The organism is Streptomyces sp. SPB162 (assembly GCF_029504575.1).
Classification (GTDB): domain Bacteria; phylum Actinomycetota; class Actinomycetes; order Streptomycetales; family Streptomycetaceae; genus Actinacidiphila.
The window spans coordinates 1520455-1633998 of record NZ_JAQFII010000001.1; the positions used below are offsets into that span (position 1 = coordinate 1520455).

Annotated in this window: 103 protein-coding genes and 4 pseudogenes (2 of these 107 cut by a window edge); 35 read left to right on the forward strand and 72 right to left on the reverse strand. The window is 71.1% G+C overall.

Translation table 11 applies throughout. The features are described from left to right. Window positions 1-293: the 3' portion of a YdeI/OmpD-associated family protein gene (locus M2266_RS07075; RefSeq protein ID WP_277437376.1), read on the forward strand. The gene continues 283 nt to the left of window position 1, outside the view; 293 of the gene's 576 nt are visible here — the last part of the coding sequence; its start codon lies beyond the left edge, outside the window; it ends in the stop codon at window positions 291-293. 5 nt (window positions 294-298) lie between these two features. Here the strand turns inward: M2266_RS07075 and M2266_RS07080 are convergent, their stop codons facing one another. Next, on the reverse strand, window positions 299-1201 hold the full coding sequence (locus M2266_RS07080; RefSeq protein WP_277441092.1) for a DMT family transporter: 903 nt from the start codon (window positions 1199-1201) through the stop codon (window positions 299-301). Window positions 1202-1363: 162 nt separating this feature from the next. Between M2266_RS07080 and M2266_RS07085 the strand changes: the two genes are divergently transcribed. Beyond that, window positions 1364-2281: a LysR substrate-binding domain-containing protein gene (locus M2266_RS07085; protein ID WP_277437377.1), complete on the forward strand. Its 918-nt coding sequence runs from the start codon at window positions 1364-1366 to the stop codon at window positions 2279-2281. 12 nt (window positions 2282-2293) lie between these two features. Here the strand turns inward: M2266_RS07085 and M2266_RS07090 are convergent, their stop codons facing one another. The 3 genes from M2266_RS07090 to M2266_RS07100 form a co-directional block, all read right to left on the reverse strand. Then, the gene (locus tag M2266_RS07090) at window positions 2294-3448 is read right to left on the reverse strand and encodes a methyltransferase (protein ID WP_277437378.1); all 1155 of its coding nucleotides are present in this window, start codon (window positions 3446-3448) and stop codon (window positions 2294-2296) included. Between the two features lie 490 nt (window positions 3449-3938). Then, a complete protein-coding gene (locus M2266_RS07095; RefSeq protein WP_277437379.1) occupies window positions 3939-4673 on the reverse strand; it encodes a hypothetical protein in 735 nt (244 codons plus the stop codon). Between the two features lie 107 nt (window positions 4674-4780). Continuing rightward, entirely contained in the window at window positions 4781-6040 is a 1260-nt protein-coding gene (locus tag M2266_RS07100; RefSeq protein WP_277437380.1) for a family 10 glycosylhydrolase, read from the reverse strand. A gap of 155 nt (window positions 6041-6195) precedes the next feature. Between M2266_RS07100 and M2266_RS07105 the strand changes: the two genes are divergently transcribed. Beyond that, entirely contained in the window at window positions 6196-7053 is an 858-nt protein-coding gene (locus M2266_RS07105) for a 3-hydroxybutyryl-CoA dehydrogenase (protein WP_277437381.1), read from the forward strand. A 105-nt stretch (window positions 7054-7158) separates the two neighbouring features. Here the strand turns inward: M2266_RS07105 and M2266_RS07110 are convergent, their stop codons facing one another. Both M2266_RS07110 and M2266_RS07115 read right to left on the reverse strand, forming a co-directional pair. Beyond that, a complete protein-coding gene (locus M2266_RS07110; protein WP_277437382.1) occupies window positions 7159-7968 on the reverse strand; it encodes an ABC transporter ATP-binding protein in 810 nt (269 codons plus the stop codon). Continuing rightward, on the reverse strand, window positions 7925-8845 hold the full coding sequence (locus M2266_RS07115; RefSeq protein ID WP_277437383.1) for an ABC transporter permease: 921 nt from the start codon (window positions 8843-8845) through the stop codon (window positions 7925-7927). Before M2266_RS07115 ends, M2266_RS07110 begins: the two co-directional genes overlap by 44 nt. 143 nt (window positions 8846-8988) lie before the next feature. Between M2266_RS07115 and M2266_RS07120 the strand changes: the two genes are divergently transcribed. Continuing rightward, entirely contained in the window at window positions 8989-9609 is a 621-nt protein-coding gene (locus M2266_RS07120; protein WP_277437384.1) for a TetR/AcrR family transcriptional regulator, read from the forward strand. Between the two features lie 52 nt (window positions 9610-9661). On the opposite strand, the gene M2266_RS07125 is transcribed toward M2266_RS07120, so the two are convergent. Next, the gene (locus M2266_RS07125; RefSeq protein ID WP_277437385.1) at window positions 9662-9880 is read right to left on the reverse strand and encodes a hypothetical protein; all 219 of its coding nucleotides are present in this window, start codon (window positions 9878-9880) and stop codon (window positions 9662-9664) included. Window positions 9881-10048: 168 nt separating this feature from the next. Continuing rightward, the gene (locus tag M2266_RS07130) at window positions 10049-10222 is read right to left on the reverse strand and encodes a hypothetical protein (RefSeq protein ID WP_277437386.1); all 174 of its coding nucleotides are present in this window, start codon (window positions 10220-10222) and stop codon (window positions 10049-10051) included. Window positions 10223-10503: 281 nt separating this feature from the next. Between M2266_RS07130 and M2266_RS07135 the strand changes: the two genes are divergently transcribed. Continuing rightward, on the forward strand, window positions 10504-10752 hold the full coding sequence (locus M2266_RS07135; protein WP_277437387.1) for a hypothetical protein: 249 nt from the start codon (window positions 10504-10506) through the stop codon (window positions 10750-10752). On the opposite strand, the gene M2266_RS07140 is transcribed toward M2266_RS07135, so the two are convergent. Together M2266_RS07140 and M2266_RS07145 are read right to left on the reverse strand one after the other, a co-directional pair. After that, a complete protein-coding gene (locus tag M2266_RS07140) occupies window positions 10734-11264 on the reverse strand; it encodes an NUDIX hydrolase (RefSeq protein WP_277437388.1) in 531 nt (176 codons plus the stop codon). The two genes, M2266_RS07135 and M2266_RS07140, sit on opposite strands and share 19 nt — an antisense overlap. 52 nt (window positions 11265-11316) lie before the next feature. Next, window positions 11317-12654, reverse strand: a complete 1338-nt coding sequence (locus M2266_RS07145; RefSeq protein WP_277437389.1) for a transcriptional regulator — start codon at window positions 12652-12654, stop codon at window positions 11317-11319. Window positions 12655-12911: 257 nt separating this feature from the next. On the opposite strand from M2266_RS07145, the gene M2266_RS07150 reads away from it, so the two are divergent. Beyond that, on the forward strand, window positions 12912-13220 hold the full coding sequence (locus tag M2266_RS07150; protein WP_277437390.1) for a hypothetical protein: 309 nt from the start codon (window positions 12912-12914) through the stop codon (window positions 13218-13220). Between the two features lie 15 nt (window positions 13221-13235). On the opposite strand, the gene M2266_RS07155 is transcribed toward M2266_RS07150, so the two are convergent. Next, window positions 13236-14462 carry a PP2C family protein-serine/threonine phosphatase gene (locus M2266_RS07155; protein ID WP_277437391.1) on the reverse strand — a complete coding sequence of 409 codons (1227 nt, stop codon included), beginning with the start codon at window positions 14460-14462 and terminating at the stop codon, window positions 13236-13238. Between the two features lie 288 nt (window positions 14463-14750). Here M2266_RS07155 and M2266_RS07160 point away from each other — a divergent pair, with 288 nt between their 5' ends. After that, a complete protein-coding gene (locus M2266_RS07160; protein ID WP_277437392.1) occupies window positions 14751-15110 on the forward strand; it encodes a nuclear transport factor 2 family protein in 360 nt (119 codons plus the stop codon). A gap of 111 nt (window positions 15111-15221) precedes the next feature. On the opposite strand, the gene pheT is transcribed toward M2266_RS07160, so the two are convergent. The 7 genes and pseudogenes from pheT to infC form a co-directional block, all read right to left on the reverse strand. After that, window positions 15222-17747, reverse strand: coding sequence for a phenylalanine--tRNA ligase subunit beta (gene pheT / locus M2266_RS07165; RefSeq protein WP_277437393.1), 2526 nt, complete (start codon window positions 17745-17747; stop codon window positions 15222-15224). After that, the gene (gene pheS, locus M2266_RS07170) at window positions 17747-18883 is read right to left on the reverse strand and encodes a phenylalanine--tRNA ligase subunit alpha (protein ID WP_277437394.1); all 1137 of its coding nucleotides are present in this window, start codon (window positions 18881-18883) and stop codon (window positions 17747-17749) included. The genes pheT and pheS overlap by 1 nt, the downstream gene beginning before the upstream one ends. A 123-nt stretch (window positions 18884-19006) precedes the next feature. Continuing rightward, the gene (locus tag M2266_RS07175; protein ID WP_277437395.1) at window positions 19007-20137 is read right to left on the reverse strand and encodes an ATP-binding protein; all 1131 of its coding nucleotides are present in this window, start codon (window positions 20135-20137) and stop codon (window positions 19007-19009) included. A 42-nt stretch (window positions 20138-20179) separates the two neighbouring features. Further along, on the reverse strand, window positions 20180-21043 hold the full coding sequence (locus M2266_RS07180; protein ID WP_277437396.1) for an RNA methyltransferase: 864 nt from the start codon (window positions 21041-21043) through the stop codon (window positions 20180-20182). A gap of 142 nt (window positions 21044-21185) precedes the next feature. Continuing rightward, window positions 21186-21570: pseudogene (rplT, locus tag M2266_RS07185) on the reverse strand (50S ribosomal protein L20). A 111-nt stretch (window positions 21571-21681) separates the two neighbouring features. Beyond that, a complete protein-coding gene (gene rpmI / locus M2266_RS07190) occupies window positions 21682-21876 on the reverse strand; it encodes a 50S ribosomal protein L35 (protein WP_138354851.1) in 195 nt (64 codons plus the stop codon). Between the two features lie 109 nt (window positions 21877-21985). Next, window positions 21986-22777: a translation initiation factor IF-3 gene (gene infC / locus M2266_RS07195; protein ID WP_277437397.1), complete on the reverse strand. Its 792-nt coding sequence runs from the start codon at window positions 22775-22777 to the stop codon at window positions 21986-21988. 355 nt (window positions 22778-23132) lie between these two features. On the opposite strand from infC, the gene M2266_RS07200 reads away from it, so the two are divergent. After that, entirely contained in the window at window positions 23133-23486 is a 354-nt protein-coding gene (locus tag M2266_RS07200; protein WP_277437398.1) for a DUF1844 domain-containing protein, read from the forward strand. A 52-nt stretch (window positions 23487-23538) separates the two neighbouring features. On the opposite strand, the gene M2266_RS07205 is transcribed toward M2266_RS07200, so the two are convergent. Together M2266_RS07205 and M2266_RS07210 are read right to left on the reverse strand one after the other, a co-directional pair. Further along, on the reverse strand, window positions 23539-24312 hold the full coding sequence (locus tag M2266_RS07205) for an MIP family channel protein (protein WP_277437399.1): 774 nt from the start codon (window positions 24310-24312) through the stop codon (window positions 23539-23541). Between the two features lie 134 nt (window positions 24313-24446). Further along, the gene (locus M2266_RS07210) at window positions 24447-25181 is read right to left on the reverse strand and encodes an SseB family protein (RefSeq protein ID WP_277437400.1); all 735 of its coding nucleotides are present in this window, start codon (window positions 25179-25181) and stop codon (window positions 24447-24449) included. A 97-nt stretch (window positions 25182-25278) separates the two neighbouring features. On the opposite strand from M2266_RS07210, the gene M2266_RS07215 reads away from it, so the two are divergent. After that, window positions 25279-26016 carry a serine hydrolase gene (locus M2266_RS07215; protein WP_346780874.1) on the forward strand — a complete coding sequence of 246 codons (738 nt, stop codon included), beginning with the start codon at window positions 25279-25281 and terminating at the stop codon, window positions 26014-26016. Window positions 26017-26022: 6 nt separating this feature from the next. Here M2266_RS07215 and mycP read toward each other — a convergent pair whose 3' ends face one another. Together mycP and M2266_RS07225 are read right to left on the reverse strand one after the other, a co-directional pair. After that, window positions 26023-27243: a type VII secretion-associated serine protease mycosin gene (gene mycP / locus M2266_RS07220; RefSeq protein ID WP_277441094.1), complete on the reverse strand. Its 1221-nt coding sequence runs from the start codon at window positions 27241-27243 to the stop codon at window positions 26023-26025. Continuing rightward, window positions 27237-28382: a hypothetical protein gene (locus tag M2266_RS07225; protein ID WP_277437401.1), complete on the reverse strand. Its 1146-nt coding sequence runs from the start codon at window positions 28380-28382 to the stop codon at window positions 27237-27239. Before M2266_RS07225 ends, mycP begins: the two co-directional genes overlap by 7 nt. 401 nt (window positions 28383-28783) lie before the next feature. Here M2266_RS07225 and M2266_RS07230 point away from each other — a divergent pair, with 401 nt between their 5' ends. Beyond that, window positions 28784-29986, forward strand: coding sequence for an amino acid deaminase/aldolase (locus M2266_RS07230; protein ID WP_277437402.1), 1203 nt, complete (start codon window positions 28784-28786; stop codon window positions 29984-29986). Window positions 29987-30025: 39 nt separating this feature from the next. Here the strand turns inward: M2266_RS07230 and M2266_RS07235 are convergent, their stop codons facing one another. Together M2266_RS07235 and M2266_RS07240 are read right to left on the reverse strand one after the other, a co-directional pair. Continuing rightward, window positions 30026-30952, reverse strand: a complete 927-nt coding sequence (locus M2266_RS07235; RefSeq protein WP_277441095.1) for a DUF2510 domain-containing protein — start codon at window positions 30950-30952, stop codon at window positions 30026-30028. A gap of 155 nt (window positions 30953-31107) precedes the next feature. After that, window positions 31108-32052: a LysR family transcriptional regulator gene (locus tag M2266_RS07240; RefSeq protein WP_277437403.1), complete on the reverse strand. Its 945-nt coding sequence runs from the start codon at window positions 32050-32052 to the stop codon at window positions 31108-31110. A 173-nt stretch (window positions 32053-32225) separates the two neighbouring features. On the opposite strand from M2266_RS07240, the gene M2266_RS07245 reads away from it, so the two are divergent. Then, window positions 32226-33245: a TDT family transporter gene (locus tag M2266_RS07245; RefSeq protein WP_277441096.1), complete on the forward strand. Its 1020-nt coding sequence runs from the start codon at window positions 32226-32228 to the stop codon at window positions 33243-33245. On the opposite strand, the pseudogene M2266_RS07250 reads toward M2266_RS07245, so the two are convergent. The 3 genes and pseudogenes from M2266_RS07250 to M2266_RS07260 all read right to left on the reverse strand — a co-directional run bounded on the left by M2266_RS07250 (window position 33214) and on the right by M2266_RS07260 (window position 37564). After that, a pseudogene (locus M2266_RS07250) lies at window positions 33214-33955 on the reverse strand (helical backbone metal receptor). The gene M2266_RS07245 and the pseudogene M2266_RS07250 sit on opposite strands and share 32 nt — an antisense overlap. 68 nt (window positions 33956-34023) lie before the next feature. Further along, window positions 34024-36648: an ABC transporter permease/substrate binding protein gene (locus tag M2266_RS07255; RefSeq protein WP_277437404.1), complete on the reverse strand. Its 2625-nt coding sequence runs from the start codon at window positions 36646-36648 to the stop codon at window positions 34024-34026. Then, window positions 36641-37564 carry a glycine betaine/L-proline ABC transporter ATP-binding protein gene (locus M2266_RS07260; RefSeq protein WP_277437405.1) on the reverse strand — a complete coding sequence of 308 codons (924 nt, stop codon included), beginning with the start codon at window positions 37562-37564 and terminating at the stop codon, window positions 36641-36643. Before M2266_RS07260 ends, M2266_RS07255 begins: the two co-directional genes overlap by 8 nt. A 236-nt stretch (window positions 37565-37800) precedes the next feature. Between M2266_RS07260 and M2266_RS07265 the strand changes: the two are divergent. The 10 genes and pseudogenes from M2266_RS07265 to M2266_RS07310 all read left to right on the forward strand — a co-directional run bounded on the left by M2266_RS07265 (window position 37801) and on the right by M2266_RS07310 (window position 47309). Then, window positions 37801-38725, forward strand: a pseudogene (locus M2266_RS07265) (5'-3' exonuclease). A gap of 240 nt (window positions 38726-38965) precedes the next feature. Beyond that, complete coding sequence (locus tag M2266_RS07270; protein WP_277437406.1) at window positions 38966-40480, forward strand: ATP-binding protein; 1515 nt, start codon at window positions 38966-38968, stop codon at window positions 40478-40480. After that, window positions 40477-40899 carry a roadblock/LC7 domain-containing protein gene (locus tag M2266_RS07275; RefSeq protein ID WP_277437407.1) on the forward strand — a complete coding sequence of 141 codons (423 nt, stop codon included), beginning with the start codon at window positions 40477-40479 and terminating at the stop codon, window positions 40897-40899. The genes M2266_RS07270 and M2266_RS07275 overlap by 4 nt, the downstream gene beginning before the upstream one ends. After that, window positions 40896-41252 (forward strand): DUF742 domain-containing protein, encoded by a 357-nt coding sequence (locus tag M2266_RS07280; RefSeq protein WP_277437408.1) that lies wholly within the window; start codon window positions 40896-40898, stop codon window positions 41250-41252. Before M2266_RS07275 ends, M2266_RS07280 begins: the two co-directional genes overlap by 4 nt. Beyond that, the gene (locus tag M2266_RS07285; RefSeq protein ID WP_277437409.1) at window positions 41227-41865 is read left to right on the forward strand and encodes an ATP/GTP-binding protein; all 639 of its coding nucleotides are present in this window, start codon (window positions 41227-41229) and stop codon (window positions 41863-41865) included. Before M2266_RS07280 ends, M2266_RS07285 begins: the two co-directional genes overlap by 26 nt. Then, window positions 41862-43106 (forward strand): cytochrome P450, encoded by a 1245-nt coding sequence (locus M2266_RS07290; protein ID WP_277437410.1) that lies wholly within the window; start codon window positions 41862-41864, stop codon window positions 43104-43106. The genes M2266_RS07285 and M2266_RS07290 overlap by 4 nt, the downstream gene beginning before the upstream one ends. Then, window positions 43103-44335, forward strand: coding sequence for a cytochrome P450 (locus M2266_RS07295; RefSeq protein ID WP_277437411.1), 1233 nt, complete (start codon window positions 43103-43105; stop codon window positions 44333-44335). The genes M2266_RS07290 and M2266_RS07295 overlap by 4 nt, the downstream gene beginning before the upstream one ends. Before the next feature lie 181 nt (window positions 44336-44516). Then, window positions 44517-45569 carry an alpha/beta hydrolase gene (locus tag M2266_RS07300; protein ID WP_277437412.1) on the forward strand — a complete coding sequence of 351 codons (1053 nt, stop codon included), beginning with the start codon at window positions 44517-44519 and terminating at the stop codon, window positions 45567-45569. Window positions 45570-45676: 107 nt separating this feature from the next. Continuing rightward, entirely contained in the window at window positions 45677-46393 is a 717-nt protein-coding gene (gene pgeF / locus M2266_RS07305; protein ID WP_277437413.1) for a peptidoglycan editing factor PgeF, read from the forward strand. A gap of 64 nt (window positions 46394-46457) precedes the next feature. Further along, window positions 46458-47309 carry a siderophore-interacting protein gene (locus tag M2266_RS07310; RefSeq protein ID WP_277437414.1) on the forward strand — a complete coding sequence of 284 codons (852 nt, stop codon included), beginning with the start codon at window positions 46458-46460 and terminating at the stop codon, window positions 47307-47309. 58 nt (window positions 47310-47367) lie between these two features. On the opposite strand, the gene M2266_RS07315 is transcribed toward M2266_RS07310, so the two are convergent. From M2266_RS07315 to M2266_RS07385, 15 genes are all read right to left on the reverse strand, one after another. Continuing rightward, on the reverse strand, window positions 47368-48147 hold the full coding sequence (locus M2266_RS07315; protein WP_277437415.1) for an ABC transporter permease: 780 nt from the start codon (window positions 48145-48147) through the stop codon (window positions 47368-47370). Further along, on the reverse strand, window positions 48144-49163 hold the full coding sequence (locus tag M2266_RS07320) for an ATP-binding cassette domain-containing protein (RefSeq protein WP_277437416.1): 1020 nt from the start codon (window positions 49161-49163) through the stop codon (window positions 48144-48146). Before M2266_RS07320 ends, M2266_RS07315 begins: the two co-directional genes overlap by 4 nt. Before the next feature lie 211 nt (window positions 49164-49374). Further along, window positions 49375-50058 carry a PadR family transcriptional regulator gene (locus M2266_RS07325; protein ID WP_277437417.1) on the reverse strand — a complete coding sequence of 228 codons (684 nt, stop codon included), beginning with the start codon at window positions 50056-50058 and terminating at the stop codon, window positions 49375-49377. A 177-nt stretch (window positions 50059-50235) separates the two neighbouring features. Then, window positions 50236-53052, reverse strand: coding sequence for a DEAD/DEAH box helicase (locus tag M2266_RS07330; RefSeq protein WP_277437418.1), 2817 nt, complete (start codon window positions 53050-53052; stop codon window positions 50236-50238). Window positions 53053-53158: 106 nt separating this feature from the next. After that, entirely contained in the window at window positions 53159-54046 is an 888-nt protein-coding gene (locus tag M2266_RS07335) for a diacylglycerol kinase (protein WP_277437419.1), read from the reverse strand. 129 nt (window positions 54047-54175) lie between these two features. Next, on the reverse strand, window positions 54176-55102 hold the full coding sequence (tatC, locus tag M2266_RS07340) for a twin-arginine translocase subunit TatC (protein WP_277437420.1): 927 nt from the start codon (window positions 55100-55102) through the stop codon (window positions 54176-54178). A 61-nt stretch (window positions 55103-55163) separates the two neighbouring features. Next, window positions 55164-55445, reverse strand: a complete 282-nt coding sequence (tatA, locus tag M2266_RS07345) for a Sec-independent protein translocase subunit TatA (protein ID WP_277437421.1) — start codon at window positions 55443-55445, stop codon at window positions 55164-55166. Window positions 55446-55728: 283 nt separating this feature from the next. Beyond that, window positions 55729-55932 (reverse strand): hypothetical protein, encoded by a 204-nt coding sequence (locus M2266_RS07350; RefSeq protein ID WP_277437422.1) that lies wholly within the window; start codon window positions 55930-55932, stop codon window positions 55729-55731. Window positions 55933-55950: 18 nt separating this feature from the next. Then, complete coding sequence (locus M2266_RS07355; RefSeq protein ID WP_277437423.1) at window positions 55951-56211, reverse strand: hypothetical protein; 261 nt, start codon at window positions 56209-56211, stop codon at window positions 55951-55953. Between the two features lie 9 nt (window positions 56212-56220). Further along, entirely contained in the window at window positions 56221-57168 is a 948-nt protein-coding gene (locus M2266_RS07360; RefSeq protein ID WP_277437424.1) for a WYL domain-containing protein, read from the reverse strand. 14 nt (window positions 57169-57182) lie between these two features. Further along, on the reverse strand, window positions 57183-58124 hold the full coding sequence (locus M2266_RS07365; RefSeq protein WP_277437425.1) for a WYL domain-containing protein: 942 nt from the start codon (window positions 58122-58124) through the stop codon (window positions 57183-57185). A gap of 108 nt (window positions 58125-58232) precedes the next feature. Beyond that, window positions 58233-58604, reverse strand: coding sequence for an FKBP-type peptidyl-prolyl cis-trans isomerase (locus tag M2266_RS07370; protein WP_250975090.1), 372 nt, complete (start codon window positions 58602-58604; stop codon window positions 58233-58235). 41 nt (window positions 58605-58645) lie between these two features. Continuing rightward, on the reverse strand, window positions 58646-59602 hold the full coding sequence (locus tag M2266_RS07375; protein WP_277437426.1) for an FKBP-type peptidyl-prolyl cis-trans isomerase: 957 nt from the start codon (window positions 59600-59602) through the stop codon (window positions 58646-58648). Window positions 59603-59727: 125 nt separating this feature from the next. After that, entirely contained in the window at window positions 59728-61089 is a 1362-nt protein-coding gene (pafA, locus tag M2266_RS07380) for a Pup--protein ligase (protein ID WP_277437427.1), read from the reverse strand. A 9-nt stretch (window positions 61090-61098) separates the two neighbouring features. Beyond that, window positions 61099-62349, reverse strand: a complete 1251-nt coding sequence (locus M2266_RS07385; protein ID WP_277437428.1) for an MFS transporter — start codon at window positions 62347-62349, stop codon at window positions 61099-61101. Window positions 62350-62461: 112 nt separating this feature from the next. Here M2266_RS07385 and M2266_RS07390 point away from each other — a divergent pair, with 112 nt between their 5' ends. Continuing rightward, a complete protein-coding gene (locus tag M2266_RS07390) occupies window positions 62462-63475 on the forward strand; it encodes a LacI family DNA-binding transcriptional regulator (protein ID WP_277437429.1) in 1014 nt (337 codons plus the stop codon). A gap of 80 nt (window positions 63476-63555) precedes the next feature. On the opposite strand, the gene prcA is transcribed toward M2266_RS07390, so the two are convergent. From prcA to arc, 6 genes are all read right to left on the reverse strand, one after another. Continuing rightward, entirely contained in the window at window positions 63556-64305 is a 750-nt protein-coding gene (gene prcA, locus M2266_RS07395; protein WP_138354815.1) for a proteasome subunit alpha, read from the reverse strand. A 64-nt stretch (window positions 64306-64369) separates the two neighbouring features. Then, complete coding sequence (gene prcB / locus M2266_RS07400; RefSeq protein ID WP_277437430.1) at window positions 64370-65215, reverse strand: proteasome subunit beta; 846 nt, start codon at window positions 65213-65215, stop codon at window positions 64370-64372. Continuing rightward, entirely contained in the window at window positions 65167-65757 is a 591-nt protein-coding gene (locus M2266_RS07405; protein WP_277437431.1) for an endonuclease VII domain-containing protein, read from the reverse strand. The genes prcB and M2266_RS07405 overlap by 49 nt, the downstream gene beginning before the upstream one ends. A 9-nt stretch (window positions 65758-65766) precedes the next feature. Then, a complete protein-coding gene (locus tag M2266_RS07410; protein WP_277437432.1) occupies window positions 65767-65985 on the reverse strand; it encodes a ubiquitin-like protein Pup in 219 nt (72 codons plus the stop codon). Between the two features lie 108 nt (window positions 65986-66093). Continuing rightward, entirely contained in the window at window positions 66094-67605 is a 1512-nt protein-coding gene (gene dop / locus M2266_RS07415) for a depupylase/deamidase Dop (RefSeq protein ID WP_277437433.1), read from the reverse strand. Window positions 67606-67846: 241 nt separating this feature from the next. After that, window positions 67847-69613 (reverse strand): proteasome ATPase, encoded by a 1767-nt coding sequence (arc, locus tag M2266_RS07420; protein ID WP_277437434.1) that lies wholly within the window; start codon window positions 69611-69613, stop codon window positions 67847-67849. Window positions 69614-69866: 253 nt separating this feature from the next. On the opposite strand from arc, the gene M2266_RS07425 reads away from it, so the two are divergent. Next, window positions 69867-70166: a ferredoxin gene (locus M2266_RS07425; protein ID WP_277437435.1), complete on the forward strand. Its 300-nt coding sequence runs from the start codon at window positions 69867-69869 to the stop codon at window positions 70164-70166. 53 nt (window positions 70167-70219) lie between these two features. Here the strand turns inward: M2266_RS07425 and M2266_RS07430 are convergent, their stop codons facing one another. The 3 genes from M2266_RS07430 to M2266_RS07440 all read right to left on the reverse strand — a co-directional run bounded on the left by M2266_RS07430 (window position 70220) and on the right by M2266_RS07440 (window position 73282). Next, complete coding sequence (locus tag M2266_RS07430) at window positions 70220-70792, reverse strand: hypothetical protein (RefSeq protein WP_277437436.1); 573 nt, start codon at window positions 70790-70792, stop codon at window positions 70220-70222. A 187-nt stretch (window positions 70793-70979) separates the two neighbouring features. Then, window positions 70980-71987, reverse strand: coding sequence for a tRNA (adenine-N1)-methyltransferase (locus tag M2266_RS07435; RefSeq protein WP_277437437.1), 1008 nt, complete (start codon window positions 71985-71987; stop codon window positions 70980-70982). An 83-nt stretch (window positions 71988-72070) separates the two neighbouring features. After that, a complete protein-coding gene (locus M2266_RS07440) occupies window positions 72071-73282 on the reverse strand; it encodes a site-2 protease family protein (protein WP_277437438.1) in 1212 nt (403 codons plus the stop codon). A 140-nt stretch (window positions 73283-73422) separates the two neighbouring features. On the opposite strand from M2266_RS07440, the gene M2266_RS07445 reads away from it, so the two are divergent. The 4 genes from M2266_RS07445 to M2266_RS07460 all read left to right on the forward strand — a co-directional run bounded on the left by M2266_RS07445 (window position 73423) and on the right by M2266_RS07460 (window position 76836). After that, window positions 73423-74283 carry a PD-(D/E)XK nuclease family protein gene (locus M2266_RS07445; protein WP_277437439.1) on the forward strand — a complete coding sequence of 287 codons (861 nt, stop codon included), beginning with the start codon at window positions 73423-73425 and terminating at the stop codon, window positions 74281-74283. A 203-nt stretch (window positions 74284-74486) separates the two neighbouring features. After that, window positions 74487-75158, forward strand: coding sequence for a response regulator transcription factor (locus M2266_RS07450; RefSeq protein WP_269269365.1), 672 nt, complete (start codon window positions 74487-74489; stop codon window positions 75156-75158). 54 nt (window positions 75159-75212) lie between these two features. Beyond that, entirely contained in the window at window positions 75213-75800 is a 588-nt protein-coding gene (locus M2266_RS07455) for a GNAT family protein (protein ID WP_277437440.1), read from the forward strand. Between the two features lie 52 nt (window positions 75801-75852). Then, on the forward strand, window positions 75853-76836 hold the full coding sequence (locus M2266_RS07460) for a sigma-70 family RNA polymerase sigma factor (protein ID WP_277437441.1): 984 nt from the start codon (window positions 75853-75855) through the stop codon (window positions 76834-76836). On the opposite strand, the gene M2266_RS07465 is transcribed toward M2266_RS07460, so the two are convergent. The 11 genes and pseudogenes from M2266_RS07465 to metH all read right to left on the reverse strand — a co-directional run bounded on the left by M2266_RS07465 (window position 76747) and on the right by metH (window position 91849). Further along, entirely contained in the window at window positions 76747-77187 is a 441-nt protein-coding gene (locus M2266_RS07465; RefSeq protein ID WP_277437442.1) for an STAS domain-containing protein, read from the reverse strand. The genes M2266_RS07460 and M2266_RS07465 overlap by 90 nt on opposite strands. A gap of 69 nt (window positions 77188-77256) precedes the next feature. Beyond that, window positions 77257-77385: pseudogene (locus tag M2266_RS07470) on the reverse strand (MerR family transcriptional regulator); the annotation flags it as partial. A 180-nt stretch (window positions 77386-77565) separates the two neighbouring features. Beyond that, the gene (locus tag M2266_RS07475; protein ID WP_277437443.1) at window positions 77566-79164 is read right to left on the reverse strand and encodes an ABC transporter substrate-binding protein; all 1599 of its coding nucleotides are present in this window, start codon (window positions 79162-79164) and stop codon (window positions 77566-77568) included. A gap of 29 nt (window positions 79165-79193) precedes the next feature. Next, window positions 79194-80795 (reverse strand): ABC transporter substrate-binding protein, encoded by a 1602-nt coding sequence (locus tag M2266_RS07480; RefSeq protein WP_277437444.1) that lies wholly within the window; start codon window positions 80793-80795, stop codon window positions 79194-79196. 110 nt (window positions 80796-80905) lie between these two features. After that, window positions 80906-82246 (reverse strand): ABC transporter ATP-binding protein, encoded by a 1341-nt coding sequence (locus M2266_RS07485; protein ID WP_277437445.1) that lies wholly within the window; start codon window positions 82244-82246, stop codon window positions 80906-80908. Further along, entirely contained in the window at window positions 82230-83291 is a 1062-nt protein-coding gene (locus M2266_RS07490) for an ABC transporter ATP-binding protein (RefSeq protein ID WP_277437446.1), read from the reverse strand. The genes M2266_RS07485 and M2266_RS07490 overlap by 17 nt, the downstream gene beginning before the upstream one ends. Beyond that, entirely contained in the window at window positions 83288-84481 is a 1194-nt protein-coding gene (locus M2266_RS07495) for an ABC transporter permease (RefSeq protein ID WP_277437447.1), read from the reverse strand. Before M2266_RS07495 ends, M2266_RS07490 begins: the two co-directional genes overlap by 4 nt. After that, window positions 84481-85491 (reverse strand): ABC transporter permease, encoded by a 1011-nt coding sequence (locus M2266_RS07500; RefSeq protein WP_277437448.1) that lies wholly within the window; start codon window positions 85489-85491, stop codon window positions 84481-84483. The genes M2266_RS07495 and M2266_RS07500 overlap by 1 nt, the downstream gene beginning before the upstream one ends. 73 nt (window positions 85492-85564) lie before the next feature. Further along, window positions 85565-87124, reverse strand: a complete 1560-nt coding sequence (locus tag M2266_RS07505; protein ID WP_277437449.1) for an ABC transporter substrate-binding protein — start codon at window positions 87122-87124, stop codon at window positions 85565-85567. Between the two features lie 372 nt (window positions 87125-87496). Further along, on the reverse strand, window positions 87497-88198 hold the full coding sequence (locus M2266_RS07510; protein WP_277437450.1) for an HAD family phosphatase: 702 nt from the start codon (window positions 88196-88198) through the stop codon (window positions 87497-87499). A 141-nt stretch (window positions 88199-88339) separates the two neighbouring features. Continuing rightward, complete coding sequence (gene metH / locus M2266_RS07515) at window positions 88340-91849, reverse strand: methionine synthase (protein ID WP_277437451.1); 3510 nt, start codon at window positions 91847-91849, stop codon at window positions 88340-88342. A 166-nt stretch (window positions 91850-92015) separates the two neighbouring features. Between metH and M2266_RS07520 the strand changes: the two genes are divergently transcribed. The 4 genes from M2266_RS07520 (at window position 92016) to M2266_RS07535 (ending at window position 96886) form a co-directional block, all read left to right on the forward strand. Then, the gene (locus M2266_RS07520) at window positions 92016-92783 is read left to right on the forward strand and encodes an IclR family transcriptional regulator (RefSeq protein ID WP_277437452.1); all 768 of its coding nucleotides are present in this window, start codon (window positions 92016-92018) and stop codon (window positions 92781-92783) included. A 156-nt stretch (window positions 92784-92939) separates the two neighbouring features. Continuing rightward, entirely contained in the window at window positions 92940-93701 is a 762-nt protein-coding gene (locus M2266_RS07525; protein WP_277437453.1) for an MIP/aquaporin family protein, read from the forward strand. Between the two features lie 42 nt (window positions 93702-93743). Beyond that, window positions 93744-95270 carry a glycerol kinase GlpK gene (gene glpK, locus M2266_RS07530; protein WP_277437454.1) on the forward strand — a complete coding sequence of 509 codons (1527 nt, stop codon included), beginning with the start codon at window positions 93744-93746 and terminating at the stop codon, window positions 95268-95270. Window positions 95271-95275: 5 nt separating this feature from the next. After that, window positions 95276-96886 carry a glycerol-3-phosphate dehydrogenase/oxidase gene (locus M2266_RS07535; protein ID WP_277437455.1) on the forward strand — a complete coding sequence of 537 codons (1611 nt, stop codon included), beginning with the start codon at window positions 95276-95278 and terminating at the stop codon, window positions 96884-96886. Between the two features lie 66 nt (window positions 96887-96952). Here M2266_RS07535 and M2266_RS07540 read toward each other — a convergent pair whose 3' ends face one another. Next, window positions 96953-97528 (reverse strand): TIGR03086 family metal-binding protein, encoded by a 576-nt coding sequence (locus tag M2266_RS07540; protein WP_277437456.1) that lies wholly within the window; start codon window positions 97526-97528, stop codon window positions 96953-96955. A 74-nt stretch (window positions 97529-97602) separates the two neighbouring features. Between M2266_RS07540 and M2266_RS07545 the strand changes: the two genes are divergently transcribed. Both M2266_RS07545 and M2266_RS07550 read left to right on the forward strand, forming a co-directional pair. After that, window positions 97603-98406 carry a helix-turn-helix domain-containing protein gene (locus M2266_RS07545; protein WP_277437457.1) on the forward strand — a complete coding sequence of 268 codons (804 nt, stop codon included), beginning with the start codon at window positions 97603-97605 and terminating at the stop codon, window positions 98404-98406. A gap of 118 nt (window positions 98407-98524) precedes the next feature. After that, entirely contained in the window at window positions 98525-99196 is a 672-nt protein-coding gene (locus M2266_RS07550; RefSeq protein ID WP_277437458.1) for a FadR/GntR family transcriptional regulator, read from the forward strand. 6 nt (window positions 99197-99202) lie between these two features. On the opposite strand, the gene M2266_RS07555 is transcribed toward M2266_RS07550, so the two are convergent. Genes M2266_RS07555 through M2266_RS07580 form a run of 6 tightly spaced genes read right to left on the reverse strand, consistent with a single transcriptional unit; the run spans window position 99203 to window position 106002 of the window. Further along, window positions 99203-100162, reverse strand: a complete 960-nt coding sequence (locus tag M2266_RS07555; protein ID WP_277437459.1) for an aldo/keto reductase — start codon at window positions 100160-100162, stop codon at window positions 99203-99205. 27 nt (window positions 100163-100189) lie between these two features. Beyond that, window positions 100190-101239, reverse strand: coding sequence for an ABC transporter permease (locus M2266_RS07560; protein WP_277437460.1), 1050 nt, complete (start codon window positions 101237-101239; stop codon window positions 100190-100192). After that, window positions 101232-102806: a sugar ABC transporter ATP-binding protein gene (locus M2266_RS07565; protein ID WP_277437461.1), complete on the reverse strand. Its 1575-nt coding sequence runs from the start codon at window positions 102804-102806 to the stop codon at window positions 101232-101234. The genes M2266_RS07560 and M2266_RS07565 overlap by 8 nt, the downstream gene beginning before the upstream one ends. A gap of 2 nt (window positions 102807-102808) precedes the next feature. Further along, complete coding sequence (locus M2266_RS07570) at window positions 102809-103861, reverse strand: sugar ABC transporter substrate-binding protein (protein ID WP_277437462.1); 1053 nt, start codon at window positions 103859-103861, stop codon at window positions 102809-102811. 33 nt (window positions 103862-103894) lie between these two features. Then, a complete protein-coding gene (locus M2266_RS07575) occupies window positions 103895-104677 on the reverse strand; it encodes an SDR family oxidoreductase (protein WP_277441097.1) in 783 nt (260 codons plus the stop codon). 8 nt (window positions 104678-104685) lie between these two features. Next, a complete protein-coding gene (locus M2266_RS07580) occupies window positions 104686-106002 on the reverse strand; it encodes an enolase C-terminal domain-like protein (protein ID WP_277437463.1) in 1317 nt (438 codons plus the stop codon). 154 nt (window positions 106003-106156) lie between these two features. Between M2266_RS07580 and M2266_RS07585 the strand changes: the two genes are divergently transcribed. Both M2266_RS07585 and M2266_RS07590 read left to right on the forward strand, forming a co-directional pair. After that, on the forward strand, window positions 106157-107134 hold the full coding sequence (locus tag M2266_RS07585) for a hypothetical protein (RefSeq protein WP_346780875.1): 978 nt from the start codon (window positions 106157-106159) through the stop codon (window positions 107132-107134). Window positions 107135-107304: 170 nt separating this feature from the next. Continuing rightward, window positions 107305-108249 (forward strand): PAC2 family protein, encoded by a 945-nt coding sequence (locus tag M2266_RS07590; RefSeq protein WP_269269323.1) that lies wholly within the window; start codon window positions 107305-107307, stop codon window positions 108247-108249. An 82-nt stretch (window positions 108250-108331) separates the two neighbouring features. Here the strand turns inward: M2266_RS07590 and M2266_RS07595 are convergent, their stop codons facing one another. The 3 genes from M2266_RS07595 to M2266_RS07605 all read right to left on the reverse strand — a co-directional run. Then, a complete protein-coding gene (locus M2266_RS07595; RefSeq protein WP_277437465.1) occupies window positions 108332-111418 on the reverse strand; it encodes an NPCBM/NEW2 domain-containing protein in 3087 nt (1028 codons plus the stop codon). Between the two features lie 157 nt (window positions 111419-111575). After that, on the reverse strand, window positions 111576-112805 hold the full coding sequence (mshC, locus tag M2266_RS07600) for a cysteine--1-D-myo-inosityl 2-amino-2-deoxy-alpha-D-glucopyranoside ligase (protein WP_277437466.1): 1230 nt from the start codon (window positions 112803-112805) through the stop codon (window positions 111576-111578). 328 nt (window positions 112806-113133) lie between these two features. Beyond that, on the reverse strand, window positions 113134-113544 hold the 3' end of the coding sequence (locus M2266_RS07605; protein WP_277437467.1) for an SCO1664 family protein. Its footprint extends 516 nt past the window's final position; the window shows 411 of its 927 coding nt (coding positions 517-927); the start codon falls outside the window, past its right edge; it ends in the stop codon at window positions 113134-113136.

A 113544-nucleotide genomic window follows, 5' to 3' on the forward strand; every position in this document is an offset into this window, starting at 1 on the left:
CGGCGCTGACGGCCGCCGGGCGGATGCGCGAACCCGGGCTCGCCGAGGTGCGCAGGGCGCAGGAGGACGGGCGGTGGGCCGCTGCCTACGACTCGCAGCGGACGGCGACCGTACCGCCCGATCTCGCGGCCGCGCTCGACGCGGACCCGGTGGCGCGCGAGGCGTTCGAGGCTCTCGACAGAACCGGTCGCTACCTGGCCGTCCTGCCGCTGCTCCAGGCGCTCACCCCGGAGAGCCGAAAGGCCCGCCTCGCGAAGACGCTCCGGTCGCTGAGCGGTGCGACCCCCGGATAGGGCGCTCAGCGCGAGCAGCCGCCGACGGCCACCGACCCGGCCGCCGCACCCGCGTCGGCGCGCGGCCGCGCCGGGCGGCGGGTCAGGCCCACGCCGACCAGCACCACGGCCATGCCCGCGACGGTCCTGAGGCCGACGTTCTCGTGCAGCACGATCGCGCCCAGGCCCACCGAGACCACCGGCAGCAGGTATCCGACGGTGGAGGCGTTGGTGGCGCCCTCGTCCGCGATGAGGCGGTAGGTGAGGTGGAAGGTGATGCCGGTGGCGAACACTCCCAGGACGACGACGGCCGACAGCGCCGCGGGCCCGGGATGCACGGCGGTCAGACCGCCGAGCGGCAGGGCCAGCGCGCTGAGTCCCGTCGCGGCGAGGAGTTGCGACGCGGAGAGCGCGATGGTGGCGGTGCCCTTCCCGACCAGATGGCGTCCCATGTAGGCGAACGCGACGGCATAACTCGCCGCCGCCCCGAGCATCGCGGCGGCGCCCCAGCTGACCAGCCCGGCCCGGCCCCACGGGGCGAAGATCAGCAGCGTGCCCGCGAATCCGAGCAGCAGTCCGCCCAACCGGGCGGGGTGGAGCCGGCGTTCGGTCCCGATGGCGAGTCCGATCAACAGGGACCACAGCGGGGTCGTCGCGTTGAGGACGCCGGCTACGCCGGAGTCGACCGTCTGCTCGCCGACGCTGAACAGGGCGAAGGGCAGCGCGTTGCAGAAGAATGCGGCCACCACGATATGACCCCAGGTCACGCGGTCGCGCGGCAGTCCGCGGCGTCCCGACAGGCACAGGACGAGCAGAACGACGGAGCCCAACGCGCAGCGGGTGAAGGTCACTTGAGCGGGCGACAGCCCGTCCAGCGCCAGTTTGATCCAGAGGAACGTCGATCCCCACAGCAGGGCGAGGACGCCCATCCGCACCCATGACATCGGGCCGGATCTGCTACTGCCGCTCACTGCTGTCTCCTCTGTCGCCGTTCCGGTCCATCGCTGGTCCGGTCTCCTGTGATCACCGTGCCCGCGATCGACCCGACAGGACAAGAGAAAAGAGTTGCACGCACCGTTAAGCTCTCCTACATGCTCGATGTGAGACGTATGCAGGTGCTGCGGGCGGTCGTCACCAGTGGTTCGGTCACCGCGGCGGCGCTGAACCTCGGGTACACGCCGTCCGCCGTGAGCCAGCAGGTGGCGGCGCTGGAGAAGCAGGCCGGGACGGCGCTGCTCGAACGCTTCGGTCGCGGCGTACGGCCGACGGCGGCCGGACTGCTGCTCACCGAGCACGCGGCCGTGATCAGCAGGAACGTCGCCGAGGCGGAGACGGCGCTGGCCGACCTCCGGGCCGGCCGCACCGGGCAGCTGTCGATCCGCTATTTCGCCACGGCGGGCGCGACGCTGGTCGCGCCCGCCGTGGCGCGGCTGCGCGCCGAACACCCGGGCGTGCGCATCGACCTCCGGCTCGACGACACCGAGGAGTCTCCGGCCTCCGCCGACGGCGGCCCCCTGACCGAGGTGCGGCAGGGCCGGGCCGATCTGGCGATCGTGGTGCTTCCGCGCGACCTGCCCAGCCCGGGCGTCCGGCTCGTCCACCTGCTGGACGACACCTACCGCGCCGTGCTGCCCAAGGGCCACCGGCTCGCGGCGAAGAAGACGCTGGACCTGAGTGAGCTGGCCGACGAGCCGTGGGTCGGCAACGAGTGGCCCGCGGGCCCCTGCCTGGAATCCGTGGTCGACGCCTGCGCGGCGGCGGGCTTCAGCCCGGACTTCGTGGTCGAGAGCAAGGACCACACGACCGCGCAGGGGTTCATCGCCGCCGGCCTCGGAGTCGGTCTGATGCCGACGCTGGGACTGGGACACCGCCATCCCGGCGTCGCCGTGCGGAAGGTACGCGGACCGGAGCCGGTCCGGTCGATCTACGCCGCGGTGCGCGAGACCTCACCGGCCGCGCCGGCCCTGTCGGCCCTGATCGGCGCCCTGCGGGACGCGGCGGCCGCGTGAGGCCGCCGGTGGTCAGCGCTTCACCGCTCGCAGGATGACGAACTTCGGGTCGCTCGCGACGACCTCGCAGTTCCCGAAGAGCTTGCGCAGCTTCACGTGGTATCCGAGGTGCCGGTTGCCGATGACCCACAGCTCGCCCCCGGCGCGCAGCGCGTCGCGGGATCCCGTGAACATGCTCCAGGCCGTCGTGTCGGTCGTCGCCTGGTGGCTGTGGAACGGCGGGTTGTTCAACACCAGGTCCACCGAGCCGGCGGGCACGGACGACAGGCCGTCACCGACCAGGAACTCGGCCTTGGCGTCCGGCCCGGCGTTGGCCCGGAAGGTGGCCTCGGCCGAGGCCACCGCGGAGTAGGACTCGTCGACGAACGTCACCTCGGCGCCGGGATCGGCCAGCGCCGCGGCCGTTCCGACCACCCCGTTGCCGCAGCCCAGGTCCACGACGCGCTCGGGGCCCTGCCGCCGCGGGAGGTTCCGCAGGAAGAAGCGGGTGCCGATGTCGAGGCGGTCGGCGCAGAAGATGCCCGCGTGGTTGGTGACGGCCAGGCCGGAAGCCGCGCCCACGTCGGCGGGCAGCTCGTACGTGCGCGGCCACGGGCTGTCGCCACGGACGGGCGAGGCGGCCGGCGTGCTGAAGATCAGCCGGGCCTTCTTCGCCGCCAGTGACGTCCTGGTCGGACCGATGAGCCGCTCGAAGAGGGTGAGCGTCGAGGTGTGGATCTCGGTGACCATGCCCGTGCCCACGACGACGGTGCCCGCGTGCAGCCGCGGTGCGAGCCGGTGCAGCTGGTCCTCCAGCAGCGCGAGGCTCTTGGGCACCCGGACCAGCAGGACGTCGATGCGGTCCGGGACGGGGTCCATGGCCGACAGCAGCCGTACCGCGCCGGCCCCCGCCCCGCTGCGCGCCAGGTTCGCCCGGGTCGCCTGCTGGGTGAGGAAGGAGTCGGTGATCTGCACGGGCCGGTGCGCGGCGAGCGCGGTGACCAGCGCGCCCCACCGGTCGCCCAGCACGACGACGGTGCCGGCGAGGTCCACGGGCTCCGCGTCGATGCCGTCCAGGTACCGCAGCAGGTACTCGTCGGCGGCGTCCCAGGCGCGGAGCCTGTCGCGGGGGTCCTCGGGGAAGCGGGTGAGGTCGTACGCACCCGATGACGTCGTCAAACGGTTCATTGTGCCCTCAGGCTACCTGGGCCTGCGCACGGGCCGGGACCCGTGCCCGGACACGGAGCGGGGCCCTGGTGCGGGAAGGACCGGGACACGGAGCAGGGCCCGGAAGCGTGTCCAGCTTCCGGGCCCCTGTTGGTGCCGCCCATATGCACACGCCGGCGCGAGGGGGTGCGGGTCAATTTCACGTCGACTTGTTCTGCCATTGAACTACCGCCGCAGGAAGGAGAGCGGCGGACCGGATTCGAACCGGCACCTGACGACCAAGCCCGAACCCGGTGGATCCGGCGATCGGCGGCGAATGCTGAGTCTGGAGCAAGAGTCTGAGATTGATCACGGTCTGCCTCTGCCTGTTGGGCTACCCCGGCCGGTGGTGCCGGGAGAGGGACTCGAACCCCCACTGGAACCGTGTCGTCACGACAAGCTTCAAACTGAGCTTTGCGCTCCTGGCGCACCCTCCGCACACCGGCGGAGGGGGTCTGTTGGGTGTGGCCTGCTACGGCCCGAGAAGGTAGCCGAGTACGGCGTCCCCGACCCGCTGGTCGGTGACTTCCGCGCTGTTGGCCTCCTCGCGGGCGAACTTGACCGCGTTCTGCAGCTTCTCGATCCGCTCGAGCAGCTCGTTGACCCGCCGGGCGGGAAGGGCGCCGGAGAACTTGACGGTCGTCCAGTAACCGACCGGCACGTCCTCGTAGTACACGTCGACCTGGGCGGGGTGCTTCTCCGTCGCCTCGGCCTTCACGTGGTTGCGCGGCACCTTCTTCGTACGGATGGTGCGTACGGGCTCGGTCTTCCACGCGTCACTCGACGGGTCGAGGTTCCACGACTCCGCGGCGTCGAGCACCGGGAGCTTGCGGATGAAGGTGTGCAGGTCGACCAGCTGCTTCTCGAGGAACAGCAGGTACGAGACCGGCACTTCGCGCACCAGCGGGCGGCCGTCGACCGTCACGTCGGCGCGGGCCTCGCAGTTCGCCCAGTCCTTGGTGGCGGTGACGTCGAAGAGCCGGGTGAGGGTGAGCGCGGTCGTCCGCAGCACGTCCTCGGCCTTGATCTGGACCCGGGTCGACTCGGGGGGCAGCTGTTCGCCCTCCTCGTCCTTCGGCTGGTAGGTCCGGGAGAGCCCGGAGAGCAGAGCGGGCTTCTGCAGGTCGTGATGGGAAGCGGTCAGTTCCTGATGGGACTTGGACTTGACGCCCTTCTCGACCGCGATGATCTGATTGAGTTTCGCCACACCGTGACGTTAACAGGCGTGACGCCCTTGATCGAACGAATATCCGACGCGGCCCGCGGTAACCACCGCACCCGGGACGGGACTTGGCGGGCCGCGGGCTCGGGGTGTCAGTGCGGTGGGTTCGCGCGGCTTCCGTAGTGGTCGGCCACGACGCGGGTCATCGCCCCGAGCGGGTCGGCAGCCACCTGGGTCGACGAGAAGAAGACGTTGCCGCGCACCTGCGGAAAGTCGCGGTCGAAGGTGAGGTGGCGGGAGAGCTCGGCGGGGTCCTGCCAGGCCGCGGGCTGGCCCGCGACACCCACCTTGTAGAGCGCCTCGCCCACGTACAGGTCGACGCCCGTGCCCGCGACCACGTCCGCCCACCAGGGGACGAGCTCGGCGTAGTCGGCCGCCGGGAACCCGATGTTCCAGTACACCTGCGGCACGATGTAGTCGATCCACCCCTTCTTCACCCAGCCGCGGGTGTCGGCGTTCAGGTCGTCATAGGTCTGGACGCCCGCCGTGGTGTCGGAGCCGAGCGGGTCGGTCGCCCGGTTGCGCCAGACCCCGAACGGGCTGATCCCGAAGCGGGTGCGCGGCCGGATCCGCCGGATGCGGACGGCCGTCTCGCGCACCAGTCGGTCGGTGTTGTCGCGCCGCCAGGCCGCCCGGTCCGGGAAGCCGGCACCGTGGGCGGCGTACGCGGCGTCGTCGTCGAAGACCTGCCCCGCCACCGGGTACGGATAGAAGTAGTCGTCCCAGTGCACCGCGTCGACCGGATAGCGCCGCACGGCGTCGAGCATCGCCTCCTGGACGAACCGCCGCACCTGCGGCAGCCCGGGGTTGTAGTACAGCTTCCCGCCGTACGGGACGACCCACTCGGGGTGCAGCCGTGCCGGGTGGGTCGGGACGAGCCGGCTCGGGTCGGTGTGGTTGGCGATGCGGTACGGGTTGAACCAGGCGTGCAGTTCCAGACCACGCCGGTGCGCCTCGCGCACCGCCGTGCCGAGCGGGTCCCAGCCGGGGTCCTGGCCCTGGGTCCCGCTGAGGTACTGCGACCACGGCTCGTACGGCGACGCCCACAGCGCGTCCGCGGTGGGCCGGACCTGGAGGATCACCGCGTTGAGCCGGCGTTCGACGGCCGTGTCCAGCAGGTCGAGCAGCTCCTGCCGCTGCTCGGCGGCCGGCAGACCGGGCGCGGAGGGCCAGTCCGTGTTGGCGACGGTCGCGATCCACATGCCGCGGAACTGCCGCGCCGGGCGCTCCGACGCCGCGTCCCGTGCCATGGCGGCCGCCGCCGCGGGTGTCCCGGTGGCGGCCGCCGCGGCCACCGCGCCGGCGGTGCCGATGGCACCCACGGCGAAGGTCCTGCGAGTGATGTGCCCCATCCGTGCCCCCTGGTCGTCGGGTGCTGTCCCGCTGATGATGGTGGGGCCGGGGGGCCGGAGCAATCCTCCACACCGGCGGAGTAACGTCGGATCGGGCATACCCGCTACCGCGTGGTGTGCCCGCTTATTCCTGTACCACAGCGAAAGGCTTACGAGTGAGCGACATCCAGCGCGTCGGAGTGGTGGGGGCCGGCCAGATGGGCTCCGGTATCGCGGAGGTCTGCGCCCGCGCCGGACTGGACGTCCGCGTCGCGGAGACCACCGGCGAGGCTCTGGAGCTCGGCCGCACCCGGCTGACGAACTCCCTCGGGAAGGCCGCGGAGCGCGGCAAGATCACCGAGGAGGAGCGCGACGCGACACTCGCCCGCCTGAGCTTCACCACCGACCTCGGCGAGTTCGCCGACCGCGATCTCGTGATCGAGGCGGTGGTCGAGAACGAGCAGGTCAAGACCGAGATCTTCCAGGTCCTCGACCAGGTGGTGACCCGGCCGGACGCGATCCTCGCCTCCAACACCTCGTCCATCCCGCTGGTGAAGCTCGCGGTGGCCACCTCGCGTCCCGAGTACGTGCTCGGGATCCACTTCTTCAACCCGGCCCCGGTGCAGAAGCTCGTCGAGCTGATCCCGGCCCTCACCACCGCCGACGAGACGCTCAAGCGCACCGAGAGCCTCGTCACCGACGTCCTCGGCAAGCACGCGATCCGCGCCCAGGACCGCTCCGGCTTCGTCGTGAACGCGCTGCTGGTCCCTTACCTCCTGTCGGCGATCCGGATGTTCGAGTCCGGAATCGCCAGTCGCGAGGACATCGACAACGGCATGGAGATGGGCTGCGCGCACCCGATGGGTCCGCTCAAGCTCTCCGACCTCATCGGTCTCGACACCATCGCCGCCATCGCGGACTCGATGTACCACGAGTTCAAGGAGCCGCTGTACGCCGCTCCCCCGCTGCTCCAGCGCATGGTCGACGCGGGCCGTCTGGGCCGTAAGACCCATGCGGGTTTCTACCAGTACTGACAGCACGTACCGACAGCACGGATACGGCGCGAAAGGAGCCGGCCCGCCGTTCCGACGGCGGGCCGGCTCCTTTCTTTTCATGACGGTTCTCTGTATGACGGTCTTCTACGCGTGGGCCTTCTCATACGCGCTGACCACTTCGTCGGTGGGGCCGTCCATCAGGAGCTCGCCCTTCTCCAGCCACAGCACCCGGTCGCAGGTGTCACGGATCGACTTGTTGTTGTGACTGACCAGGAAGACCGTGCCCGCCTCCTTGCGCAGCTCACGAATACGGGCCTCGGAGCGGCGCTGGAAGGAGCGGTCGCCCGTGGCGAGCGCCTCGTCGATCATCAGCACGTCATGGTTCTTGGCCGCCGCGATCGAGAACCGCAGCCGCGCCGCCATACCCGAGGAATACGTGCGCATCGGCAACGAGATGAAATCACCCTTCTCGTTGATCCCCGAGAACTCCACGATCCCCTGATACCGCTCGCGGATCTCCTCCTGCGACATCCCCATCGCCAACCCGCCGAGAATCACGTTCCGCTCACCGGTCAGATCGTTCATCAACGCCGCGTTCACCCCCAACAGCGAGGGCTGGCCATCGGTGTAGACCCGGCCGCTCTCCGGCGGCAACAGACCCGCGATCGCCCGCAACAACGTCGACTTACCCGACCCGTTCGACCCGATCAACCCAACCGCCTCACCCCGATACGCGGTGAAACTCACCCCCCGCACCGCATGCACCAACCGCACGTTCGGCGACGACTTGCGCGACACGATCCGCCCCAGGGCAGCCGTCGCACTACCCTTGCCGGCGCCCGCACCCCGCACCCGGTACACAATGTGCACCTCATCCGCGATCACGGTCGGCACACGGGATTCGCTCTGCTCAGCCACGGCCGTACTTCTCCTCAGCCTTCCAGAAATACACATACCCGCCGACACCCGCCACGACCGCCCAGCCCACCGCGACCGCCCACACATGCGGCGGCATCTGCTCCGCCGTCACACTGTCGATCAACGCGAACCGCATCAGATCGATGTACACCGCGATCGGATTCACATCCAGCAACACCCGCACGAAATACGGGGCATCCTTCGTGAAGTTCGCGATGCTGTACATCACCCCCGACGTGTACATCCACGTCCGCAAGATGAACGGCATCAACTGCGCCAAGTCCGTCATCTTGCTGCCCAACCGCGCCACCGCCAACGCCAGACCCGCGTTGAACACCGACTGCACGAACAACGCCGGCACCGCCAGCAACCACGACCAGGTCGGCACCTCACCGGTCATCAACACGATCGAGAACAGCACCAGCATCGACATCAGCAACTGCTGCAACTGCATCAACGTGAACGCGATCGGCATCGACGCCCGCGGGAAATGCAACGCCCGAATCAACCCCAGGTTCCCCGCCACCGCCTTCACACCACTCATGATCGACGACTGGGTGAACGTGAAGATGAAAATGCCCGTCACCAGGAACGCGATGAAGTTGTGCACACCACGATCGGTCCCCAGCAACAACCCGAAGATCAGGTAATACACCGCCGCATTCAGCAACGGCGTCATCACCTGCCACAACTGACCCAGCCGCGCATCGGTGTACTGCGCCTGCGTCCGCGCCTTCGCGAACTCGTTGATGAAGTGCCGCCGGCCCCACAACTGCCGGGTGTACTCCGCAAGGCCCGGCCGGGCACCACTGACCGACAGCCCGTACTTCGCCGCCAGATCAGCGGCCGACAGCCCGCCGTCGGGCCTGTCCAGGTCCTGCGCCGCCGCGGGGGCGTCCGTGTGCAAGCTCATGTGAGGCGCTTTCGTTCGGGGCGAAAACGGGGAGTGAACGCGCCGCGACGGAACGGATCCGTCTCGTCGTGTGACACGACCGTAGAGCATGAATTGAAGGGAACGCAACCGTTCCGTCGCTACGTCACGCTAGGCTCGGAGGCATGCCTACGGAGCCCCGAACCCCTCGTCGCGCCCCCGCGGGAGCCGCCGTGCTCCGGGAGGACGTGACGGACGCCATCCGCAGCGCCGTCTTCGACGAGCTGGCGGCGGTCGGCTACGGCCGGATGTCCATCGAGGGGATCGCCCGCCGGGCCGGGGTCGGCAAGGCCGCGGTCTACCGGCGCTGGCGCTCGAAGCTGCCACTGGTGCTCGACACGGTGTCCGCCGTGGCGGTCCAGGGGATGCCCGCGCCGGACACCGGCTCGCTCCTCGGTGACGTCCGGTTACTGCTGGAGGTCACTTCACGCGCCCTGCGGCACCCGGTCGCGTCGCAGATCATCCCGGACCTGCTCGCCGAGGCGGCGCGCAACCCGGAGATCGCCGCGGCGCTGCAGACGGCGCTGCGCGACACCCAGCGCGGCATCTCGGCGGCCGTCGTGCGCAAGGCGGTCGAGCGCGGCGAGCTGGCGGCGGGGACCGACGCGGACATGTCCCTGGACCTCATCGCGGGTCCGCTCTACTGGCGGCTCGCCGTGATCCGCTCCGCCCTGCCCGCCGGCTACCTGGACAGCCTCGCGGCGGCGACCGTGACCGCCCTGAAGGCGGCCGGGCCGGCGCGCTGACGGTTGCGGCCGGCGCTCTGACCGCCGCCGGGAACGGGCGCCGGTCGTCCGGTCAGTGCTCGGGCGACCGGATCGAGACGATCTCGCCCTTCCAGAGCTGGAACCAGTGCCCTGCCGCGAGGAGCTCCTCGCAGGCGCTGTTGAGGGCCGCGACCCCGTCATGGGTGTGGTGGCGGTCGGAGAGGTAGACCTCGACCCGGCCGCGGCGTTCGCGGACGACCGCGCCGACATCGGGTTCGAGAGGGGCCAGGAGGTAGACGATCCGGAGCACGGTGTTTCCCCATCGGTGGCACGCGCGGCCGGCGGAATCCAGGCACCGGATGCGCGTCACGGGGAACGTACCGCCGGGTCCGTGTACCGACAACAGCCGTACCGGCCAACTACCGCACGACCGACGGGCCGATTGGCCGGACATCGCCGCAGACCGGCGGGAGCGCGTTCACCGCTCCTCGGCGCGCGCCCGCTCCCATGCCTCGACCGTCGCGCGCAGCTGCCGGCGCTCCGCCGGCGGCATCGCCTCGGCGTACGTGACGATGACGCGCATGTCGTCGTCGTAGCCCTGCACCTCGTCCGAGACCCAGCCGAGGTACTGCTCGGCGGCGGCCCGCTGCACGAGCGCGGCCGGCCGTCGCAGGGCGGCGGCGATCGCCCGCAGCTGGACGGGGCCGGGCGCGGTGGCGACCTGGCCGCGGGCGAGCTTGTGCAGATAGGGCTTGGAGACGGTGGGCCCCGGTCACCGGGTCGATGGCGCGGTCGGCGAGGTCCTGGTACGAGTCCCCTGCCGTCTGCGCCTCCTGCACCAACCGGGACAGCTGATCGCGGCGTTCGCTGCCCACCATGCCCACCGTCCCAATTCGTAGACGAAACGTCTCTACCGTGCTTCACTATTTTTACATGAGACCGGACCATCCCCATAGAGCACTCTCCCCCGTGATCCTCAGCCTCCCTCTCAGCACACTCACCATCCTCGTCGGCGGGCGCCGCGCGCTGCTGCCCGCGGTCGCGGTCGCCGCCCTCTCCCTCCTGCTGCTGATCGGCGCCGCCGCACCCGCCGTGTGGTCCCGCAGGCCCGCACGGCGGGCGGCCGCGCTCCACGTCCTGAACAGCCTGCTCGGCCGGGAGCATCAGCCAAGGCGCAGGTGATGCAGCATCAGGAGCGCGGCGGCCATGTTCGACGCGGGGACCTCGCCCCGCGCGACCATGTCCGGCACGGTCTTGAGCGGCACCCACTCCCGCCGGTCCGACTCGAAGTCGTCCTCCGGGTGACCGACGAACGTAGCCTCCTCCGACCAGTAGACGAAGTGACGGGCGTCGGTGAGGCCGTTGGAGGGCTCGACCGTCAGCAGGTGCCGCAGTGTCCCCGGGCGCCAACCGGTCTCCTCCAGCATCTCCCGGGCCGCCGCGGTCTCGATGTCCTCGCCGTCCTCGACGACCCCGGCCGCCAGCTCCCATCCCCAGCTGTCGGTGATGAAGCGGTGCCGCCACAGCAGGAGCACCTCGTTCGCCTCGTTGACGGCGGTCGCCAGCGCGACGGGGCGCAGCCTGATCAGGTAGTGGTCGAGGTGCCGCCCGTCCGGCAACTCGACATCGGCGAGATTGACGCGCATCCAGCGGTTTCTGTACACAGTTCGCTCACTAAGGTTCTTCCATTGCACGATTCCGCCACCTTCCTTTCGGATGGTGACAACATCGCAGCTCGCATCAGCGTCACAGTGGAACGCGGAGCAGCTCGTCGATGAGCCCCGCGGCCTGGACCGCCAGCACACTGTCGTAGGTGGCCAGGTGGTGGCGGACCGCCGCGAACCGGTCGCGCAGACGCTGCGATTCCATACCCCGCCCCTGCTCCACCATCCGGACCGCGAGCGTCGCGCCGTGATCGGCCTCGCCCCGGCGCAGCTCCACGTGGGTCAGCACGGCCAGCCGGTGCACCCGCCCCCGCGCGTGCGAGGGGGAGCTCACCGCCTGGACCGCGTGTTCGAGGGCAGGCCGCAGCTCGCCGAGGCTCATGTACGTCTCGGCCAACTGCACGTCCACCAGACCCGGTTGGACATAGGCGGTCTCCGCGGGTTCCTCCTCGGCCCTGATGCGCTGCTCCGCGGTCTCGGCGAGCCGGGCGCAGCGGTGGGCGCTGGGCCGGTCGCCGAGCCGCCCGTACGCCTTGGCCTGCATCGCGTACAGGTCGGCGGCCAGCGCCGGGGTGACGCTGTGACCGGCCGTGCGCAGCGCCGCCTCGGCGAACGCCACCGCCTGCCGGTAGTCCCGCAGATGGAGCGACTGGTAAACGAGCATGCCGACCACGCAGGCGCCGAGACCCCGGTCCCCGGACGCCTTGGCCAGCCGCAGCGACTGGTGGAAGTAGCGCTGCGCGAGCCCGTGCGCGTCCGTGTCGTAGGCGCAGATCCCCGCGATCCCGACGAGCGCCCCGACCGCGCGGTGCAGCTGCCGGCCCAGCGGATCGGAGTAGCGCCCGCGCAGCAGCGGCGCGGCCTGGACGTTCAGGAAGCCGACGACGCGGTCGCGGGTCGCCACGCCGCCCGCGCCCCGGTACAGCTCCTCGTAGTGCGCGCGGGCGGCGTGCAGCATGGCCACGTCCGCGCCGGTCACCCGCTGCACCCCGGTTCTGGAGACGTCCATGTCCTCCGGCGGGTTCTCCCACTCCCACAGCGGCATGACGGCCTTGGGCCCGGTCAGTACGGGTGCGGTGCGCACATGGGGGCGCTGCTGCTCGTCGGCACGCCATAACGCCGTGGCGCGTTCCACGAATCCGGTCAGCGGGGAGCCCGCCGTCGGGACCACCGCCCCCCGGTCCATCCCGATGTCGGCGAGGGTCAGCGGGCGTTGGACCAGGCCGCCGAGCACCTCGCGGATCAGGTCGGGCACCTCACCGCGAGGGCGCTGGCCCTTGATCCAGCGGGTCACGGCCGTGCGGTCGTACCGGAGGGGCACCCCTCGGGTCCGGCCCAACGCGTTGACCCGGGCCGCCAGTCCAGCGTGCGAGGCACCCGCCTCGTCGAGAACGGCGTCGAACAGCGTGTTGGGTTCCATCCGGGCCCCCTGGGTTCGCCCACTGCGCGCAGCGTAGTCCCACCCCGTTCACACGGGGTGTGAACGGAGCACCCGCATATGCCGGTCGCACACGCTCCCCCAGGGGTGGGCCGGAGGATTGACTGTGACCCAGGCCGCCGACTCCCCCTCGTGCATTGGCGGCGGCCCCACCCCGCACCACTCGTCCTGCGTTGCCAGGCACACCGCGGCAGGGCGGGTGGTGCGGTCCGCGAAGACACTCCCCTGGAGGCCCGACCGTGACCGGTACATGCTTCCGCTGCGCGGCGAGCGGCGCCGGGACGACACGGGTCGGCACTCTGAGCCCGCGTGAGGGCGGCGACTTCGCCGTCTGGGCCTGTGACGCGTGTCTGCCCGCCGCGCCGGACCGCGACTACTGCTTCTTCGTGCCCGCGGCCTCCCGCGCCACGGGATCACGGGCCCTGCGCCTGACGGAGTCCGCCCCGTTCACCGCGCTGGACCTGGACTCGTGCGTCCCGCCGGTGGTGACGATCACACCGTTGCCCGCCGTGCGACGGAACCTGCATTTGTCCGGCCTGTCCTGGTGAACCCCTTGAGCTGCCTCAGCCGTTCGGCGTTGCCGACAGGGCGGCGCGGCGGAGCCGCAGCGGGACGCGGGCCACCTCACGGAGCAGGACGAGCAGCGCCGTGTCGTCCACCGGTCGGCCGGCGGTGTGCCGCAGGGCCGCGGCGCTCAGCGCACGGGCGAGGGGCGCGGCGGTCAGTGCGCCGCCGATCCGCGCGTCGGCGGCCGCGGACGCCACGGCTTCGGGCAGCGGGAAGAACGTCCCGGACGTGTTGCGGGCATCCTGCAGTCCGTCGGTGTAGAGCACCAGCGCCTGGCCGGGCAGCAGCACACCGCGGTGGGCCGGGGCGGCGCGGTCGCCGTCGTCCAGCAGGCCCAGCGGTGGCAGCGGATCCCCCAGAGCCAGCGCCCACGGCCGCTCGCCGCTCGCGTACGGTCCGGCGACATAGGGTTGCGGATGGCCGCAGTTGACGCTCTCCAGCGTGCCGTCGTCGCCCAGCTGCACCAGCAGCAGGGTGACGAACTCCTCGGCGACCGGGTTCTGCGACTCGGTGCCCGCCACCGCCGGGTGCTCGGCGCACGAGCGCTGCCGCAAGTGGCGGTGGAGCGAGCGGTCCAGCCGGGCCAGCACGCCGGTCAGCTCCGGTTCGTCGTACGCGGCCTCGCGGAAGCTGCCGAGCAGCGCGGCGACCGAGTCGATCGCGGTCAGGCCGTGTCCCCGGACGTCGCCGAGCACCGCGCGCAGACCGTACGGCGTGGCCAGCACCTCGTACAGATCGCCGCCGACCCGTGCGCCCTCGCACGCCGAGAGGTACTCGCCCGCCACGGCGTACCCGTTCACCCGCGGCGGCAGCGGCCGCAGCAGCACCCGCTGGGTGGCGACGGCGATCTCGCGGGTGCGTTCCAGTTCTGCGGTCATGCCCGCCCGGCGACCGGCCATCCGGTAGCACAGGGCCACCACCGCGAGGACCGCCAGCGCGGTGCCCAGGCACTCCTGCGCCTCGCGGGCGCCCCGCCCCACCGCTTCCGACAGCAGCGCCACGAGCGCCGTGGCACCGCTGGCCAGCACGCACTGCCGCCGGCCGCTGCCCACACACGCGATGGCGGGTGCCACCGCCAGCGCCGGCAGCAGCTTCACTCCGGGCGCCACCGAGGCGGCCACCAGCACCAGCCCGCACCAGACGCCGGGCAGCACGAACAGCAGGAAGCCCGGGAGACCGGACGGGAGGCCGGGCGCCCCGGAAACCGCTCTGATACGGATCATCCGCCGGCTCCCCCTCGCAGCCGTTGGCGCGGTCGGCGACGGTACGCCCCACAGGGGGCGGGCCCCGCGTCGTGACCGATTCTGTCGATCAATACCTCACCCGCGATGCTGCGCCCTGCGGAATCACCCGATCGAGCGAAGGAACCTGCGGTTGAAGACAGGCACTGACGCATAACGCCTACTTCTGCACCTCATACGATCCATCTCTTCGACTTCCGCACATGAGCGCCGCACCCTGGACAGGAGAAGCGCACCATCCGGTGAACGACGATAGGAGGGCGAACGCCCATGGCCACCACCCGAGAAGCCGCCGCACACCCCGAGGACCTGGCCCGGCTGTTCGTGGAGCGGGCGAACGCGGGCGACGCCGAGGGGGTCGCCGCGCTCTACGAGCCGGACGCCGTGCTGGGATTCCCGCCCCGCAGCGAGACCGTCGGCCGGCAGGCGATCCGCGGCGTCATCGAGCAACTGCTGCGGCAGGCACCGCGGTTCACCCTGGAGGAGCCGCTGCCCACCCTGGTCAACGGCGATCTGGCACTGACCGCGACCCGGTCCGCCGACGGCACCGGCGGCCGCGCCCAGGTGGCCCGCCGCCAGCCGGACGGCAGCTGGCTGCGCATCCTGGACCGGCCGGAATCCCGTGAGTAGGCCCGCGGCTGCGCCCTTCGCCGGGCCGGCAGCGACGAATGGGGCGCACCCGGAGATCCGGGTGCGCCCCATCGGCGTTCGGTCAGGCGCTCCTTCGAGCACGGCCTCCGGTCACGCGCCGCGCAGCACCGCACCGGTGGCCGCGGTGGCCGCGGCGACGGCCGCGTCACGGGCGGCGGTCGTCTCCTCGGCCGTCAGCGTGCGGTCGGCGGCCCGGAAGCGCAGGGCGTAGGCGAGGGACTTCCGGCCCTCGCCGACCTGCTCGCCGGTGTAGATGTCGAACAGCCGCAGCGACTCCAGCAGCGCGCCGGCGCCGGAGCGCAGTGCGGCCTCCACCTCGGCGGCCGGTACGGACGCGTCGGTGATCAGGGCGACGTCCTGCGTGGCCACCGGGAAGGTGGACACCCGGGGCGCCGGGACCGGGCCGGAGGAGGCCCGCTCCACGCGGTCCAGGTCGAGCTCCATGGCGGAGGTCCGGTCCGGCAGGTGCAGCGCCTTGAGGACCCGCGGGTGCAGTTCACCGGCGTGGCCGACGAGGATCTCCGCGCCCTCCACGACGGCGAGCAGCGCCGCGCAGCGGCCCGGGTGGAACGGGGCGTGCTGGTCCTGGCGGACGATCAGCTCGACCCCGGCCTCGCGGGCGACGGTACGGGCCGCCTCGACGGAGTCCGCCCAGCTCGCCGCGTACCCCTTGCCCCACACGCCGGCCTGCTCGCGCGCGCCCGACAGGGCGACGGCGACCCGGCGCGGCTGCTCGGGCAGCGCGGCGTTCAGGGCCGCGATCTCCTCGTCCGTGGGCCGGCGGTCGACCGGCAGCCGAGGCGGCGCCGGCTCCGTGCCGGTGGGCCGGAAGACCAGTCCGGTCTCGAACAGGGCCAGGTCGTGCGCACCCCGTCCGATGTTGCGGCGCAGCGTGCCCAGCAGCCCCGGCAGCAGCGTCGTGCGCATCGCCGGTTCCTCGTCGGAGAGCGGGTTGACGAGCTTGACGGTGCGACGGCGCGGGTCGTCCGCCTCCAGGCCGAGCTGGTCGAAGGCGGCCTCGCCAAGGAACGGCGTGTTCTGCACCTCGACGTAGCCGGCGCCGGCCAGCGCCCGGCCGACCCGGCGGCGCAGCTGCTGCGATCCGGTCAGACCGCGGCCGGACGGCAGCTTGGGCAGCGTCGACGGCAGGTTCTCGTACCCCTCGAGCCGGATGACCTCTTCGGCGAGGTCGTTCGGGTCGGTGAGGTCCGGGCGCCAACTCGGGACGGTGACGACGAGTTCGTCGGAGCCGTAGACGTCGCAGCCGACCTCCTGCAGCCGGCGCACCACGGTCTCCCGGCCATACTCGGTGCCCGCGACGCGGTCCGGGTGATCGGCCGGGATGGAGATCGAGCGCGGGGCGGACGGGGAGATGACCTCCGTGACGCCCTGCTCCGCGGTACCGCCGGCGAGCAGCACCAGCAGGTCGGCGGTGCGCTGCGCGGCGGCCGAGGTGGTCTGCGGGTCGGTGCCGCGCTCGAAGCGCTTGGACGCCTCGGAGGACAGCTTGTGCCGGCGGGCGGTGCGGGCGATGGCGACCGGCGCGAAGTGCGCGGCTTCGATGACGACGTCGGTGGTGCCGCGCACCTCGCCCGTCGTCTCGTCGCGGACGGCGTCCGCGATCTCGGTGTTGGCGCCGCCCATGACGCCGGCCAGGCCGATCACACCGCTGTTGTCGGTGATCACCAGGTCCTCGGCGTCCAGCACGCGCTTGGCGCCGTCGAGCGTGGTGAGCTTCTCGCCGGGCTGCGCGCGGCGGACGCCGATCGGGCCGTCGATCCGAGCCCGGTCATAGGCGTGCAGCGGCTGACCGAGCTCCAGCATCACGTAGTTCGTGACGTCCACGGCCAGGCTGATCGGCCGCATGCCGGCCTTCTGCAGCCTGCGCTGGAGCCAGATCGGGGAGCGGGCCTCGGGGTCCAGGCCGACCACGGTGCGGGCGGTGAAGCGGTCGCAGCCGACCGGGTCGCCGACCTTGACGGGGTAGCCGTACGCGTTCGGCGGCGGCACGTCGAGCAGCGCGGGGTCGCTCAGCGAGATCCCGTAGGCGATGGCGGTCTCGCGGGCGACACCGCGCATCGACAGGCAGTAGCCCCGGTCCGGGGTGACGGCGATGTCGAGCACCTCGTCGACGAGCTCCAACAGCGCGATGGCGTCCGTGCCGGCCTCGTGCTCCGGCGGCAGCACGATGATGCCGTCGTGGTCGTCGCCCATGCCCAGCTCGGCGGCCGAGCAGATCATGCCGTGCGACGTCCGCCCGTACGTCTTGCGCGCGGCGATCTTGAAGTCGCCGGGCAGCGTCGCACCGGGCAGCACCACGACGACCTTGTCGCCGACGGCGAAGTTCCGGGCGCCGCAGACGATCTCCTGCGGCTCACCGGTGCCGTTGGCGGTGCCGACGTCGACCGTGCAGAAGCGGATCGGCTTCTTGAAGCCCTCCAGCTCCTCGATGGTGAGGACCTTGCCGACCACCAGCGGGCCGGTCAGGCCGGCGCCGAGCTGCTCGACGGTCTCGACCTCGAGGCCGGAGGAAATGAGCTTGGCCTGGACGTCACGGCCGGTTTCGCCGGCGGGCAGGTCGACGTACTCCCGCAGCCAAGAAAGCGGGATCCGCATCAGATCTCCATCCCGAACGGAAGGGTGAAACGCACGTCACCCTCGATGATGTCTCGCATGTCCTCGATGTTGTGACGGAACATCAGCAACCGCTCGATGCCGAAACCGAAGGCGAATCCGCTGTACTTCCTGGGGTCGACACCGCACGCGGTGAGCACCCGCGGGTTGACCATGCCGCAGCCGCCCAGCTCGATCCAGCCCTCGGAGGAGCAGGTCCGGCAGGGGCGGTCCGGGTTGACGGCCGACTCGCCGCGGCACGCGAAGCACTGCATGTCCATCTCGGCGGACGGCTCGGTGAACGGGAAGTACGCGGGCCGCAGCCGGGTGGTGAGGTCGCCGCCGAACAACGCCCGGACCATGTGGTCCAGCGTGCCCTTGAGGTCGGCCATGGTCAGGCCCTCGTCGATGGCGAGCAACTCGACCTGCGCGAAGACCGGGGTGTGCGTGGCGTCCAGCTCGTCGGTCCGGTAGACCCGGCCGGGGCAGATCACGTAGACCGGCGGCTCGCGGTCGATCATCGACCGGATCTGCACGGGAGAGGTGTGCGTGCGCAGCACGACGCCGGACTCCGCGGACTCCCCGTCGGAGCCGCCGTTCAGCGGCTGGACGAAGAAGGTGTCCTGCATCTCACGGGCCGGGTGGTCCGGCGGGAAGTTCAGGGCGTCGAAGTTGAACCACTCGGCCTCGATCTCGGGGCCTTCGGCGACCTCGTAGCCCATGGCCACGAAGACGTCCTCGATCCGGTCCGAGAGCGTGGTCAGCGGGTGCCGGGCACCGGCCGGGACGCGGTCGTAGGGCAGCGTGACGTCCACCGCCTCCTCGACGAGCACCCGGGCGTCGCGCTCGGCCTCCAGCTCGGCCTGCCGACCGGCCAGCGCCTTGTTCACCGCGCCGCGGGCCTGGCCGACGCGCTTGCCGGCCTCGGCCTTCGCCTGCGGCGGCAGCGCGCCGATCTCACGGTTCGCGAGCGCGAGCGGCGAGCGGTCGCCGGTGTGCGCCACCTTGACCTCGCGCAGCTCCTCGAGGCCCGCGGCCGCGGCGATGGCGGCGAGCGCCTCGTCCCGCATGCGCTCGATCTCTTCGGGTTTCAGTGCCTCGACCTCGACAGGGTCGTACGACTTGTTCGGTGCCGACATCTCTTCCCGTTCCGATGTGGGTGCTGTGAGCGGCCTGCCCGACCGGACACAAGCCAAGGGTCCGAGTCTACTGGGGCCGCGCTGATGAGCCGGTCACGCCCGTCGGACCGGATGGGCCATGGCTCAGGCCATGAACGCCGGCGCCCCGACGGGCAGGATAAATCGGAACTGCGCGCCGCCGCCGGGAGCGCGGCCGACCGCGATCGTCCCGCCGTGCGCCTCGACGATGCCCTTGACGATGTAGAGGCCCAGGCCGGTGCCGCCGCGCTTGCTCCCCCGCCAGAAGCGGGTGAAGACGCGGCTCATCGACTCCTCGGGGATGCCGGGGCCCTCGTCGCTCACCGTCAGTGCCGTACCTTCCGCGCGGTCCTTGTCGGGGGCGCTCAGGAAGGAGGGCCCCAGCTCGATGGTGACCTGTCCTTCGCCGTGCCGCACCGCATTTTCCAGCAGGTTGCCGAGGATCTGGTCGATCTTGTCGGGATCCGCCCACAGGGCGGGCAGCGGCTGGGTGACGTCGATCAGGAAGCGTTCCCTGGACTGCCCGGCCGCCACGTGCGAGTCCACGTGCCGCAGCACCATCGCGGCGATGTCGATCGGCTGCCGGCGCACCTCCAGGCGGCCGGAGTCGATCCGGGAGATGTCGAGCAGCTCGGCGATGAGCCGGGTGATGCGGTTGGCGTCCTGGTCGACGGTCTCCAGCATCAGCTTCTTCTGGTCGTCGGTGAACCGCTCCCACTTGGCCAGCAGTGTCGCGGTGAACCCCTTGACCGAGGTGAGGGGCGAGCGCAGCTCATGCGCGACGGTGGCTATCAGCTCGGCGTGGCTGCGCTCCGTGCGGCGGCGCGCCTCGGTGCCGCGCAGGGCGACGACGAGCCGGCGGACCGGCCCGGTCGGGTGGGTGCGCAGATAGCGCGCGGAGACCAGCACCTCGCGGCCGCCGGGCAGCAGCAGGTTCCGCTCCGGCTGGCCCACCCTGATCGCGAGCCCCCGGTACGGGTCGGTCAGCGCCCACCAGCGGCGGCCTTCGAGGTCCTCCAGCGGCAGCGCCCGCTCGATGGGCACGCCCAGCACGTCCGCCGGGTGCAGCGCGGTGATGCGGGCGGCGGCGGAGTTGAAGCAGATCACCCGGCCGTCCTCGTCCGCTACGACGAGCCCGTCGGGAAGGTCGTCGGGCGTCAGCCCGTACTCGTCCAGGCCCGCCGCCCAGCCCGTGAGCGTGGCAGGCGTGGTGCTCTCGGTCGCCGCGACATCCATCCCCGCACCCCCTTCTCAGGGCTCCCCCGGGCCGCAACCCTACTAGCTGGATGTGACGGAGCGGCACCCTCCGGGCGCACGCTGCGCCCGGGCGGAGGCGTAGAGGCACACGGCGGCGGCCGTGGCGAGGTTGAGGCTCTCGGCCTTGCCGTGGATCGGGACGCGTACCACCTCGTCGGCGAGTGCGCGGGTCTCCTCCGGCAGGCCCCAGGCCTCGTTGCCGAAGATCCACCCGGTGGGACCGCCCATGGTGCCCTCGTCGAGTTCGGCGTCCAGGTCCCGCACCCCGGCTCCGTCGGCGGCGACCAGCCGCACGCCGGCGGCGCGCAGGCCCGCCACGGCCTTCTCGACGGGCACCCCGACGGCGACGGGCAGATGGAAGAGGCTGCCGACCGAGGCCCGGACGCACTTGGGGTTGTACAGGTCCACGGAGGCGTCGGTGAGGATCACCGCGTCGGCGCCGGCCGCGTCGGCGCAGCGCAGCACCGTCCCGGCGTTGCCGGGGTCGCGGACGTGCGCGAGGACCGCGACCAGCTTCGGGGCGGACGCCAGGATCTCGTCGAAGGGGGAGTCCAGGAAGCGGCAGATGCCGACGATGCCCTGCGGGGTGACGGTGTCGGAGATCTCGGCGACGACCTCGTCGGTGGCGGTCAGCACCGGGGCCCCGATCGCCCGGGCGGCCGCGACGATGTCGGCGTGGCGCTCGGCGGCCTCGGGGGTCGCGTACAGCTCGACGAGGGTGCGTCCGGCGGCGCCCCCGGGGTGGCCGATGGCCTCCCTGACCGCCTGTGGGCCCTCCGCGATGAACCGTCGCTCCTTGCCGCGGAAGCTGCGCTTGGCCAGCCGGTGGGCCGCGGTGACACGCGGGGATCGCACGGAGGTCAGCTCGGGCTCGGGGCTCGCCATGGGGAGTGCTCGCTTCTCGGTGGATCCGGGAGATGGCGTACGGCGCGGGACAGCACACGGACCCGCAGGCTCAGCCTGCGGGTCCGGGGACTGCGGTGGGGATCACTCGGGGCGACCCCGGCAGTACCCCGTCGCGTCGTTCTCAGGCGGCCTTGGGCGCGTTGACGTCCGTCGGCAGCGCCTTCTTGGCGACCTCGACCAGCGCGGCGAAGGCGTTGGGGTCGTTGACGGCCAGCTCGGCGAGGATCTTGCGGTCCACCTCGATGTTGGCGGCGTTCAGACCCTGGATGAGGGCGGTTGTACGTCATGTCGTTCTGACGGGCAGCGGCGTTGATGCGCTGGATCCACAGCCGACGGAAGTCGCCCTTGCGCTTCTTGCGGTCGTTGAAGTTGTAGACCAGGGAGTGGGTGACCTGCTCCTTGGCCTTGCGGTACAGGCGCGACCGCTGGCCGCGGTAACCCTTGGCCGCCTCGAGGACTGCCCTGCGCTTCTTGTGGGCGTTTACCGCCCGCTTGACGCGTGCCACTTGATGACTCCTTGTAGGGGACCGCGGGGGGACTCACGCGGCCCGAAAGCGATGGGATCCCGGTTGGACGTCGCGCCCCGTGGTGTCCTCACGGACGATGGGGCGCGGCCGTCACAGACCGAGAAGCTTCTTGATCTTCTTGGTGTCGGCCTTGGCCAGCTGAACCGTGCCGGCGAGGCGGCGCGTCTTGCTCGAGGGCTTGTGCTCGAGCAGGTGACGACGGCCGGCGCGCTCACGCATGATCTTGCCGCTGCCGGTGACCTTGAAGCGCTTGCTGGCACCGCTGTGCGTCTTGTTCTTCGGCATGTCGCCGTAGTCTCCTCGTCGCTGGCCCTCCCGTCCGCCACAGGTGCGGACGGAGAGCGTCAGTACTGTTCTTCCATCCCGGAACGGTGCCCCGGGGCGCTGCGCGGTCTCAGTTGCCCTCGACCGGCTTGTCGGCGGGCTTCTCAGCCGCGTCGACGACCGGCGCTTCGGCGGCGGGCGCCTCGGCGGACTCCTCGGAACCCTCGGAGTTCTCGACGGTGCCGTCGAAGGACTCGTCCTGCTCCTCGGACTCGTCGTCGGAGCCGTAGCCCTGACGCTCGGCCTTGCGAACGGCCGCTGCCTCGCGGGCTTCGGCCATCGCTTCGGTCTTCTTCTTGTGCGGACCGAGAACCATGATCATGTTTCGGCCGTCCTGCTTCGGGTTCGACTCGATGAAGCCGAGTTCCTCCACGTCGGACGCCAGTCGCTGCAGCAGTCGGAAGCCCAGCTCGGGGCGGGACTGCTCGCGACCACGGAACATGATCGTGATCTTGACCTTGTCGCCCTGCTTCAGGAAGCGGACGACGTGGCCCTTCTTGGTGTCGTAGTCGTGCGGGTCGATCTTCGGCCGGAGTTTCATCTCCTTGATGACCGTGTGCGCCTGGTTCTTGCGCGCCTCACGGGCCTTCATGGCCGATTCGTACTTGAACTTCCCGTAGTCCATGAGCTTGCACACGGGCGGACGTGCGGTCGCTGCGACCTCGACCAGGTCGAGGTCGTATTCCTGCGCAAGCTCCAGGGCCTTGGCAAGCGGCACGATGCCGACCTGCTCACCACTGGGACCGACGAGTCGCACCTCGGGGACGCGAATGCGGTCGTTGATGCGAGGCTCGACGATGCGGGGCTCGGCGCTGATGGGGCCTCCTCGGTTGCACCACGCGGCCGCCTGGCGGACAGCCACGTAACGTCTGTGTCGTCCGACCCCTGTGACGGAACGCAAAAAACGCCCCATACAGGTCACAGGCAGGGCTCCTCAAAACCGGGAGCACCGCCACGGAACACCGCGGGGCGCATCGGGCAGCACGTTCGGCATCCGGAAGAACCATCCGCCGAAGAACGCTGCCTGACCGGACCCGCCAACCTCTCGGTCGGTCGGGTGGGAGATCGGAGCCTCCACTTGTGGGCCGGGCACAGGTGTGTCCGACCGGTCGATTTGCAAGCATACCAGTGACCTGGGGAAGCCTGTAATCGGCGGGACGGTACCCGACCGCACCCGTCTGCGTGTGCCGGTCGAGCGGTCGCCTATCGTGAGGGCCATGAGTGACGAGAACCAGAGCCCCGACTTCGACGCGATGACCCGCGACATCGCGGACGTGCCCGCCGTCGAGGTCATCACGACGGTAGCGGTCCACCTGATGAGCGCGGCGGCCGTCAACCTGGGCCTCGCCGAGGAGGGCCCGGAGCACAAGGACCTGGACGAGGCCCGGAAACTGATCACCGCGCTGGCCGGCCTGGTCGCCGCCGGCGCGCCGGAGATCAGCACTTACCACGCCGCCCCGCTCAAGGACGGCCTGAAGTCGCTGCAGCTGGCCTTCCGCGAGGCCTCCCTGGTGCCGGACGAGCCCGGCCACGGTCCCGGCGAGAAGTTCACGGGTCCCGTCTACAGCTGAGTCCGGGGCGAGGACACACACGGGACCGCCGGGACCGCCGGGCGCGAGCGCGTCAGGTCGCCTGCGGCCGTTCCGCCTCCGGATCGTCAGCCGCTCCGACGGTCCGGTCGGCCCTGTCGTCCACTCGCAGGCCGCCGTGCCGTGCGGCCGTCGGCGGATGGGTGACCTGGTGCACCAGCGCCGCCAGCGCGCCGCCGATCAGCGGCGCCACGATGAAGAGCCAGAGCTGCGAGAGCGCCGCTCCGCCCGCGAACAGGGCCGGGCCGAGGCTGCGCGCCGGATTCACCGACGTGCCGGTCAGCGGGATGCCGACCAGGTGGATCGCGGCCAGCGCCAGGCCGATCGGCAGGCCGTCGAAGCCGAACACCGCCACCTTGTGCGTGACGGAGAGCACCACGAACACCAGCAGGAACGTCAGCACCACCTCGACGACGAAGGCGCCGCCGGTGTTGATGCCGACGGCCGAGCGGCTGCCGTAGCCGTTGGTGCCGAACGCCCCGCTGGTCCGCAGCCCCGGCACCTGCTTGGCCACCAGGAAGAGCAGCGCGGCGCCCGCGATGGCGCCCAGCAGCTGGGCGACCCAGTACTCGACGGCCGTCCTGACGTTGATCCGCCCGGCGACCAGCATGCCGAGGGTGACGGCCGGGTTGACGTGGCAGCCGGAGACCGGGCCGAGCGCGTAGGCCAGCGCCAGCAGCGTGAAGCCGAAGGCGAGAGCGATGCCGAGGGTACCGATGTACTCGCCCGCCAGCACCGCGGAGCCGACGGCGAAGAAGACGAGCAGCAGCGTGCCCAGGAACTCACAGGTCACTGTCCGCTTGTCCATGCCATCTCCCGATGTCCGTTCCACCCGTATGCGCGCTTCACTCGCCCGCTCTCGCATTCTCCGTCCCGCGAGCCCACCGCACATCTCAGCACACAGCGCCCGGCGCCGGCCGCCCGGCGGCCGAACAGGCCCGCTCAGCGCGCGAACAGCGGCGTGCCCGACACCTCGGTGTCCGCGCCCAGCAGCGCGAGGTCGAGCCCGCGGACCAGCCGGGACCGCAGCACCTCGTCGGTCGAGAGCGCGGTCGCGAGGCGCCGGGCCACCTCGGCCACGGCCGTGTCCCGGGCGAGGACCAGGCCGAGGGTGCCGTCCGAGTCGCCCGCCGGGGACAGGTACGCCCGCAGCACGCCCGGTTCCGCGGCGACGGCCGCGCGCAGCGCGCCGAGCACCTCCGGATCGGCCAGCGGGTCCACGCGCTCACGCCCCTCGGCGACGGCGCGCAGCGCCGGGCCGGTGAGGGCGTACGGGGCGGGCCCCGCCATGTCGATCAGCAGGGTGTCGGCCTTCTCGTGCGCGAGGGCCTGCAGCGCCTGGTGCAGCGGGACCGCGACCGGGCGGGCGTCGGCGCGCCAGCGGGCGAGGGACGCGACGGAGGTGAAGGCGGGCAGCGCCCGCCGTCCGTCGGCGGCCTGGATGGTGGGCACCGCCATGTCGCTGGTCTTCTCGCGGCGCAGGCCGTCGGGTCCGGTCTCGACCTCCCCCAGGACGGCCACGACGGGGACGAGCAGGCGGGCGCCGGGCAGCGCGGCGAGCACACCGGGCTCGGCCCGGCCGTCCTCGGCGTAGGCGGCGAGTGCGGCGGCCAGCGTCGCGTCGGCCGAACCGTCGTCGTCGGCGAAGCCCGGGTCAGGGATATTCTTGAGTGACACGCTGGGCAGCGTATCGGGACCCGGCCGGCGCCCGTTGACGGCCGTGCCTCGACGCCTCGTCCGGTGCGGCGCGGCCGACCGGGAGGGGGCGGAGAGCGTGGAACCCGAGGCGGCCGCCGCGGACAGGGACCAGGAGCTGAGCGACGCGCTCGGCACCGTGGCCGGCGCGACCTCCGCCGACTTCTCCGTCGCCGTGCTGGACACCGCGTCCGGCGCGCAGGCGGTCTACGGGAGCGGGACGTACGACACGGCGAGCATCGTCAAGGTCGACATCCTCGCGGCGCTGCTGCTGCGGGCGCAGGACGCCGGGCGCGAGCTGACCGCCCAGGAGAAGGCGTCCGCCACCGTCATGATCGAGCAGAGCGACAACGACGCCGCGACCGCCCTCTGGCACGCCGTGGACGGCGCTGAGGGCCTCGCCGAGGCCAACGAACGCCTCGGGCTGACCGGGACCGTGGGCGGCGACGGCGATCTGTGGGGGCTCACCAGGACCACGGCCGCTGACCAGCTGCGACTGCTGCGGGCTGTGTTCGGTGACGACTCACCGCTGGACGCCGGCTCGCGGACGTATCTGACGGGGCTCATGGGGCGGATATCCACCGGCCAGGACTGGGGTGTCACGGCCGCCGCGGCGGCGGGGTCCGACACCGCGCTCAAGAACGGCTGGCTGCGGCGCAGCACGACCGGGCTGTGGGACATCAACAGCATCGGCCGGGTCGACGCGGACGGGAACACCTATCTCGTCGCGGTCCTGTCCAGCGGGAACCTCACGCTGGCCGAGGGGATCGCGCTGGCCGAGGACGTCGCGCGGGCGGCGGTCGGGGCGTTCACGTAGGAAGGCTCAGGTCGGGAGGCCGTGCGTTCCGCGGCGCCTCGCCCGGCCGGGGCGGGGGCGGAACCAGAGCAGCGCCGCCGCGGCCACCAGGACGCCGCCCAGCAGCGCGCAGGAGACCGCCACGCCGTCGCCGAGGCCGCCGCCGTCCGCGGCCGGTGCGAGCGTGATCGTCGGGCCCGCGCCGAAGTACCGCCGTGCGGTGGGCGCCGGAGTCGGCGCCTCGGCCCGGGGCTCGAGCTTGGCCGCCGCCTTGAGCGCCGCGGCCGGGTCCACCAGTCCGGTGCCGACGGCGTCGTTGCGGCCGCCGGCCGGCCGCTCGCGGGTGGTGCTCTCCAGGAGCTGCTTGATCTGCGCGGGGCTCAGCTTCGGGTGCACGGAGCGGATCAGTGCCACCGCGCCGGAGACGTACGCGGAGGCGGGACTGGTCCCCCACCCCTCGTAGTACTTGCGGTTGGGGTCGGCCAGGATGACGTCGACGCCGGGCGCCGAGACGGAGGCGTACCAGCGCCGGGTGGAGAACGAGGCGTGCGCGCCGACCCGGTCCACGGCCGCGACGGCGATCACCCCCGGGTAGGCGGCCGGGTACGACGCCCGGTCGGCCTGTTCGCCGCCGTTGCCCGCCGAGGCCACGACGACGACGCCCTTGCCCAGGGCGTACTGGATCGCGTTGTCGTACTCCGCCGTGGGCGCGGCGGTCGCGCTGTCGTCGCCGAGCGACAGGTTGATGACGCCGGCGCCGTGGTCGGCGGCCCAGCGGATACCGTCCGGCACGGCCCTGCCCCTGCTCGCACGGGCTTCGTCGCGCCGGGGGTCCTTCTCCTCCAGGATCACCCGGACCGGCAGGATCTTGGCGCGCGGGGCGATGCCGAGGACGCCCTGCGAGTACCCCGGACCGTGGCCGTGGCCGGCGATGATCGCGGCCATGCCGGTGCCGTGCTTGGCCCAGGTGTTGTCACCGGGGCCGGCCCCGAAGCCGATGAGGTCGTTGCCCGGCAGTACCTGTCCCGCCAGGTCGGGGTGGGTTCCGTCGACGCCGGTGTCCAGTACGGCGACGGTGACGCCCGCGCCCTGGCTCGTGCGCCAGGCGTCGTGGGCGTGCATCGCGTCCAGCGTCCACTCCGCGTCGCGGATCGAGTCGGCGCGGGCGGACGTGGCGGGCAGCACCGCGAGGAGCGCTGCCAGCACGACGGTGGCGGTGCGCCCGAGGGCGGCGGACTTCCTCACGATGCCTCCCGGGTGGACGTGGTGTCGGCGGAGACGCTCCTGCGCAGCCGGGCGTCGAGGTCGGCGGTGAGGACGAGGGCGTCCGTGCCGAGGCCCGCCTGGGCCGGCGCGGAGGTGGCACCCGGCGCGCTGGCCACGTCGGCCGGCTGGGGTTCGGGGACCCGGCGGCCGTCCGCGAAGCCGCTCACCGCGTAGACCACGACGGGCAGGGTGGCGGAGACGCTCACCGTCCAGCTGGCCCGCTGCGCGTCGCCGAACGAGGCCGCCGCGGTGCCGGGGAACGCGACCGGACGGGGCATCAGATCCGTGCGCGAGCCGAGGTGTTCGGTGCTCCAGCGGCGGTTCAGCGCGGCCATCCCGGCGGCGTCGCCGCCGGTGACGAGCAGACCGACGGTGGTGACACGGCTGGAGGTGGCGTCGACATAGGTGGCGCGCACCACCTGGACGCAGCCCACCGGGGCCAGCACCTTCGCCAGCAGCGGGTCGAAGGCGCCCGCGCAGCCTGCGGCCGGGGCGACCCCGACACGGGTGTAGGTGCGGTCGGCGCCGCCGGGGCCCGCGCCCGGCCGGCGGACGACGGGCGGCAGGAGCGTGTCGACCGGGACGCTGTGCCACAGTTCGCCGGCGCGGGCGTAGGCGCTCTGGGTGGTGCCGACCGCGGCCGGGTCGTGGTTGATCAGCGCGCCGGTGGCGGCGCCCGTGAACAGCCCGAGGCCCAGGACGAGGCAGAGCGCCGCCGCGGTCCGGCCGGCGGCCGTACGGGGCGGGCGGGCGGGCGGCGCGGGGACCGTGAACGGCACGCTCGCGGGCGGCGGTGCGGACCCCGGCTCGTCCCACGAGTGCCCTTGCGGCGGCGGCATGGCGGGGCGCGGCGGTTCCGGGTGCCGCGACAGGAACGGTGACGGGGCGGCTGCCGGAGGGGGCGCCTCGGTCGGATGCGGCGGGGTGGCGGGAGTCGGCGGGGCGGTCGGTGGTGCGGGCGGTGCTCCCTGCGACCGGTCCTGCGGGCCGCGGGCGGCGATCGGCTCGCGGGCGGCCGGACGGTGCACGGGCCGCGGCGGGGTCGTGGGGTACAGCGCGGGGAACGCGGGCGGCTGCGGAGGGGACGGCTGCCCCGGTCCGTTCTCGACGCCCGTGCTCACCGGTGCCCCCTCGTGATGTCCGTACCTGGCCCGGCCCGCGTCTGTCGAGCTGCGCCGGGAGGTGCCCCACCCGGGAACGCCGGGGCCCGCCGCTCCGGGCGGACTCCGCCGTTTTCAGAGACGGTCCGGGCGCCACTCTACGGGCTCGGGCGATGCCGTGGATCGGGGGCGGCGCAGGTCGCGGGGGGTACTGCGGGACGATTGCCGCGATCCGGCCGCGCAGATCCGGCGGTACCGGGATGTTCCGCCCCGGCACGGTCCCGGCACTCCCCCGGCACAGCCTCAGCTCCTTCGGCGGCTACTTCCCCGGTGTTCCGCCGGGCCCACCGCGCACCGCCCGGAACGGGCCGGTGCCCCGAGACCCCTACCGCTCGGTAGTGGCGGTCTGGCAAGCTGCGCGCATGTCTGATCCCGCAGCCGACCGCGCCCGGTACGACCGGGCCACCGCCCACCTCGACGCCCCGGTCGCCATCGTCGATCTGGAGGCGTTCGACGCCAACGCCGCCGATCTGACGCGCCGCGCCGGCGGCAAGCCGATCCGGGTGGCATCCAAGTCGGTGCGGTGCCGGGCGCTGCTGGAACGGGTGCTGGCCCGCGACGGGTTCGCGGGCATCATGTCGTTCACCCTGGACGAGTCGCTGTGGCTGGCACGGGCGGGCTTCGAGGACGTGCTGCTCGCGTACCCGTCCGCCGACCGCGACGGCTACGCGGAGCTGGCGGGGGATCCGAAGCTGGCCGCCGCAGTGACGGTGATGGTCGACGACCCCGCCCAGCTGGATCTGATCGACGCGGCCCGACGCGGCGGCTCGGAGCGGATCAGGGTCTGCCTGGAACTCGACACCTCGCTGCGGATGCTGGGCGGCCGGGTGCGGATCGGCGCGCTGCGCTCCCCGCTGCGGGAGCCCGCGCAACTGGCCGAGCTGGCCCGGGCGGTCGCCCGCCGGCCCGGGTTCCGGCTGGTCGGGATCATGGCGTACGAGGGTCATGTGGCCGGCGTCGGGGACTCGCTGGCGGGGCGGCCGCTGCGCTCGCGCGTGATCCGGCTGATGCAGTCGGCCGCGCGCAAGGAACTCGCGGCCCGGCGGGCCGAGGTGGTGCGGGCGGTGCGCGCCGTCGCCCCCGAGCTGGAGTTCGTCAACGGTGGCGGGACCGGCAGTGTGCAGCACACCGCGGCGGAGGACGCGGTCACCGAGATCGCGGCCGGCTCCGGGCTGTTCGTGCCGCGGCTGTTCGACAACTACACGTCGTTCCGGGGGCGTCCGGCGGCGCTGTTCGCGCAGCCGGTGGTGCGCCGTCCCGGAGTGGGCATCGTGACCGTGCTGGGCGGCGGCTACCCGGCGTCGGGCGCCGCGGGCGCCGACCGGCTGCCCGTGCCGTACCTGCCGCAGGGCCTGCGCTACGACCCGCAGGAGGGTCCCGGCGAGGTGCAGACGCCGCTGATCGGATCGCCCGCGGACGACCTGCTGATCGGCGACAAGGTGTGGTTCCGGCACGCCAAGGCCGGGGAGCTGTGCGAGCGCTTCGCGGAGTTGCGGCTGGTCGAGGGCGACCGGGTCACGGCGACGGTGCCGACCTACCGGGGCGAGGGCAAGACGTTCCTGTGAACATCCGGCCCCCGCCGCCGGGGGCCGGATGCCTCGCGCTCAGACGCCGGTGCCGCCCGTGCCGCCGGAGCCGCTCGCGGCCTTGATGCCCTGGGTGATCCTGTCCATGACGTCGAGCCCGGGGGCCTGCGCGTTGATGTCGAAGCCGTAGCGGACCAGCACGAGCTGCTTCGGGTCGGACGGTGACGGGAAGACCAGCGACTGGACGTAGCCGTCGTCGCCGACCTTCGTCACGACCTGCCAACGCACCAGGTACCCCTGCTGCCCGGCGACGGTGACCGGCTGCGACAGCAGCTCCTTGTGGGAGGTGAGACCGCCCGCGTAGGACTGCTCCGCGTTGACCGCGATGTCCTCCTTGGCGGCGGCCTCGGGCGTGGTGCCCTTGAGCTTGGCCGCCGCTGCGGGCACGGAGAAGACCCCGCCGCGCACGCACTTCTGCGAAGGGTCGGCGACGCACGGGTAGCCGCCGATGGTCAGCCCCGCGCCGTTGGCGCCCGTCTTGCCCTGCCAGCCGGGCAGGATCGGCAGACTGATCCTGTCCAGGGCGTCCACGACGACGCCACTGGTCTTCGGCGCCTGCTCGGGGCCCTGCGAGGGAGCGTCGGGCGCACCGCTCGGCCGGTCGCCTGGGGTGCGCGGCGCGCTCGTAGACGGTGCCGCCCGGTCCGCGCTCTTGTCACCGCCGCTGTCCTTCAGCATGACGACGCCGCCGACCACCCCGGCGGCCAGGACGAGCACGGCCGCGACGCCGATCGCGATCGCCCCTCCCCGGCGGGCGGGCCGGGCCGGCAGGCCGCCACCGGGATAGGGCGCGTAGGACGGAATGCCGGGCGCCCCGGCCTGGTCCGCGGGGGTCTGGGCGGTCCGCGTGTACTCGCTCCACGCGGCGCCGTCCCACCACCGTTCCAGAGCCGGGCCGTTGCCTGTGTGCCCGGGCTCTGGGTACCAGCCGGGAGGGGTCGTCATCGTCACGGCCGTCACCCTAAGGCCACAGCATGAGAATCCCGTAAGTACGGGGGTTACAGGCAGGTCACATGACCGGCTTGGCCGAATCCGGGCACCCCGCCGTACGGGGGCTGTCACGCCCTACGGGTTCTCCCGCCGTCACGCCGGCCGTTCCGTCACGCCGGCCTGCGGGTGAGCGACAACAGGTCGCGGCCCGGGCCCGTCGGGCGGTGGCCGGTGGGCCAGACGGCGCGCAGGACGCGTTCCAGCGCGACGCCGTCCACCGGGACCTCGACGAGCCGGCGGGCGGCCAGCTCGTCGGCCACCGCCAGTTCGCTGAGCACGGCCGGGCCCGCGCCGCTCAGCGTGGCCCCCTTGAGCGCGGTGGTCGAGGCGAGTTCGAGCAGCGGTACGGCGAGACCGCCGTGCCCGGCGAGGGCGGCGTCCAGCACCTGGCGGGTGCCCGAACCCTGCTCGCGCAGGATGAAGGCGGTGGCGGCGAGTTCGGCCGCGGACAGCGGCCTGCGCCGCCGCGCCCAAGGGTGCGACGGCGCCACCACGACGACCAGCCGGTCGTGTGCGATGACGGCCGCGTCCAGACCGCCCGGCACGTCGAGGCCCTCGACGAAACCGAGGTCGGCGCCGCCGCCGATGACGCGTTCCGCGACGTCCGCGGAGTTCCCGGCGAACAGCGACACGGCGGTGTCGGGGTGCCGGCCGTGCAGCACGATGAGCCACCCCGGCAGCAGGTACTCGGCGATGGTCATGCTCGCCGCGACCCGCAGGCGCGAGTCGCGCCGGGTGCGCAGCGCCCGTGCCCCGGCGTCGAACGCCTCCGCCGATTCCACGACCCGCCGCGCCCACTCGGTGACGAGCGCGCCCGCGTCGGTGAGGGTGGACCCGGTGGGCGAGCGGTTCACCAGCGCCACACCCAGCTGGCGTTCCACCGCCCGCACCCGGCTGCTCGCGGCCGGCTGGCTGATGCCCAGCTCACGGGCGGCCCGGCCGAGGCTGCCCAACCGGGCGACGGCGAGCAGCAGTTCCATCGCGCCGAGGTCGGGCACCCGGTGGGCCAGGCCCGCCCGGGGGACGCGGTCGCCGGTGTCGCTGTCTGTGCTCATAAGCCCAGGTTATGCCCCCATAGGCAGCCGCCGCCTTCCGGCCGGCCCACCGGGCGGCCAGGGTGAACAGCATGGCAACCACCCTCGCCCCCGTACGGGCCCGCGCTCTCCACGACCTGGAGATCCGCTCCGGCGCCCTGCGTCACCTCGGACCCAACTGGTACGCCACCGTGATGGGCACCGCCATCGTCGCCGGCGCGGGCGCCGCCCTCCCGCCGTACGTCCCCGGTCTGGCCACCGCCTGCACCGCCGTCTGGGCGCTCTCCGCGGTCCTGCTGGCCGCGCTCCTCGCCGCCCGGGCGGCGCACTGGCTCCGCCACGGCGACCAGGCCCGTCTGCACCTGATGGACCCGGCCGTCGCCCCCTTCTACGGCTGCCTGCCGATGGCACTGCTCGCGGTGGGCGGCGGAGCCCTGAGCGTGGGCCCCCCGCTGATCGGCGGGACCGCCGCGATCGCCGTGGACGCGGCGCTGTGGACGGCGGGTACCGCCGCCGGGCTGCTGATCGCGGCGGCGGTCCCGTATCTGATGATCACCCGGCACCGTGTCGAGCCGGGCAGCGCCTCGCCCGTCTGGCTGCTGCCGGTGGTCGCGCCGATGGTGTCGGCCGCGCTCGGCCCGGCGCTGGTCGCGCACCTGCCCGCCGGCCAGTGCCAGGAGGCGATGCTGCTGGGCTGCTACGCGATGTTCGGACTGAGCCTGCTGGGCACGTTGGTGATGCTGCCACTGATCTGGGGCCGGCTCGTGCAGCACGGGCCGCCGCCGACCGCGCTGACCCCGGCCCTCTTCCTGGTCCTCGGCCCGCTGGGGCAGTCCACGACGGCCGTCAACCAGCTCGCCGACGCCGCACCGGGCGTCGTCCAGGCCCCGTACGCGGCGGCCATGAACGGCTTCGCCGTGCTCTACGGCGTGCCGGTGATGGGCTTCGCCCTCCTCTGGCTGGCGCTGGCCGCCGCCCTGGTCGTGCGCGCCGCACGCCGGGGAATGCCGTTCGCGATGACGTGGTGGGCCTTCACCTTCCCCGTCGGCACCTGCGTCACCGGCGCCGCGGGACTCGCCCGCCACACCGGCCTCGACGCCTTCACCTGGCTCGCGACCGGCCTGTACGCCGTGCTCGTGACGGCCTGGGCGATCGCCGCCATCCGAACGGCCCGCGGCCTGGTCAACGGAACGCTGCTCGCAGCGCCTCGCTGATCACGGCGGCGGCGGTCGTCAGTGAGGGCCCGTACCAGGTGAGGTGACGGCCGCCGACGAGGGCGGCGGGCAGGTCGGGGAAGGCTTCCGGGGCCGTCCTCGCCGGTGAAGGCGTACGGCTCGTCGGGCAGCACCACCAGATCGGCGCCGGCGGCGCGCAGCTCCTCGACGGGGACCGCCGGATAGCGGTCGGCGTGCGCCGCGTACACGTTGTCCACGCCCAGCCGGGCGAGCAGATCGCCCGCGAAGGTGTCGCGGCCGAGCACCATCCAGGGCCGCCGCCAGATCGGGACGACCGCGCGCAGCCGGCGGTCGGGCACGGGCAGGGCGCGCCAGGCGGCCGCCGCCTCGTCGAGCCAGCGGGGGCGCTCCAGACCGCAGCCGTCGACGAGCACCCGGTGGAGTTCGCCGAAGGCCTGGCCGAGGTCGCGGATCTCGGTGACGAGGACCGGAACACCGGCGGCCCGCAGCGCGGCCAGGTCCGGCGCGCGGTTCTCCTCCTCGTTGGCGATCACGAGGTCGGGCGCGAGGGCGATGATCCGGGCGGTGTCCGGGTTCTTGGTCCCGCCGATCCGGGTCACATCGAGACCGGCCGGGTGGCCGCACCAGTCGGTCGCGCCGACCAGCAGCCCGGATGCGCTCTCCGCCACCGCCTCGGTGAGCGAGGGGACCAGCGAAACCACGCGCCGCACAGCGGGACGATTCGTCATCGGCCCACCGTACGGCGCGTGGTCGGAGCCCGGCGCACGGTGTCAGGTCGCGCGGCCGGGCGGTCTGTTCAGGAAGCCACCGGCGCCATCGCGTCGACGATTCCCGGGTTGGCGGCGATCCACTTCTCGACGCCCTGCGCCTCATGACCCTGGCCGGCGTCCTGGATCTGCTTCTCCAGGCTGCCGAGCTGCGCCTCGGTCATGTGCCACTTCTTGAGCCAGCCGGCGAACTCGGGGTACTTCTGCGGGAAGTCCTGGTGCGCGAGCGTTTTGATCTGGTTGTTCGCACCGAAGGACTGCTGCGGGTCCGCGAGCTTGGTCAGTTGGTACTTGCTGTAGGCCCAGTGCGGGGACCACAGCACGACCGCGACCGGCTCCTTCTTCGCGTAGGCCCGCTCCAGTTCCGCGAGCATGCTCGGTGAGCTGCCGGTGGTGACCTGGTACTCCTTGTCGAGGCCGTATGCCGGCAGCACCTTGCTCTTGAGCAGGTTCATCTCGCCGGTGCCCGGCTCGATGCCGATGATCCGGCCCTTGAAGAGGCCCGCCTTGCCCTTGAGGTCGGCGAGCGTCTTCACGTCCTTGACGTAGGACGGGACGGCGATCTCCAGCGAGGTCTTCTCGTACCAGGCTCCCAGGTCGACGAGGTTGGCCCGGTACTTGTCCCAGTACTGCTTCTGCGCGACCGGCAGCCACCCGTCGAACTCGACGTCCACCTGCCCGTCGGCCATGGCCGTGAACATCGACCCGACGTCGTACTGCGCCATCTTCGGCTTGTAGCCCCGGCGTTGCAGGACCGCCTGCCACAGGTACGTGGTGGCGATGTCCTCGTCCCACGGGAAGTAGCCGATGTTCGGGGCGGCTCCGGCGTCCTTGCCCGGGGTGTCGCCCGCGGCCTTCTTCACCGGCGCCATCTTGTCGAGCAGGCCGGGGTTCTTCTTCAGCCAGGCGCGCACGCCGTCCTGCTCGTGGTTCTGCCCGGCGTCCTGGATGGCCGCTTCGAGGCTGCTGAGCTGTGCCTCGGTGAGCTTGAAGTCCTTGAGCCACTGGGCGACCTGCGGCTCCTTGGCCGCGAAGCCCTTGTGCGCCAGGGTGTGCAGACCGTCGCCCGCACCCCAGGCGGCCTGCGGGTCCTTGAGCTTCTTCAGGTCGTACTTGCTGTAGGCCCAGTGCGGGGACCACAGGGTGACGACGACGGGCTCCTTGGCCTTCAGCGACCGGTCGAGCTGCGCGAGCATGCTCGCGGTGCTGCCGGTGGTGACCTGGTACTCACCTTCCAGGCCGTACTGCTTGAGCACCTTGTCGTTGAGCGTCTTCATCATGCCGGCGCCCGGCTCGATACCGATGATCCGGCCCTTGAACTGACTGCCCTTCCCCTTGAGGTCGGCCAGCGAGTCGACGCCCTTGACGTAGGAGGGAACGGAGAGTTCCAGCGAGGTGGGGCCGTACCAGGAGCCCAGGTCGTCCAGGGTGTCCTTGTACTTGTCCCAGTACGACTGGTGGGTGGTCGGCAGCCAGGCGTCGGTCTGCAAGTCCAGCTTCCCGGCGGACAGCCCGGTGTAGAGCGCGCCGACGTCGTACTGCGAGAGCTTGGGCGCGTAGCCGCGCTGCTCCAGCGCCTCCTTCCACAGGAAGCTGGAGGCGATGCCCTCGTCCCACGGGATGTAGCCGATGTTCACCGGGCGGCCGTCGCCGACGTTCTTGCCCGCGGCGGCGGTGTTGGTGTCGGCAGAGCCGCCGAAGATGTTCATGCCGCCCGCGACCAGCGCGAGGACGACCACGCCGACCATCGCGACGCTGGTCTGCGGCCGGTAGTTCCACACGCGGGTGCCGCGCAGCGACGTCAGGGCCGCGGTGGCGCGGCGGCCGAGCGGGGAGACGCGGGTGCCGAGCGAGGCGGTCATCCGGTCCAGGTACATGGCCAGGATCACCACGGAGATGCCGCCCTCGAAGCCCAGCCCGACGTTGACCTGGCTGATCGCGGTGAAGACCGACGCGCCCAGGCCGCCGCCGCCGACCATGCCCGCGATCACGACCATGGACAGGCCCAGCATGATGACCTGGTTGATGCCGGCCATGATGGTCGGCAGGGCGAGCGGCAACTGCACCCGCAGCAGGGTGTTGCGCGAGGTCGTGCCGAACGCCTCGGCGGCCTCGATGAGCTCGGCGTCGACCTGCCGGATGCCCAGTTCGGTCATCCGGACGCCCGGCGGGATCGCGAAGACGATGCAGGAGATGACGCCGGGCACCTGGCCCACGCCGAAGAAGAAGATGCCCGGGATCAGGTAGACGAAGGCGGGCATCGTCTGCATGAAGTCCAGGACCGGCCGCAGCACCGCGCTGACGGTGCGGTTGCGGGCCGCCCAGATGCCCAGCGGCACCGCGAGCACGATGGTGATCACGGTGGCCACCAGCACCAGCGACAGCGTCGCCATCGCCTGGTCCCACTGCTGGATCGAATCGATCAGCGCGAATCCGGCGAAGGTGAGCACGGCCGCGGTCGGGCCGCGCAGCCACCAGGCGAGGACCGCGAGGATCCCGGCCAGCAGCAGCGGCGCCGGGGCGCCGAGCACGGCGTCCAGGCCGTCGTACATCCCGGACACGACGTTGGTGATGATCTCGAAAAGCCAGGCGAAGTGGTCACGGAGGTAGGTGACGGCGCTGTCGATCCAGTCGCCGAGGTGGAGTCTAGGCATCGGCCGCCGCCTTCTCCGTGAGGGAGCCGCCCGGGGTGGTGGAGGAGCCCCGGGTGGTGGAGGAGTCCGTGGCGGCGGAGGAGCGCGCGCCCAGATTCGCCAGCACCCGGGCCCGGTCCACGTCCTCCATGAAGGAGGCGACGTAGGAGTCGGCGGGCTGCAGCAGCAGCTCCTCGACGGTGCCGTTCTGCACGATCCGGCCGTCGCGCATCACCGCGATCCGGTTCCCCAGGCGCACCGCCTCGTGGGGGTCGTGGGTGATGAAGACGATGGTCTTGCGCAGGGTCTTCTGCAGGTCCACGAGTTGCTGCTGCATCTCGCGGCGGATCAGCGGGTCCAGCGCGCTGAACGCCTCGTCCATCAGCAGGACGGGGGCCTCGGTGGCGAGCGCGCGGGCCAGTCCCACGCGCTGCTGCATGCCGCCGGACAGCTCGTCGGGCCAGGACTTCTCCCAGCCGCCGAGTCCGGTCAGCTCCAGTGCCTCGCCGGCCCGGCGCTCGCGCTCGGCACGGGCGACGCCCTGTACCTCGAGGCCGTAGGCCGCGTTCTCCAGCACGCTGCGGTGCGGGAAGAGCGCGAAGTGCTGGAAGACCATGCTGATGCTGTGCGAACGCACGCGGCGCAGTTCCGCGTCGTTCAGTGCCGTGAGGTCCCGGCCGTCGAAGAGCACCCGGCCGGCAGTGGGGGGAAGGAGCCCGTTGAGCGTGCGCAGCAGGGTGGACTTGCCCGAGCCCGACAGGCCCATGACGACGAAGACCTCGCCCTCCCGCACCTCGAACGAGGCGTCGATGACGGCGGCTGTGACGCCGTCCTCCCGCAGCTCGTCCCGGTCCGCACCGGCTTCGAGCCGTCGGACCGCCGCTTCGGGTTGTCGCCCGAAGACCTTGTACAGATGCTCGACTTGCAGCCTTGACACAAATACCTCACGGCTCGCAGGGAGAGCGACGCACAGCCCCCGCTTGTGGGTCGCTCACTTCAAGACCCGCCGCTGCCCGCGATCGCCGGGCGCAAACCCGGGGGAGACCCAGCTCACACCCCGCCCCGTCCGCAGTTCCGTCCCACCGGCGCCGTGCGGCCGCGGCGCGGCGGCACCGGAATCACCCCGCGTGGGCGTGCCATGCTGACCGGGTGACTGACGCGCACCCGAACAAGCTGCTCCTGCTCGACACCGCGAGCCTGTATTTCCGCCGCCTACTTCGGCGTCCCGGAGTCGGTGAAGGCACCCGACGGCACGCCCGTCAACGCGGTGCGCGGGCTGCTGGACTTCATCACCCGCCTGGTCACCGACCACGGCCCCGACGAGATCGTCGCCTGCATGGACGCCGACTGGCGGCCGCAGTGGAGGGTCGACCTCATCCCCTCGTACAAGGCGCACCGCGTGGCCGAGGAGGCGCCCGCGGGCACCTCGGGCCCGGACACCGAGGAGGTCCCCGACACGCTCTCGCCGCAGGTCCCCGTGATCGAGGCGGTGCTGGACGCCATCGGCATCGCGCGCGTCGGCGTCGCGGGCTACGAGGCGGACGACGTCATCGGCACCCTCGCCGGCCGGTCCCGGTGGCCGGTGGACATCGTCACCGGCGACCGCGACCTGTTCCAGCTGGTCGACGACGCCCGCGGCGTGCGGGTGCTCTATCCCCGCAAGGGTGTCGGCGACTGCGACCTCATCACCGAGGACGTCATCCGCGAACGCTACGGAGTCCGCGCCGACCGGTACGCCGACTTCGCGGCGCTGCGCGGTGACGCCAGCGACGGCCTGCCGGGGGTGAAGGGCATCGGCGAGAAGACCGCGGCGCAGCTCATCGGCGAGTACGGCGACCTGGCGGGCGTCCGGCGGGCCGCCGCGGACCCGGTCTCCAAGCTCACGCCCGCCAAGCGCAAGGGCATCGTGCAGGCCTCGGCGTACCTGGACGTCGCCCCCCAGGTCGTCACGGTCGCCCCCGACGTCCCCCTCCCCGCGTTCGACCCGGCACTCCCCCGCGAGCCGGCCGACCCCGAGGTCCTCGAAGCCCTCGCCGCGCAATGGGGTCTGGGCGGCTCCCTGATGCGGCTGCTGGCCGCGCTGGGCGAGGCTCGCTGAAGGGTGTTGCGGAAGTCCCGCCTGGCCCGCGACGCCTGGCACGCACGCCTGATTGCGTTGCAACCCTGAGGCGCAGTCCGACACTTCGGACAGAACCGGTCCGTTGATGGCCAAATTCCAAAGGATCTTCTTCCAAAACAGTGCGAGACCAGTCGATCGCAGTGTGTACTGTGCGGATCCGCTTTCGGGGCGGATCCCGCACCGTCTCCCCCGCTCCCTGATCTCCCTGAGGTCCATTCGATGATCGAGATACCGGACCTGGCCGCCGGCGGCCTGGCCGCCGGGACCGTGTTGGCGTTCGTCCTGGGGGGCGGGCTGCTGCGCTCGCGCCGCCATCAGGCCCGGCAGGGCGAGGAGATCGCCGCCCTGCGCTCCCACCTGGACGGCGCCCGGCAGGAGATCGGCCGCTCCTCCGAGGCGTTCACCGCCGAGATCGTCCATCTGGCGCACCAGCGCATGCCCGCCGAGGCCACCCGCGCCGCCCACCCGCACATCCAGGTGCCGGGCCCCCTCCACCCCGAGGTCGACGGCACTCCGGTGGGCGCGGGCCTGGACAGCGTCCTGGAGGGGCTGCTGACCGCCATCGCGCAGGAGCGCAAGCGGGTCGACGCGGCCGCCCGCGCGGGCATGCGCGGCGCCACCCGGGACATCCAGGCCGGGCTGTACCGGCTGCAGGACGTGCTGCGGGGCATGCAGGAGCGCTACGACGACCCGGAGTTGTCGCAGACGCTGTTCGCCCTCGACCACGAGAACGAGCAGTCGCTGCGGCGCGCGCAGGTCACCGCCGTGGTGTGCGGGGCCTGGGTGGGCCTGGCCCGCGAGGAGTCCCACCTGGTGGAGGCGGTGACCGGTGGCCAGTCCCGGCTCGTCGGCTACCACCGGGTGCAGATCAACAACCACCTGGAGTCGGGCATGGCGCTCGTCTCGCACGCCGTGGAACCCGTCGCGATCATCGTCGCCGAGCTCCTCGACAACGCGCTGCGGCACTCCGCCCCGGACACCGAGGTCGTCGTGCACCTCGAACGCGCCCACCACGGCGTCTCGATCACCATCGACGACGCCGGGGTCGGCATGGCCATGGACGAACGGGCCTACGCGCAGCGGATGGTGGCGGGACGCGACCCGATCCTGCTGTCCGAGCTGGGCGACCCGCCCCGGATGGGACTGGCGGCGATCGGCCAGTTGACCCGGAAGTTCGACCTGTCCGTCGACCTGTCGTCGCCGTCGCCCTACGGCGGCGTCCGTGCGGTGCTGCTCGTCAAGAACCACCTGCTCAGCCGGATCGACCCGGTCGAACGGCCGCCGGCGGCCAGCACCCCGCGCTCCACCCGCCCGGAGCCGGCCCCCGAGCCGCGGCCGGTGCCGCACGGCAGGACGCCGCACAACGACACGGCGCACGGCGACACGGCGCACGGCACGGCGGCACCCGCCCAGGCCCTGCCGGCGGCCCCGATCGCCGCGCGCCCCGCCGTCAGCCACGAACCCGCGCCGGACGGCGACGTCCTGCCGCAGCGCCGCCGCCGGGTCCGCGCCGACACCGCGACCGCCCACGTCAGGTCCGACCACCCCACCTCCGGCCACGGCACGTCCGATCACGTCACGTCCGACCACGCCAGGACCGAGGCCGCAGAACCGGCCGCGCCGCGGGTGCGGGAGCGGACCCCCGAGGAGGCGGCGGCCGCACTCGGAGCCCTGCAGTCCGGCACCGCCGCCGCCCGATCCGCACTCGAACTCGAAGGGAACGACCCGCGATGACCAGCCGAGAAGCCGGTGACACCGGCTGGGTGCTCGACCCGATTCTGGAGATCCCGCACGTCCGGGCAGCCGTCCTGCTCACCAGGGACGGCCTGGTCTCCGGATTCTCCGCGGCGCTGTCGCAGGCCACCGCCGAGCGCACCGCCGCGATCACCAGCACGGTGCAGGGCGCGTGCCGGGCCGCCGCGGCGGCCTTCGCCGACCGGGGCGACGCGCAGATCCGGCAGATCGTCATCGAGTCCGACCACGGCTACATCCTGGTCGCGCCCACCACGCACGGCACCGTCGTGGCCGCCTTCGGCGACCCGGAGGTGCGGCTCGACCTGCTCGCCCACCGGGTGCACTCGCAGGTGGCGCGGCTCGGCGAGAAGGCGATGGCCGCCGCGCCCCGGGGAGTCGATGGCGGCTCTCCGGTATGACCGGCCGCCGGAGCGGCCGCCCCCTGGTCCCCGCGTATCTGTCGACCGGCGGGGTGGCGCGTCCGACCCGCAACAGCCTGGAGCGCCTCTCGCTGCTGACCGGGGACGAACACGTCCCCGACGGGCTTCCCGCCGCCCGGCACGCGCTGCTCAAGGCCCTGGACGGCGGCTCGCTGACCGTCGTGGAGACCGCTGCCCTGCTGGAACTGCCGGTCTCCGCCGTCCGTGTCCTCGCCGCCGATCTGATCGACCTGGGGCTGGTGAGCGCCCGCCCGCCCGTACCCCCGGCCGCCCTGCACGACCCCGACCTGTTGAAGAGAGTGGCCGATGGCCTCCGCGCCCTCAAGCAGTAGCCCCGGCACCAGCACCGGACCCCGCGACGGCACCGATGACCTGCACCTGCCGGACAGCGCCCGCGACCTGGTGAAGATCCTGGTGGCGGGTCCCTTCGGGGTGGGCAAGACCACGCTGATCGACTCGGTCTCGGAGATCCGTCCGCTGCACACCGAGGAGCACCTGTCCGAGGCCTCGGTCCAGGTCGACGACCTGGCGGGGGTGCGGGACAAGACCACCACCACGGTCGCCATCGACTTCGGGCGGGTCAGCCTGGCCGGCGGCGTCGTGCTGTACCTCTTCGGCACCCCCGGCCAGGAGCGCTTCCGCTCCCTGTGGGCGGACATCGCCTACGGGGCGCTCGGCGCGCTGGTGCTGGTCGACACCCGCCGTATCGACGACTCCTTCGACGTCCTCGGCCTGGTGGAGGAGACCGGACTGCCGTACGCCGTGGCGCTCAACACGTTCCCCGACTCGCGGTCCTACACCGAGGACCAGCTCCGCCGCTCCCTGGACCTGGACCCCGGCACGCCGATGGTGAGCTGCGACGCCCGGGACGCCAACTCCTCGATCGACTCGCTGCTCGCCCTCGTCCAGCACCTGATAGCCCGCGACCGTCCGGAGACCTGGTGAACCCCTCTCCTTACCCCGCCCCCGCCGAGACCTTCTCGCTGTCCGCGCCGGTGCGCCTGTGGGAGGACGGTTTCGCCGCCGACCCGCACGCCTACTACGCGGCGCTGAAGGCCCAGGGCCCGATCGGTTGGGCCGAACTCGGTCCCGGCATACCGGCGTACGTCGTGACCGACCGCCGCGCCGCCCTGGAGGTGCTGCACGACCCGGCGACCTGGTCGCACGACCCCAGGCCCTGGGAGGCCACGGTCGCCGAGGACTCGCCGATCCTCGGCATGATGCGCTGGCGGCCCAACACCCTGTTCTCCGACGGCGACGAGCACGTCCGCTACCGCCGCACCCTGGTGGACGCCTTCGCCCTGGTGGAGCCGCACGACCTGCGCGAGCGGGTGCACCACGCGGTGGACGTCCTGGTGAACCGGTTCGGCCCGGCGGGCAGCGCCGACCTCGTCGGCGACTTCGCGCGCCCCCTGATGTCGCTGATCTTCAACAACCTGTTCGGTCTGCCGGACAGCGAGAGCGGTCGGCTCGAAGCGGCGCTCGGCAAGATGATGGAGGGTGGGGCCGACTCCGCGCAGGGCGAGGCCGAGTACGGCAGCTACGTCATGGGGCTCGTCGGCGCCAAGAGCGCGCAGCGCGGCGAGGACCTGACGAGCTGGCTGCTGGACCACCCGCTGGACCTCACTCCCGAGGAAGTCGTCTGGCAGGTCTTCCTCACCCTGGGCGCGGGCCACGAGCCCAGCGCGAACCTCGTCTCCAACGCGCTGTCCCGCATCCTCGGCAATCCGGCCTACTACTCGACGCTGACCAGCGGTTCGCGCCCGGTCATGGAGGCCGTCGTCGAGGTGCTGCGGTACGAGACCCCGCTGGCGAACTACGGCATCCTCTACGCCCGCGAGTCGTTGAGCTTCCACGGCGTCTGGGTGCAGGCGGCCGTTCCCGTCGTCGTCTCGTACGGCGCCCTGGCGCTCTTCTCCGAGCAGGAGTTCGCCGGGACGCACCACCCTCGCGACGCGTCGCACCTGTCGTGGGGGGCCGGTGAGCACGCCTGCCCCGTCAAGCAGCCGGCCCTGCTGATCGCCACCGAGGCCATCGAGCGGCTCACCCAGTGGCTGCCCGACCTGACGGCGACGACTCCGCGCGAGGACCTCAGCTGGCGCCCCGGACCGTTCCACCGCTCCCTGAAGGCGCTCCCCGTCCGCTTCACCCCGCGTATCCCCGACCAGCCAGGAGACCGAGCATGACCGTGTCCCCCCGTGTGGCCATCGACCCGTTCGGCGCCGACATCCCCGCCGAGAGCGCGCGGCTGCGCGCCCTCGGTCCGGTGGTGGCCGTCGAACTGCCGGGCGGGATCCCCGCCTGGGCGCCCACCGGCTACGACACCCTCAAGGCCCTGATCCTGGACCCCCGGGTCAGCAAGGACCCGCGCAAGCACTGGTCGCTCTTCGCGGAGGTCGGCGAACACCCGGCCTGGGGCTGGATCATGGGCTGGGTCGGCGTGGTCAACATGCTCTCGACGTACGGCCCCGACCACACCCGGCTGCGCAAGCTCGTCGCGCCCAGCTTCACCGCCCGGCGCACCGAGGCGATGCGGGCCAGGGTGGAGGCGATCACCGCCGAGCTCCTGGACGGGCTCGAAGCCGCGGGCGCCTCGGGCGAACCGGTCGACGTACGGACCGGCTACGCGCACCCGCTGCCCATGCAGCTGATCTGCGAGCTCTTCGGCGTCCCCGACGACCTGCGCGAGGACACCGGCCGGCTGATCGCCGCCATCATGGACACCTCCGACCCCAGCCCGGAGCACGCCACCTTCGTCCAGCAGCAGATCGGCACCGTGCTGCCCGCTCTCATCGGCTACAAGAGCGGGCACCCCGGCGACGACATGACGACCGAGCTCATCAAGGTCCGCGACGAGGAGGGCGACCGGCTCAGCGACGAGGAGCTGCTCTACACCCTGCTCCTCGTCATCGGCGCCGGTTTCGAGACCACCGTCAACCTCATCGGCAACGCCGTGGTCGCGCTGCTGTCCCACCCCGACCAGCTGGCGGCCGTCCGCGCCGGCGAGATCGGCTGGGACGGCGTCATCGACGAGGTGCTGCGGGTCGCGCCGTCGATCGCCTCGCTGCCGCTGCGGTTCGCCGTCTCCGACATCACGGTCGGGGACGTGACGATCCCGGCGGGCGACGCCATCGTCACCACGTACGCCGCCTCGGGCCAGGACCCGGAGCACTACGGGCCGGACGCCGCCGAGTTCGACGCCGCCCGGAAGTCGGACGACCACCTCGCCTTCGGCGTCGGCGTCCACCGCTGCATCGGCGCCCCGCTGGCCCGCATGGAGGCCCTCACGGCGCTGCCCGCGCTCTTCGAGCGCTTCCCGGACCTGCAACTCGCCGCCAAGGTCGAGGAGTTGCGTCAGGTGCCGTCGTTCATCGCCTACGGCTGGCAGGAGATTCCGGTCCGGCTGCACGGCTAGCCCCCGCCCGCGGCGCTGCTCCCCCGGGAGTACGCGCCGCGGACCGGCTGCCGCGGACGCGGTACGGCCGGCCCCTCCTCGCGCCGGACGCGGCGGAGCGCAGCGGGGGGCGAGAGTGGTCCTGCGGGGGCGGACCACCTCCGACGGGCCATCGACGACCGGGACAGCCGCCTTGGATCACATGCGAACGAACGACGAGTCCGAGCCGGACCCCCTCCCGCGGGAGCCGGAGGCGCCGCCAGGTCCCGCCCCCGCGCCCACGCCACCGCGCTCCCGGATGCGGCGGTGGGTCCGGCGTACCGCGCTGGTGTGCGCCGCGCTGCTGGTCGCGGTGACGGCGGCGTCGTTCACGTACAACGCGTTCACCTCCGACCGGGCCGCGCCGCCGCGGGGACTGACGTACGTGGAGGCGGCCGGTATCCACACCCGCTACGAGCGGTGGGGGACGACGGGCTCGCCGGTCGTCCTCGTGCACGGGGCGTTCGAGTCGGCGGACACCTGGTCGCGGCTGGCCCCGCTGCTCGCGCGGAACCACCGGGTGTACGCCCTGGACCTGACCGGCTCGGGGTACAGCGAGCGGAGCGGCCCCTACACGGTCGATCACCTCACCCGGCAGCTGCTGGGCTTCCTCGACGCCGTGCGGCTGGGCGGTCCCGGCGAGCGCCCGATCCTGGTCGGCCACTCCAGCGGCGCGGCGATGGTCGCCGAGGCCGCGCTGCGCGCGCCCGGACGGATCGGCGGGGTGATGCTCCTCGACGGTGACGCCCTCGACACGGGCGCCGGGCCGCCGCCCGGGCTGCGCTACGCGCTGATCGACCCGTACCGCACCACCCTGCTGCGGCTCGGCCTCGGCTCCGACTGGCTGATCCGCAAGGTGTACGACTCCCAGTGTGGGCCCGGCTGCCCACGGCTGGACGGCGCCGGGCTCGACCAGTGGCGCCGGCCGCTGCGGGTGGCGGGCGCCGAGGGCGCGCTGTGGAGCATGCTCGGCGAGGGCGTACCCGGGGTGTCCGCCGACCGGCTGGCGGGGCTGCGCGGGGTGGACCTGCCCAAAGCGGCCGTCTTCGGCGAGCGGGACGACGTGTTCAGCGCGCAGACCCCCGCGGAGACCGCCGAACGCGTCGGAGCCCCCGCCCCGACTCTCATCCCGGGCGCCCGCCATCTGACGATGATCTCCAGCCCGGACGCGGTCGCCGCCGCGGTGGAGGCCCTCGCAGGCCGTACCGCGCGCTGAGCCCGGGGCGGCCATACCCGCGCGCTGAGCCCGGGCGGCCGTCTCCGGCTCACGCCGGCCGAGCCCGTACGCTGCTCGGACGACAGCCCGACCGAGGGAGACAGCGCATGGAACTGGCGCCACGAGTGCGGTACGCCGTCACCGACCGGCACGGCGGGGTGAGCAGGGCCCCGTACGACAGCAGGAACCTCGGCGGGGCCACCGGCGACGACCCGGCCGCCGTCCGCCGCAACCGGCAACTGACCGCGTTCGAGCTGGGTCTCGACACGTCCCGTGTCGTGCTCATGCGCCAGGTGCACAGTGCGACGGTGGCGGAGGTGACGGCGCCCTTCGGTCCCGACGCGCCGCCGGTCGACGCCGTCGTGACCTCCGAAGTCGGCCTCGCGCTGGTCGCGCTGGCCGCCGACTGCGCCTCGGTGCTGCTGGCCGACCCGGTGGCCCGGGTCGTCGGCGCCGCACACTCCGGGCGGGTGGGGACGGTGGCCGGAGTCGTGCCCGCCACCGTCGACGCCATGGTCGCCAAGGGCGCCGACCCGGCCCGCGTCGTCGCCTTCATCGGGCCGACCGCCTGCGGCTCCTGCTACGAGGTGCCCGACGCGATGCGCGAGGAGGTCTGCGCCACGGTTCCCGAGGCGTGGGCCACCACCACCCAGGGCACCGCCGGGCTGGACGTACGGGCGGGCATCGTCGGGCAGCTGACCCGGGCCGGGGTGACCGGGGTCCGGCACGACCCGCGCTGCACCATCGAGTCGAAGGAGTTGTTCTCGTACCGGCGGGAGCAGACCACCGGACGCTTCGCCTGCTATATCTGGCTGACGCCGTAGCGCACCGATCGGTTAGGCTCACCTAAGTTGATATGAGGTACCCGACGAAGGGTGGGAACAGTCCATGGCGGACCGTCCGGCGCGCAGGACCCCGAAGCTCAACCGGGCGCGCGTGCTGCGCACCGAACGCATCACCCCGCACATGATCCGCGTGGTGCTCGGCGGCGAGCAGCTCGCGGACTTCGACGCGGGCGAGCACACCGATCACTACATCAAGCTGCAGTTCCCGGTGGACGGGGTCGCGTACCCCGAGCCCATGGACCTGGAGACGGTCCGCCGGGACTTCCCCCGCGACCAATGGCCGCGCACCCGCACCTACACCGTGCGCGCCTGGGACCCGCAGGCGGTGGAGCTGACCGTCGACTTCGTGCACCACGGCGACGAGGGCATCGCCGGCCCGTGGGCGGCCCGGGTCCGGCCCGGTGAGCACGTGCTGTTCGCCGGCCCCGGCGGCGCCTACTCGCCCGGCGAGGATGCCGACTGGCACCTGTTCGCCGGTGACGAGAGCGCCCTGCCGGCCATCGCCGCCTCCCTGGAGCGGCTGCCGGAAGGAGCGCTCGCGAAGGCGTTCATCGAGGTGGCGGGCCCCGCGGAGGAGCAGGAGATCACTCCGTCGGGGAAGGCGGACATCGTCTGGCTGCACCGCGGCGACCGGCCGATCGGCGCCGCGCTCGTCGAGGCCGTCCGGGCCCTGGAGTTCCCGCCGGGCACCGCGCAGGCCTTCGTGCACGGTGAGGCGACGTTCGTGAAGGAACTACGGCGCCATCTGCGGATCGACCGCGGTCTGGAGCGGGAGCAGCTCTCCATCTCCGGCTACTGGCGGCGCGGCGCCGACGAGGACGGCTGGCAGGCGTCCAAGCGTGAGTGGAACCAGCAGGTCGAGCAGGAGCAGGAGTCGGCTCCGGCCACTTCCTGACGCGGAAGGCGGCCGGGCCCGGAATGGTCCGGGCCCGGCCGCCTTCCGTGAACGATCCTCAGACCGACTTCTGGTAGGCGCGGAAGGTGCGGGTGGACAGCCACACCGCGGCTACCGCCAGCGCCAGCAGCGCGCCGCCACGGCTGAGCACCAAGCCCCAGTCGGGGTCGGCCGCCATCGCCGAACGTCCCGCCACCAGCGCCCAGTTGACCGGGTTGAAGGCGGCGATGTGCCGCATCCAGGACGGCATCAGCGTCACGGCCATGAAGGCCGAGGACAGGAACGTCAACGGCAGCAGCAGGAAGGTGTTGATGCCGATGATGCTCTCGCGCTGCCGCACCAGCATGCCGAGCGCGTTGGAGAACGCGCCGAACACCGTACCGAGCAGGATCGCCGCGACGACCAGGACCAGCAGCCCAGTGGCACCGCCCGGGTAGTCGGCGCCGCCGAGCTTGCCCAGCAGCACGATCACCACGGACTGCAGGGCGGTGCTGATGCCCTGCTGCACCACGTTGGCGTTCATCAGCGCCGCCCGGCTGACCGGGGTGACCAGGAAGCGGTTCAGCGTGCCGCGTTCGATCTCCTCGAGGGTGCCCATGCCCGCCCACATGCTGGAGGACAGGGCGCTCATCACCACCACGCCGGGCACCAGGTAGTCCAGGTAGGACGTGGTGCCGAAGCCGCCCAGCTCGACGACCTTGCGGAACAGGGAGCCGAAGAGGAACAGCCAGATCACCGGTTGCACCAGGGTGATCACCAGGAAGGCCGGCTGCCGCAGGATCGCCATCAGCTGGCGCTGCGTCATGTACCAGGTGTGGTTCAGGGTCGCGGTACTCATCGGGCACCTCCGGCGGTGGCGGGGACGGGGGCGCCGTCACCGGCGTCGGCGTCGGCGAAGCGGCGGCCGGCGTAGCGCAGATAGACATCGTCGAGGGAGGGCCGGGCCACGGTCACGGAGGCGACGGTCGCGCCCTCGCGTTCGAGGACGGCGAGCACGTGCGGCACCGCGGAGGGGCCGTCGTCGGCGCGGGCCCGCAGATGGCGGCCGTCGACGACCGCCTCCCGGACGCCCGCGAACTCCGACAGCGCGGTCTCCAGCAGCCGGGCGTCGACCGCGCCGGTGTCCTCCCGCAGCACGACCTGGACGGCGTCGCCGTGCAGCTCGCCCTTCAGCTCGTCGGGGGTGCCCTCGGCGACCACCCGGCCGCGGTCGACGATCGCGACGCGCTCGGCGAGCCGGTCGGCTTCTTCCAGGTAATGGGTGGTCAGTAGAATTGTCAGTCCCTCGTCGCCGGCCAGCCGGGAGATCTCCTCCCACATGGCGGTGCGCGCCTCGGGGTCGAGACCGGTGGTGGGCTCGTCCAGAAAGAGCACCTCGGGCCGGTGGACCAGCCCGATGGCCACGTCCAGCCGGCGCTGCATGCCGCCGGAGTACGTCTTCACCATCCGCTTGGCGGCGTCGGTGAGGTCGAAGCGGTCCAGCAACTCGTCGGCCCGCCGGGTCAGCTCGGCGCCCCTGAGCCCGTACAGCCGCCCCTGGAGGATCAGGTTCTCCCGGCCGGTGGCGACGGGGTCCGCGCCGGACTTCTGCGCGACTACGCCGATGGCCCGGCGGACCCGGTCCGGATGGCGCAGCGCGTCATGTCCCGCGACGATCGCGGTTCCGGAATCAGGACGGGCGAGCGTGGTGAGGATCTTCACGGTGGTGGACTTGCCGGCGCCGTTGGGGCCCAGCAGTCCGAAGACCGTGCCCGCGCCGACGGTGATGTCCATGCCGTCCAGGGCGGTGATACCGCCGGGATAGGTCTTGATCAGGTGGTGCGCCGCCACAGCGGGCGCGCGGGTGGTGGTCATGACGTGCCTCCGCATATCGGTGTCCGGTGTCTGCCGAACCGATCGCGGGAAGGGCGCCGGTTATCCTGGGTGTGCCGCACCTGGATCGCCTGGCACCTGCTTCTCGCGGTTGTCCGGTCGATGGGTTACGCCTCCGGCGTCCGCTGTTCCCGCAGCGGGCGCCGGAGTTGTCGTTTAGGGGGTGCTTTTCGGGGGTGCTGCCGCCCCGGTGTCAGAGCTCCTTCATGTGCTCCCGGAACTGTTCGCCGATCCCGGAGTCCGCGACCCGCTCCTCGATCTCCGCCCACTCGCCGGGGATCTCGCCGCTCTCCTGCCAGGACCGCCACTCGGCGACCCCGGAGACCGTTCCCTCGGCCAGTTCGGCGAGGAAGCCGCGCGTCCAGGCGATCTCCGCCTCGACCATGTGCACCTGATACTCGGTCTCGATGAGGAACATCCGCGGCAGGTCGCCGTCCAGCTTGTCCAGCACCCCGCGGATGGCGGCGACCTGGATCTCCAGCTTCGCGACCCGCTCCCCGAGCAGACCGATCGCCTCGTCCGGCGGCAACATGAGGATCAACGAGAGCGCCGCCTCGAACGCGGGATACTCCCGCACCGGCACGGCCACCAGATCCGCCAGCCAGTCGTGCATCTCCACCCGACCGGACTCGGTCAGTCCGTACAGGGTCCGCTCGGGGCGGTTGCCCTGCCGCTGCGTACCGGCGATCTCGACGAATCCGTGCTTCTCGAGGTTCTGGACGACGGTGTAGAGCGAACCGTAATTGATCTTGATGCTCTGCTCCTTCCCCCGCTGCCGGAGCACCTGTGCGATCTCATACGGATGCATCGCCCGCTCCCCCAGCGTGGCCATCACCGCCAGCGCCAACGGATTCGACAACTTCCGCCGCTTCGCCATCACCCTCACCTCGCTCCCGTATATCCGTGGCCGAGCATATCGCGTTTGCGGGATCGCGACAAGCGCGATACATCGCGAGTTTCGCGCGGCTCGGCGCAGCCGGAAGGGGATCGGGCACAACGAAAACCCCGCCCCCCGGGTGATCCGGTGGGCGGGGTGACGGGCTACCGCAAAGGCTCAGCCGACAGAGGAGTAGGCGACTACTCCGCGGCGGAGGGCTTCGACCGCTTTGCGGGCGGTTTTGCGGACCGGGCTGTCTTCCGGGGCCGCGTCGGAGATCTGGCCCAGGACGTCGATGACCTGCTTGCACCAACGCACGAAGTCGCCGGCCGGCATCTCGGCGTCGCCGAGCACCGCGTCCAGGCCGTGGCCCGACGCCCAGCGGTAGACCGGCCAGGCGAAGCCGAGGTCCGGCTCGCGCTGGCCGACGCCCTCGGTCTGGTGGATCCGGTGGTCCTCCTCCAGGGCGTCGAGCCGGCCCCAGATCCTGATCATCTCGGCGAGCGCCTCCTTGGCGTTGCCGGTCGGGAGCTTGGGCGCCAGCGCGTCGTCGGACTGCCGTGCCTCGAAGACCAACGCCGAGACGCAGGCCGCCAGTTCGGCCGGGCCGAGGCCCTCCCAGACGCCCTCGCGCAGGCACTCGCTGGCCAGCAGGTCCAGCTCGCCGTAGAGCCGGGCGAGCCGGCGGCCGTCGGCCGTGACCTGCTCGCCCTTGAGGTAGCCGAGCTCCGTGAGCAGCCCGCAGATCCGGTCGAAGGTCCGCGCGATGGTGTTGGTGCGGCCCTCGATGCGCCGCTCCAACTGCTTGGTGTCGCGCGCCAGCCGGTGATAGCGCTCGGCCCAGCGGGCGTGGTCCTCGCGCTCATCGCACCCATGGCAGGGGTGCGCGCGGATCTCGGTGCGCATCCGGGCGATCTCGGTGTCGTCGGCCGCCGCGGCCCGCGACTTGCGGTGCCGCTCCGGCTCGTAGTGCCCCGCCTTGGTCCGCATCGCGGAGGCCAGGTCCCGGCGGGACTGCGGGCTGCGCGGATTGAACGACTTCGGGATCCGCATCCGGTCGACGGCCGTGACCGGAACCGGGAAGTCCATCTGCGCCAGCCGCTTGACCTGCCGCTCGGCGGTGAGCACCAGCGGACGCGGACCGTCCTGATGGTCCTCGTGCCGCCGGTGGCCGGGGCTGCGACCGGCCGGGACACCGGGTTCGAGCACCAGGGCGAGCCCGGCGTACTTGCCCGCCGGCACATGGATGATGTCGCCCGGCTTGAGCTTCTCCAGCGCATCCGACGCCGCGGCCCGGCGCTGCGTCATGCCCTGCCGCGACAGTTCCGCCTCGCGCTCCTTCAGCCTGCGGCGCAGTGCCATGTACTGGTCGAAGTCGCCGAGGTGGCAGGTCATCGACTCCTTGTAGCCGTCGAGCCCCTCCTCGTTGCGCTGCACCTGCTTGGAGATCCCGACGACCGACCGGTCCGCCTGGAACTGCGCGAAGGAGGTCTCCAGCAGCTCCCGCGAGCGGTGCCGTCCGAACTGGCCGACCAGGTTGACCGCCATGTTGTACGACGGCTTGAAGGACGAGCGCAGTGGATACGTACGGGTGCCGGCCAGTCCCGCGACGGCGCCCGGGTCGAAGCCGCGCTGCCACAGCACGACGGCGTGGCCCTCGACGTCGATCCCGCGCCGCCCGGCGCGGCCGGTCAGCTGGGTGTACTCACCGGGGGTGATGTCGGCGTGCGTCTCCCCGTTCCACTTCACGAGCTTCTCGAGCACCACGGAGCGGGCCGGCATGTTGATGCCCAGCGCCAGCGTCTCGGTGGCGAAGACCGCCTTGACCAGGCCCTTGAGGAACAGCTCCTCGACGACCTCCTTGAAGGTCGGCAGCATGCCGGCGTGGTGGGCGGCGACGCCGCGCTCCAGGCCCTCCAGCCACTCGAAGTACTTGAGGACGTGCAGGTCCTCGTCCGGAATGGCCCGGGTGCGTTCCTGGACGATGGCCCGGACCCGCTCCCGGTTCTCGTCGCTGTTCAGCCGCAACCCGGCGTAGAGGCACTGCTGGACGGCCGCTTCGCAGCCGGCCCGGCTGAAGATGAAGGTGATGGCCGGCAGCAGGCCCTCGGAGTCGAGCCGCTCGATCACGTCGGCCCGGCTGGGCGTCCACACCTTGCCGGCCGAGCGGCGCTCGCGCTCGCGGTCCGCCTCGTACCCGCGCTTGTAGCGGTCGCGGGGGTGGACCGTCCGCTGGTTCTCCATGCGGGCGAGGCGTACGAGGTCGGGGTTGACCTCGCGGCGGGCGGTCTCGGCGGCGCCCTCCTTCTCCTCGAAGAGGTCGTACATCCGGCGGCCGGCCAACACGTGCTGCCACAGCGGGACCGGACGGTGCTCCGAGACGATCACCTCGGTGCTGCCGCGCACGGTGTCGAGCCAGTCGCCGAACTCCTCGGCATTGGAGACGGTCGCCGACAGCGACACCAGCGTCACGGACTGCGGGAGGTGGATGATCACCTCTTCCCAGACGGCGCCGCGGAAGCGGTCGGAGAGGTAGTGCACCTCGTCCATCACGACATAGCCGAGGCCGTCGAGCGCCGAGGATCCGGCGTAGAGCATGTTCCGCAGCACCTCGGTGGTCATCACGACCACCGGGGCGTCGCCGTTGACGCTGTTGTCACCGGTCAGCAGGCCGACCTTGTCCGCGCCGTACCGCTTGACGAGGTCGCTGAACTTCTGGTTCGACAGCGCCTTGATCGGGGTGGTGTAGAAACACTTGCGGCCCTCGGAGAGGGCGAGGTGGACGGCGAACTCGCCGACAATGGTCTTTCCGGAGCCGGTCGGCGCGGCGACCAGCACTCCGCTTCCGGCCTCCAGAGCCTGACATGCCTCGATCTGGAACGGATCCAGGTCGAAGTCGTACAGCGCGCGGAACGGCGCGAGGGCAGTGGCCTGATCGGCCGCGCGACGCTTGGCTGCGGCGTAGCGCTCGGAGGGGGACATCTCATCGCTCATCTTGTATCCGAGCGTACCGGCCCCCACCGACACACCGCGTGATCTTTTATTCGTATCGACGTCCGGACATGCGGCGGACCGTATATCGCACCGGCGCCGTCAAACATCAGACCAGCAGGCGTACAGCTTCCGGCACCGTCACCGCGGTCATCGGCAGCGGCCCTATCCGCTCGCCGTCCGCGTACCCCGTCACGTCGTCCGCGGCGAGACGGACCCGCGCCGCCCGGTGCACGGTGACCTTCGGGTGGGTGGGGTGGGTCCCCCGGTAGACCCGCGGGAAGACCGTGAGCAGCGTGGTGCGGCTGCACGGGCCGACCACGGTGACGTCGAACAGCCCGTCGTCGAGGACCGCGTCGGTGCAGATCCGCATGCCGCCGCCGTACGACGACCCGTTGCCGACGGCGATCAGAGTCGCCTCGATCTCCCGTTCCGGGCCGTCGTCGAACCGGATGCGGTACGGGATCGGGCGCAGGGCGGCGAGTTCGGCGAGCATCGCCACGTCGTAGCGGAAGCGCCCGGTGGGCCAACGCATGCGGTTGCCACGGTCGTTGACCCGCGAGTCGAAACCGGAGGCCAGGACGGTCCCGAACCAGCGGTCCCCCACCTTGCCCAGGTCGACGGCCCGGGTGCGCTCGTCCTTGAGGGCGTCCGCCGTCACGCGGCCGGCCGCCGCGGGGTCGCGAACGGGCAGCCCGGTGGCGCGGGCGAAGTCGTTGCCGGTGCCCACCGCGATCACCCCGAGCGGGGTCTCGGTGCCGGCCACCGCCTGGAGTGCCAGCGAGACCATCCCGTCGCCGCCGACCGCGACCAGCGCCCGGGTCCCCGCGGCGACCGCCTCACGGGCCCGCACGAGGGCGTCGGCGGCGTCCTCGCCGACGACCGTGCGGACGGTGAAGCCGGCCTCCCGCATCGCGCGCGCGGCCGGCTGCGCGGCGTGCGCGCCACGGCCGCGTCCCGCGGTGGGGTTGACGAAGAGGGTGATGTCGCTGGTCACGCGCGGACCCTACCGCGCGCCCACCCGTCGCCCGCCACCACCCCTACAGCGAGGCGCTTCGCGCCGCACCTTCCCCGTCGAGATCGGACCGAGGGCCGGCGGCAGAGCCGGCCCCGGCTCGGGTCGCGGTCAGGTCGCGTCGTCGAAGTCGTCGGTGGGGCGCTCCAGCGCGGGCGGGGTGGGCCCGGCGCCGACCTGCTCGGGGATGTGGTCGAGGCTGGACGCCTCGTCGTCGTCGAGCGCGAAGTCCGGATCGGCCTCGCGGCGGCGGCGCCTGCGGAGGTCGTTGAAGAACGCGATCGCCACGGCCCCGAAGTACAGGAAGACGATGGGGGCCGCGAGCAGCGTCATCGAGAACGGGTCGCCGGTGGGCGTGGCCACCGCGGCGAAGATGGTGATACCGAGGACCATCACCCGCCACCAGCTGAGCATGCGCTTGGCGGTGAGCACCCCGGTGAAGTTCAGCAGGACCAGCAGCAGCGGCAGCTCGAAGGCGCAGCCGAAGACGATGATCATACGCACGACGAGGTCGAGGTAGTCGTCGAGCGGGAACAGGTTGCGCGCGTCGTCGACGGTCAGGTCGATCATGATCTGCGCGGTCTGCGGCAGGATCACGTAAGCGAGGTAGCCGCCGCCCAGGAAGAGCGGGACGCCCGCGGCGACGAAGGAGATCGCGTAGCGCTTCTCCTTGGTGTGCAGTCCCGGCGCGAGGAACGCCCAGAGTTGGTAGAGCCAGATCGGCGTCGTGGCCACCAGCCCGGCCATCAGGGAGACCTTCATGGCGATCGCGAAGGGGCCGGTCAGCCCGTTCACGGTCATCTCCGCGCACGGCTGGCCGTCCGCGCCCTTGATCTTGCCGTCCACACAGCCGACGGACTTCAGGACCGGGTGCATGAAGAACTGGATGATGTCGCGGTAGAAGAACGACGCGACGATCGTGACGACGATGATCGCCAGGACCGACTTCAGCAGCCGGTTGCGCAGCTCACGCAGGTGGTCCGCGAGCGGCATCCGCCCCTCGGGATCCTTCTCCTGCTTGCGGGCAGACTTGAGCACCCACGTCCTCGTCTCGTGCGGCAGCCGTCAGCGGCTTGTTGCGAACCGGAGCGGGCCGGGGTCAGCCCTGGGTGGTGTGGTTCGGCTCCGACACCGGGCGGGCGCTGGTCACGTCACCGGGCGCGGCCTGGATCGTCTTCGGTGCGGCCGGCGCGGACTCGGCGGTCTGGGTGTCGGCCACCGGAGCCTCGTCGTCCTTCTTCATCGCCTTGGCCTCGCTCTTGAGGATGCGGGCCGACTTGCCGAGCGACCGGGCCATGTCGGGAAGCTTCTTGGCGCCGAACAGCAAGATGATGACGAGAAGGATGAGGACGATCTCGAGGGGCTTGAGATTGCCGAGCATAAGTGTCTACCTTCTCACCGAGGGCGGCGTGGGTCCTTGTCTTCGGCGACCCGGACAGGTGTCCGCACCGCCGTACTGGCTGCGATCGTAGCGTGCGGTGGTAAACGACCGGCAACCCGTCGGCAACTTCCAAGTGCGACCCCCGCCGCTCACTCATGGGGCCACGTTACGCAGCGTACCCTCCGGGACGGCCGGGAACGAGGCCTGTGGACGACGGCCGGGCGGGCCCGGTGCGCGGGCCCGGGAATCACGCCAGGTCCGGAGGGCCCGGGCGGGCGCCGCGTCATGTCCGGGAGATGTCCCCGGCGCGCTCCATGAGCGGCTCCGCGGCCCGGCTCAACCGCTCGGCGGCGCGGGTGAGGTCGTCGGTGCTCCTGGCCACCTGCCCGGCCAGCCGCTGAACCTCGGCGAAGACCCGGACGGCCAGCACGCCGAGTACGAGGATGCCGGCGGTCGAGAGGCCGACGTACAGGTAGAGCCACCACATGGCACCGACCCTACCGGCTCAGCAGATGTGCAGGCGCATGGTGCGCACCCCGCCGCCGGTGAGCAGCTCGATGATCCGCTCCCCCGCGGGCTTGCGGACCGCCTGCCCGCACTCCGGGCAGGTGAAGGAGTAGAACGTGGTCCGGTGGGTGCGGCCTATCGCCAGCCGCAGCTCCTGCGACCCCAGCTCGAAACGGCCGCGACAGTCCGGGCACGCGGCCTTGAAGAGCACCGGGGACGGCGCGCGGGCCGTCATCATCGAGGTCGCTGCCCCCGTCATCGTCACTCCCTATTCTCCGTACGCCGCCAGGGCCAGCACGGCCGCTTCGCGCGCCCGGTCCGCGAGGTCGGCCGGCGAGACGATCCGGCCGTCGCGGCCCAGCCGCAGCGCGAGCCGGCGCAGCGAACCGGGGTCCGGGGTGCGCAGGCTGATCCGCAGGCCCCCGTCGGGCAGCTCGTCGGCGCTGTCGTACGGGTAGTACTCGGCGACCCAGCGGCCGCCGGGCCCCACCTCGATGACGACCTCCGGGTCGTCGCCCGCCGGCTGCACCAGGCCGAGGGAGAGGTCCCGCGGCTCGATGCGCGGCGGGTCCGACGGCTCGTCGAGCAGCTTGATCTCCGCGACCCGGTCGAGCCGGAAGGTCCTGCGGTCCTCCGACAGCCGGCACCAGCCCTCGAAGTAGGTGTGGCCGACCGCGAAGAGCCGGATCGGGTCCACCTCACGCTCGGTGAGCGCGTCCCTGGCGGGCGAGTAGTAGCGGATCCACACCCGGCGCCGCTCGGCGATGGCCCGGTCCACATCGGCGAAGACGCTGCCCTCGGACTCGAACGTCACCGACAGCTGCGAACTGGCGGCCGCCACCTCGCCCGCCGCGGTCTCCAGCTTCGCCGTCGCGCGCAGCAGCGCCTGCCGGTCGCTGTCGCGCAGCCCCGGCAGGTTCGCCACCGCCCGCGCGGCCACGAGCAGCGCCGTGGCCTCGTCGGCGGCCAGCCGCAGCGGCTGCGCCACGTCGTCGACGTTGTGCCACCAGATGCGCTCGCCGTCGGTGTCGATGTCGAGCAGGTCACCGCCGCGGAAGCTCGTACCGCACAGCGGCAACACGTTCAGGTCGCCGATCAGCTCGGCCTCGGTGACCCCGAAGGCGCGGGCCACGTCGGTGACGCGGGCGCCGGGCCGCTCGCGCAGGTAGGTCACCAGGGAGAGCATCCGCCGGGTCTGGTCGATCGCGTTCGCCATGTCGTGAAGTCCCGTCAGTCCTTGGCCACGGCACGCAGCCGGTCCACCACATCGGCCCGCAGTTCGGCGGGTTCCAGGACCACCACGTCGGGGCCGAACTCCACCAGCCAGGCGTCGAGTCCGTGCCCGTACGGGATCTCCAGTTCGTCCCAGACGGCGTCGATCGGCTCGGAGGTCACGGCCTTGGCCCGCAGCGGATAGCCCGAGTCGCGGCGCAGCCGGATCCGGGCGGTCGCGGTCGCGCCCTCGCCGGCCCAGCTCGCGACGGCGGCGCGCACGTCCACGTGGTCGGGGACCGGGGCGCCGAAGGCACCACCGCGGGAGCGGACCTTGCCGGAGATGCGCGAGAGCCGGAAGACCCGGACCGCGCCGCGGTCACGGTCCCAGCCGGCCAGGTACCAGTGGCCGCGCCAGCACTCCAGGGCCCACGGCTCGACCTGCCGGGACTCGGGGCGCACCGCGTTCGCCTTGCGGTAGTCGAAGGAGACGGCCCGACGCTCGCGCGTCGCGACCATCAAGGGCTCGAACGCCGGCTCCGGGGTCGGGATCCGCGGCTCCAGCGCGCTCTGGGTGTCCTCGAACGGAACGCCCGCGGCCCGGAGTTTCTGCAGCGCGCCACTGGCCGCCTCGGCGAGCCGGGCCTGCTGCCACACCTTGGCCGCCAGGCTCAGCGCCGCGGCCTCCTCGGCGTCCAGCGCGATCTCGGGCAGCCGGTTGCGGTCGCGGCGGGCCAGATACCCCACATCGCCGTCGACGCTCTCCACGGTCTCGATGATGAGTCCGAGTTCGCGCAGGTCGTCCTTGTCGCGCTCGAACATCCGGTTGAACGCGTCGTCGGAACCTATCTCGTGATAGGCCTCGATCGACTCGCGCAGTTCCCGCTTGCTGACGGGACGCCGGGTGTTCATCAGGCACAGCGCCAGGTTCATCAGTCGCTCGGCCTTGGCAATCGCCATCGCGCACCCTTCGTCTTCAGCTCTCGATCGACGACCGTACCGCTCCGGGGAGCCACCGCAAAAGCGAGGGCCCACGCCTGCCGGCGTGGGCCCTCGCTTCGCACCTGCTCAGACCGAAATCAGGTCCACGACGAAGATCAGAGTCTCGCCCGGCTTGATCGCCGGGGTGGGGCTCTGGTTGCCGTAGGCGAGGTGCGCGGGGATGGTCAGCTGGCGACGGCCGCCGACCTTCATACCCTGCACGCCCTGGTCCCAGCCCTTGATGACGCGGCCGCCACCGAGCGGGAAGGTGAACGCGGAACCGCGGTTCCAGCTGGCGTCGAACTCCTCGCCCGTGCTGAACGAGACGCCGACGTAGTGGACGCTGACGTTCTGACCCGCCTTGGCCTCCTCGCCGGTGCCCTCCCAGATCTCCTTGATCTCAAGGTCGGCCGGCGGCTCGCCTGCGGGGAAGTCGATCTCGGGCTTCTCGATGCTCACTGCGGTAACTCCTCGATACGTTGCGGACAACTGGGACAGTCTTACAGAAGCCCGAGGATGTCCAGCGAGAAGACCACGGTCGAGTTCGCCGGGACACCCTGCTGCGCGGTGGCGCCGAAGCCCTCGGACGGAGGCAGGACGAGCAGCAGCCGGCTGCCGACCTTCTTCCCGGCCACGCCGTTCGCCAGGCCCTTGATCTGCAGCTGGTTCAGCGCCGTGATCGGCGTCGTCTTACCGGTGGCGTAGCCGTCGTCGAACTTCTTGCCGTCCTTCCACACGTACCCCACGTACTGGATGACGATACCGTCGGTGGCCTTCACGACGGGTCCGGTGCCCTCGATGATGTAGTTCGAGACCAGCGCCTTCGGCGGGTCCACCTTGGGGATCGTGACGGTCGGCGCCTTGCCGTCGGTGTTCGTACCGACCTTCGGCAGCTTCGCGTCGTCCTGCTTGACCTCGGTGCCCTTGGCCGTCTTCAGCACCGGCGGCGGCGTGCTGGCCTTGAGGATGTCCACGACGAACACCAGCGTGGAATTGGCCGGGATGTCGCCCTGCCCCTGGGCCCCGTAGCCGAGGGAGGGCGGGATCGACAGCATCACGCGGCTGCCGACGTTCTGGCCCTGCAGACCCTGGTCCCAGCCCGGGATGACACCGCCCGCGCCGAGCGTCAGCGCGAACGGCTGCTTCCGGTCGAAGCTGTTGTCGAAGGGCTTGTCCGAGCCCCAGACCTGGCCGAGGTAGTTGACCTCGATCTTCTGGCCCTTGGCGGTCTTCGCGCCGCTGCCCTTGCTGACGACCTCGACCTTCAGATCCTTGGGCGGATTCCCCTCACCCTTGGCGATGGTCGGTTTCTCACCGACCTTCGCCCCGGCCGTGATGGATGGCAGCCCCATCGAGGACTTGAAAGCAGCGGAATCGGAGTCGGAGCCCTTGTCGCCACCGCACCCTGCAGCGAGCAGCAGCGCGGGAACGACGAGCAGAGCGGCAAGTCGGCGCACGTAATCCTCAGATCTCGGTTGGCACTGGCGTTTCGCGCCACTCTAAGGCGTGCGACAGGCCCCGTACGAAGACGTACGGGGCCTGTCGGTGAGCTGTGACGCATTCCCGCCGGGTTTCGCGCAGGTCACATTCCGGCGATCAGCTTCTCCACCCGGTCGTCAACCGATCGGAAGGGGTCTTTGCACAGCACCGTGCGCTGCGCCTGGTCGTTGAGCTTCAGATGCACCCAGTCGACCGTGAAATCCCGCCGCTGCTCCTGCGCCCGGCGGATGAAGTCGCCGCGCAGCCTGGCCCGAGTGGTCTGCGGGGGAACCGACTTCGCCTCGAAGATCTTCAGATCGCTGCAGATCCGCTTGGCCTGGCCCTTCTTCTCCAGCAGGTAGTACAGCCCCCGGCGGCGGTGGATGTCGTGGTACGCGAGGTCGAGTTGGGCGACGCGCGGGTGGGACATCGTGATGTTGTCCCGGTTCCGGTAGCGCTCGATCAGCTGGTACTTCATCACCCAGTCGATCTCGGTGCCGATCGCCGACAGGTCACCGCTGCCGATCGACTCCAGCGCGCGGCCCCACAGCTCCAGCACCTGCTCGATCACACCGGAGCGGATTCCGCGGCGCTCGCAGAAGTCGACGGCCTTGGAGTAGTACTCCTCCTGGATCTCCAGGGCGGACGCCTCGCGGCCGGTGGCCAGCCGCACCTTGCGGCGGCCGGTGATGTCATGGCTGACCTCGCGGATCGCCCGGATCGGGTTCTCCAGGGTCAGGTCCCGCATCACGATGCCCGCCTCGATCATGCGCAGCACGAGGTCGGTGGCGCCGACCTTCAGCAGCATGGTCGTCTCGGACATGTTCGAGTCGCCGACGATGACGTGCAGCCGCCGGTAGCGCTCCGCGTCCGCGTGCGGTTCGTCACGGGTGTTGATGATGGGACGGGAACGGGTGGTCGCCGAGCTGACGCCCTCCCAGATGTGCTCCGCGCGCTGACTGACGCAGAACACCGCACCGCGCGGCGTCTGCAACACCTTGCCCGCGCCGCAGATCATCTGTCGGGTGACCAGGAACGGAATGAGGATGTCGGCAAGGCGCGAGAACTCGCCGTGCCGCGCGACGAGGTAATTCTCGTGGCATCCGTAGGAGTTTCCCGCGGAGTCGGTGTTGTTCTTGAACAGATAGACATCGCCGGCGATGCCCTCTTCGTGCAGACGCCGTTCGGCGTCCACCAGAAGGCCTTCGAGGATGCGTTCACCGGCCTTGTCATGGGTGACCAGCTCGGTCAGATTGTCACACTCCGGAGTGGCGTACTCCGGGTGCGAGCCGACATCGAGGTACAGGCGGGCGCCGTTGCGCAGGAAGACATTGCTGCTCCGGCCCCATGACACGACACGGCGGAAGAGGTACCGCGCCACCTCGTCAGGAGACAGACGCCGCTGCCCCCTGAACGTGCATGTGACGCCGTACTCGTTCTCCAGCCCGAAAATGCGGCGGTCCATGACTGAACATTACGCCTGATGCGTGGTGCTGAAACCGGGTTCGACGCCTCCGATTCGATCTTTTTCCAACTCGGTTTTCAGGTTTGGGGACGCGAGGAATCGGCTGGTCGCGACCAGCACCGCCAGCGCGGCGAACCCGCCGCCCGCCGCGACGGCGAATCCGGCGGTGACCCCGCCGAACTGCGCGGCCGGTCCCGCCGCCGCCGTTCCCAGCGAGGCGCCGACGCCGATCGCGGTCACCAGCCAGGAGAACGCCTCGGTCACCGTGCCGCTCGGCGCGTGCCGGTCCACCACCACGAACGCGCAGGCCAGCACCGGCGCCAGGAACACCCCGGCGAGCCCCGCCAGGACCGTCATCGCGACGACCCCGGGGACGAGCGCCAACGGCGCGTAGCAGACCGCGAGTCCGACGGTCAGCAGCCGCAGCCGGCGCTCCGGCGTGCCCGCTGCAGGTGCCCTGGCGCCGTACGTCACACCGCCGATGAGCGCGCCGAGACCGAGCGCCGACAGCAGATAGCCGTCGACCATGCCGCCGCCGTGCACGTCCCCGTACGCGACCGCGGCGACCGCGATCGAGCCGAGCGCCACCCCGACGAAGAACAGGCAGGCGATCAGCGCCCGCAGCCCCGGCGCGCGCAGCGGCCCGAGCCAGTCGGCCGCCCGCGGCTCCGCCCGCCACTCGCGGGACGGCCGCGCCGTGACGACACCCAGCGCCCCCAGAACGCCGACCGCGGCGATCCACAGCACCGCGGCGGCCTCGGAGGCCGCCGCCACCAGCCCGGTGACAAGCACCGGGCCGATCGTGAACAGCAGCTCCTGGGCGGCGGCGTCCAGGGCGTAGGCGGCGTGCAGCCGGTCCTCGCTCCTCAGCACCCCGGGCCACAGGGCGCGCAGCCCGCCCTCCAGCGGCGGGGTGAACAGCCCGGCGACGGCCATCGCGGCACAGGCCACCGGCAGCGGGTCGGGGCCGACCAGGGCGAACAGCGCCATGCCCGCCGCCGACAGCACGGCCGCGGGCAGCATCACCCGCGGCTGGCCGTACCGGTCGACGATCCGTCCCAGCAGCGGCTGGCCGACGGCCGTGCCCAGGCCGTAGAGCGCACCCAGCGAGCCGGCGAGCGAGTAGCTGCCGCCCTGCGAACGGGTGAGCAGCACGATGCACAGCGCGGCCGTCGCGTTGGGCAGCCGGCCGACCAGCGTGCCCGCCAGCAGCCGCCCCGCGTACCGCGTCCGCAGAAGATCCCCGTACCCCGCCGCCATGCCGGCCCCTCTCCCCCGGACAACCGCCGAAGTGTTACGTATAACTAGAGCGTCATACGTACCATGACCGCAGGCCGCGGGTCCATCCGCGGGGACTGGAAGGATGCCCGGAGTGACCGAAACCGCACGCCCCACCTCACGGGACGTGGCGCGGGCCGCGGGTGTGTCGCAGGCGACCGTCTCGCTGGTCCTGGGCGACAAGTCACGCGGCCGGGTCTCCGAGCGCACGGCGGAAGCGGTCCGCGCGGCCGCCCTGGCCCTCGGCTACCGGCCGAACCTGGCCGCCCGCAACCTCCGCCTCGGCCGCACCCGGACCGCCCTGCTGGTCGTCCCGGCCCTGACCAACGAGTACTTCGCCCGCGTCTACACCGGCGCCGCCCGCGTCGCCGCCGAGCACGGCTTCGGCGTCGTGCTCTACCCCTCCCCCGACGGCGTCGGCCCGGCCCGCGACCCCTTCGGCTCCGCCCGCGCGCCCCTCGACGGCGTCATCGCGTCCTCGATGGCCGCCGACGCGCTCGACGCCATCGGCGGCGGCGACCTCCCGCTCGTCATGCTCGACAGCGACCCCGCCGCGTCCGGCGCCGCCGCCACCGTCAACTTCGACGTCGCCGACGGCATGCGCCAGGTGGCCCGCTGCCTGCTCGACCTCGGGCACCGCCGGTTCACCCACCTGGCCTCCGCCGTCGACACCTGGACCTTCCACGTCCGCGCCGAGACCCTGGCCACCACTCTTTCAGCGGCGAGCGGGGACACCGTCCTGCACACCGAGCGCTCCGCGCACAGCGTCGAGGACGCGCGGCTCGCCGCCGAACGCGCCCTTACCCGCCCCGGCCCCCGGCCCACCGCCCTGATCTGCGACGACGACATCCTCGCCGCGGGTGCCTGCAAGGCCGCCCGCCGCCTGGGCCTGCGGGTGCCCGCCGACGTCTCCGTAACCGGCTTCGACGATCTGGCCCTCGCCACCGCCGTCGAACCGGAACTCACCACCGTCCGTCTCCCCGCCGACGACATCGGCGGCCGGGGCATGGCAGCCCTCCTGGCCGTCCTGGACGGCCGGGAGGCCGACCGCACGGTGCTCCCGGTCGACCTCGTGGTGCGCGGCTCGACGGGACCACCGATGGCCTGAGCCAGGTGCCCGAACGCCGTACGCCCGCACCCCGGCGACGGGTGCGGGCGTACGGTACGCCGGAGGAGCCGGCCGCGGGCCTACTCCTCTTCCTCGTCCGAGGGGTCGTCCGTCTTCGTGGTGGCCGCGCTGTCCGCCTCCAGGAGGCGGGCCAGCTGACGGCCCAGGATCCGCTTGAACTTGCGCTGCTGAGGACGCGTCCGATCCAGCACCGCGACCTCCAACTGCTCGGCGGTGAGCGTGCGTTCCCCGCCGTTGCTGTCCCGGCCGAGGGACTCGGCCGCGAGTTTCAGCGCCTCCGCGAGCGTCATGCCGTCGCGGTGCCGCTGATCCAGATACGCGCCGATCGAGTCCGAGTTGCCGCCGACCGCCACCGCGCCGTGCTCATCGACGATCGAGCCGTCGTGCGGCAGCCGGTAGATCTGGTCGTCCTCGGCGGCCGCGCCGACCTCCGCGACGATCAACTCCACCTCGTACGGCTTCTCGCCGACGCTGGAGAAGATGGTGCCCAGCGTCTGGGCGTAGACGTTGGCCAGACCACGGGCCGTGACGTCCTCACGATCGTAGGTGTAGCCCCGCAGATCGGCGTAGCGCACGCCACCGATCCTGAGGTTCTCGAATTCGTTGTACTTGCCCACCGCCGCGAACGCGATCCGGTCATAAATCTCGCTGACCTTGTGCAGGGCGCGGGACGGGTTCTCGGCGACGAACACGATGCCGTCGGTGTACTGCAGCACGACGACGCTGCGGCCACGCGCGATGCCCTTGCGGGCGTACTCCGCACGGTCGGCCATGGCCTGCTGGGGTGAGACATAGAACGGCGTCGACACCGGCTATCCGTCCCTTTCTGTCAGTGGCGAGGGAAGTCTTCCGCTTTCCGGTCCTGCCGGACCGTCAGAGCAGCTCGGCCCGCGGGCCGTCGGGCTGCTCCAGCCGTCGCGCGTGGATGGCGCTGACGACCTCGGACGACTCGTCGTCGGTGAGCCTGCGGAAACCCTCGTCGGTGATGACCGTGACGATCGGGTAGATGCGCCGCGCCAGATCCGGGCCTCCGGTGGCCGAATCGTCGTCGGCGGCGTCGTACAGGGCCTGGACGACCAGCGTGACCGCCTGGCCCTCCGTCAGGTCCTTGCGGTACAGCTTCTTCATCGAACCCCGGGCGAAGACCGAACCCGACCCGGTCGACGCGAAGCCGTGCTCCTCGGAGCGCCCGCCTGTCACGTCATAGGTGAAGATCCGGCCGCGTTCACGGTCCACGTCGTATCCGGCGAACAGCGGGACGACGGCCAGCCCCTGGAGCGCCATGCCGAGGTTGCCGCGGATCATCGTGGAGAGCCGGTTCGCCTTGCCGTCCAGGGACAGCACCGCTCCCTCGATCTTCTCGTAGTGCTCCAGCTCGAGCTGGAACAGCCGCACCATCTCGACGGCGAGACCGGCGGTGCCGGCGATGCCGACGGCCGAGTACTCGTCGGCTGGGAAGACCTTCTCGATGTCCCGCTGCGCGATGATGTTGCCCATCGTCGCGCGCCGGTCACCGGCGAGGATCACCCCACCGGGAAATGTCGCGGCCACGATGGTGGTGCCGTGCGGGATCTCGATGGCCCCCTGCAGCGGCGGCAGGCTCCGGTTGCGCGGCAGCAGGTCCGGCGAGTGCTCGCCGAGGAAGTCGATGAACGAGGACGAGCCAGGCGTCAGGAAGGCAGCCGGTAGACGCCCTGTGCTACGAGTGTTGGCTTCCACACGTTTCCTTCCAGATATGCGACGGCCCGACGCCTTGCATCGGGATCATCTCTCAGCTTGCCGAGTGCCGAATTGCAGTTGAAGCACAGTACGCCTCGGACCCTACCCGTCTCGTGGCAGTGATCCACATGTTCCGCCGAAGCGGCCGGACAGATCGGGCACCGGCCCACCTGAGAGGCGATCAGCTCGTCACGCTCGGCCATGGTGATGCCGTACTTCCGCTTGACGTAGCTCTCACGGTTACGGCCGGCGCGACAAGGCCCGCAGTGGCTGGACCAGCCATCAGCCGAAGCGCGGTTGCGTTCCCCATCCGCAAACGGCTTGATCGTTTCGCATTGCGGGCACCTCTTGGAGCCTTCCGGCACTGCGAACTTCGGCCGGACCGCAGGGCCTTTGGCTTCCTGACGCTGCCGGTAGTACTCAGCTGAGCAGTGTCGGCAGTACGCCTGGAGACCATCCTCCGTCGATCGATTGCCCGCGAAGGCGTCGTGCGGCAGTGTCCTTTTACACCGAGAGCATCGCTTTGAGCTCGCTCCGTTCATATCCGTGGACTACTGTCCACCCTTCTGAACGAAGGACCTCACGAAGTCCTCAGCATTGGCCTCGAGCACATCATCGATTTCGTCCAGGATGTCGTCGACATCCTCGGAGAGCTTCTCGTGGCGCTCCTTGAGTTCGTCGGAGGTCTGCGCGTCCTGCGCTACCTCTTCGACTTCCTCTGTGGCGCGTGTCGCCTTCTGCTGTCCGCCGTCGGTGTCCTTCGTAGCCATGACGCTCACCCCGCTCGGTTGCGTTTCCTACTTGATCAGACCCTACAAGCCGGGTCCGACATCGGCCCTGTTTCCGCTCACTTGCTTGATTCCCGGTTCTGGGCCATTTCAGCCGCCGGAAAGGATGCGGACCAGATCTTCCGCCGTACGACAGCGGTCGAGGAGCTCCTTGACGTGGTTCCGGGTGCCCCTCAGCGGCTCCAGGGTCGGAACCCGCTGCAGGGAGTCCCGGCCCGGCAGATCGAAGATGACCGAATCCCAGGAGGCGGCGGCGACGTCGTCGGCGTACTGCTCGAGGCAGCGGCCGCGGAAGTACGCGCGGGTGTCCTCCGGGGGCTTGGTCTCGGCGCGCTCGACCGCCGGCTCGTCCAGCAGCCGCTTCATGCGGCCGCGGGCCACCAGGCGGTTGTAGAGGCCCTTGTCGGGCCGTACGTCGGCGTACTGGAGGTCCACGAGGTGCAACCGCGCGGCGTCCCACTCCAGGCCGTCGCGGCGCCGATAGCCCTCCAGCAGTTCCCGCTTGGCGACCCAGTCCAACTCGCCCGACAGGCTCATCGGGTCGTTCTCCAGCCGGTTCAGGACGTCCTCCCACCGGCTCAGGACATCCTTCGTCTGGTCGTCCGCGTCGACGCCGAAACGTTCCTCGACGTACTTGCGGGCCAGGTCGAAGTACTCCATCTGGAGTTGTACGGCGGTGAGGGTCCGCCCGCTGCGGAGCGTGACGAGGTGTTGCAGCGTGGGGTCGTGGCTGACCTGGTGCAGGGTGCGCACCGGCTGGTCCACGGCCAGGTCCACCTTGATGAAGCCGTCCTCGATCATCGACAGCACGAGTGCGGTGGTGCCGAGTTTGAGGTACGTGGAGATCTCGGAGAGGTTGGCGTCCCCGATGATGACGTGCAGACGGCGGTACTTCTCCGCGTCCGCGTGCGGCTCGTCGCGGGTGTTGATGATGGGGCGCTTCAGGGTGGTCTCGAGGCCGACCTCGACCTCGAAGTAGTCGGCGCGCTGGCTGAGCTGGAAGCCGTCCTCGTGGCCGTCCTGCCCGAGGCCGACGCGGCCGGCGCCGGTGACGACCTGGCGCGAGACGAAGAACGGCGTCAGGTGGCGCACGATGTCCGAGAAGGGGGTCTCCCGCTTCATCAGGTAGTTCTCGTGGGTGCCGTAGGACGCGCCCTTGTTGTCCGTGTTGTTCTTGTACAGGTGGATCGGCTGCGCGCCCGGGAGCTGCGCGGCCCTTTCGGCCGCCTCGGCCATGATGCGCTCGCCCGCCTTGTCCCACAGGACGGCGTCGAGCGGGTTGGTGACCTCGGGTGAGGAGTACTCCGGGTGGGCGTGGTCGACGTAGAGCCGTGCGCCGTTGGTGAGGATGACATTGGCCAAGCCGATGTCCTCGTCGGTGAGCTGGCTCGAGTCCGCCGTGTCGCGGGCGAGGTCGAAGCCCCGGGCGTCACGTAGCGGGTTCTCTTCCTCGAAGTCCCAGCGGGCGCGCCGCGCCCGGTGCATCGCCGCCGCGTAGGCGTTGACGATCTGGGACGAGGTGAGCATGGCATTGGCGTTCGGGTGGCCGGGAACGGAGATTCCGTACTCCGTTTCGATACCCATTACTCGCCGTACGGTCATGCGGCCCTCCTTGCCCGGCGCCACCCCGTGCTGGGGCTGACGCTCAAGTACCGCTGCGCATATGGCCCGAGCGCGACTGCTGTTCCCTGAGCCGCACTGCAGGGCGCGGTACGGAAGAGCCTAGAACGCGATGGCGGCGGTGGGGAGATCATTTCACTCATTGCTCCGGTCCTGGCCTACCTGTGGACAAACACTCCGGCTGCGGGAACCCGGTCGGGGCGCCCGCAGCCGGAGGTCTGCTTTACAGGTACTGCCCGGTGTTGGCCACGGTGTCGATGGAGCGGCCGGTGTCCGCGCCCTGTTTTCCGGTGACGAGCGTGCGGATGAACACGATCCGCTCGCCCTTCTTGCCGGAGATGCGGGCCCAGTCGTCGGGGTTGGTGGTGTTGGGCAGGTCCTCGTTCTCCTTGAACTCGTCGACGCAGGCGGCGAGCAGGTGGGCGACGCGAAGACCGCGCTGGTCGTGGTCGAGGAAGGCCTTGATCGCCATCTTCTTGGCCCGGTCCACGATGTTCTGGATCATCGCTCCGGAGTTGAAGTCCTTGAAGTACAGGACCTCCTTGTCACCGTTGGCGTACGTGACCTCCAGGAAGCGGTTCTCCTCCGTTTCGGTGTACATCCGCTCGACGACGGCCTGGATCATGGCCTCGACCGTGCCGGCCTTCGATCCGCCGTGCTCCGACAGGTCCTCGCTGTGGAGCGGGAGTGTCGGAACGAGGTACTTCGAGAAGATGTCCTTGGCCGCCTCGGCGTCCGGCCGCTCGATCTTGATCTTGACGTCCAGACGGCCGGGCCGCAGGATCGCCGGGTCGATCATGTCCTCGCGGTTGGAGGCGCCGATGACGATGACGTTCTCCAGGCCCTCCACCCCGTCGATCTCGGCGAGCAGCTGGGGGACGATGGTGTTCTCCACGTCCGAGCTGACACCGGATCCGCGGGTGCGGAAGAGGGATTCCATCTCGTCGAAGAAGACGATGACGGGGGTGCCCTCGCTCGCCTTCTCCCTGGCTCGCTGGAAGACCAGGCGGATCTGACGCTCGGTCTCACCGACGTACTTGTTGAGCAGTTCGGGACCCTTGATGTTCAGGAAGTAGCTCTTCCCCTGTGGCTTCCCGGTGACTTCGGCGACCTTCTTGGCAAGGGAGTTGGCCACTGCCTTGGCGATGAGGGTCTTTCCGCAGCCGGGGGGGCCGTAGAGCAGCACGCCCTTGGGCGGGCGCAGCGAGTACTCCTTGAACAGATCCGCGTGCAGGTAGGGGAGTTCGACCGCGTCCCGGATCTGCTCGATCTGACCGGCGAGGCCGCCGATCTGCTTGTAGTCGATGTCAGGGACCTCTTCGAGTACGAGGTCCTCGACCTCGCTCTTGGGGACCCTCTCGTACACGTAGCCGGAGCGGGGCTCCAGCAGGAGTGCGTCGCCTACGCGGAGAGCGCCGTCCAGGAGTGGCTCGGCGAGCCACACCACCCTCTCCTCGTCGGTGTGTCCGACCACCAGGGCTCGTTCGCCGTCCTCGAGGATCTCCTTGAGGGTGACGATGTCGCCGATGCGCTCGTACTTCATGGCCTCCACCACGTTGAGCGCTTCGTTGAGCATGAGTTCCTGACCTCGTCGGAGGTCTTCCTGGTCGACGGAGGGGCTGACGTTCACCCGCAGCTTTCGGCCGCCGGTGAAGATGTCCGCCGTTCCGTCCTCGTTCGCCTGCAGAAAGACGCCGAAACCGGCAGGAGGCTGCGCGAGCCTGTCCACTTCTTCCTTGAGGGCCACGATCTGGTCGCGGGCCTCGCGGAGAGTGTTCGCGAACCGCTCGTTCTGAGCGGACACGCCTGCCAGATTGGTCTGCAGCTCGACGATCCGCTCTTCGAGAATCCTCGTGTGACGCGGAGAGTCGGCGAGCTTACGTCGCAGGACGGCGATTTCCTGCTCAAGAAAGGCGACCTGGCTCGCGGTGTCTTCTGAACCACGAGCGGGTCGGCCGCCACGGGTGATGTCGTCGTCGTGGGCCGCCACGGTCCTCACCTCCTCCAAGGGGAGCTGGACGTTTCCAGACCCTACCTGGGCCGGTGGGGGTTGAAACCCCTAGATCACAAAGACGGTCGGGGTGTGTCCGATCTTCACCCTTGCGTACGTCCTCACGCCAGGGGTGATACCCACGGATCAACATCGGAAAGCGGCCGGTTGTATCGTCGGTTCGGTCAACACCCGTCAGGGACTGTTGCGGTCCGTGCGCGGGCCGATCCATGAACGGCAGGCGAGGTACCCCGTGAGTGACGTGTCCGAGGCCGGCGCGCAGGAGCTGGAAGTCTGGATCGACCAGGACTTGTGCACCGGCGACGGGATCTGTGTGCAGTACGCGCCGGAGGTGTTCGAGCTCGACATCGACGGGCTGGCGTACGTCAAGGGCCACGACGACGAGCTACGGCAGGCCCCGGGCGCCACGGCCCCGGTGCCGCTGACGATGCTCACCGATGTGGTGGATTCGGCCAAGGAGTGCCCCGGCGACTGCATCCACGTCCGCCGCGTCGCCGACCGGGTCGAGGTGTTCGGCCCGGACGCCGCCTGACGGCACCGGCCGGAAGGGCCGGGGACGCCGGGTTCCGGGGGGCCGGTGCCGGCTCAGACGCTGTTCGCGAGCGCGCCCGGGGTGGCGTAGTACCGCCCGGACCGCCATTGCCAGGTGTACGCGCGCTTCTGGTCCGGGCAGCAGCGCGGGGTGGTGTCGCTGGAGTACCCGAGGACGGTCGCCCGGATGGTGCGTCCCTGGAGTCCGAAGCCGATGATGCCGCGCTCCTCCGCCGGGTCGACCAGGGTGGCCACGACGCGCGGCGGGCTGCCGGGGGCCGCGCCGGCCGCCAGCACGTAGACGCCGGTGGGCGGGGTGCCCGCCTCGGCCGGGCAGTGCACGACGGCGACCGTCTCGGGCCGGCCGTCCTGGTCCAGGTCGCCTGAGGCGCGGCTGACGACCACCACGGGGGCTCCCGCGCAGTCGAGCGGGTACGGGGCCGTGCTGGGGTCCGGGGCGAGTCCTGCGGGCGCCTCCGAGGCGCGCGAGGAGGTGTCGGGGGAAGCGTCGGCGGGCTGGACGAGGGCCCCGGCGCCGATGACCGCGCCGAGCAGCGCGGCGGTGGAGATCCAGTGCGCCGGGCGGGCGCGGGTGTGCGGATGGGCCGGTCCTGCGGAGGGCTGCACTCGCCTGGCTCCTGGGGAGTTCGTTCGAGGGGGTGGCCAGCATGGTGCCACACGTCACACTCCGGTGGAACCGCGGGTGCGGAGGGGATGCCGGCGCGGCGCGAACGCGGGAGGCGCCGGTGCCGGAAACCCTCGCGGGGGTTCCGGCACCGGCGCCTCCGGTGCTCTGGGCGGGGCGTGGCCGGTACTACTCGGCGGGCGCCTCGGGGGCGGCCGGCGCGTCGACGGCCGGCGCGACGACGGCGGGAGCCTCGACGGCGGGTGCCTCGACGGCCGCGGGTGCGTCGGCGGACGCGCGCTTGCTCCCGCTCTCGCTGCCGGGGCCGGTGTAGTCCTCGCCGTACGAACCCTTGGAGGGGCGGCGGCGGCGCATCGGCGGCTCGACACCGTCGGCGAGCCGGCGGGCGGTGAGCAGGAAGCCGGTGTGCCCGATCATGCGGTGGTCGGGACGTACCGCGAGACCCTCGACGTGCCAGTTGCGGACCATGGTCTCCCAGGCCGCGGGCTCGTTGAACGTGCCGTGCTCACGGATGGACTCGACGGTGCGGGCCATCTGCGTGGTGGTGGCGACGTAGCAGCACAGGATGCCGCCCGGGACGAGCGCCTTGGAGACGGCGTCGAGGCATTCCCACGGGGCGAGCATGTCCAGGATGACGCGGTCGACGTCGGCGTCGGACAGGTTGTCCTGGAGGTCGCCGACGGTCAGCTGCCAGGCGGGGTGTTCTCCGCCGAAGTAGCGCTGGACGTTCTGGGTGGCGATCTCCGCGAAGTCGGCACGGCGCTCGTAGGAGTGCAGCATGCCCTGGTCGCCGACGGCGCGCAGCAGGAAGGTGCTGAGCGATCCCGACCCGACTCCCGCTTCGACGACCCGGGCGCCGGGGAAGATGTCGGCCATCGACAGGATCTGCCCCGCGTCCTTGGGGTAGACCACTGCGGCACCGCGTGGCATGGACAGGACATAGTCGGGGAGCAGGGGGCGCAGCGCAAGGTAGGCGACGTTCCCCGTGGTACGGACAACACTTCCTTCGGGACTACCGATCAACTCGTCGTGCTGGAAAGCGCCCTTGTGGGTGTGGAACTGCTTTCCGGCTTCGAGCGTGAACGTGTAGTGGCGTCCCTTGGGGTCGGTGAGCTGGACCTGGTCCCCGACTTGGAATGGGCCGCGACGGCGGGCGGCACCGGTCGGTTCGGACATGCCGACAGCCTAGCTGGCTTTTTTGGGGCTCGGTTCGCCGCCGGGGGTTCCGGGCCGGCGCTGCAGACCTCTGGGGTTGCTGCTCAGGCCTGGGGGCGGGCCATGGCCGCCAGGAAGGCCTTCTCCACGTCCGCCGTTGACAGCACTCCGTAGATCTCGCCCGTCGGCTCGACGACCAGGTACTCCGTCGACGGGGTCGCGCGCAGTATGTCGAGCAGGTCTTCGCCCGCCAGCTCGGTGGAGACCCGCATCCCCGGCTTGAGGTCCTGGGCCAGGCCGCTGACGGCGACCCAGGGTCGCCGGTGCTCGGGGATTCCGACGATGGCGGCCTCGCGGACGACCGCGGTCGGGTCCCCCTGGCCGTCGACGACCACCAGGGCGCGGGCGCCGGCCTCGTTGGCGCGGCGCAGCGCCTCGGACAGCGGGGTGTCGGAGCTGACGGGCACGGCGCGCCGGGTGAGGGCGCGGGCCTGCAGCGCGGGGAGGCGTTCGCGCAGGCGGGCCATGCGCAGGCTGTTCCCGGCGCCGGTCCAGATGATCGCGGCGAGGATCGCGGCGAGCAGCGCGTCGGTGAGCGAGTCGAAGCCGCTGCTGTCGGCGGTGCTGTCGTACGTGAGCAGGGGCAGGCCGAGGACGGCGATGGCCAGCGCGCGCCCGGTCCAGGCGGCCGCGACGGTGCCGCTCATCGGCTTGCCGGTGATCTTCCAGACGACGGCCCTGAGCATCCGGCCGCCGTCCAGCGGAAGGCCCGGCAGCAGGTTGAAGACGGCGACGATCAGGTTGCTGATCATGAGGCCGGCGAGCAGCACGCCGGGGACGGTGCCGGGCTCGACGAGCTGCATCCCGCCGTAGAAGACGCCGGCCAGCACCAGGGAGAGCAGGGGGCCGACGAAGGCGAGGACGAACTCCCGGCCGGGGGTCTCGGACTCCTTCTCGATCTCCGAGACGCCGCCGAAGAACTGCAGCTGGATGCGGCGCACGGGAAGGCCGAAGCGCAGGGCGGCGACGGTGTGCGCGAGCTCGTGGATGAGGACCGAGGCGTAGAAGGCGACGGCGAAGAAGAGCGAGACGAGGTAGCGGATGTTGCCGAGTTCGGGCAGCACCTCGTCGAGCTGGCCGCCGAAGACCCAGGTGATGAGGGCCGCGACCAGGAACCAGCTGGGAGCGACGTAGACGGGCACGCCGAAGATGCGGCCCATGAGGATGCCGCCGCCGACTTCGCGCGGGCGCTTGTTCTGACCGTTCCCCGGCTGGGCCTGCGTGCCCTGGGACGGCGGCTGCCCGCTCTCGCTCACTGGTTCCCCTCGTTCATGTGTGAACCCTCGCACACCGATCGAGTGGATCATGCGATGCGAGGGGCTCTGCCATCGATGGTATTGCCCGGTGGTCCGCGGCCGACACCGGCTGTCGGTGGGAGGCCGTAGGGTCGTCTGCCATGGGCACCAGCACCGCAGACATCCCTCCCCGGCCACCGTCGTCGCTCTCGCCGTCACGGGCGGCGGACTTCATGCGGTGCCCGCTGCTGTACCGGCTGCGGGTGATCGACAAGCTGCCGGAGAAGCCGAGCGAGGCCGCCACCCGGGGCACCGTGGTGCACGCGGTGCTCGAGCGGCTCTTCGACGCGCCCGCCGTCGAGCGAACGGCGGACCGTGCCCGCTCGATGGTTCCGGGCGAGTGGGAGAAGCTGCTGGCCGCGCGGCCGGAGCTGGCCCAGCTCTTCGAGGTGGCGGACGGGCCCGCGCTCACCCGGTGGCTGGAAAGCGCCGAGCAGCTCGTCGACCGCTGGTTCACGCTGGAGGACCCGACGCGGCTGGAGCCCGCCGAGCGGGAGATGTACGTGGAGACGGTGCTGGACTCGGGGCTGACGCTGCGCGGGTACGTCGACCGGCTCGACGTGGCGCCGTCCGGCGACCTGCGGGTGGTCGACTACAAGACGGGCAAGGCTCCGCGCCCGGAGTACGCCGGCGAGGCGCTGTTCCAGATGAAGTTCTACGCCCTGGTGCTGTGGCGGCTGCGCGGAGTGGTGCCCCGCCGGCTGCAGCTGGTCTACCTCGGCAGCGGCGACGTGATCATGTACGACCCGTCGGAGGCGGACCTGCGGAGCGTGGAGCGCAAGCTGCTGGCGCTGTGGGAGGCGATCCGCGAGGCCACCGCGAGCGGCGAGTGGCTGCCGCGACGGACCAAGCTGTGCGGCTGGTGCGACCACCAGGCGTTCTGTCCGGAGTTCGGGGGCACTCCCCCGCCCTATCCGCTGCCGCTCCCGGCCCCCGCGCCGTCCGGGGACGACCTGGTCTAGAGCTGTCCCGTAATCCCTGGTGGATCAGCGCGCGGCGTCAGATGCGGTGCATCGCACGGCGGAGGGGCGCCCGCATACAGGATGTATTCGGGCGTTCCGACAACGCGGCGAGGTGCCGTAGCCGTCGTCGGGCGCCCGCCAGGAATTACGGGACAGCCCTTAGGCAAGAATGGGGCGGGTCCGGCAACGACGAGGGAGATCTTGTGGCGATTCGCGTCCTACTGGTGGACGACCAGCCGCTGCTGCGTACCGGCTTCCGCATGATTCTGGAGGCTGAGCCGGACCTCGCCGTGATCGGTGAGGCCGGGGACGGCCAGCAGGCTCTGGACCAGGTGCGGGCGCTGCAGCCCGACGTGGTGCTGATGGACATCCGGATGCCGCGGATGGACGGGGTCGAGGCGACCCGCCAGATCACCGGCCCCGGGCGGGACGGACCGGCGAAGGTCCTGGTGCTGACCACCTTCGACCTGGACGAGTACGTGGTCGAGGCGCTGCGCGCCGGTGCCAGCGGTTTCCTGCTCAAGGACGCGCCGGCCGCCGAGCTGGTGCAGGCCATCCGGGTGGTCGCGGCGGGCGAGGCCATGCTGGCGCCCAGCATCACCCGCCGGCTGCTGGACAAGTACGCGGGGCGGCTGCCCTCCGGCGAGGACTCCGTGCCGCAGCCGCTGCACACCCTCACCGAGCGCGAGGTCGAGGTGCTGAAGCTGGTCGCCCGGGGGCTGTCGAACGCGGAGATCGCGGCGGAGCTGTTCGTCAGCGAGACGACCGTGAAGACGCATGTCGGCCACGTGCTGACCAAACTGGGCCTGCGCGACCGCGTCCAGGCGGCGGTGTACGCGTACGAGAGCGGGCTGGTGCGCCCCGGAGCGGGCTGAGTGGCCGGGGCGGCTGTCCTGACCGCGCCGCGGCCGGTGGGTAACGTCCCCGCCATGCAGACCACTCTTCACGGCGCCTCGGTCACGCTTCGTCCGGCCACGGCCGCGGACATCCCCGCGCTCACCGCGATCCGCTCGACGCCCGAGGTGTACGCGCGGTGGCGCGGCGATCTGGACGGCATGGCCGCGTCCATCGCCGAGGATTTCGCCGAGCGGGACACCGAGCACTTCGTCATCGAGTACGAGGGCCGGGTGGCGGGCGCGATCCAGTGGAGCGCCGAGGAGGAGCCGGACTACCGGCACGCGAACATCGACATCTACCTCGACCCCGCCTGGCACGGCCGCGGGCTCGGCACCGACGCCGTCCGCACCCTCGCCGGCCATCTGATCACCGGGCACGGGCACCACCGGCTGGTCATCGATCCGGCGGCCGACAACGCGGCCGCCATCCGCTGCTACACCAAGGCGGGATTCCGGCCGGTCGGCGTCATGCGCGACTACGAGCGCGGCCCGGACGGATCGTGGCACGACGGATTGATGATGGATCTGCTCGCCCGGGATCTTCCCACGGGTTCGCCCACCGGAGGAGGAAAACAGCAGGGTCGGAGCGATCCCGGGCCTGTTGTCAGACCCCCCGCCTAGGATCGGTCGCAACGGCTGGAGCTGACGGCCGACGGTCGACAAGGGGCCCCCGATGAGTGATCTCGCGGCAATGGACGGCGTGGCGTCGGAGCTGCAGCTGGAGCGGCACCGGGTGGAACTGACCGGCTACTGCTACCGGATGCTGGGATCGGCGTTCGAGTCGGAGGACGCCGTTCAGGAGACGATGGTCCGGGCGTGGCGGAGTTTCGACCGGTTCGAGGGCCGGGCGTCGCTGCGGTCGTGGCTGTACCGCATCGCGACGAACGTCTGTCTGGACATGCTCAAGGCGCGCGAGCGCCGGGCCCGCCCGATGGATCTGGCGTCCCCCGTCCCGTCCTCCTCGCCCCTGACCCCGGCGCTGCCGGAGGCGACGTGGATCGAGCCGATGCCGGACGCGCGGATGCTGCCCTCGGGCGGCGACCCGGCCGAGGTGGCCGCGCAGCGCGACTCGGTCCGGCTGGCGTTCGTCGCCGCGCTGCAGCACCTGGCGCCCCGGCAGCGCGCGGTGCTGATCCTGCGGGAGGTGCTGGCGTGGAAGGCCAGCGAGGTCGCCGAGCTGCTCGACACGACGGTGGCGTCGGTCAACAGCGCGCTGCAGCGGGCCCGTTCGGCGCTCGCCGCGGGCGACGTCACCGTCAGTGACCCGGCCCGGCCGATGGACGAGGCGCAGCGCGCCCTGCTGGCCCGCTACGTCGACGCCTTCGAGCGCTACGACCTGGACTCGCTCACCGAGCTGCTGCGTGAGGACGCGACGCTGTCGATGCCGCCGTACGAGCTGTGGTTCCGCGGTCCCGCGGATATCCGCGGCTGGATGTCGGGGACCGGCATAGGCTGCGCGGGCTCGCGGCTGCTGCCCGTGACGGCCAACGGCTCACCGGCCTTCGGCCAGTACCGGCCCAGCTCCGACGGCGGGCACGTGCCGTGGGCACTGCAGGTCATCGAGATTTCAGGGGACCGGATCACCGGGATCAACTCGTTCCTCGACACCGCGCACCTGTTTCCGCTGTTCGGGCTGCCTCCTCGGCTGGAGCCCTGAGGGCGGGGGACGTGACGGCTCCAGGGGCAGCACGTCCCGCAGCCCGGTCAGGGCCAGCAGGCCGCGCAGCCGGCCGCCGGCGTCGCGCAGCCGTATGCGGCTGCCCAGCCGGCGGGCGGTGAGCTGGAGCCGGGCCAGGGCTTCGACGGTGGCCGCGTCCGGGTCGGTGAGCGCGGCCACGTCGCAGGTCACCCAGCCGGGTTCCACGCCGTGCAGCCGGTTCCGCAGGCGTGCGCACAGTTCGGGGACGCGGGCGCGGGTGAGCGGGCCGGCCAGGACCCAGACGACCGCGTCCGGCTCCTGTTCCGGCCGCCCGCCGGGCCGCTCCGGCACCTCGTCGGCTGCACTCACCGTCGGCCTCCTGTCGTGGGCTTCTCTCACGACAGACCGGCCGGCGGGCCGGAACTCATCGCCGGCCGCGAGCCAGGCCACCAGCCCGGCCCGTTCCGGCTGCGCCGGATCGTAGAACCGGCAGCCGGTCAGCGGGTCGACGCGGGCGGGCGGCAACACTCCGAGTTCGTCGTACCGACGCAGCGTCTTCGGCGACAGGACGGCCGCGTGTCCGAACTCCCCGTCGTCAGCAGCACCGTGCTCGCCTCCTCCCGCCGGGCGGCGCGCCCGGCGGCCCCGATGCCGCGGTCTGCGCCGGGGTCAGGGTCCACCCGCTGCCCGTGGACAGCGCGACGGGCTCGGACGACCGTGTCGTCCGAGCCCGTCGCGGTGGCCTGATCAGCCCGTCACGCCGCGTCCCAGCTCCCAGAACTGGGTCGTGGAGGACGCGTTGAGGGTCCACTCGGTGCCCGTGATGTCCTTGCGGGCGGCGAGGTACTGCTTGCCCTGCCACAGCGGCAGCAGCGGCACGTCACCGGCGATGATCTTCTGCACCTGCGAGAAGTCGGAGAAGGTGGCGCTGCGCTGCGTCTTCTGCCGGGTGGCGTTGATCAGCTGGCTCTGGATGACCGGGTTCGCGTACGCCAGCTCCAGGAAGTTGTCCTTCGCGAGGAACGGCGAGACGTAGTTGTCCGGGTCCGGGAAGTCGGGGAACCAGCCCATCCCGTACACCTGGTACTGGTGCTTGCGCCCGCCGTCGGTGTACGAGTGCCAGTCGGAGACCGGCTGCAGCTTGATCTTGAACAGTCCGCTGGCGTCGAGCTGCTTCTTGAGCAGCTCGAACTCCTGCTTCGTCGCCTCGCCGTAGTGCTCGGTCGTGTAGGTGAGCGTCAGCTCGACCGGCGCGGTGATGTCGGCGTCCTTGAGGAGCTTGCGCGCCTTGGCCGCGTTCGGCTCGCCGTAGGCGTTGTAGAACGAGGTGGCGTGGGCGGTGATGCCCGCCGGGATCATGGAGTAGAGCGGCTCGGCGGTGCGCTTGTACACGTCGCGCGTGATGGCCTGCCGGTCCACGATCTGGGCGAAGGCCTCACGGACCGCCTTCTGCTTCACGACCGGGTCGGCCGTGTTGAAGACCAGGTAGCGGATCTCGGTGCCGGCGGTCTCGGTCAGCTTGACGTTGCCGGTGGTGCTGATGTTGAGACGGTTGAGCTGCTCCGGCGTCATCGTCCGGTTCATCACGTCGATGTCACCGGCCTCGAGCGCCTTCTCCATCTCCGTGGAGTTCTTGAAGAACTTGAGCTCGATCTTGCTGTTGTTGAGCTTGATCGTGCCCTTGTAGTGCGGGTTCTTCGTGAAGACCGCCGACTCGCCCTCCTTGAAGGACTCCAGCTGGTACGGCCCGGAGCCCGTCATGTCGAAGCCCGGGTGCTGCTTCTTCGCGTCGTACACCTTGCTGTCCACGATGGCCGCGGCGGGCGTGGCCAGCTTGTACGGGAAGGTGGCGTCGGGGTCCTTGAGGTGGAAGACCACCGTCGCGTCGTCCGGCGTCTCGACCTTGTCGATGTTGGTGAGAAGGCTGTAGGGGCCGTTCTCGTCCTTGATCGTGAGCATGCGGTCGATGGAGAACTTCACGTCCTTGGACGTGAGCGCGTGACCGTTGGAGAACTCCAGGCCGTCGCGCAGGGTGCAGCGGTACTGCTCGCCGACCCCATCGGCGAAGTGGCATTCCTTGGCGGCCTCGGGTTCCGGGTCCGTGCCGCTGCGCGGGTAGCGCAGCAGTGTCTGGAACGTGTTGTAGAAGACGTTCCAGGTCTGGATGTCGTAGCCCGTGACGGGGTCCAACGGCGCCGGTGCCTGCGTCGTGAGGTGGAACTCGTCGGTGGTGCCGAAGACGATCGCCTTGCCGTCGTCCCCACTGCCACTGCCGGATCCACAACCGGCGAGCACGGGCGTCATCAGACCCACGACTATCGGCAGCGCAAGCAGCTTGCGATTCATCCTCGACGTTCTCCCTATGTATGTGCTGATCAACGCGTCACACCCCGCCCGAGCTCCCAGAACTGGGTGGTGGTGGAGGAGTTGAGCGCCCATTCCACGCCGGTGATGTCACTGCGGGCAGCGATGTACTGCTTGCCCTGCCACAGTGGCAGCATCGGCACGTCCTGGGCGATGATCTTCTGAGCGGTCTCGAAATCAGTGATGGTGGCGCTGCGCTGGGACTGCTGGCGGGTCTGCGGGATCACCTCGCGCTGGATGACCTCGCTCTGGTAGGGCAGCTTGAGGAAGTTGCCCTGGTCGAAGAACGGCGCGATGTAGTTGTCCGGGTCCGGGAAGTCGGGCAGCCAGCTCAGAGCGTAGGCGGCGTACTTGTGCTTCTTCACCTCGGTGAGGAAGACCGTCCACTCCTCGCTCTTGAGCGTGACGTCGAACAGGCCGCTCGCGTCGAGCTGCGCCTTGATCGCCTCCGCCTCCTCCTTGTTGCTGGAGCCGGCGAGGTCCTTGCGGTACCAGTAGTCGAACGCGACCTTGTTGTCGATCCCGGCCGCGTGCAGGAGCGCCTTGGCCTTGACCGCGTTCGGGTCCCCGTAGGTCTTGAAGAACGAGTTGGCGTGCCCGGTGATGCCCACCGGGACCGGCGAGTACAACGGCTCGGCGGTCCGCTGGAAGACATCGCGGGTCAGCGCCTGGCGGTCCAGGACCTGGGCGACGGCCTGACGGACGGCCTTGGGCCGGACCGCCGGGTCCGTGGTGTCGAAGAACAGGTAGCGGGCCTCGGTGCCGGCCGCTTCGGTGAGCTTGACGTTCTCGCCGTCGCCCGCCTTGAGCAGCCGGTTGATCTGGTCGGGACGCATGGTGCGGGTGGCGACGTCGACGGTGCCCTTCCTGAGCTCCGCCTCCATCGTGTCCGCGGACGTGAACATCCGCAGCTCCACCTTGCTGTTGTTCAGCTTGAGGGAGCCCTGGTAACTCGTGTTCCCGGAGAAGACGGCCTTGTCGTCCTGCTTGAAGTCGTCCAGGGCGTAGGGGCCGGACCCGGCGATCTTGAAACCGTCGTACGGCTTGTCCGCGGGGTAGACCTCGCTGTCCACGATCGCCGCGGCGGGCGTGGCCAGCTTGAGCGGGAAGGTGGTGTCCGGTGCCTTCAGGTGGAAGATCACCGTCAGGTCGTCGGGCGCCTGCACGGTGGCGACGCCGGAGATCAGCGACGCGGGGCCGTTGTCACTGTTGATCTTCAGCATCCGGTCGACCGAGAACTTGACGTCCTCGGCCGTCAGGGCGTGGCCGTTGGAGAAACGGAGCCCCTTGCGGAGCGTGCACTTGTACACCTGCCCGACCTGGTCGCTGAAGCCGCACTGCTCCGCGGCGTCGGGTTCCGGGGTGGTACCGCTGCGCGGGTAGCGCAGCAGCATCTGGAAGGTGTTGTAGAAGACGTTCCACGTGGCGCTGTCGTACGACGTGGCCGGATCCAGGGGTGACGGGTTCTCCTTGGTCAGCTTGATGCTGTCCGTGGTCCCGACGACGATGGGCTTACCGCTGCTGTTACCGCCACTGCCCGAACCGCCGCAACCGGCGAGGGCGGGTGCGACGATGCCGACGAGCATCGCGGGCACCAGTAGCTTACGGTTCATCCTCGTCGTTCTCCCTCGGGTCCTTCAGTGCTCAGTCGGTCGGTCCTTACCGTTCCCGGGCGGGCGACGCGACGCCTGCGCCGCCCGCCACCGTGTAGGTGATGATGCGGTTATCCGCCGGATCCGGGGTACAGGTGGCAGGCCACTTGGACATCCGTTTCCGGCAGCAGGTTGAGCCGCGGGTCCTGTGATGGCGAGAACTCCACCACGGCCCGGCCGCCTTCGGCGTGCATCGTGATCACGCCCCGCCAGAAGGGCTCGCGCGGCTCGGCCGCCGAGGCCTCCTCACGGAGCCGGCGGAGGTATTCCAGCACATCTTCCGCGCTGTGGCCCTTGCCGGGGGCTACTGCGGCAGAAGTGACGCCTGATTCGGAGAGCGCGTCAAGATCGCCGAAGAGCGCCCGCTCCTTCCCCGCCTCCTCGGGCGACAGTTCCAGCCACCGGCGTTCCAGCAGGCCACGCAGGTCGCGCGCCTCCCAGCCGCAGCCGGCCAGGGCGACCGGGCAGCGGGGGTGGAAGGAGCAGCCGAGCGGCGGCTTGGCCGCGTCCGGAATCTCGCCGCGCAGCAGTTCGCGCTCGACGGCCAGGGTCGGGTCGGGCTCGGGGATCGCCGCCAGCAGCGCCTTGGTGTACGGGTGCTTGGGGTCGGCGAAGACCTCCGCGGTGGGCCCGTACTCCACGATCCGGCCGAGGTACATGATCGCGATGGTGTCGCAGAAGAACTTCGCGCTGGCCAGATCGTGCGTCACGTAGACGTACGTCAGGTCCAGGTCCCGCTTGAGGTCCAGCATCAGCTGCAGGATCTTGGCGCGGACGCTCATGTCGAGCATGGAGATCGGCTCGTCGGCGACGAGGAGTTCCGGCTCGGCGATGATCGCGCGGGCCAGCACGGCCCGCTGCTTCTGGCCGCCGGAGAGGTCACCGGGGAACTTCGTCAGGTACCGCTCGGGAGGGGTCAGGCCGACCCGCTCCATGGCGTCGATGACCTTGGCGTCGTACTCCGCGTCGCTGCTCACCAGGTTGTGGATGCGCAGCGGGTGGCCGACGGCGGTGCGGATGTCCATCGCCGGGTTGAGCGAGGCGTGCGGGTCCTGGAAGACCATCTGCAGCTTGCGGCGCAGCGGCCGCATCTTGCGCTCGCCGAACTCGGTGATGTCCTCGCCGCGGTAGCGGATGGTGCCGCCGGTGGCGCGGTTCATGCCGAGCAGGGTGCGGCCGAGGGTGGTCTTGCCGGAGCCGGACTCACCGACCAGGCCGAGTACCTCGCCCTTGCGCAGCTTCAGGTTCACGCCGTCGACGGCCTTGACCGCGCCGGCCGTCTTGCCGGCGAGCCGGCCGAAGACGTTGCCCCGCATGCCGAAGTGGACCTCGAGGTCCTCCATCTCGACCAGCGTCTCGCGGTCGTCGAGTGCCACGACGCCGCTTGCTTCTGTATCAGGCTTCGTCAGCAACGCTGATCTCCTTCACGGCGGCGAGCGGCTCGCGCCCACCCGTTCCCAACTCGTCGGCCATCGAGGGGTCGACCTCGATCGCCTGCTGCCAGCAGACGCTGTGCACGCCGGACGGCAGGACCACCTCGGGCGGCTCCACCTTCGCGCATCCCTGCATCGCCACCGGGCAGCGCGGGCTGAACCGGCAACCCTCCGGGGGGACCACCAGGTCCGGGGGGCTTCCCGGGATGAAGTGCAGTCCGGTGGTGGAGAGCGAGATCGTGGAGCGGAGCAGCTCCTTGGTGTACGGGTGCTGCGGGTTGGCGAACACTTCGCGGGCATCGCCCTGTTCGACGATGTGGCCCGCGTACATCACCGCGACCCGGTCGCACGCTTCGGCGACGATACCGAGGTTGTGGGTGATCAGCACAAGGGATGTGTCGAAGTTCTTGCGCAAATCAGCAAGGATTTTGATGATCTGTGCCTCGACGAGGACGTCGAGCGCGGTGGTGGGCTCGTCCGCGACGATGAACGCCGGACGCAGCACGAGGGCCAGCGCGATCATGATGCGCTGGCGCATACCGCCCGAGAACTCGTGGGGGTAGCTCTCGTACCGGCTGGCCGGGATGCCCATGCCGGCCAGCGCCTCGAGAGCGCGCTCGCGCAGCTCCTTCTTCGAGAGGTCCTTGTGGTGCGTGTGCAGGGCCTCCTCGAAGTGCTGGGAGATCCGCATCAGCGGGTTCAGCCGGGTCATCGGCTCCTGGAAGATCAGCCCCAGGTCCGGGCCGCGGAGCTTCTGCAGCTCCTTGGCCGGCAGGCCGACCAGGTTGCGGCCCTTGCCGCCCTTGCTGTTCAGGATCACTTCACCGTCGACGGAGGCGACGGTGGGCGCCAGGCCCAGGACGCCGCGGCCGAGGGTGGACTTGCCGCAGCCGGACTCGCCGACCAGGCCGAGGGTCTCGCCGGGGCGGACGTCGAAGCTGACGCCGTCGACGGCGCGGACCGGTCCGCGCTCGGTGCCGTACCAGACACGCAGGTCGCGTACGGAAAGAACGGGTTCGGTCATTTCGCGGCCTCCCCTTCTTCTGCAGATTCTGCGGTGGCGGCCTCCGCGGTGGCGGTGTCCGGAGTGACGGCCTTCGCGGTGACGGCCTTCTCGACGACGGGCTTCGCGGTGACGGGCTTCGCGGTGACGGGCTTGGACGCGACGGCCTGCGCGGGTACGTCGACGGCGCTCGGCGCGGTGACGACGCGGCGCCGGCTGAACGCCGGCAGCAGCACCTTGGTGATGCGGCGGCGGCGCATGGTGGGGTTGAGGACGTCGTTGAGGCCCTCGCCGAGCAGCGTGAAGCCGAGGATGGCGATCACCATGGCGGCGCCCGGGTAGACCGTGGTCCACCACATGCCGGCGTTGACGTCGTCGATCGCGCGGTCGAGGTCGTAGCCCCACTCGGCGGCGTCGGTGGGCTGGATGCCGAGGCCCAGGAAGCCCAGACCGGCCAGCGTGCCGATGGCGTCGGCGGCGTTCATCGTGCCGATGACGGGCACCGACTGGATGACGTTGCCGAACAGGTACTTGCGGATCACCACGGACGGCTTGGCACCCATCGCGCGGGCCGCCTCCACGAAGGTGGCCTCACGGGCGGACAGCGCCGAGGCGCGGACCACCCGGAAGTACTGCGGGATGTAGACCACGGTGATCGACAGCGCGGCCGTCACCACGCCGCCGCCGGTGATGCCGGAGAAGACGAAGCCGGTCACGATGGCGAGCAGCAGGTACGGGAACGCGAAGAGCGCGTCCATCACCAGCACCAGGATGCGGTCGAGCCAGCCGCCGAAGTAGCCCGACAGGAGGCCCAGGAGGACCCCCAGGACGAGCGAGAAGACGACGGCGAGGACCATGACCTCCAGCGCCGTGCGGGCGCCGTAGACGGTCCGGGAGACCACGTCCAGACTCTGCACGGTGGTGCCGAACCAGTGGTCGCCGTCCGGCGCGCCCTGCTTCGGGAAGTTCTTGCCGTCGGCCTGGTACGTGTCGAAGTTGTACGGCGCGATCAGCGGCGCGAAGACCGCGGTGATCACGAAGAGCGCCGTGAGGGCCGCGCCGGTCCACAGCATGAACTTGGGCACGCCGTGGGCCTGCCGGACGGCGATCACGATGCGTCGCAGACCGCCGAAGCGGACGGACTTTCCGGGGCTCGGAGCCTTGGGTGTGATCTCCGGGTCCAGCGGAACGGGGAGCGTTGTCTGGGTCATCAGTACCGCACCCTCGGGTCGATCAGCGCGTTGACGAAGTCGATCAGCATGCTGATCGCGACGACGACGAGGGCGAAGACGGTGACGATGCCCTGGACGGCGACGTAGTCGCGCTGGGTGATGTAGTCGATGAGCTGGCGGCCGATACCGGGCCAGCTGAAGATCTTCTCGGTGAGGACCGCACCGCTGAGCAGCATCGCGACCTGCAGACCGAGGACCGTGATCACCGGGACCATGGCGTTGCGGAAGGCGTGCCGTCCGACGACGGCGCCCTCCTTCACACCGCGGGCGCGGGCCGCCTCGATGTAGTCGCCCTGCAGCGACTGGATCAGGTTGATGCGGATCATGCGGATGAAGACACCGACGATGATCAGGCCGAGCGCGACCGAGGGCAGGACCAGGTGGGTGGCGATGTCGCTCACCGCGTCCCAGTCCCCCGCGATCATGGCGTCCACGATGAGGATGTGGGTCTGGGTCGGCACGTTCAGCTGCACCAGCGGCGAGGCCTGGCCGGAGGTGGCGCCGAACGCCAGCATCAGCATCGGTCCGGCGACGGTGACCGGCACGGCGTAGCTGAGGATGCCGAAGAGCCGGCCGCCCACGTCGATCGCGCTGTCCCGCAGCCGGCCCGCGAGCAGGCCCACCGGGATGCCGATGACGGTCGCGAAGACCAGGGCCCCGAAGGTCAGGGTGAGGGTGGCGCCGCCGTTCTCGATGATGATGTCACGCACGCTGCGGCGGTCCGAGAACGTGGTGCCGAAGTTCAGGGTGACGACGGACTTCAGGTAGTCCCAGAACTGCTGGTACAGCGGGGCGTCGAAGCCCGCGGCATGCTTTCGCGCGGCGAGTTCCGCCGCGTTGAGCTTGCCGCCCTGGGAGGCCGAAATGGGGTCACCGGGGGCCACCCGCATCAGGACGAAGACCATCACCAGCAGGATGAGGACCATGGGTATGGCGAGCGCGATCCTGATGAGGATGTAGCGGCGCAGTGACCCGGACTGCTTGCTCATGAGGGGGTGTCTTTCTTAGCCGGAGTGGCGGCCGGCCCGCGGGGGAGCTGCTCCCCCGCGGGCCGGCCGGCCGTCACTTGCCCGTCGAGAGTTCGTAGAAGCGGAACATCGTCGGGTCCAGCGCCTTTTCCACGCCGGTCACACCGTCACGCACGACAGCGGTCTGCTTGCCCTGCCAGATCGGGATGATCGGAGCGTCCTCGGCGACGATCTTCTGGATCTCGGCGAAGGCCTCGTTGCGCACCTTCGGGTCGGCGGAGCCCTGCTCCTTGACCAGCAGTTCCTGGATCTGCGGGCTGTCGTAGCCCGTGCCCAGGAACGGCGACTTGCTCAGGAACGGCGACACGTCGTTGTCGGCGTCCGGCAGGTCGGGGAACCAGCCGATCATGTAGGAGGCGTAGCTGCCCGCCTTCTCGTCCTTCTGGTACTGCTGCCACTCGGTCGAGCTCAACTTGACGTTGAACAGGCCGGAGGCGTCCAGCTGACGCTTGATCGCGGTGGCCTCGTCGGCGGCCGCGGCACCGTAGTGGCTCGGCGTCCAGGTGTAGTTCAGCGCGACCGGCGTGGTGATGCCGGCGGCCTTCAGGATGTCGGCGGCCTTCTGCTTGTCGGGCGTGCCGTACTTGTCCTTGAACGCCTCGGTGTGACCGTCGATGCCGTTGCCGACCATCGAGTAGAGCGGGGCGACGGTGCCGTTGTAGGCGTCCTTCGCGATGCCCTCGCGGTCGATGACCTGCGCGACGGCCTGACGGACCGCCTTCTGGTCCGACGGCTTCACCTTCGCGTGGAAGACGAAGTAGCGCTTCTCCGTGCCGGTGCCCTCGACGACCTTGACGCCCTTGGTCGTCTTCAGGTCGGCGGTGTCGGTCGGCGACAGGGTGCGGAAGGCCGCGTTGACGGTGCCGTTCTTGACGGCCGCCTTCAGCCCCGACGGCTCGGCGAAGTACTGCAGCACGAACTGGTCGTTCTGCGCCTTGACCGGGCCGCTGTACTTCGCGTTGACCTTGAAGGAGGCCTGCTGCTTCGCGGTGTACTTGTCCAGGGTGTACGGGCCGGAGCCGATCACCTTGGTGCCCGCGAGGAGCTTGTCGGCCGGGAAGGTCTTCTCGTCGACGATCGCACCGGCGTCGGTGGCGAGCACCGACGGGAAGGTGGAGTCCGCGCTCTTCAGGTGGAAGACCACCTGGTCCGCGCCCTTGGCCTCGGTCGACTCCAGCGTGCCGAAGAGGCTCGAAGGACCGTTCGGGTCCGCGATCTTCAGCATGCGGTCGAACGAGAACTTGACGCTGGCCGCGGTCAGCTTGTCACCGTTGGAGAACTGAAGACCGGACTGCAGGGTGCAGGTGTAGGTCTTCAGGTCGGTGAAAGCACACGACTTGGCCGCGTCGGGCTCCGGCTTGGTGCCGCCCGTCGGGAAGCGCATCACCTTCTGGTAAACGCTGTCGATGACCTCCCAGGAGCCGTAGTCGTACGCTCCCGCGGGGTCGAGTGACGACACGGAGTCGATGGTCCCGACGATCACGGCGCCCTTGCTGCCGGACGCCGAATTGTCCTTGTTGCCACCGCACGCGGTCACACCGACGGCCAGGAAGGCCACGGCAGCTGCGGCGACGACACGCTTAGTACGTGACATCTAGTGATTCCCCTTGCTCAAATGCCGATCGTTCGATTCGGCATTGACCAGTCAGGACACTAGTGGGAACGCTCTACTCCGCTAGAACACGAAGAAGTTGAGGCAAAATCACATCCCGATAACGGCACTGCGAGTACCGATATGCGGACGATGGAACGATCCGCCCCTCTGTGTCGCAACCCGGACACAACGTCGCGTTTTCTGCGTCGTTTTCCCCGAACGGATCATGCGTATGCCTACCTGTCGACCAACTGACGAGTGACAAAAATCACGCCGTGAAAAATCGGGCAGGTCGGAATTCGGCCAACGCATTCGTTACGCGGAATGAGCGGGCAGACGCCCAGAGTTTCCGAACTATTCAACGGCGTACGCTCAGTGAACAGGCGCATTCAGAGAGCGCAGAAAAGGCACGCTCAGCTGCTCCAGGGAGCGCACCACGGTGCGCCCGGGAGCCGCCTCGATCGGGGCGATCGAGGGCACCGCGACCACGTGGCAGCCCGCCGCCTCGGCGGAGGCCACCCCGGTCGGTGTGTCCTCCACGACCACGCAGCGGGCCGGCTCGGCACCGAGCCGTGCGGCGGCGAGCAGGTACGGGTCCGGGAACGGCTTCGTGCGGGCGATCTCGTCCCCGGCGAGGGTGAACGCGAAGTGTTCCGCGCCGAGCGAGCGCAGCACCGAGTCGATGATGTGCCGGTGCGAGGCGGACACCAGCGCGGTGGGCACCTGGTGCGCGGCGAGCTCCGTCAGCAGCCGCCGGGCGCCGGGCATCAGCGGCACGCCCCGGGCGATCAGCTGGACGAAGCGCGCGTTGACCGCGGCCGACAGCTCCAGCAGCGTCGCGTCGGCACCCGTGACGGTCATCAGGTGGCCCAGACTGCGGGCCATGGGCCCGCCGACCACCACGGCACGGTGTTCGGCCGCCAGGACGTGGCCCAGGGCCGCGAAGACCTCCACCTCGGCGGCCCACCAGATGTCCTCGGTGTCGACCAGGGTGCCGTCCATGTCGAGGAGCACGGCCTGCAGCCCGCGGCCTTGGGCCGGACGGGTGTCGACGGCGGGAATGCTACTGGTCATGCGCACCACTCCTCAGCTGGTCCAGGGGGCACAAAGGCCGGTCACGGCACTCTCCGATCGGAGTGCTGCGACCGGCCCGTGCCGGACCGTCCAGTGTACGGCTCATGGCCGACACACGCTTGACAGGAGCCCAACGGGCGCCTAACGGGCGTTGAAGTACTTCGCCTCGGGGTGGTGGATGACGATGGCGTCGGTGGACTGCTCCGGGTGCAGCTGGAACTCCTCCGAGAGCTTCACACCGATCCGCTCGGGCTCCAGCAGCTCCGCGATCTTCGCCCGGTCCTCCAGGTCGGGGCAGGCCCCGTAGCCGAGCGAGAAGCGCGCGCCCCGGTACTTCAGGGCGAACATGTCCTCGACCTCGTTCGGGTCCTCAGCAGCGAAGCCCAGCTCGCTGCGGACCCGCGCGTGCCAGTACTCGGCCATGGCCTCGGCGAGCTGGACGGACAGCCCGTGCAGCTCCATGTACTCGCGGTAGGCATTGGCGGCGAAGAGCTCGGCCGTGGCCTCCCCGATCCGGCTGCCGACCGTCACGACCTGCAGACCCACGACGTCGATCTCGCCGGAGTCCTCCGGGCGGAAGAAGTCCGCCAGGCACAGCCGGCGGCCGCGGCGCTGGCGCGGGAAGGTGAAGCGGGTGCGCTCGCTGCCGTCGTCGTTGAGGAGGATCAGGTCGTCGCCCTTGGACACGCACGGGTAGTAGCCGTAGACGACGGCCGCTTCCAGCAGGCCGTCGGTCTGCAGCCGGTCCAGCAGACCACGCAGCCGGGGCCGGCCCTCGGTCTCCACCAGCTCCTCGTACGTCGCGCCCCCGGCGCGGGCCTCCTTCAGACCCCACTGGCCCTTGAAGAGCGCGCCCTCGTCGACCCAGGACGCGTAGTCCTTGAGCGGGATCCCCTTGATCACCCGGCTGCCCCAGAACGGCGGTGTCGGAATCGGGTTGGTCACGGACACGTCCGAACGGATCTGCCCGAGGTTGACCTCGGGCTCCTCCTCCACGACGCTCTCTCGCTTGGCCACCCGGCGCTGCTTGAGCTCCGGCAGGACCGCTCCGGGGACGCCGCGTTTGACGGCGATCAGGGCGTCCATCAGCCGCAGGCCCTCGAAGGCGTCGCGGGCGTAGCGGACCTCGCCTTCGTAGATCTCGTGCAGGTCCTGCTCGACGTAGGCGCGGGTCAGGGCGGCGCCACCCAGGATGACGGGGTAGTCGGCGGCCATCTTGCGCTGGTTGAGCTCCTGCAGGTTCTCCTTCATGATCACGGTGGACTTCACGAGGAGCCCGGACATGCCGATCACGTCGGCCTTGTGCTCGGTGGCCGCGTCCAGGATCGCCGCGACGGGCTGCTTGATGCCCAGGTTCACGACGTTGTAGCCGTTGTTCGACAGGATGATGTCGACGAGGTTCTTGCCGATGTCATGCACGTCCCCGCGCACGGTGGCCAGCACGATCGTGCCCTTGCCGTCGGCGTCGGACTTCTCCATGTGCGGTTCGAGGTAGGCGACCGCGGTCTTCATGACCTCGGCGGACTGCAGCACGAACGGCAACTGCATCTGCCCCGACCCGAACAGCTCCCCGACGACCTTCATACCCTCCAGCAGCGTGTCGTTGACGATCGCCAGCGCGGGACGGGTTTCGAGGGCCTCGTCGAGGTCCCGGTCCAGGCCGTTCTTCTCGCCGTCGATGATTCGCCGCTGCAACCGCTCGTCCAGCGGCAGCGCGGCCAACTCCTCCGCACGGCCCGCCTTGACCGACTTCATGTCGACACCCTCGAAGAGCTCGAGGTACTTCTGCAGCGGGTCGTACCCCTCGCTGCGCCGGTCGTAGATCAGGTCCAGGGCCACATCACGCTGCTCCTCGGAGAGCCGCGCGATCGGAAGGATCTTGCTGGCGTGCACGATCGCGGAGTCCAGGCCGGCTTCGACGCACTCGTTGAGGAAGACGGAGTTCAGCACGACGCGCGCGGCCGGGTTGAGGCCGAAGGAGATGTTCGACAGACCCAGCGTCGTCTGCACCAGCGGGTGGCGGCGCTTCAGCTCGCGGATCGCCTCAATGGTGGCCAGGCCGTCCTTGCGGGACTCCTCCTGGCCGGTGGCGATGGTGAAGGTCAGGCAGTCGATGAGGATGTCGGATTCGAGGATGCCCCAGTTGGTGGTCAGGTCCTCGATCAGCCGCTCGGCGATGGCGACCTTGTGCTCGGGGGTGCGGGCCTGGCCCTGCTCGTCGATGGTCAGCGCGATCAGGGCGGCGCCGTGCTCCGCGGCCAGCGCCGTGATCTGCGCGAACCGGGACTCGGGTCCGTCGCCGTCCTCGTAGTTGACGGAGTTGATGACCGCCCGGCCACCGAGCTTCTCCAGCCCCGCCCGCAGCACCGGGACCTCGGTGGAGTCCAGCACGATCGGCAACGTCGACGCAGTCGCGAAGCGGCCGGCGATCTCCGCCATGTCCGCCGCGCCGTCACGGCCGACGTAGTCCACACACAGGTCCAGCAGGTGCGCGCCCTCGCGGATCTGGTCGCGGGCCATCTCCACGCAGTCGTCCCAGCGGCCCTCCAACATCGCCTCACGGAACTTCTTCGACCCGTTGGCGTTCGTCCGCTCACCAATCGCCAGGTAGGAGGTGTCCTGCCGGAACGGGACGGTCTGGTAGAGCGAGGCGGCGCCCGGCTCGGGGCGCGGGCTGCGCGGTGCCAGGTCCAGGCCCCGCACGCGCTCCACCACCTGCCGCAGATGCTCCGGCGTCGTCCCGCAGCACCCACCCACCAGCGACAACCCGTACTCCCGCACGAACGTCTCATGCGCGTCCGCCAGCTCCTGCGGCGACAACGGGTAGTGCGCCCCGTCCTTACCCAGCACCGGCAGCCCCGCGTTGGGCATGCAGGAGACCTGGGTGCGGGCGTGCCGGGCGAGGTAGCGCAGGTGCTCGCTCATCTCGGCCGGACCGGTGGCGCAGTTCAAGCCGATCATGTCGATGCCCAGCGGCTCCAGCGCCGTCAGCGCCGCGCCGATCTCGGAACCGAGCAGCATCGTGCCCGTCGTCTCGACGGTCACGGAGCAGATCAGCGGCAGGCTGAGGCCGGCCGCCGTGAGGGCCCGGCGGGCGCCGACGACCGAGGCCTTGGTCTGCAGCAGGTCCTGGGTGGTCTCCACCAGGATCGCGTCCGCGCCGCCGGCGATCAGACCGGCCACGTTCTCCTCGTACGCGTCGCGCAGGGCGGCGTAGGGGGCGTGGCCGAGGGTCGGGAGCTTGGTGCCGGGGCCGACGGAGCCGAGCACCCAGCGCGGCCGGTCGGGCGTGGCGAAACCGTCCGCGACCTCACGGGCCAGCCGGGCACCGGCTTCGGCGAGCTCGAAGATGCGCTCGGGGATGTCGTACTCGCCGAGCGCGGCGAGGTTGGTGCCGAAGGTGTTGGTCTCGACGCAGTCCACACCCGCCGCGAAGTACTCCTCGTGCACCGACCGGACGATGTCGGGCCGGGTGATGTTCAGGATCTCGTTGCAGCCCTCCAGGTCCTGGAAGTCCTCGAGGGTGGGGTCCTGGGCTTGGAGCATGGTGCCCATCGCACCGTCGGCCACCACCACCCTGGTGGCGAACGCCTGACGCAGAGCGTCGGCTCGGGCTTGGCTGGCGAGGGTGGAGGAGGACTGCGGGGCCATGGATGTACTCCCAGAGGTGCGACGGCTGTCGGCTTTGCGTGCCCGGCCAGGGTAGCGGGCGCGGTGCGCGCGCCTCGAAAGAGTTCCGAGGGGTGGACGAAGGTGTCAGAATCGTCTCTGAGACTATGGAGTTCGACAATGTCGAACGACTTGCGGAGGTTGGCGGATGCCCGGACCGATTCAGTCGCTGGCGAGGGCGGCCGCGATCCTACGGTTGCTGGCCGGCGGTGAGCGCCGGCTGGGCCTCTCCGACATCTCGTCCTCCCTGGACCTGGCCAAGGGGACCGCGCACGGCATCCTGCGCACCCTGCAGCAGGAGGGCTTCGTCGAGCAGGACACCGCGTCGGGCAAGTACCAGCTGGGCGCCGAGCTGCTGCGGCTGGGGAACAGCTATCTGGACGTGCACGAGCTGCGGGCGCGCGCCCTGGTGTGGACCGACGATCTGGCCAGGTCCAGTGGCGAGGCCGTCTACCTGGGGGTTCTTCACCAGTCGGGGGTGCTGATCGTGCACCACGTCTTCCGCCCGGACGACAGCCGGCAGGTGCTGGAGGTGGGCGCCATGCAGCCGCTGCACAGCTCGGCGCTGGGCAAGGTGCTCGCCGCCTACGACCCGGTGGCGCACAGCGAGGCGACCGAGAACGAGCGGCCCGCGCTCACCCCGCGCACGATCACCGACACATCCGGCTTCGAGGACGTGCTGGAGCTCGCCAGGACCCGGGGCTGGGCCTGTGACCTGGAGGAGACGTGGGAGGGCGTGGCCTCGGTCGCCGCGCCCATCCTGGACCGGCGGCGGATGCCGGTCGGCGCGGTGGGGATCACCGGGGCCGTGGAGCGGGTCTGCCAGGAGGACGGCGAGATCCAGGCGCGCCTGGTGGCGGCGGTGCGGGACTGCGCCCGCGCGGTCTCCCGGGACCTGGGCGCGGGAAGGTTCTAGATCCGTGCCATGGACCCGGGTCACGATCTGGAGTCCTCGGCCGGAAGCTATTGACGGGACAGACGGAGGAGAGAAAACTGCCGTTCGGCGGTCGACATTGTCGAACACCGGACGGGACCCGGTCCGCCTGAATGGACGTATGACAAGGGAGTCGCGGTGTCCAACAGCCATATCTTCTTCGGCGAGACCATCGGTACCGCCGTCCTCATCCTGCTGGGTGGTGGCGTCTGCGCCGCCGTCACGCTCAAGAGCTCCAAGGCCCGCAACGCGGGTTGGCTTGCCATCACCTTCGGTTGGGGATTCGCGGTACTGACCGCGGTCTACATCTCCTCCAGCCTCTCGGGGGCGCACCTCAACCCGGCCGTCACCGTCGGCATCGCCGTCAAGACGGGCGAGTGGAACGACGTGCCGCTGTACATAGCCGGCCAGATGGTCGGCGCGATGATCGGCGCGGCGTTGGTCTGGGTGGCCTACTACGGACAGTTCCAGGACCACATGGACGACCCGGAGCTGGTGCCGCCGCTGGGGCCCGACAGCCCTCCCGGCGGACCGGTCCTCGGCGTCTTCTCCACCGGACCCGAGATCCGCAACGCCGTGCAGAACCTCGCCACCGAGATCATCGGCACCGCGGTCCTCGTCCTGGCGGTCCTCACCCAGGGCCTGACGGCAGGCCTGGCGCTGTCCGGAACCGGCGCCCTGATGACCGCCCTGGTGGTCGTCGGCATCGGCCTGTCACTCGGAGGGCCCACCGGCTACGCGATCAACCCGGCCCGTGACCTCGGCCCGCGTATCGTGCACAGCCTTCTGCCGCTGCGCAACAAGGGCGGCTCCGACTGGGGCTACGCCTGGATCCCCGTCGTCGGCCCGCTCGTCGGCGCCGTGCTGGCGGGCGGCCTCTACCGGCTGGCCTTCGCGTAACCCTCCTGTCCGACCCGACGCAGACCCCTTGAGGAGAACACCGTGACCGACGCACATACCGCAGGGCCGTTCATCGCCGCGATCGACCAGGGCACCACGTCCAGCCGCTGCATCGTCTTCGACCGGGACGGCCGCATCGTCGCCGTCGACCAGAAGGAGCACGAGCAGATCTTCCCGAAGCCCAGCTGGGTCGAGCACGACGCTTCCGAGATCTGGACCAACGTCCAGGAAGTCGTCGCCAGTGCCGTCGAGAAGGCCGGGATCACCGCCGAGGACGTCAAGGCCATCGGCATCACCAACCAGCGCGAGACCACGCTGCTGTGGGACAAGCACACCGGCGAGCCGGTCCACAACGCGCTCGTCTGGCAGGACACCCGCACCGACGCGCTCTGCCGCGAACTGGGCCGCAACGTGGGCCAGGACCGCTTCCGCCGTGAGACCGGCCTGCCGCTGGCGAGCTACTTCGCCGGCCCGAAGGCCCGCTGGCTGCTGGACAACGTCGAGGGCCTGCGCGAGCGCGCCGACCGCGGCGACATCCTGTTCGGCACCATGGACAGCTGGGTCATCTGGAACCTCACCGGCGGTCCGGACGGCGGTGTGCACGTCACCGACGTCACCAACGCGTCGCGCACCATGCTGATGAACCTGCACACCCTGGAGTGGGACGAGAAGATCTGCGAGTCCATCGGCGTTCCGATGTCGATGCTCCCGGAGATCCGCTCCTCCTCCGAGGTCTACGGCACCGCCACCGTCGGCGCGCTGGCCGGTGTGCCGGTCGCCTCCGCGCTCGGTGACCAGCAGGCCGCGCTGTTCGGCCAGACCTGTTTCGCCGAGGGCGAGGCCAAGTCGACCTACGGCACCGGCACCTTCCTGCTGATGAACACCGGCGAGAAGGCCGTCAACTCCTACAACGGCCTGCTCACCACGGTCGGCTACCGCATCGGCGACCAGAAGGCCGTGTACGCCCTCGAGGGCTCCATCGCCGTCACCGGTTCGCTGGTGCAGTGGATGCGCGACCAGATGGGCATCATCAAGAGCGCCGCCGAGATCGAGACCCTGGCGAGCTCCGTCGAGGACAACGGCGGCGCCTACTTCGTGCCGGCCTTCTCCGGTCTGTTCGCCCCGTACTGGCGCGACGACGCCCGCGGTGTGATCGCCGGCCTGACCCGTTACGTCACCAAGGCGCACCTGGCCCGCGCGGTGCTCGAGGCCACCGCCTGGCAGACCCGCGAGATCGTCGACGCGATGAGCAAGGACTCCGGCGTCGAGCTGGCCGCCGTCAAGGTCGACGGCGGTATGACCTCCAACAACCTGCTGATGCAGACCATCGCGGACTTCGTGGACGCCCCCGTCGTCCGTCCGATGGTCGCCGAGACCACCTGCCTGGGCGCCGCCTACGCGGCCGGTCTCGCCGTCGGCTTCTGGCCCGACACCGACGCACTGCGCGCCAACTGGCGCCGGGCCGCCGAATGGACCCCCCGGATGGACGCGGACAAGCGCGACCGCGAGTACAAGAACTGGCTCAAGGCCGTCGAGCGGACCATGGGCTGGATCGAAGAGGAGAACTGATCAGAATGTCTTCCACCCTGCAGAGCGTCCCCGCCCTCGGGACGCACCCGACCGCCGGCACCGACCCCAGTCGTTCCGAGACCAGAGAGCTGCTCAGCCACGCCACGTACGACCTCCTGGTGATCGGCGGCGGCATCCTCGGCACCTCGGTCGCCTGGCACGCCGCGCAGTCCGGGCTGCGGGTCGCGATGGTGGACGCCGGCGACTTCGCCGGCGCCACCTCGTCGGCGTCCTCCAAGCTCGTCCACGGCGGGCTGCGCTACCTGCAGACCGGTTCGGTCAAGCTGGTCGCCGAGAACCACCACGAGCGGCGGGTGCTCGCCAAGGACGTGGCTCCGCACCTGGTCAACCCGCTCACGTTCTACCTGCCGGTGTACAAGGGCGGCCCGCACGGCGCCGCGAAGCTGGGCGCGGGCGTCTTCGCGTACTCGGCGCTGTCCGCCTTCGGTGACGGCGTCGGCCGGGTCATCTCCCCGGCGAAGGCCGTGGCCGACAACCCGGGCCTGCGCACGGAGAACCTGAAGGCCGTCGCGGTCTACCACGACCACCAGATGAACGACTCGCGGATGGCCGTCATGACCGTCCGCGCGGCCGTGGAGTCCGGCGCCGTGGTGCTGAACCACGCCGAGGTGACGGGGCTGCGCTTCACGCACGGCAAGGTCACCGGCGCGGAGCTGCGCGACAAGCTGGACGGCACGGAGTTCGGGGTCAGCGCCCGGCTGGTGCTCAACGCCACCGGCCCGTGGGTGGACCACCTGCGGACGATGGAGGACAAGGGCGCCCGGCCCAGCATCCGGCTGTCCAAGGGCGCGCACGTCGTGATGAAGCGCAAGGTGCCGTGGAAGGCCGCCATGGCCACCCCGATCGACAAGTACCGCATCACCTTCGCGCTGCCGTGGGAGGACCAGTTGCTGCTGGGCACCACGGACGAGGAGTACACCGGCGACCCGGCGGACGTCCGGGCGACCGAGGCCGACATCCAGCAGATCCTGGACGAGGCCGCGTTCTCCGTGAAGGACGAGCACCTGGACCGCGACCTCATCACGTACGCCTTCGCGGGCCTGCGGGTGCTGCCGGGCGGGCCCGGGGGCGTCGAGTCCGCCAAGCGGGAGACGGTCGTCTCCGAGGGCCGCGGCGGGATGCTGTCGGTGGCGGGCGGCAAGTGGACCACGTACCGGCACATCGGCCGCACGGTGATGAACAAGCTCGCGAAGCTGCCGGGCGGGCCGCTCGGCGAGGACATGGAGCCGCAGAAGCTGCTGCCCCGGCGGATGCCACTGCCGGGTCTCGCCAACCCGAACGCGGTAGCCCACCGACTGCTGGTGGACCGCGACCCGGGCACGCGGATGGACCCGCTGACCGCGCGGCACCTCGCGAGCCACTACGGGTCGCTGTCCTTCGACATCGCCCGGCTCGTCAACGAGGACCCGTCGCTCGGTGAGCGGATCCACGAGGACGGCCCGGAGATCTGGGCGCAGGTCGTGTACGCCCGCGACCACGAGTGGGCGCAGACGGCCGACGACGTGCTGCGCCGCCGCACCACGCTGACGGTGCGCGGCCTGGACACCGAGGCCGTCAGGGCCCGGGTCGAGGACATGCTGGCCCGCAGGGCCTGACGCGGCCTGCGGTACGCGGCCGGGTGGGGCAGGGAGATCTCCCTGCCCCACCCGGCCGTTCGCGCATCAGGCGCTCCAGTGCGGGTCCCGGCCGGAGAGCGCGAGCGCGCGCTCGAAGTCCGTGGCCGGGCCGGTGATCTCCACGGGGTCGGCGAAGCCCTTGTACTGGCGGAACATCTCGGCCTGCTGCCCGACGGCGGCGAGCACCACCGCACCGGTCTCCTCGTCGACGCGGAACTCCTGGCCGACGGTCTTCGCGACGTCCCAGCCGTGCAGGGTCAGCTCCAGCAGCAGCATCGCGGCGATATCGGCGGCGGGCATCTCGGCCCCGCCCATGTCGATGCCGCCCTCCCACGCCTCGGGCCGGCCCCAGGCGGCGAGCGCGCGGTTGAGCTGCGCCGCGTACGCTTCGGCCCACCGCGGGTCGGCAGTGAAGTCGTGCTCGGTGAGCTCCTCCGGCAGGGTCGTGCGCAGGGCGCGGTGCTCCAGGCCGTGCGAGGTGTAGAGCACCCAGTGATTGATCAGCGTGCGGGCGTCGAACTCCGGGCACGGGGTCGGCGCGGCGAGCTGCTCCGGCGTGATGGTGCGGGCGATACGGGCGGCTTCTGCGGCGCCGCGGACCAGCTGCGGATGAAGGTTCATGGATTCCACGCTAGATCCGCGGCCCAGTCGCGTATTGAACAAACACGACAGCTCAGACGGCCTAGGGTGGCGGGATGACGACCCCCGAGATGGGGCGGGGTGTGCTCCGTCCCGCCCTTGCGGCGACCCGGTTCGAGCTGCTGCGGGAGGAGCCGGGCGAGGCGGTGGCTCCGTACGTGGAGTACTACTGGATCGTGCGCTGGGACCTGCGCGGCCAACCGCCGCACGAGCAGGCGGTGCTTTCGCACCCCAACGTGCACCTGGTCTTCGAGGAGCCCGAGACCGCGGTCTACGGGGTGCAGCGCGGGGTGTTCACCCGGGTGCTGCGCGGGTGCGGCCAGGTGCTGGGCGTCAGATTCCGGCCCGGCGGCTTCCGTCCGCTGCTGACGTCGTCGGTCTCGGACCTCACCGACCGGTCGGTGCCCGCCGCGGGGCTGTTCGGGCCCGCCGTCACCACCGCCGAGCGGACGATCCTCGGGGCGTCCGACGTGTCCGTCATGACGGACACCGCCGAATCGCTCCTGCTGAGCCTGCTCCCCGGCCCGGGCACGGCGGTGGACCCGGTCGCGGCGGAGGTCGCCGCCATGGTGGAGCGGATCACCGCCTCCCCGTCCCTGTTCCGCGTCGACCAGCTCGCGGACGACCTCGGGATCTCCGTCCGCAGGCTCCAGCGGCTCTTCGCCGAACACGTCGGCGCCGGCCCCAAGTGGGTGCTGCGCCGGGCCCGGCTGCACGAGGCCGCCGCCCGCGCCGACCAGGGTGTCGGCATCGACTGGGCGGCGCTGGCCGCCGACCTCGGCTACAGCGACCAGGCCCACCTCACCCGGGACTTCACCGCCACGGTGGGCGCCTCCCCGGCCCGCTACGCGGGCGAGTAGCCGGGAGCGGTATCCGTATGCGCGGGACGTCCGCGCGCCGGGCCGTCCAGGGGCATAATGGCCGGATACATCGGAGGTCTGGCGGCGGGTAGCGGGACCAGGACAGGGGGAGGTCGCGATGGCGGTCACCGACGAGGCGATCGAGAAGATCAAGGAAATGATCGTCTCAGGGGCGCTGCGGCCCGGCGACCGGCTGCCGAAGGAGAGCGAACTCGCGGCCGAGCTGGGGCTCTCGCGCAATTCGCTGCGCGAGGCGGTGCGGGCGCTGTCGCTGATCAGGATCCTGGACGTGCGGCAGGGCGACGGCACGTACGTGACGAGCCTGGATCCGCAACTGCTGCTGGAGGCGATGAGCTTCGTGGTGGACTTCCACCGCGACGACACCGTGCTGGAGTTCCTGGCCGTGCGGCGGATCCTGGAGCCCGCCGCGACCGCGATGGCGGCGCTGCGCATCCCCGAGACCGAACTCGACGTGCTCCAGGGGAAGCTGGACGCGCTGGGCCCCGAGCCCTCCGTCGAGGAACTGGTCGCCTCCGACCTGGAGTTCCACCGCGGCATCGTGCAGGCGTCGGGGAACTCGGTGCTCTGCTCACTGCTCGACGGGCTGTCCGGGCCCACCACCCGGGCCCGCGTCTGGCGCGGGCTCACCCAGCAGGACGCGGTGAGCCGCACCCTGCACGAGCACCAGGCGATCCTGTCCGCGCTGCGCGACCGTGACGCGGAGGCCGCCCGCTCCTGGGCGACGGTGCACATCGCGAGCGTCGAGCAGTGGCTGCGCTCCACGCTGTAGAGAGCCTCAGGCAGGCAGTGGGACGTCCTCGTCGAGCAGTCCGCGCTCGACGAGCGCGTCCCACATCGCGGCGGGGATGTCGTACGAGAAGAGCGCCGCGTTGTCCCTGACCTCCTCGGGGGTGGCCGCGCCGACGACGGCGGAGACCACCGACGGGTGGCCGAACGGGAAGCGCAGCGCGGCCGCCCGCAGCGGGACGCCGAACTCCCCGCAGACGTCCGCGATGTCCAGGGCGCGGCGCACCAGTTCCGGCGGCGCCGCCGCGTAGTCGTACGGGGCGCCGGGCTTCGGGTCGGCGAGCAGCCCGGAGTTGTAGACGCCGCCGACGACCACGGCGGTCGAGCGCTCGGCGCACACCGGCAGCAGGTCGTCGTAGGCGGTGCGCTCCAGCAGGGTCCAGCGGCCCGCGCAGAGCACCACGTCGACGTCGAGGTCGGCGACGAGCCGCGCGAGCACCCCGCTGTCGTTCATCCCGAAGCCGATGGCTCCCACCAGCCCCTCGGCGCGCAGCGCCGCGAGCGCGGGGAAGCCGGTCGCGTAGACCTCCGGCAGGTGGTTCTCGACGTCGTGCAGGTAGACGATGTCGGCGCGGTCGGTGCCGAGCCGCTCCAGGGAGCCCTCCAGCGTGGCGCGGATCCCGTCGGCGGTGAAGTCCCACTCGCGGGCGCGGGCGGGGGTGTCGACGAAGCCCTGGCCGTCGGGCCGCTCCCCCGCGGCCAGCGGCCGCAGCCGGCGACCGACCTTGGTGGACAGCACGTACGAGGAGCGCGGCCGTCCGGCGAGCGCCCGGCCGAGGCGTTCCTCCGACAAGCCGACGCCGTAGTGCGGAGCGGTGTCGAGAAGGCCGCAGCCGAGGTCGAGGGCGGCCGCCGTGACGGCGGCCGCGGTCTCGTCCGGCATGGCCCGGTACAGGTTGCCGAGCGGCGCGCAGCCGAGTCCCAGGCGGGGCAGTTCCGGTACGGGCATCGCCTGTCCTCTCCTTCGGGGTGTCACTCAGTCCTGCTTCTCGCCGCTCGCGAAGCGGGAGATGATCAGTGCCACGATGATGATCGCGCCGTTGAGGAACTGGTTCCACAGCGGGGGTACCCCGCCCAGCGTCATCACGTTCACGACCAACTGCAGGGTGAGCACACCGGTCAGCGCCCCGAAGAGGGTGCCCCGGCCGCCGTTGAGGCTGACACCGCCGATGACGGTGGCGGCGAACACCTGGAAGATCCAGCCGTTGCCCTGACCGGCCGAGACCGAGCCGTAGTGGCCGGTGTACAGGATCCCGGCGAACGCGGCGAGCAGCCCGCCGAGGCCGAGCACGATCCAGGTGATGCGGTCCACGCGGATGCCGGCGGCGCGCGCCGCCTCGGTGTTGCCGCCGATCGCGTAGAGCGCGCGGCCGTGCCGCAGGTAGCCCAGCGCGAGACCGCCGGCCGCGAAGAGCACCAGGCAGATCCAGATGGCGGCGGGCGCGCCGAACCAGGAGGCTTTGCCGAGGTAGGCGAACGACTCCGGCACGTTGACGATTGACTTGCCCTCGGCCACCCCGATCTGCAGGCCGCGCAGCATGGTGAGCATGCCGAGGGTGGCGATGAAGCCGTTGACGCGGAGCTTGAGGATGAGGAAGCCGTTGATGCCGCCGATCACCACACCGACCGCCAGGCAGACCGGGATCGCGGACCAGGACGGCAGGACGCCCAGCCCGTGGAAGGTCGCGGGGCCCGATGAGGGCAGCACCAGCCACATGGCGATGACCGGGGCCACGCCGATGGTGGACTCCAGCGACAGGTCCATGCGCCCGCTGATGAGGATGAGCGCCTCGGCCAGCACCAACAGGCTCAGTTCGGTGGACTGCTGGGCGACGCCGATCAGGTTGTCGGAGGTCAGGAAGGCCGGCGAGACGATGAAGCCGATCACGCACAGCACCAGCAGCACCGGGATCAGCGACAGGTCCCGGTAGCGGGCCAGCTGGAAGCCCAGACCTCCCGGCCGGCGCTCCTTCTGTGCGGTGACCGGCTCCGCGGTCAGCTGGGTGGTGTCGGTGGTGTCAGTCATCCTGGTCGTCTCCCTCGCGGCCGCCCGGAGTCACGGGCAGTCCTTCCATCGCGGAGACCACGTCCCTGTCGGTCCATCCGCTGTCGAACTCGGCGATCACCCGGCCGTGGAACAGGGCCAGGACGCGGTCGCAGACCCGTAGGTCGTCCAGCTCGTCGGAGACGATGACCGCGGCGTTCCCGCCGTCGGCCACCTCCCGCACCACGCCGAGCAGCGCGTCCTTGGACTTGACGTCGACGCCCGCGGTCGGCCGGATCGCCACCAGCACCCGCGGTTTGCGGGCCAGCGCCCGCGCGATGACGACCTTCTGCTGGTTGCCGCCGGACAGGTCGGAGACCGACTGACCGGGGCCCGAGGTCTTGATGTCCAGCGAATCGATCATCGACTGCGCGAACTGCCGGGTGCGGGAGGGCAGCACGGTGCCGTACGGTCCGAGCTGGTCGGTGACGGTGAGCGTCGCGTTCTCCGCGACGCTGCGGCCCGGCACCAGCCCCTGCCGATGCCGGTCCTCCGGCACGTAGCCGATCCCCGCGCCGAGCGCGTGCGGCACGCTGCCCGGCCGTACGGTCCGGCCCGCGACCACGGTCCGGCCGGAGGTGGGCTTGCGCAGCCCCACCAGGGTCTCCCCCAGTGCCGTGTTGCCGCTGGCCGTCGCGCCGGCCAGGCCGAGCACTTCGCCGGGGCGCACGGCGAAGTCGATGGCCCGATAGGCGCCGTCGAGGGCGAGCCCCTCGGCGCGCAGCACGGGTTCCTCCTCGGCGACCACGGCGGTGCCCGCCTGCCAGGCCAGGGCGGAGCGCGTCGCGTCCCCGGTCATCGCCTGCACCAGGTCGGCCTTGCCCAGCTCCGCGACGGGCGCGGTGAGCACGTGCCGGGCGTCCCGGTAGACGGTGACGGTGGTGCACAGGTCGTACACCTCCTGGAGGTGGTGGGAGATGAACAGGAAGGCGACGCCCTGCCCCTGCAGTTCGCGCAGCTTCGTGAAGAGCCGCTCGATGCCGGCCGCGTCGAGCTGGGCGGTCGGCTCGTCGAGGATGATGAAACGGGCGCCGAAGGACAGCGCCCTCGCGATCTCGACGAACTGCCGCTGCTCGACGCTCAGGTCCTTGGCGCGCGCCGCCGGATCGACGTCGACGCCGTACTCGGCGAGCAGGCCGCGAGCCCGCTCGCGCAGCTTCGGCCAGCGGATCCGGCCCTCTCCGAAGCGGTTGAGGAAGAGGTTCTCCGCGACGGTCAGATCCGGGACGACCATGGACTTCTGGTAGACGCAGGCGACCTTCGACTGCCAGGCGGCGGTGTCCCCGAACGCGGGCGCCGGTTCGCCCTGGAAGGCGACGGAGCCCGCGTCCGCGGCGTGCAGCCCGGTCAGTACGGAGACGAGGGTGGACTTGCCCGCGCCGTTGCGGCCGACGAGCGCGTGCGACTCGCCGGCCCGCACGGTCAGCCGCACCCGGTCGAGCGCGACGGTCGGGCCGAAGCGCTTGACGACCCCCTCGGCGTGCACGGCCGGCGGCGGGCCGGCCGCCGGCTCCCCACCGGAGGTTTCCTTGGCTGGTGCCTGGGACATGGTCAGCTCTTTCCGAGCTGGTTGGCCCACAGCGCGGCGTCGTCCACGTTGGTCTTGGTGACGAGCGGGGCCGGCAGCTGGTCCTCCAGGCCGTTCGGGATCTTGATGATGTTGGAGCCGTGGTCGGTGGGACCGGGCTGGAACACCGTCTTGTCCAGCGCGGCCTTGGCGTAGAACAGCGCGTACTTGGCGTAGAGGTCGGCGGGCTGCGAGACCGTCGCGTCGATCTTGCCCTCGCGGATCGCCTTCAGCTCCTCGGGGATCCCGTCGTTGGAGATGATGGTGATGTGGCCCGCCGTGCCGGCCGGCTTGAGCAGGTGCTTCTGCTCCAGCAGGGCGAGGGTGGGCTGCAGGAAGACCCCGCCGGCCTGCATGTAGATGCCGTTGACGTCCGGGTCGGCGGCGAGGGTGGCCTGCAGTTTGGAGGAGGCGACGTCGCCCTTCCAGTCGGTGGCCAGTGCGATGACCTTGATGTTCGGGAACTTCTCCTTCATGCAGGCCGCGAACGCCTCGGAGCGGTCCCGCCCGTTGATGGAGTCGAGCGCGCCCTGGAACTCGACGACCTTGCCCTTGCCGGCGAGCTGCTGACCCAGGTATTCACACGCCTTCTGGCCGTACGCCTTGTTGTCGGCGCGCACCACCATGTAGACGTCGCCCTTGTCGGGTCGGGTGTCGACACTGATGACCGGGATCTTCTTGCTCGCCAGGCGTTCCAGGGTGGAGGCGATGGCGCCGGTGTCCTGCGGGGCCATCACCACCGCCTTGGCGCCCTGGTCGGTGAAGGTCTGGGCGTTCGCGACGAGCTTGGTGATGTCGTTCTGCGAGTTGCTGCGCGGCAGTGCGGAGACGACCCCGTCCTTCACGCCCTTCTCGATGTACTGCTGGTAGGAGTTCCAGAAATCGCTGTCCGCGCGCGGCAGGTCGATACCGACCTTGCCCGAGGTGCCGGCCTTGTCGTCGCTGCCGCGGTTGCAGCCGGCGACGGCGGTGACCGCGAGGAGTGCCGCGCACGCCGTGACCGTGGTGCTCGTGAGGGAACGCTGCCGCAGTCTCATCGTCGAGTCCTGCCCTTCTTGGTGTGTAGCGGCTCAGGGGGTTGGGCGGAGTCTCAGTCCTTGCATGCCGCCGTCGACGGCCAGCGCCGTCCCGGTGACGGCGGCGGCGGCGGGGCTCGCCAGGTAGGCGATGGCCGCGGCGACCTCGTCGGCGGCGACGAGGCGGCCCAGCGGTTGCCGGGCGTTCAGTGCGGCGCGCTCGGCGGCGGGGTCGTCCGCCCGGTCGAGCAGCCTGCCGATCCAGGGGGTGTCGGCGGTGCCGGGGTTCACGCAGTTGACGCGCACGCCCTCACGGACGTGGTCGGCGGCCATCGCCAGCGTCAGCGCGAGCACCGCGCCCTTGCTGGCGCTGTACAGGGCCCGTTGCGGGAGTCCCGCGGTCGCCGCGATGGAGCAGGTGTTGGTGATCGACACGCAGCCGGGGCGGTCCGCGGCGGCGGCCCGCAGGTGCGGCAGCGCGGCCCGCGCGGTGCGCACCATCCCGAGGACGTTGACGTCCAGGACGCGGTGCCATTCGTCGTCATCGTTCTCCTCGACGGTGCCGACGGCGCCGATCCCCGCGTTGTTGACGAGGATGTGCAGGCCGCCGAGGAGTTCGACGGCCTCGGCGACCGCGGCCCGTACCGCGGGGCCGTCGCCGACGTCCGCCGTGACGGCCACGGTGCCGGGCGGCGCCCCCGCCGGGTCGCGGTCCAGGATCGCGACGCGGGCGCCGCGCGCGGTGAGCAGGGCGGCGGTGGCGGCGCCGATGCCGGAGGCGCCGCCGGTCACGAGGGCGGTGAGCCCCCGCAGTTCGCCGTCCGCAGTGCCGTCCAGGGTGGTGTTCACGCGGGTTCCTCCTGCCGGGCCTGCCAGACCGGGCCTTCCGGGTAGCGGTGGTCGGCGATGGATCGGGGTTTCATCCGGGCGGAGAACCCGGGCCGGGCGGGGGCCCGGTAGCGGCCGTGGTCGATGACGACGGGATCCTCGAAGTGTTCGTGGAGATGGTCCACGTACTCGATGACCCGGTCGTCCCAGCTCCCGGAGACGGCGACGTAGTCGAACATCGCCAGGTGCTGCACCAGCTCGCAGAGGCCGACGCCGCCCGCGTGCGGGCAGACCGGCACCCCGAACTTGGCGGCGAGCAGCAGGATCGCGATGTTCTCGTTGACCCCGGCGACGCGGGCCGCGTCGATCTGGACGAAGTCCACCGCGCCGGCCTGGAGCAGCTGCTTGAACATGACGCGGTTGGCGGCGTGTTCACCGGTGGCGACCTTGACGGGCTGCCCGGCGCGCACCGCGGCATGCGCGAGGATGTCGTCCGGGCTGGTGGGCTCCTCGATCCAGTACGGGTCGTAGGCGGCCAGGGCCTTCATCCACTCCAGCGCGGCGGACACGTCCCAGCGCTGGTTGGCGTCGACCGCGATCCGGATGTCCGGGCCGACGGCCTCGCGGGCGATGCGCATCCGGCGCAGGTCGTCGCCGAGGTCGGCGCCGACCTTGAGCTTGATCTGGTGGAACCCCTCGGCGACCGCCTCCTTCGACAGCCGGGCGAGCTTCTCGTCGGAGTAACCGAGCCACCCCGGTGAGGTGGTGTACGCGGGATAGCCGTGTTCGCGCAGCCGCGCGGCGCGCGCGGCCCGGCCGGGTTCGGCGGCGCGCAGGATGTCGAGCGCCTCCTCCCGGGTGAGCGCGTCGGTCAGATAGCGGAAGTCGACCATGTCCACGATCTGTTCGGGGCTCATGGAGGAGAGGAACTCCCAGACCGGCTGTCCGGCCCGCTTGGCCGCCAGGTCCCAGGCCGCGTTGACGACGGCCCCGGCCGCCATGTGCATGACGCCCTTCTCCGGGCCCAGCCAGCGCAGCTGCGAGTCATGAGTGAGCTCCCGGTGGAGACCGCCAAGATCGCCGGTAACACTGTCCACGCCGCGTCCCAGTACGTAGGGTCGCAGTGAGCGGATGGCGGCGGCGGTGACATCGTTGCCGCGGCCGATCGTGAAGCAGAAGCCGTGCCCCTCCAGGCCGTCGGGGTCATCGGTGCGCAGAACAACATAGGCGGCGGAGTAGTCGGGGTCGGGGTTCATGGCGTCCGAGCCGTCGAGCTGCTCCGAGGTCGGGAAGCGTATGTCGTAGACGTCGACCTCGGTAATGGTCGGACTCATGTACACCCCCGTCGTTAGACATCGGATCTTTTTTCGAACAACCGATGTATAGCGCCGAAAACCTCGCGAAGTCCAGGGGGTAGAGCGAACTTTGTGGAAGACAGATCGGATGTCTCGCGAGAGACTCCTAAAATGGCTGCGTCGTGGGGCCCTCGTGACCGCCCTGGTGGTCCTGCTGCCCGTGCTGGCGGTGGCCATCGCGCTGCGGCTCGAATACGCCGGGGATCCCGGCCCGGCGGGCCGCACCCGGGGGCACGACGCGGTCTGGCTCGGGCACGCCTGGGTCGACGGCCGGAACGGCGCGGCCGACCTCGAGGCCCTGCGCGTGAAGGTCCGGGGCACGGGGATCCGGGACCTCTACGTGCACACCGGACCGCTGGAACAGGACGGCGGTCTCGACCCGAAGCTCTACCCGAACTCCGCGTGGTTGCTCAAGGAGGTCCACCGGGTCCTGCCGGGCGTCCGGGTGCAGGCCTGGCTCGGCAACGTCATCGCGCACCACGACGGGGACGACGGGCTGCACCTGAAGGACGAGGCCACCCGGGCCCGTATCCAGGCGAGCGGGGAGCAGGTCCTGGCCGCCGGATTCGACGGCGTCCACCTCGACCTGGAGCCCAATTACTCCGGCGACGGGGAGTTCCTGGACATCCTGGACCGGCTGCGCGCCACGACCTCGGCGCACGGCGCCGCGCTGTCCGTGGCCACCCACCAGATCGACCCGCTGCCGGGCCTGCACACCGTCGCGCTCTCGGTGTTCGACCATCCCAAGTGGTGGTCGCAGAAGTACTTCGCGGAGGTCGCCCGCCGCGTGGACCAGGTCGCGGTGATGGCGTACGACTCGGCGATGCCGCTGGAGAGCCTGTTCGGCGGTTACCTCGCCCAGCAGACCGCCCTCGCCCTGGAGGTCACCCCGGCCGGCACCGACCTCATCATGGGGCTGCCCGGCTACCACACCAGCACCGGCGGCCACCATCCGTCCGCCGAGACCGTCACGGCCGCCGTGCGCGGGGCGCGACTGGGTCTGGCCCGGCACGGAAGGGGCCGCGAGGCCTTCGGCATGGCGCTCTACGTGGACTTCGCCGCGACGCCCGGCGACTGGGCCGCGTACCGGTCCGGATGGGGCACGCGCTGACTCCGGGGAAGCGGATGGTGACCGGACGAGTACGTGCGATGACCGTGGGGATCATCCTGGTACGAGGGCTGCGGAGAGGGCCTCCGTAAGCCGTAGGCTGGTCCCGCACTGACACGAACAGCAGCCGACAGGGGACGGGCCCGCCCCCTCCGGCCGGAAGGAGGCGCTGGGTGATCGAGCTCGAGGGAGTACCCGAGCTGATCGACCCGGTCATGGTGGCCGCGTTCGAGGGCTGGAACGACGCCGGCGACGCAGCCTCCACCGCGGTCGGCCACATGGACCGGGAGTTCAAGGGCGAGGTCTTCGCGGCGCTGGACGCCGAGGACTACTACGACTTCCAGGTCAACCGGCCGACGGTCTGGCTGGACGCCGGGGTACGCAAGATCACCTGGCCGACCACCCGGCTGTCGGTGGTCCGGGTCCAGAATCCGCGTCCCCGCGACCTCGTCCTGGTCCGCGGCATCGAGCCGAGCATGCGCTGGCGCTCGTTCTGCAACGAGATCCTGGGCTTCGCCCATGAACTCGGCGTGGAGATGGTCGTCGTGCTCGGCGCGCTGCTGGGCGACACCCCGCACACCCGCCCGGTCCCCGTCACCGGGGTGACCTCCGACGCGGACCTCGCCGTCGCCCTGAACCTGGAGGAGTCCCGCTACGAGGGCCCGACCGGCATCGTCGGCATCCTGCAGGAGGCGTGCACGCACGCCGGCATCCCGGCGGTCAGCCTGTGGGCCGCCGTACCGCACTACGTGTCGCAGCCACCGAACCCCAAGGCGACGCTCGCCCTCCTCAACCGCCTGGAGGACCTGCTCGACGTGCGGATCCCGCTCGGCGAACTGCCGGAGGACGCGCGCGCCTGGCAGGTCGGGGTGGACCAGCTGGCGGCCGAGGACAGCGAAGTCGCCGAGTACGTGCAGACGTTGGAGGAGGCCCGCGACACCGTCGAACTGCCGGAGGCGTCGGGCGAGGCCATCGCCAAGGAGTTCGAGCGCTATCTGCGGCGCCGCGACCCCGACACCGGCGAGGCGCACCCCTACCTGAGGGACACCTCGGGGCCGCACCCCGCCCGGGGCGCCGCCAAGGAGGAGCCCGAACCGGACGACTCCGAGGACGAGTAGCCCTTCCTCACGACGACCGGCCGCCGTCCGGGTGCGTACCTCGCACCCGGCCGGCGGCCGTCTCGTACGCCGTCGCCAGGGGTCAGGCGCAGCTGAACTTCGCCGCGGCCCAGTCCCCGTGGTCACCGCTCTTGGAACCGTTGGTGTCGGTGATCCTCAGCCGGACGTGCCGCGCCCCGCCGAGCGGGACGTCCACCGGCACGGTCGCGGAGGCGCCCGTCACCTTCGGCGAGGTCCACAGCACCTTGCCGTCGGCCTCGACCGAGAAGGCCACCTCCCCGTAGCCGTTGATCTCGTCGTCGATCCCGGTGTCCGCGGTGAACCGGGTGCAGCGGCCGCCGGTGTAGAGCTCGATATCGGAGTCGGCGTGGGCGCCGATCCCCTTGGGGTAGACCGTGCCCGCCAGAGTGATCGGATGACCGTCCGCGGCACCCGACTCCCCGTTGCTGCGGTCGCGTTCCGGCGGCCCGTAGCCGTTGCCCTCGCTCAGCCACACCATGTCGCTCGCCCAGGTGTCGGCCACCGGCGGCCGCGGCATCGTGGAGACCGCGAACGGCTGCGCCGTCACCCGGTCCTGCCCGGCCGTCCGGTAGGCGGCGGAGGCCTGCAGCACGGCCTCCCCCGGCGCCGCGTCCCGCGGCGGGGTGACCGTGACCTGGACCCGTCGGGTCGTCCCGGCGGGGACGCGGGCCACCGGCGCGGGGGCCGTCACCGACCAGCCGGCCGGCGCCGTCAGGGTCACCTGCACCCCGGTGGCGTCCTTGGCGCCTGCCGTCACGTCGACCGGCACGGTCGCCGGCACGCCCGCGCCGACCTCCTGCGCCGGCGGCGACGAGATGGTGGCGGCGGTGCCCGGCGCCTTGCCCCCGAGCGCGCTCGCGCCCAGCAGCCGCAGGGTGAACGGCTTCGCGGTGCTCAGTGACGTGGTCTTGACCTGCACCACGCCGCCCCGGTCGGCGGCGTCGTACCACCAGCCGCGCGTGGCCGCGTCGAAGGCGGCCTTCGAGGTGTACTTCGGCAGCGCGGTCCCGTCCAGCAGGAGCCGGGACGGCGCGTCGCCGGTGTGCACGGTGAACCGGTACGGGCGGGTGGTCTGCTTGCCCTGGAAGGTCCCGTTGCTCGCTCCCACGTCGACGGTCACGTCGCCCGCGCCGGAGGCCGGGGCCCGGACGGTGACTTTCTGCTGCGCGGACTTCCCGGCCCGGCTCTGCCGGGTGACGCCGTCGTCCTCGTACAGCGTGAAGGAGGACGTGCCCTGCGGGTAGACGTCCCAGGCGACCGGCGACGAGGGCGTGCGGTCCTGGTAGGACCTGATGCCGGGCCACATCGGCACGGCGGCGCCGGCTTTGACGAAGAGCGGCAGGGTGCCCAGCGGCGCGCTGTAGCCGTTGACCGTGGTCGGACCCTGGTAGATCCTGCCCGTCCAGTAGTCGGTCCAGGTGCCCTTCGGCAGGTAGATGCCGTCGCGCACCGCGGTGTCCTGGTAGACCGGCGCAACGAGGAAGTCCTCGCCGGACAGGAACTCGTACTTCGCGGCGTCGGTGGCGGCCTTCGGGTCGTCCGGGTACTCCAGCGCGAGCGGCCTGACCTGGCCGACACCGGTGCGGTTCGCCTCGGCCGCGTAGGAGTACGTGTACGGCAGCAGCGACTCCTTGAGCTTGAGGTACTTGCGGTTGATGGACGTGTACGGCTCCCCGTACCGGTAGGGCTGCTTGTCGTTCGCGGCCCAGCCGTCCATCGTCATCACGGCCGGCAGGAAGGACTTCCACTCCAGGTCGCGGGTGTAGGTCTTGGGACTGCCGCCGAAGATGCCGTCGATGTCGCCCGAGGTGTAGGCGAGCCCGGACATCGTGGCGCCCGCGTACGTCGGGATCTGCCAGCGGATGTACTCCCAGCTGCCCGACTGGTCGCCGGACCACTGCACACCGCAGCGCTGCGCGCCCGACCAGCTCTCGGGGGCCCAGGTGAAGCCGCGGGCGTCGCTGTTGTCCTCGATGCCCCGGTAGGCGTCCTTGCAGCCGTCGAGGGCGAACTTGTAGCCGCCGCCGACCCAGGCCACGTCGAGCTTGGCGATCCGCTGGCCGGCCTTGACCTGGTCGGCGAGCTTGTCGATGCCGTCCTCGGTCCACAGGCCCGTCGCCATCTTGCGGTCCTTCAGGCCCGCGGAGGTCTCCGGGAGGTTCTCGTAGCCGCAGCCGTAGCCGTCGTTGACGAGCATCCAGCCGTTCGGCATGTCGTTCTCGACGTAGTCGTCGGCGACCGCGAGGGAGTCCAGGGTGTGGCGCTCGCCCCGGTTGGCGTTGTGCAGGTAGCAGTCGGAGTCGCCGACCTCGAGCCCGTACACGGGCGGCAGGAAGGGGCGGCCGGTCAGCTGCGTGTACTGGCCGATGACGTCCTTGGTGGACGGCCCGGCGAAGTAGTACGCGTCGAAGCGGTTCTCCTGCTCGGTCGTCGCGACCGGGTCGGTGAAGGCGTACGTGCCGGGCGCGTAGGTGTTGCGGTAGGCGCCGTAGCCGGCCGAGGAGAGGTAGAACGGCACGGAGTTGGGGTGGCCGCCGTCGTTCCAGTTGTCGTCGACGCCGACCTCGACGGTCTGGCCCCGGTGCGAGGTGTTGCCCCGGCCGTTCTGCATCCCGGCGCCGTAGAACTGCTCGGTGGCGCCGCGCTCCAGGGTCTGGGTGGTCTTCGCGCCGTTCCAGCTCAGGCCCTTGGACTCGGCCCAGACCTTGGTGCCGTCGGCGCGGTACAGGGCGAAGCGCAGCGGGGACTTGTACGCGCGCAGGGTGACCTGGGACGTGCTCAGCTCATAGCGGTCGCCGGCGTCCCGCCAGCGGGTGGCCGGCGCGGCGCCCTGCGGCAGCACGATGTCGCTGCCGGTGGGGTCGGTGAACGTGCCGTCGGGCGCGAGTTCCAGCCGGAACGTCCGGTCCGACACGAAGCTGACCCGGACCTCGGCCTTGCCCGCTGTCAGGTGGTACACGGGCCCGTCGGCGGTGAAGCCGGTCAGATTCCCGACGGTGGTGTCGGCGGCGTCGGCGGTGTCGGTGCTTTCGGCGGGCGCGGCGTGTGCGGTGCCCGCGACCGGGGCCAGCAGGGCCACGAGCAGGCCCAGGAGTACGAGCAGCGGTATCGCATGGATCCTGCGGAGGTTTTGAGCATCCCTGTGCATGAACACCTCTCTGGCTGCAACTGCGCGCAGTTCGGAGCATCAAATGCGCAACTGTGAGCGTGTATAGCGCAGATGTTGTGCTCATGACCAGAGGGCGGGACGAGAACGGCCCCGGCGGAGATCCGCCGGGGCCGTACCTGCCGATGGGGGCGTGTCGCTACAGGGCGACGCCCAGCAGCGCGTCCACCGCGCGGGAGACCACGCCGGGCGCGCCCTCGTCCGTGCCGCCCGACACCGCCTGCGAGACGGCCCAGCGGTCCACCGCGGCGAGCGCGGCCGGTGCGTCCAGGTCGTCGGCGAGCGCCTCGCGGATCTCCTCCACGAGCGCCTCGGCAGGGGGACCGTCAGGACGGGAGACCGCCGCGCGCCAGCGCGCGAGGCGCTCGACGGCGTCGGCGAGGACGCTGTCGGTCCACTCCCAGTCGGCACGGTAGTGGTGGGCGAGGAGCGAGAGCCGGATCGCGGCCGGGTCGACCCCGTCACGGCGCAGTTGGGAGACGAAGACCAGGTTGCCCTTGGACTTCGACATCTTCTCGCCGTTGAGGGCGACCATGCCCGCGTGCACGTAGGCCTTGGCCATCGGGAACTCGCCGGTGAGCACCTGGGCGTGCGAGGCGCCCATCTCATGGTGCGGGAAGGCGAGGTCGGAGCCGCCGCCCTGGACGTCGAAGCCCATCCCGAGGTGGTCCAGCGCGATGGCCACACACTCGATGTGCCAGCCGGGCCGGCCGCGGCCCAGCGAGGCGCCGTCCCAGCTCGGCTCGCCCTCGCGGGCGGCCATCCAGAGCATCGGGTCCAGCGGGTTCTTCTTGCCGGGGCGGTCCGGGTCGCCGCCGCGCTCCGCGGACAGGATCCGCATCGCGGTCGCGTCCAGCCGGGAGACCTGGCCGAAGTGCGGGTCGGAGTCGACGGAGAAGTAGGTGTCACCGCCCAGTTCGTAGGCCGCGCCCAGTTCCAGGAGCCGTTCGACCAGCGGGACGATCCCGGGTATGGCCTCGACGGCGCCGATGTAGTGGTCCGGGGGGAGCATCCGCAGCGCGGTCATGTCCTCGCGGAACAGGGCGGTCTCACGCTCGGCGAGCGCGGTCCAGTCGTCTCCGTTGGCGACAGCCCGCTCGAGGAGCGGATCGTCGACATCGGTGACGTTCTGGACGTACTGCACCTGGCGCTTCGTATCCAGCCACACGCGCTGCACGAGGTCGAACGCGTTGTAGGTGGCCGCGTGCCCCATGTGGGTGGCGTCGTAGGGGGTGATCCCGCAGACATAGATGCGGGCGACCGGACCGGGGTCCAGGGTTACCGGGCCACCGGTCGCGGTGTCGTGGAGGCGGAGGTCGCGGCCACTGCCGGGAAGGGCAGGGACGTCGGAAGCGGGCCAGGCATACATGTCATGAGCGTAACCGGACGTGGGTTCCGGAATCGAACCCGGAGGGCGACCGGAGTACGGATGGGCCGGATTGGCCGTCTTGACTTTCCCGCGAACCGCCGTCCGGAGGCCGCCCCGGGTCCCCCGCCGACGGCACGGCCCGCACGGCGGGCCCCCGGCCAGAGCACTGGTGCTCTGGCCGGAAGGGTTCACCGGTTCGCGACGCCCGGCACGGCACTTCGCCGCGTTGTCGCAGTCGTCCGAGTACGCCCGGTACGAGGACGATCCTCCGCCTCGCGACGCACCGCACCGGACGCCGCGCACCAGGCAAACCCTTCCGGCCAGAGCACTAGACGGGCGGCCAGGGGATCGCCGGCCACTGGCCGCTCGGCAGCGGGTAGCGGCCGGTGCGCAGCAGCTCCGCCACCCGGGTGCCGACCGCCGCCACCTCGGTGTCGGTCAGCAACGCGGCCAGCCGGCCGCCCAGCTCGCCCGCCAGCTCCGCCGTGAGGCGGCGGAGCACGGCGACGGCCTCGTCGGGCAGCGGTTCGTCCGCCCAACCCCACAGGAGGGTGCGCAGCTTGTCCTCGGTGTGGAAGGAGACGCCGTGGTCGATGCCGTAGAGCCGGCCGTCCGGCGCCGGCAGCAGATGGCCGCCCTTGCGGTCGGCATTGTTGATCACGGCGTCCAGGAGGGCGATCCGGCGCAGTCGCGGGTCGTCGGCGTGCACCAGCAGCGCGGTGCGGCCCTCGCCCACCTC

Excerpts from the sequence above, each read along its gene's own strand:
- M2266_RS07080 (WP_277441092.1), bottom strand. The coding sequence starts at position 1,201 with ATGGGCGTCCTCGCCCTGCTGTGGGGATCGACGTTCCTCTGGATCAAA.
- M2266_RS07085 (WP_277437377.1), top strand. The coding sequence starts at position 1,364 with ATGCTCGATGTGAGACGTATGCAGGTGCTGCGGGCGGTCGTCACCAGT.
- M2266_RS07090 (WP_277437378.1), bottom strand. The coding sequence starts at position 3,448 with ATGAACCGTTTGACGACGTCATCGGGTGCGTACGACCTCACCCGCTTC.
- M2266_RS07100 (WP_277437380.1), bottom strand. The coding sequence starts at position 6,040 with ATGGGGCACATCACTCGCAGGACCTTCGCCGTGGGTGCCATCGGCACC.
- M2266_RS07110 (WP_277437382.1), bottom strand. The coding sequence starts at position 7,968 with ATGTGTATTTCTGGAAGGCTGAGGAGAAGTACGGCCGTGGCTGAGCAG.
- M2266_RS07115 (WP_277437383.1), bottom strand. The coding sequence starts at position 8,845 with ATGAGCTTGCACACGGACGCCCCCGCGGCGGCGCAGGACCTGGACAGG.
- M2266_RS07120 (WP_277437384.1), top strand. The coding sequence starts at position 8,989 with ATGCCTACGGAGCCCCGAACCCCTCGTCGCGCCCCCGCGGGAGCCGCC.
- M2266_RS07135 (WP_277437387.1), top strand. The coding sequence starts at position 10,504 with ATGAGACCGGACCATCCCCATAGAGCACTCTCCCCCGTGATCCTCAGC.
- M2266_RS07145 (WP_277437389.1), bottom strand. The coding sequence starts at position 12,654 with ATGGAACCCAACACGCTGTTCGACGCCGTTCTCGACGAGGCGGGTGCC.
- M2266_RS07155 (WP_277437391.1), bottom strand. The coding sequence starts at position 14,462 with ATGATCCGTATCAGAGCGGTTTCCGGGGCGCCCGGCCTCCCGTCCGGT.
- M2266_RS07160 (WP_277437392.1), top strand. The coding sequence starts at position 14,751 with ATGGCCACCACCCGAGAAGCCGCCGCACACCCCGAGGACCTGGCCCGG.
- pheT (WP_277437393.1), bottom strand. The coding sequence starts at position 17,747 with ATGCGGATCCCGCTTTCTTGGCTGCGGGAGTACGTCGACCTGCCCGCC.
- pheS (WP_277437394.1), bottom strand. The coding sequence starts at position 18,883 with ATGTCGGCACCGAACAAGTCGTACGACCCTGTCGAGGTCGAGGCACTG.
- M2266_RS07175 (WP_277437395.1), bottom strand. The coding sequence starts at position 20,137 with ATGGATGTCGCGGCGACCGAGAGCACCACGCCTGCCACGCTCACGGGC.
- M2266_RS07180 (WP_277437396.1), bottom strand. The coding sequence starts at position 21,043 with ATGGCGAGCCCCGAGCCCGAGCTGACCTCCGTGCGATCCCCGCGTGTC.
- rpmI (WP_138354851.1), bottom strand. The coding sequence starts at position 21,876 with ATGCCGAAGAACAAGACGCACAGCGGTGCCAGCAAGCGCTTCAAGGTC.
- M2266_RS07200 (WP_277437398.1), top strand. The coding sequence starts at position 23,133 with ATGAGTGACGAGAACCAGAGCCCCGACTTCGACGCGATGACCCGCGAC.
- M2266_RS07205 (WP_277437399.1), bottom strand. The coding sequence starts at position 24,312 with ATGGACAAGCGGACAGTGACCTGTGAGTTCCTGGGCACGCTGCTGCTC.
- M2266_RS07230 (WP_277437402.1), top strand. The coding sequence starts at position 28,784 with ATGTCTGATCCCGCAGCCGACCGCGCCCGGTACGACCGGGCCACCGCC.
- M2266_RS07235 (WP_277441095.1), bottom strand. The coding sequence starts at position 30,952 with ATGACGACCCCTCCCGGCTGGTACCCAGAGCCCGGGCACACAGGCAAC.
- M2266_RS07240 (WP_277437403.1), bottom strand. The coding sequence starts at position 32,052 with ATGAGCACAGACAGCGACACCGGCGACCGCGTCCCCCGGGCGGGCCTG.
- M2266_RS07245 (WP_277441096.1), top strand. The coding sequence starts at position 32,226 with ATGGGCACCGCCATCGTCGCCGGCGCGGGCGCCGCCCTCCCGCCGTAC.
- M2266_RS07255 (WP_277437404.1), bottom strand. The coding sequence starts at position 36,648 with ATGCCTAGACTCCACCTCGGCGACTGGATCGACAGCGCCGTCACCTAC.
- M2266_RS07270 (WP_277437406.1), top strand. The coding sequence starts at position 38,966 with ATGATCGAGATACCGGACCTGGCCGCCGGCGGCCTGGCCGCCGGGACC.
- M2266_RS07275 (WP_277437407.1), top strand. The coding sequence starts at position 40,477 with ATGACCAGCCGAGAAGCCGGTGACACCGGCTGGGTGCTCGACCCGATT.
- M2266_RS07280 (WP_277437408.1), top strand. The coding sequence starts at position 40,896 with ATGACCGGCCGCCGGAGCGGCCGCCCCCTGGTCCCCGCGTATCTGTCG.
- M2266_RS07285 (WP_277437409.1), top strand. The coding sequence starts at position 41,227 with ATGGCCTCCGCGCCCTCAAGCAGTAGCCCCGGCACCAGCACCGGACCC.
- M2266_RS07295 (WP_277437411.1), top strand. The coding sequence starts at position 43,103 with ATGACCGTGTCCCCCCGTGTGGCCATCGACCCGTTCGGCGCCGACATC.
- M2266_RS07300 (WP_277437412.1), top strand. The coding sequence starts at position 44,517 with ATGCGAACGAACGACGAGTCCGAGCCGGACCCCCTCCCGCGGGAGCCG.
- pgeF (WP_277437413.1), top strand. The coding sequence starts at position 45,677 with ATGGAACTGGCGCCACGAGTGCGGTACGCCGTCACCGACCGGCACGGC.
- M2266_RS07310 (WP_277437414.1), top strand. The coding sequence starts at position 46,458 with ATGGCGGACCGTCCGGCGCGCAGGACCCCGAAGCTCAACCGGGCGCGC.
- M2266_RS07315 (WP_277437415.1), bottom strand. The coding sequence starts at position 48,147 with ATGAGTACCGCGACCCTGAACCACACCTGGTACATGACGCAGCGCCAG.
- M2266_RS07320 (WP_277437416.1), bottom strand. The coding sequence starts at position 49,163 with ATGACCACCACCCGCGCGCCCGCTGTGGCGGCGCACCACCTGATCAAG.
- M2266_RS07325 (WP_277437417.1), bottom strand. The coding sequence starts at position 50,058 with ATGGCGAAGCGGCGGAAGTTGTCGAATCCGTTGGCGCTGGCGGTGATG.
- M2266_RS07330 (WP_277437418.1), bottom strand. The coding sequence starts at position 53,052 with ATGAGCGATGAGATGTCCCCCTCCGAGCGCTACGCCGCAGCCAAGCGT.
- tatA (WP_277437421.1), bottom strand. The coding sequence starts at position 55,445 with ATGCTCGGCAATCTCAAGCCCCTCGAGATCGTCCTCATCCTTCTCGTC.
- M2266_RS07350 (WP_277437422.1), bottom strand. The coding sequence starts at position 55,932 with ATGTGGTGGCTCTACCTGTACGTCGGCCTCTCGACCGCCGGCATCCTC.
- M2266_RS07355 (WP_277437423.1), bottom strand. The coding sequence starts at position 56,211 with ATGACGGGGGCAGCGACCTCGATGATGACGGCCCGCGCGCCGTCCCCG.
- M2266_RS07360 (WP_277437424.1), bottom strand. The coding sequence starts at position 57,168 with ATGGCGAACGCGATCGACCAGACCCGGCGGATGCTCTCCCTGGTGACC.
- M2266_RS07365 (WP_277437425.1), bottom strand. The coding sequence starts at position 58,124 with ATGGCGATTGCCAAGGCCGAGCGACTGATGAACCTGGCGCTGTGCCTG.
- pafA (WP_277437427.1), bottom strand. The coding sequence starts at position 61,089 with ATGGACCGCCGCATTTTCGGGCTGGAGAACGAGTACGGCGTCACATGC.
- M2266_RS07385 (WP_277437428.1), bottom strand. The coding sequence starts at position 62,349 with ATGGCGGCGGGGTACGGGGATCTTCTGCGGACGCGGTACGCGGGGCGG.
- M2266_RS07405 (WP_277437431.1), bottom strand. The coding sequence starts at position 65,757 with ATGAACGGAGCGAGCTCAAAGCGATGCTCTCGGTGTAAAAGGACACTG.
- M2266_RS07410 (WP_277437432.1), bottom strand. The coding sequence starts at position 65,985 with ATGGCTACGAAGGACACCGACGGCGGACAGCAGAAGGCGACACGCGCC.
- dop (WP_277437433.1), bottom strand. The coding sequence starts at position 67,605 with ATGACCGTACGGCGAGTAATGGGTATCGAAACGGAGTACGGAATCTCC.
- M2266_RS07435 (WP_277437437.1), bottom strand. The coding sequence starts at position 71,987 with ATGTCCGAACCGACCGGTGCCGCCCGCCGTCGCGGCCCATTCCAAGTC.
- M2266_RS07445 (WP_277437439.1), top strand. The coding sequence starts at position 73,423 with ATGGGCACCAGCACCGCAGACATCCCTCCCCGGCCACCGTCGTCGCTC.
- M2266_RS07455 (WP_277437440.1), top strand. The coding sequence starts at position 75,213 with ATGCAGACCACTCTTCACGGCGCCTCGGTCACGCTTCGTCCGGCCACG.
- M2266_RS07460 (WP_277437441.1), top strand. The coding sequence starts at position 75,853 with ATGAGTGATCTCGCGGCAATGGACGGCGTGGCGTCGGAGCTGCAGCTG.
- M2266_RS07475 (WP_277437443.1), bottom strand. The coding sequence starts at position 79,164 with ATGAATCGCAAGCTGCTTGCGCTGCCGATAGTCGTGGGTCTGATGACG.
- M2266_RS07480 (WP_277437444.1), bottom strand. The coding sequence starts at position 80,795 with ATGAACCGTAAGCTACTGGTGCCCGCGATGCTCGTCGGCATCGTCGCA.
- M2266_RS07490 (WP_277437446.1), bottom strand. The coding sequence starts at position 83,291 with ATGACCGAACCCGTTCTTTCCGTACGCGACCTGCGTGTCTGGTACGGC.
- M2266_RS07495 (WP_277437447.1), bottom strand. The coding sequence starts at position 84,481 with ATGACCCAGACAACGCTCCCCGTTCCGCTGGACCCGGAGATCACACCC.
- M2266_RS07500 (WP_277437448.1), bottom strand. The coding sequence starts at position 85,491 with ATGAGCAAGCAGTCCGGGTCACTGCGCCGCTACATCCTCATCAGGATC.
- M2266_RS07505 (WP_277437449.1), bottom strand. The coding sequence starts at position 87,124 with ATGTCACGTACTAAGCGTGTCGTCGCCGCAGCTGCCGTGGCCTTCCTG.
- M2266_RS07510 (WP_277437450.1), bottom strand. The coding sequence starts at position 88,198 with ATGACCAGTAGCATTCCCGCCGTCGACACCCGTCCGGCCCAAGGCCGC.
- metH (WP_277437451.1), bottom strand. The coding sequence starts at position 91,849 with ATGGCCCCGCAGTCCTCCTCCACCCTCGCCAGCCAAGCCCGAGCCGAC.
- M2266_RS07520 (WP_277437452.1), top strand. The coding sequence starts at position 92,016 with ATGCCCGGACCGATTCAGTCGCTGGCGAGGGCGGCCGCGATCCTACGG.
- M2266_RS07535 (WP_277437455.1), top strand. The coding sequence starts at position 95,276 with ATGTCTTCCACCCTGCAGAGCGTCCCCGCCCTCGGGACGCACCCGACC.
- M2266_RS07540 (WP_277437456.1), bottom strand. The coding sequence starts at position 97,528 with ATGAACCTTCATCCGCAGCTGGTCCGCGGCGCCGCAGAAGCCGCCCGT.
- M2266_RS07545 (WP_277437457.1), top strand. The coding sequence starts at position 97,603 with ATGACGACCCCCGAGATGGGGCGGGGTGTGCTCCGTCCCGCCCTTGCG.
- M2266_RS07550 (WP_277437458.1), top strand. The coding sequence starts at position 98,525 with ATGGCGGTCACCGACGAGGCGATCGAGAAGATCAAGGAAATGATCGTC.
- M2266_RS07555 (WP_277437459.1), bottom strand. The coding sequence starts at position 100,162 with ATGCCCGTACCGGAACTGCCCCGCCTGGGACTCGGCTGCGCGCCGCTC.
- M2266_RS07560 (WP_277437460.1), bottom strand. The coding sequence starts at position 101,239 with ATGACTGACACCACCGACACCACCCAGCTGACCGCGGAGCCGGTCACC.
- M2266_RS07565 (WP_277437461.1), bottom strand. The coding sequence starts at position 102,806 with ATGTCCCAGGCACCAGCCAAGGAAACCTCCGGTGGGGAGCCGGCGGCC.
- M2266_RS07570 (WP_277437462.1), bottom strand. The coding sequence starts at position 103,861 with ATGAGACTGCGGCAGCGTTCCCTCACGAGCACCACGGTCACGGCGTGC.
- M2266_RS07580 (WP_277437463.1), bottom strand. The coding sequence starts at position 106,002 with ATGAGTCCGACCATTACCGAGGTCGACGTCTACGACATACGCTTCCCG.
- M2266_RS07595 (WP_277437465.1), bottom strand. The coding sequence starts at position 111,418 with ATGCACAGGGATGCTCAAAACCTCCGCAGGATCCATGCGATACCGCTG.
- mshC (WP_277437466.1), bottom strand. The coding sequence starts at position 112,805 with ATGTATGCCTGGCCCGCTTCCGACGTCCCTGCCCTTCCCGGCAGTGGC.